The following is a 115,343-nucleotide window of genomic DNA, read 5'->3' as shown; positions in this document are numbered from 1 at the left end:
ATTACCAGTCGCGATGCTGACCAGTGCGGTGGTGCTGTTGGGCTTTGTCATGCCGAGCCTATTGCAACTGTTGAACACGCCACCAATTCGGGTAATTCGCCAGCAGGAAAAATCAGTGCAATCCATGCTGTGGATGCTGCTGACCGGAACGCTGAGCCTGATTATTTTTAGCGTGATTCTAACCGAAAATCTGCTCCTGACTGCCTGGGTAATTGGCGCGATTATTGTGTTATGTGCAGTGTTGTATCTGACGGTATGGTTGATCTTAAAACTGCTGCGCAATCAGAAACTGAATCTGTCAGCCTATGTACGAACACCATCTCAAACAGCCTTACAGATTACCGCTTTGGCCTTGGGTCTCAGTCTGATTACAGTATTAGCCGTATTGCGCACAGACCTATTAGAGCGTTGGCAGCAACAGTTGCCGCAAGGTACACCAAATCAGTTTGTGTATGGTTTGCCACCGTTTGACATGCCAGATCTAAAAGCTCAAATTGAGCAAAATGGCTGGAAAAGTACACCGCTTTATCCGAACGTTCGTGGGCGTCTGGTGGCCAAAAATGATCAGCCTTTTGCTCCAGAATTAGTCAAAAGCAATAATACTTTAAAACGTGAGCTGAACCTGACCCAGTCCGACAGCTATCCACAGGATAATGTGATTATTCGTGGTGACGCAGCTTTGCAACAGGTCGGCACGGTATCGGTCGAAGCCAATACTGCTGAAGAATTAGGCATCAAGATTGGCGACAAGCTCAGTTTCAGTTTGCCCGAAGGTGTGTTGGAAGCGAAGGTCATCAATTTAAGAACGGTCGAGTGGGAAAGTTTTAGTCCGAATTTCTTCTTTATTTTTGCCCCGAATAGCATGGATGCCAATGCCGGAAGTTATCTGGGCAGTTTCTATGTGCCGGAACAAGATAAGGACAAACTGGTGTCTGTGATCCAGCAATTTTCCAATACGGTGTTTATTGATGTCAGCCTGATTCTGGAAGAGATCAAGCGTATTGTGAATGTACTGGTGCAGATCGTGACGATTCTGGCCGTGTTGGTTAGTATCTCCGGTTTTCTGGTACTGATGGCTTGTCTGAACCTGCTCATGGATGAACGCAAACGTGAAGTGGCCTTGCTACGGTCATTTGGCAGCTCCAAACAAAAACTGAAAACCATGATGAGTCTGGAAATTGGTTTTATCGGACTGTTTGCCGGAGTGGTTTCCTGTCTGTTTGCCGAAGTGATTAGCGCAATCGCCAGTTATCGTATGGATTTAATGATTCAGCCACACTGGGAAATCTGGATTATCCTGCCGATTTTCATGACTGTGTTATGTGCGCTGATTGGCCGTTATCGTCTGAGCTATCTGTCGGACATTCCGCCCTTACAAAGCTTGCGTGAGATGAATCAGTAAGATTCATCTCCATGGCTTTTTAAATTCGCTGGCATTTAAAGCGGTAATGATTTAAAGCTGCAATTGTTGTCGCATCAGGTCGAGAATATCTTGCCACAGTGGGCGAATTGCTTCGATCAAGGCCAAGTTATGTTGATAAAGCAGCACACAGAGGCCGAAACCGATCACTAAAGCGATCAGATTGATCATGCGGCTATGCTGCATTTTTTGTCCGGCGTACCACAGCAAGGTTAAAAAAGCGCCCATCAACATGCCGCCAATATGTGCTGCATTGTTGATTCCGCTGATCATAAAGCCCATGGCCAGGTTCAGACCCATCACCATCACCAAGGTCTTTTTATCCAGAATAAAACGTTGCTGGGGCAGCATCGGCAACAGGGCCAATACCGTCAGTGAAGCGCCGAGTCCCATCACCGCACCGGATGCACCGGCACTGACCGCCGGCAATAAACTTGGGTTGGCCACACCCCCTGCAATCAGATCATAGCTGTCCTGAATGTTCATATAGCCACTGAGCAAACTGCCCATTAAGCCGGCACACAGGTATAAGCCAATAAAATACATCCGGCCAAACAGTTGTTCGGCAACACTACCAAAAATATACAAGGCCCACATATTCAACATCAGGTGAATCAGGCCAAAATGGAAAAACATGCTGCTAAACAAACGCATGGGTTCCGCTAAATAGGTTAAAGGTGCATAATCGGCACCCCAGAGAATCGCATCTCGGGTACTCGGCTGGCTGATATCCATACCATTGATGGCCTGCCAGCCAAATAATCCGACATTAATCGCGATTAAAATGGCCGTGATCCACCAGAGCTGCATTTCAAGTTTGCGGTGTACGACAGGGGGAGCGTATTTAGACATGCTATTTTTTTTGCTGTGATTGTATATTTCGAATAAGCTTAACACGAAAAATCAAATTTTCAGGAGTAACGCACTGACATGAAAGCCTTTCTGATCCGCACGATATTAGTCATCGTCAGTGTGATTTTACTGATTCAATTGTGGATCTTTGCCAGTCTGGCCTGGTGGCGAACCAATCCGGTCAATACCACCATGATGATGCGGATTGATTACTGGACGGAACCTTCCAAAGCCATTCAACATCAATGGCGTCCCTATGATGAGATCAGCCTGAATCTGAAACGTGCCATTGTCACTGCCGAAGATGGAAAATTCATTCATCATCATGGTTTTGACTGGGACGGCATTCAAACTGCGCTGAATAAAAATCGGGATCAAGGCCGGGTGGTGGCTGGGGGTTCTACCATTTCCCAGCAACTGGCCAAAAACCTATTTCTGGTTAATAAGCGTTCATTTGTACGTAAAGGCCAGGAAGCGGTGGCGACCTGGATGATGGAACGGATGTGGTCGAAACAGCGGATTCTGGAAGTCTATTTAAACTCGATTGAATTTGGTGACAATATCTATGGCGTGGAAGCCGCAGCCAAACATTATTTTGGCAAAACTGCGCAAAGCCTGACCCAGGATCAAGCGATCTTTCTGGCGGCCATTCTGACCAATCCAAAATATTTTCAGGATCATCGCAACTCCTCTGCCTTAAATGCACGCAAGCGCATGATTCAGCGGTATATGCGTTATGCAGAATTACCTTAAATAATTATTTAAAGAAAAAGTATTTAAAGAAAAAGCCCAGTTTTTGGGCTTTTTTTTATGAAATTGTCATCAATTTGAAGCATACTTGAGCTGATAAGCACAATTTTAAATCCGCATAGGTTTGATATGACTACGGCAGCCAGCACTACTTCAGCACAGCCCGAATATACATATAATGATCGTTATATAAATCGTGAACTGTCTATTTTAGACTTCCATTTACGCGTCCTGGAACAGGCTGTCGATCCTTTACATCCCTTGCTTGAACGCATGAATTTCCTGTTAATTTTCTCGCGTAATCTGGACGAATTTTTTGAGATTCGGGTCGCAGGAATGATGGAACAGTTAGATTTGGACAATGAAAGTCGCAGTCCGGATGGCCTGACCCCAAAGCAGGTGCTGGAACAGATTTCCAAAACTGCACATACTGCGATTGAACGCCAGTACCGTATTTTAAATGAAGAAATTTTGCCAAAACTGCGTGAGGAAGATATCTGTTTCTTGCGCCGTGGTGAACTGACTCCGGCACAATCGGCCTGGGTGAAAAAATATTTTCAGGAACAGGTTGCGCCCGTCCTGACGCCAATTAGCCTAGACCCTGCACATCCGTTTCCACGTCTGGTGAATAAGTCACTGAACTTTATTGTGACTCTCGAAGGTAAAGATGCCTTTGGCCGTCAGATTGATCTGGCTGTGGTGCCAGCGCCACGTTCGTTACCACGCGTGGTACGTCTGCCAGATGAATTAACCGATGGCAAAGAGCATCATGTGATGCTGTCCGCGATTATTCATGAACATGTTTCAGATCTGTTCCCGGGCATGACAGCGACCGGTTGCTATCAGTTCCGTGTCACGCGTAATGCCGATCTGGCCTTGAATGAAGATGTTGAAGATTTGGCTAAGGCACTTAAAGGCGAACTCAGTTCACGCCGTTTTGGCCGTGCTGTACGTCTGGAAGTGACAGAAAACTGTCCGCAGCATATTTATGAATATCTGCTGAATGAATTTGATCTGGAAGAAGAGCAGCTTTATAAAGTCGCAGGCCCAGTCAATCTGGCGCGCTTACTGTCTAATTTCAAGCGCCCGCATTTACGCTATGATTCACATACCCCGATCATTCCCAAAGTACTGAAAAAATCTGAAAATATTTTTAGTGCCATGCAAAAACAGGATATCTTGCTGCATCATCCGTTTGAGTCTTTTGCACCGGTCATTTCATTGTTGCGTGAAGCTGCACGTGATCCACAAGTGCTGGCGATCAAACAGACCTTGTACCGCAGTGGCCCGGATTCTGAAATCGTGCAGGTGCTGGCGGAAGCTGCCCGCAATGGCAAGGAAGTCACGGCCGTGATTGAATTGCGTGCACGTTTCGATGAAGAATCCAATATCGAAGTGGCCAATGTCCTGCAAGAAGCCGGTGCGGTAGTGGTCTATGGCATCGTTGGCTATAAAACCCATGCCAAAATGATTCTGGTGGTACGCCGGGAAAATAATAAACTGGTGCGCTATGTGCATCTGGGAACCGGCAACTATCATGCCGGCAATGCGCGAATCTATACCGATTATGGTTTGCTCACCACGGATAAAGACCTGTGTGAAGATGTGCACCGTATCTTTCAGGAGCTGACCGGTATGGGAAAAATGGCCAAGCTGAAAAAGCTGTTACATGCGCCATTTACCTTACATACCCAACTCATTAATTATATTGATAATGAAATCGTGAATGCCAAAGCAGGCAAGCCGGCGCAGATTATTGTCAAAGTTAATGCGCTGACCGAGATGCAATTGATCAATAAACTCTATGAAGCTTCTCAGGCCGGGGTACAGATTGACCTGATTATCCGCTCGATTTGTAGTTTGCGTCCGGGATTGCCAGGTTTGTCTGAAAATATTCGGGTACGTTCGATTGTCGGGCGTTTCCTGGAACATACCCGCGTGTATTATTTCAGCAATAACGGTAATGCACGGGTTTACTGTTCAAGTGCAGACTGGATGGATCGTAACCTGTTTAACCGGGTCGAAGCCTGCTTCCCGGTAGAAGATGAAGTGTTGAAAAAACGCATCTATCAACAGGGGCTACTTAACTATCTGAAAGATAATCAGCAATCCTGGTTATTACAAGGGGATGGAACCTGGCTGCGGGCACAGCTGCAAGAAGGTGAAAAGCCACATAATGCTCAACGCATTTTATTGGACTTGTTTAAATAAATGATCTCGAGAGGCTGAAAATTCAGCCTCTTTTCTATCCAGAAAATAGCATTCAAGGGTTTTAATCAGAGGATATCAGCAGTTTGAGATAGATCTGTTTGACCTGGGCATACATCTGATAGTCAGTCAGCTGGAGCTGGTGCTGTATGTCTACTGGGGTTTTTTGCTGGCTGAGTAAGTGTAAGAGCTGCAATTCGGTTACCTTGAGACAGGTTTTGTCAGTGAGCTGGTACAGGATATGTTCTGCCAGTTCAGCATGGATATAGGCACCGCCACGCAAGACAATTTTCAGGCTTTCAGCAAACTGGATGAATGAAGCCTGAGATTGGATATAGCTATTTGCACCAGATAAGATTGCTGAATAAATGAGTGCTGTGGATTCACTCTTGAGTACGGCAACTACAGGTGTACTTGGGTTATGCTGTTTCATCTGACCGATGAAATGAATCTGTAAGGCTTCTGTCAGGTGATAAAGAATCAAGTTAGGCAGATGTTCGGCAATCATCTCTTGTGCAGATTGGAAATTGTCTGCATACAGCAGCATATCTGGTTGATAGCCCAGTTGTTGCAGCACAGTCTGAGTTTTGGACAGGTCCAGGTCAGTAGATGAAGCGATGACTAAAACCGGTGCAGGCAAGAGGGCAGCCAATAAGCTCAATCCTGTTGATTCTGAGAGAAGGCTATACTGTGGATGAAGCAAAATAAAATAAATATCCCAAAAAATAGGGATTTAACGATAATTACCTCATCTTCGTCTTAAATAGCATTTATTACAGATTAAAACCAATGACAGCAACAGTCAGTTTGAGACTTTAGCAGGTCTATGATGGTTGGCTATATCCACTTTGAGATATAAAAAAAGGAGCAACGGGTGTGCTCCTTTTAATCATCTAAAATTTTAGCTCAAGCAGCATTGTGCTGAGTGATTTTTTGGAAAATCTGTAATAACACATCAAACTCGCTTTGTAGCGGCGTACTTTTACGCGTCACCAATGCCAGGGTGCGACTTGGCGCAGAGTTGATTGGCTTGACCAGAATCTCAGGGTTGGCTTTGATCATATTGGTATAAATCGCAATTTCTGGCAATAAAGTAAAACCAAGATTTGCAGAGACCATTTCGATTAAAGTCGGCAAAGAGCTGGCTTTTAAACGATGATCATTTTTACGCTCACCAATCGGGCAGGCACTCAGGGCATGATCACGCAAACAATGACCTTCCTCAAGTAGCATCAGGCGAGACAGATCCAGATCTTCCAGAGAATTCGCGTGCGCAGCGTGTTGATCTGATTTTTGATAAACCAGATACAGATTCTCTTTGGCAATCTCGGCCACTTTCAGGCCACGTGTATCGAAAGGTAGCGCCAAGGCCACCATATCCAGGTTGCCATGTTCCAGTTTTTCTACAATTTTCTCGCTTTGTGCTTCATGCAGATGCAACTGGATTTTTGGTAATTGTTTATGCACTTCTTCTAGCAGCTGTGACAGCAGGAAGGGAGCAATCGTAGGAATCACGCCAAGATGTAAATCACCGGTTAAGGGTTCACTCATCTCACGACTTAAGCGCATCAAGTCCTGAGCATCAGCCAGTAGAACACGTGCGCGTGCAACCACTTGTTCACCAAGAGGCGTTAAACGAACATTCTGGCGGTCGCGTTCAACAAGTACGCCACCGAGTAAACGCTCCAGCTCCATAATGCCGCCAGACAAAGTTGACTGGGTGACAAATGAGCGGCGAGCAGCTTCTGTAAAATGTAGCGTCTCTGACAGTGTTACGAGGTATGACAGCTGTCTTAAGGAGGGTAGTGCAGCCATAGTGTCCTAATGTTTATGATTTAAAATGATCAGCAAATAATTCGCTAAGATATGGAATAAAATGCGGTGGGATATCATGCCCCATTCCATCAATTAATTCAAATTTAGCCCCTGGAATCGCTTTTGCAACGGCCTTGCCATGACTAGGAGGCAGCAATCGATCACGAGCACCATGAACCACCAGGGTCTCTTGCTTGATTTGCTTGTTCAGTTGCAGCAATGAACCTGTACATAATATTGCTAAAAACTGTTGAAGTACACCGGCAGGATAGTAACTTCGTTTATATAATTTACGTGCGGTCTGCACCGCTTCCAGATGATTGACATAACCTGGCGAACCGATGATGTTAAACAGTTTTAGACTATGATCTACAATACCATCTTCATCTGTTGAAGCCGGTTTGTCAATCAAACTAAAGAGTTGCTTGGGAAAGGGCGGTGGCAACAGCGGCTGATTGTTGCTGGTAAACAGTAAACCCAGTTTTTTGACTTTGTCTGGATAGCGTGCCGCCAGAATCTGGGCAATCATGCCACCCATGGATGCACCCAATACATCAACCTGATCCAGCCCCATTTTTTCAATCAGCAGACTGACATCTTCAGCCATATCATACAGGTCATAAGGTGCACCCTGATTGCCCAGACCGAGCACAAAACGGCTCATCATTTTCAGGGTGTTCAGGCGTGGACCCTTGTTATGGATTTTTGAAGACAGGCCAATATCGCGATTATCAAAACGTACCAGATGGAAACCTTGATCAATCAATGATTTGCAAAAAAAGTCAGGCCAGTACAGCACCTGCGCACCCAGTCCCATAATCAGGAGCAGCGTAGGATTTTCCGGATTTCCGCCCACCTCGACATGTAATTCCACACCATTACCCAGATCAACTCTGGTTTCACGCATGAAAGAACTATATGGAGAAAGATTAAACTGTAATGCGCTGTGCATAATTGCTGTCCTAATTAAAGGATATTTTGTTTAAAAAATATCCTGAGTATTAAACCTCTAAACCACAGCAGGAATCAAGTCAGGAACCTGCTTGGTCAAAGACAGACGTTGTTTGCCCGCAGTTGCACCCAAGAGTACAAAGCCACGTAAAGTGCCGCTACCGTCGATGGCTTTGGCCAGCATGCCATCTTCCAGCTCTTCAGTTTCCCAGGTGACCTCAACATCGACTGGTGCAGGCAGGACAGTTAAAGGTGCAGCAGGCGTTTTCACTGCCACTGGCATAGCCGGATAATGTACAGCCGTATGTTCGCCATTCAGGGTTTTTGCCAGCGCGCGCGCCTGTTGCATGATGGGCATGACATAAGGCAATAAGGTACCATTCACTTCAGCACAGTCACCTACAGCATAAATATCGGCATGATTGGTTTCCAGTTGCGCCGTGGTTAAAATTCCACGACTGGTATGAACATCTGCCTGTTTGGCCAAAGAGATATTCGGCTGTAGACCTACCGCAGACAAAACCACATCAGCAACGAGAGACTGACCATTGGCCAGCATGACCAAATAGTCACCATTTTCAGCACGAGAGACCTTCTCGACCGTGGTGCCCAAGACGAAATGAATGCCGGTTTCTTCAAGGTTTTTCTGGAAGGCCGTTGCAACATGTTCAGGTAATAAACGGCCCAGCGGTTGAGGTGCCAGATCGATCACTGTGACCTGATGCTCGGTATTTTGCAGGTCATTGGCAAATTCGCAGCCAATCAGGCCTGCGCCTAAAATCACCACGCGTTTATCTTCACGTGCCGCCAGATTGCTGCGGAACGTCTTATAGTCACTTAAATTATTCACCACATGAATGTCATCACTGGCATCACCGGAAATGGCTAAACGTACCGGGTTGGCACCGACCGCCAAGACCAGTTTGGAATAATTCTGCGTGCTTTCCTGACCATCTTTCTCAAGTACCAGCTGATGATCTTCCGGATGAATGGCTTTGACCCAAGTCTGCTGTTCAATCCGCATATTCAGTTGTGCCGACATTTTTGCAGCATCGCCCAATGCAATCTGTTCAGGCGCTTTCTTGCCAACCAAAGCATTGGAAAGGGTAGGTTTAGCATAATTTATCGCATCATCCGCGCAAATCATCAGCAGTGCATGATCTGGATTAAGTTTGCGAAATTCACGTGCTACAGCATAACCTGCCATGCCTGAACCAATAATAACGATAGGATGCATAGTCGTTTCCATGCTGTAGGGCTCCATGCTGTTTTATATGAGGATAAAAAGGACATAAAAAAAGACCATATCGACATGGTCTTTAACTGGGCGTGCTCAGACTTCGATCATTTCGAAATCGACTTTAGACACGCCACAATCTGGACAGGTCCAGTCATCCGGGATATCTTCCCATTTGGTTCCCGCTACGATGCCGTCTTGAGGCCAACCTTCCGCCTCGTCATAAATCCATCCACAAACGATGCATTGATACTTTTTCATGTAACTCTCCAAAACTGAGCAAGTGTAACCGTCAGCTTAAAATCCATAAAATGGCAAGACTCTAAAAGAATATGACTTTTTAACAGTGAACATATTTGGCTAAATTTTTACGCAGTTCTATTCAGAAAGTAAAGTGAATAAAAGCTTAATCAGCGAAATTAGCAGCAGAATGACTTTTGGATTCAGTATTTCTCTGAAAATGAGTCAAATCGGCTTTGCTGGCAAATGCTGTGGAGTGATGAAGCGGCTGCTGTGGCAAAATTTAGCTTAAATGATGCGTTATAGACCAAAGTCGTGCAGTAAAAACTGAGGTTTTTATATAATTTAGAATCAGTAAAGTCTGGATTAAATATTTTTATAATAAATGAATATAATAAAATCAATAACTTGTGCTTAAATATTGGGTTTTTATTATACAGCTCGGCTTGTTCATTGGCTGGAAATAGGTTTAAAATTCGCATATTCCTTTTCTTTTTTAAGATCTCCCATGAGCAATTTGTCTACTTCTTTGTGGTCTCACATTCGTACGGTCCAAGATTTTCCAAAACCAGGAATTTGCTTTTATGATTTGACCCCACTTTTCATGAGCAATATTGGTCCATTGACTGATGCCCTGATTGCCAGCATTCCTGCTGACAAACTGGCAGAAGTAGAAAGCTTTATCGCAGTGGAAGCGCGTGGTTTTGTGTTGGCAAGCCTGTTGGCACAACGTACCGGCAAAGGCTTGTTATTGGTGCGTAAAGCAGGAAAATTGCCGCCTCCAGTCGTGGGTGTCGGTTATAGCCTGGAATATGGTCTGGATCGTTTAGAAATGTCTGCGGAAGTTCAGTCTCAGAAAGTCATCATTGTTGATGATGTTCTGGCAACAGGCGGAACTTTAAAAGCGGTAAATGAATTGGCACTCAAATGTCAGCATGAAGTACTAGGTGCAAGTATCTTTCTTGATCTTCCTGATTTGCATGCTGAATTAGGTCTGGATATCTGGTCAGTACTGGATGATAAATCTCAGCCTGAAGCTGCGGTTGCCTAAATTGTAGATTTAAAAAAAAGCTCCTCAATATCGGTAATGCCGGTCAGTTAAGAAATTGACTGGCATTTTCTTTTTTAAATTCATGATCATATTTGACAAGTAGAAAAGTCATCCGCAACTGTTTGAGGCAGGACTAGATTTAAAAATGATTGTTTCTGCGACAAATTTACTAGTCGATGGTGGCTGACGAGTTTTGCGGACGACAAATGCCTTTGGTTACTTTGGGCGAAACCAAAGTAACAAATTATTTTCAAGTATTTGATTTATAAAGTTAAGACTCCGCCGTGAATGACTAAAAAGTTAAAGAGCCTATTTCTAAACTCCTTAACTGATCAGCATTACCTCAATATCGGGGCTTTTTTATTGTCTGATAAAATGATGTTCAATTTCCTGAATCAGCGTATTAATCTGTTCAGGATGTTCTAGTCGATGATGGCCGCCATCAACTGCCTGAATTTGCATATAGTCTTCAAGCTGTGCCTGAACTGCATGCATATCCAGAATTTCATCGCCCAGTTCGAGATAGGCAAACTGCGGAATGTCATGCTGTAAATCGCCATGACAAATTTCCGGATAATCATCTCTGAAATTGGGTTGCAAAATGGGATTCGCCACCACACAGGGAAGGTGATAAGCCTGCGACATTTTCAGTGCCCAATAGCCGCCAAGATTATGACCCACCAGAATATCCGGTTTGATGGTTTCAATCATCTCATGATAAAAACTGGCGACCGAATTATAGCTCAGATTACGATAATCGACATCAATACAATATTTATGCACGACATCAATTGCATGAAACTTGGTGGATTCTCTGGAGGAATCTAAGCCATGTAAAAACAAAATCTTAGACATAATCTTACTCATTTTTATGGGGCATGCCATATTGGTATTTATTGATTGGCACATCATCTTCAATCTGAGCATCATTGTAGAACGTGTGGACATTCAAGGCAGTTAGCTATTGGTCTAAGCCAGCATTTTTTTGTGCAGTGATTGGCTCTACCTCGTCACACACTAGGACTTTCATCTAAGTAATCGCATAATCGGTCCCAAATCGAGCTGAATTGTATTGGTAGAGTGGATTAGATTGACGGGATAAGGTTGGGAAAATGCCAAGATAGTGGATTTTTCCAAAGAAAAGCCGCTTCCTGAGAGTGTTTAAGCTACGATTCGGGTAGGATTTCTGCTATTCTAGGCAACTTCTATTTTTTAACTAATCTTATTCGAGGCAGAGATGACGCAAACTAACGCTCAATCGACTTCTGAACAAATCATTTCCGAAAACGATTTAATTGCACAGCGTCATGCCAAGTTAAAGCAAATCGAAGCTCAGGCACAAGAAACTGGTAAAAGCCCATGGCCAAATACCTTTAAGCGTGAGCATTATGCCCAAGATTTACAAGACCAGTTCGCTGATAAATCTAAAGAAGAAATTGAAGCAGGCGAAAAGGTCTACGTCAAAGTTGCCGGTCGTGTGATGTTAAACCGTGGTTCATTTATTGTGATCCAGGACATGACAGGTCGTATCCAGCTTTATGTCGCCCGTAAAGAACTCGCTGCAGATGTACTTGCGACCATCAAAGGTTTAGACCTTGGCGACATTATTGCAATCGAAGGTTATATCGGTCGTTCAGGCAAAGGCGATCTGTATGTACACATCGAACATTTTGAATTATTAACCAAATCATTGCGTCCGCTGCCAGACAAGTTCCACGGTCTGAATGATACTGAAGTAAAGTATCGTAAACGTTATCTTGATCTGATCGTGAACGAAGAAACCCGTAAAACGTTTGAAATTCGTGCCAAAGTGGTTGCAGGTATTCGTGCCTTCCTGACTGAAAAACGCTATATGGAAGTTGAAACGCCAATGATGCATGTGATCCCAGGCGGTGCTTCTGCGCGTCCGTTTGAAACGCATCATAATGCACTGGACATGCCATTGTTCTTGCGTATTGCGCCAGAGCTTTATTTAAAACGTTTGGTGGTGGGTGGTTTTGAACGTGTGTTCGAAATTAACCGTAACTTCCGTAACGAAGGGGTATCTACGCGTCACAACCCAGAATTCACCATGATTGAATTCTATCAAGCCTATGCAGATTATAAAGATCTGATGGAATTGACCGAGCAGATGCTGGAAAAACTGGCGCTGGATATCTTGGGTTCGACCGATGTGCCTTATGGTGATGAAGTGTATAGCTTCAAAGGGCCATTCAAGAAAATTTCAATGTTTGATGCAATTCTGGAAAATAACCCGCAATTTACTCCGGAAAATGTCAATGACCGTGAGTTCCTGGCAAAATTCCTTCAAGAAGAATTGAAAGAGCAAGTGAAGCCAGGTTTTGGTCTGGGTAAGCTGCAAACGATTGTGTTTGAAGAAACAGTTGAAACCAAACTGCGTCAACCAACATTCATTACGGAATATCCAGCGGAAACTTCTCCATTGGCACGTCGTAATGATGATAATCCGCACATCACCGACCGTTTTGAATTCTTTATTGGTGGTCGTGAACTGGCAAATGGCTTCTCGGAATTAAATGATCCAATCGACCAGGCGGAACGTTTCCAGGCACAGGTTGCGGAAAAAGATGCGGGTGATGATGAAGCGATGCATTATGATGCAGACTTTGTAGAAGCACTGGAATATGGCCTACCGCCAACAGCCGGTGAAGGTATTGGTATTGACCGTCTGGTGATGATCTTTGCTAATGCAGCAAGTATCCGTGATGTGATCTTGTTCCCGCATATGCGTCATAAAAATGCATAAGTGCTGAATTTTAGAAAACCCGCTTAGGCGGGTTTTTTTATGCTTTAAATCGCTATACTAAAAAATTAAAGACAAAAAAAACGCAATGATTGGGGTGATCATTGCGTAGAAAAAGGAATGTTTTTTCAAACTACATCAAGCTTAACTGTGGAGAGAGTTAAATTTGATTCCTTACTGTATGTAGCTATAATACGACCCGGTAAGGCTTGACTCAGCAGTATTCATGTTAATAGATGTTAATTAAGGTTAAAACTATGGAGATTCTATGGGCGAGTTTGCTGCTTTATCGTGCATAAACACCTCGCAATAAAAAAGCCCTTCATATGAAGAGCTTTAGGTGGTCATTTTATGTTTAGAAACGGAATACACCTAAACCGGTTTTCACTTCATCTAAAGTCGCCTGGGTAATATCACGACATTTATCTGTTCCGGTCTTTAAAATATCCATAATATAGTCAGGGTCTTTAGCAAGCTCCATACGGCGCTCACGGATTGGACCAATCAATTCTTTGAGAATGCCTTCCAGACGTTTTTTCACTGTACCATCGCCTAAACCACCACGACGGTAGTATGCCTTAAGCTCTTCCAGTTCTTCTTTGTTTGGATCAAAGGCGTCCAGATAAGTGAATACTACATTGCCTTCAACCTGACCTGGGTCTTCCACACGAAGATGATTCGGATCGGTATACATGGCATTGACGGCTTTTTTAATATCTTTATCTGTCGCATCCAGCACAATGGTATTGCCCAAAGATTTTGACATTTTCGCTTTGCCATCAAAACCAGGGAGGCGGCCGACATTAGACAGTAGCGCTTTACATTCTGGTAACAGGTCATGACCGATTTGACGGTTCAGACGACGTACGATTTCATTGGTCTGTTCGATCATTGGAATCTGATCTTCACCCACAGGCACAACAGTGGCCTTGAATGCTGTAATGTCGGCAGCCTGAGCCACCGGGTAACACAAGAAACCTGCTGGAATATCGCGCTCAAAACCACGCATCTGGATTTCAGATTTAATGGTCGGATTACGCTCAAGACGTGAAACAGTCACGAAATTGAGGTAAAGCATCGTCAGTTCGTTTAAGGCAGGTAAACATGACTGAACACAAATTGTGGTTTTAGTTGGATCAATACCGACAGCCAGATAATCCGTTGCCACTTCAATAATGTTACGACGTACTTTTTCAAAATTATCGGCATTATCGGTGAGTGCTTGAGCATCAGCAAGTAACAAGTGTTGATGGTGAGAATCTTGCAGGCCTACACGAGAGCGTAATGAACCGACAAAGTGGCCGAGGTGAAGTTGTCCGGTAGGACGGTCGCCCGTCAAGATCACTGGACGATTATCTTGATTACTCATTATTTATTCCAAAGGGTAGTCAGTACTACAGGTGTATTTTAACGAATGGCAATATTGTACGGTATTCTGTTTTTGATTGTCAGCCAGAAAAAAAGCTGTATTAAAAAAATCTTATTAATTAAACAAGTGAATACAATATTTTTAAGAATTTTGATTAAAATAAACTGAAATATGATAAGGATAATAAATATGGCGAGCAGTTTATTACTATTATTAGATGATATTGCGACGGTCTTGGATGATGTGGCTGTGATGAGTAAAATGGCAGCCAAAAAAACAGCAGGCGTCCTCGGTGATGATCTGGCTTTAAATGCACAGCAAGTGTCAGGCGTACGGGCAGATCGTGAATTGCCGGTAGTCTGGAAAGTGGCCAAAGGTTCTTTTGTCAATAAGCTGATTTTAGTGCCGCTGGCCTTGTTAATCAGCTTTATTGCCGGCTGGCTGATTAACCCCTTATTGGTGCTGGGTGGTTTGTTTCTGTGTTATGAAGGCGTGGAAAAAATCGTACACACCTTGCATACACCGAAGGCCAAGGATGCTGAACAGGCCCGTGAGCAACTGATCCAGACTGAAACAGATTTGCACCAGTTTGAAAATGAAAAAGTCAAAGGCGCGATTCGCACCGACTTTATCCTTTCGGCTGAAATTATCGTGATTACCTTGGGGACGGTGGCAGCAGCCTCTATGCTGACCAAAGTTACCGTTTTAAGCCTGATCGCGATCGTGATGACCATCGGGGTCTATGGTTTTGTTGCCCTGATTGTCAAACTGGATGATATCGGTCTGCATCTGACCGAGCAGCAGTCCGATTTTAAGCAACAAATAGGACGCGGCTTGTTGGCATTTGCCCCGATTCTGATGAAAATTTTATCAGTTGTTGGAACTGCTGCGATGTTCCTGGTCGGTGGGGGAATTATTAATCATGCTATTCCTGTTATTCACCACTTTACTGAAGATAGTGTTAGCTATGTACAGGATATTCCCAGTATCGGAAATATTGTAGGTGCCCTGACACCGACCTTGATTAATTTCGCCGTGGGAATTTTAGCGGGTCTGCTGGTGATGCTGGTCATCAGCCTGATTAAAAAAATCTGGCCCAAATCATCAAAAGCTTAAGATGCAAAAATATCTGCAAATTGAGCAGATGAAGAAAAGGAAAAAACTATGCGTTGGAAAGGTCGTCGTGTCAGTAGTAATGTAGAAGACCGTCGCGGTGGTGGTGCCAAAGCTGGCGGAATCAGTATTGTCGGGTTGATTGTGGCTTTTGTAGCCTGGAAATTCTTCGGCGTCGATCCACAGCAAGCTTATCAAACCACCAAACAGGTCACCCAAGGCGTATCGGGTGCGGCGGAAACACGGGGTCTGGAAAATCCTACGCCGGAACAGCAGGAGTCGATTGATTTTGTCGGCACCGTACTAGCAGATACTGAAGATACCTGGACTCAGGTGTTTCAGCAGCAGTTAAATCAGCAGTATGTTCCCCCAAAACTGGTTTTGTTCAATGGCATTGTGAATTCGGGTTGTGGTACGGCTCAGGCGGCGATGGGGCCTTTCTACTGTCCGGCAGACCAGAAAGTTTATATCGATACCGCATTCTTTAAAGATATGCGTACTCAGATGGGGATTGGTGGAGAACAGAATGCCACCGAACTCTCCCGTAATGATCAGGCCGGAGATTTTGCGCAGGCTTATGTGGTGGCCCATGAAGTAGGTCATCATATCCAGACCATTTTGGGGATTTCCTCTCAAGTACAGCAGGCACGTCAGCAGGCAAGCGAAGTACAGAGTAACCAGCTTTCAGTGCGCCAAGAATTGCAGGCAGACTGTCTGGCCGGAGTCTGGGCCTACCATAATCATCAGCGCACCCAGTTTCTGGAACAGGGAGATGTGCAGGAAGCTATGGATGCCGCACATAAAATTGGTGATGACTATTTACAGAAACGTGCTCGCGGGCAGGTGGTACCGGACAGCTTTACCCATGGCAGCAGTGCGCAGCGTGTACAGTGGTTTAATACCGGCTTGAAATCGGGTCAGGTTTCGAATTGCGATACCTTTAACCAAAATATTTAGCTTGTTTCCAGATAAAAAAAGGAGCAGGTGCCACTGCTGTCTCATCATTTGAACTTTGGTTATAGTTTGAATCTGTGAAGTCATGAAATCCTGCTTTTGACAGGTCAAAAGCAGGCAAAAGTCTTTTGTTCGCCATACACAACATGCTTGTCGTGATGGCTAAGGTGTGACCTCCTTGTCACACTCGCATCTCCAAAATCTACTTAATTCAATTGTGGGGCAGCTGTGGAGCAGGCAATCCTTTTTTATTTATGCAGAAAACGCCGGAAATTTCTTAATATCTTGATACTGACAAATAATGCGGCCAAAGCAAACAAGGCAATGGCAAAGACCGTATATTTGAGATTGTTGATGTCATTTTGATAGAACTGCTGCATATCATGGTTGGTATATTCGAGAGCCGTGACTTTGCCAGTCCGGCTATCTCTAAATTGAATTTTTTCAATATAAAACAGATTTCCCGCTTTAATTAGGTGGACGCTCTGGATTTGACGGGTATGTGATTGATTGTCCTCATCACTACATAAAGCGCTGTAATGCTCACAATTGATTTTGGCTACATAACCATTTCCTGCAATCAGAATGAAAATGGCATTGTCCGGTCGCTGGTTATTAGATACCAAAACATACTGTTCGCCAGTTGTACTTTTCAAGGGAATACGGGTTGCCTGCTGATAATGCTGTTCTGCCTGCAGAATCTCCTGAATTTTAGCGAAGCAGGTAAAACATAAGGATAAGGTGATCAGAAAAATCACGCTCGCAAAACAAAGACGAAAAATGGTTTTGACAGTTTGGTGCATGGGAGAAAAATTCAAAATAGAAAGATGGGAAAGCAAAAGCCGAGTGCTGATCTGTATGTTAAATCATCATTCGGAAATACTGAAAAGAAACTTAACTCAATTCGATAAAAAGAGGATTAAACTTGTTTTGCTAGAATGCCTTTTTATTAATGCTCTGCTATTCAAATCTCTATTTTGACCATGCCGCTCGGCGCATATTGCTCCATCTCGCCCGACTTTAGGAAACCGAATGGGAAATTTCTTTTTTCTTCAGCTACTCACGGTGGTCTTTGCACTTTCCATTGCCACCACTATGTTTAATAAGCGTGTTTTAGGTTTTCCGCAAGCGATCGGTGTTCCGATTGTTTCGGCCATCTTTGTTTTTATTTTGCAATGGGGCGCCAGTTTATTACAAGGTAATCCATTCTTTAGTATTAATATTGACAATATCGAGCAGGCTGTTCGTAACATCGATTTTTATGACTTTCTGATCAATGGGGTGATCTGCTTTATTCTGACCTCATCTGCACTGAAGTTTAAGGTTTCAGATTTACGTAATCATTGGCGACCGATTGGTATTTTGGCAAGTTTAGCGCTGGTCTTTTGCGCGGTGTTCTTTGGTGCAGTTTTATATGGCTATCAGTTCCTGATTGGTAATCATGTGGATTTACTGGTGTTGTTATTACTTGGTGCGGCTTTGGGTGCGACTGATCCGATCGGCATTAAAGGCGTATTGAGTTCAGTTCGCGCACCGCATCATCTGATTGTCAAGCTGGAAGGCGAATCGTTATTTAATGATGCCATGTGTATCGCCTTATTTATGACCCTGCTCAATGTTCTGCAAGGCGAAAACTTTACGGTACTGGCTGTCATGCAAACTTTATTGTATGAGATTGTGGTGGCCGTACTGATTGGTCTGGGATTTGGCTTTGCAATATTAAGAATCTTGCGTGGCAAGCATGAAATGGAGTCACTGATTCTGACCACTGCTTTATTGGCATGTGGCTCTTATCTTATTGCTTTATTGGCCCATGCTTCAGCACCGATTGCCTGTGTCATTGGTGGCTTAATTGTCGGTAATAAATGGAAAGAAATTCTGGCCGATGCCGATATTGGTGACGTGAACCATTTCTGGCATACGGTTGAAGGGATTATTAACTCCTTCCTGTTTACTCTGATTGGTTTGGAGTTGTTTATTCTTGACCTGAGTACCAGTCTGGTCTTGGGCGGGATTGTGGCATTTATTATTTTACATTTAGCCCGCTTTGCTGCCAATCACTTGGCATTTGCCATGTTCCCCAAAATACGCCGAAAAAGCTATAACGGCAGTTTAACGATTTTGTCCTGGGGCGGTGTGCGTGGCGGGATTTCCCTGGCGCTTATTCTGGCGGTGGCCAATATTCCTCAGCTAGAGGCTTATAGCAGTATCTTGGTGGGCTATACCTTTATTGTGGTGCTCTTGTCGGGTCTGGTGTGTGGTCTGGGCTTACCTGCAGTGATGAATGCTTTTTACTATAATCCCGAGGAAGACACACAGGGCTTTAAAGGCTGGTACCAGCGTATGTGCCACAAGCTGAACCGTAAGGGTTTTCAATATATTGTCGGAGAAGATGTCAAAGGAAATGAAACCATCACTATTTTTCAGCCAGAGATTCTGATTGATCAGAAAGATATCGATGGTGTTGCTACCGTACATCATCCAGACAAAGTTCAAGAGGTAAAACGGCTGGAAAATCCAGATAATTTCTAAAGATAAAATCCAGAAGATAAAGCGCTACTGGATTATGTTTAATAGTGAAATGAGATCGCTTGAATCAGCATTTAATCAGGCGTGATTATTTTCCTATAGCTGTTAATAGGGGGATCAGGGCGTGATCTTTTATTTAAAGGTACTATTGAACAGATGAAATGCAGCAAGACAAGTTCAGCCAGTCAGGAAATGGCAGAGATGATTTTGACTGTGGTCAGTCAGATCCCTTATGCAAAAGTTGCAACCTATGGGCAGATTGCCAGACTGGCCGGTTTACCTCAACATGCACGTTTAGTGGGTCGGGTTTTAAGCCATCTGGAAGAAAATACCGACATTCCCTGGTATCGGGTGATCAATGCACAAGCTAAAATCAGTCTGAACAAGCTTGATTCATCTGGCCAGAATATTCAGCAACAAAAGCTGATACAGGAAGGGATTGTGCTGAATGGTGATCGTGTGGATTTAAAACGCTATCAGTGGGATGGTTGGGTCTAGATATAAAAAATCCCCGCTTTTAGAAAGTGGGGATTTTGAGTTTGATGCACGGATTACTTGCGAATAACCATCACTGGAATATCGGCCTGACCTAGAATGCTTTGAGCTACGCTGCCCAGGAACAGTTTCTTGAAGCCAGTACGGCCATGTGAACCAATTATGATCAGGTCAGAATTTAAATCTTTCGCTGCTTTGACAATCTCGCTATAAATCACCTGGCCTTCAAGTAGCTGGGTATCTACTTCAACACCTGCACCAGAGAATTTTGCTTTAGCTTCATCCAGAGTTTTTAAGATCGAGGTGCGGGCACGTTCAATCAGGTCGTTGGTTTGCGCTGCAGAGATATATTCCGCAGCAATATAAGGGTCGAGTGTCAGTACCTGTACCACTGTCACTTTACTGTTAAATGCTTTGGCAACTTCGACTGCTTTATCAACGGCAGCATAAGATGTTTCCGAACCGTCAATAGGAACTAAAATATGTTCAAAAGGCATTAGAATTCTCCTGTTGGGAATTAAGTGTTATAAAAATGATGACGCGTTAAACCGAGTACGAATAGTTGTTTATACTTTGATCATAGCCTGTATTGTATAAAAATAAAACCAAGTAAATACATAGGTATAATGTCTAATAGATTAAACAGTTAAACGCAGGTTTCTGAGTTTTAAGTTTCATGGTTTATTGATTTTAAATAATTGAATTATATGGATTTATAGAAATATTCAAGCTGATTGTCAATCACATTGAGTGGATGCCGGGTCCAATTTGATTTGTGGTGCCAGTTGTTTATATTGATTTAAAATCGAATGCGTCTCAGGTGCGAAAATTTGTTGTTGCAGTTGCTGGATTTTATGTTCGTTCACATGCAAACGTGCACAATAGAATGCAATCTGATTTTCTTTGGCAATGGCCAGTCGTTGAGTCTGATCATATTCCGGATAACGCTTGATTTGCTGTTGAGCCCGACTTAATTGCGCCAAGGTGCGTTTCTGTTGCATGCTCATGAATTGTTGATGATTAATCCACTGTGCCACATCGCGACGTACTCCATTGTAGTTGACAAAAATAGGAGAAATCACTTGGCAGGCGGTGATTGCTAAAGTGCTGAGCAAAAGAATCAGTATGTTAATTTTGTACATCGGTGAAAGCTCCAAGCATTAAAGTTCTTCATAAGAATATGTGAAATACCAAATAAAAAATCTAATATTGTTTAAAGTTTAAGAGTTTATTCTTCATTTGCATAAAGACTGAACATTTGTGTTTTAAAATGCTTGACGATAGCACCTGAAATTACGATAATGCGCACACAGTTTACGGCTATGTAGCTCAGTTGGTTAGAGCACCGCACTCATAATGCGGGGGTCACAAGTTCAAGTCTCGTCATAGCCACCATTTTAAAAGACCAAGCTCTCAGCTTGGTCTCTTTTTTGTCTTTTAAAAAGTATGGCGCATGATAAAAATTATTTGAAGCATCCAGTAAAATTTCAGATATTTCCAAAATTATTTTTCTATGATTGTTGATTAATTTTCTACTTTGATGGTTGATATAAAAAAATCGCCCCAGTATTCACTCGGGCGATTTGATTTAAATGACTAAGAAAAGGGCTTAGTTACCTGCTTTCCAGCCATTGACGATTGGATAACGACGTTCGCGCCCATAAGAACGTGAACTGATTCGTGGTCCAATTGCACCTTGGCGGCGCTTGTATTCATTCATGTCGACCAGACGGATGACTTTTTTCACCACCTCGGCATCAAAACCTTTGTCAATAATATCGTCTTGACTCATGTCTTCTTCGATGTATGAATACAGGATGGCATCCAGAATGTCATACGAAGGTAAAGAGTCTTGATCGACCTGATCTGGACGCAATTCTGCTGATGGTGGACGAGTAATGACACGTTCTGGAATCACGGGTGTTTCTGAAATACTGTTACGATATTTCGCCAGTTCAAACACAATGGTTTTGTACACATCTTTCAAGACGGCATAGCCACCGACCATGTCACCATACAGCGTGCAATAACCCACAGCCAGTTCAGATTTATTTCCGGTCGCAAGCACCAGATTGCCGAACTTGTTGGAAAGCGCCATTAATAAGGTGCCACGCGAACGTGCTTGCAGGTTTTCCTCAGTCGCATCTGCCGGGGCGCTTCCAAAGAACGGGAAGAGTACCTGCATAAAGCCGTTTACTACCGGATTGATTTCGGCAATACCAAAGGTTACCCCCATATTTTTTGCTTGTTCAGCCGCATCTTCTACGCTGATTTGTGCGGTATAGGTATAAGGCATCATGACCGCCTGAACTTTGTCTGCACCAATGGCATCTGCAGCAATCGCAAGAGTCAGGGCAGAATCGATCCCACCCGATAGGCCCAGAATCACGCCGGGGAAGCCAGAGCGCTGTACATAATCACGGGTTGCCATCACCAGGCTCTGATAGATCTCAGCCATGGTGTCCAGCGCAGGTGTAATTGTACCTTTGCTAAATTGAAGCTGTTCAGCATCATATTCTGCGATAGAAAGGCTTTCCTGGAAACTTGGGGCCTGTAGCGCGACTTCGCCAGATTTATTTAACACAAAGCTGGTACCGTCAAAGATCAGATCATCCTGACCACCGACCTGGTTACAATAGACCAGATTGATATTCAGCTGTTTTACCAGAGCTGCCATGGTCTCGATACGGTGTTGTGGTTTACCCACTTCATATGGAGAGGCATTCAGTACCAAAGCAGTTTCGATATTGAGTTTTGCCAGCTGCTGTACAGTAGCTAAAGACCATGCGTCTTCACAAATCAGCACACCAAATTTGTGTCCGAGATATTCAAATACCAGATGTTGATGACCTTCACCGAAATAACGCTTTTCATCAAATACGCCATAGTTTGGCAACACCTGTTTGTTATAAATACCCAGCACCTCACCATCTTTCATGACGGCTGCTGAGTTATAACGCTGGCCATCTTCAGTTTGATTTACAAAACCGAAGACCATCACAATATCTTTGACTTCAGTCAGTTTTTCAAAAGCAGCTTTGGTGCGTTTGGCCAGACTTGGACGAATTAATAGATCTTCTGCAGGGTAGCCCAAGATTGCAAGCTCAGGGAAGATAATCAGATCAGCCTTATCTTTTTTAGCCTGATTGGCCTGATCAATCATTTTTTGAGTATTTGCATCCAAATTGCCCACATGTGGAGAGAGCTGAGCAATCGCAATTTTAAAACTTTTCATTCCAATTAAATCCTATTCCTATAGGTTAATACACTAAATCACTGATTTTTATAATTCTAATTATCCAGCTGAGTGCATTTTGATACTTAAAAAAATGCCAAATGGCAAAAGAAAAAACGTCTTTATCACATGATCGTTAAATCTTGATCTGCGAGCTAAAATATCATACTTGGGTTATTTTATCGAAATTTAATCCAGAAGCTAGAGCTGTTTTGCGAGAATGAATGTTGAAATGAAAAGTTATTATCCAAAAATAAAGAATATGTAGGTTTTCTGCACATGAATAAATCTCAGGATTTAAATCATTTATTCATGGCCTTAATTTTCAAAATGCCAAATCAAGATGATATTTTGAATAAAAATGATTATATATCAAACAATTGTTTGGCTATCTAAAATAATATTGGGTATTTTTTTAAGAAAAATATCTCGGGCAATATCACCTTGTTGTTCAATATTATACTGTGAAAATGATTTGTTGGGATTAAATTGATATTTGTAAGGATTATATTTCCCTAAGCTTAAAAAATAAGCACTTTGTAGAAATGCGCCTTTTAAAACCACATTAATCTGCTGTTGGTATTGATAAATATGGGTCATCTCATGAATAAACAGTGCCTGATAGGCCAAGCTTTCACATGAATAGTCTTCCCGATAATTTAAATTTCGTGCATGGATATAACCACTGGGCGCCATAATCACATGGCTGGATTGCCAGGGTAAATAAGGGTGATTCATGATTCTGACTGCCGAATAGTCAATCAGATTGCCAAATACCTGCTGACAGATTCTGATTTCACCGGCCGTTAAGTTACGGCACTTAAACTGTTCAAAACGGATGAATCTTAAAATAAACGGTAGGGCATACAACAACATCAAGCACAGATCCTGTTCAAGTTTTCAATCTATGAATATGGTCGAGGTTCATGCATTTTAAAATGGATTAAAGAGGCTATATGTAGGATTTTGTCAGCACTAAAAAAACCACCCCAAAGGGTGGTTTTTCTGTCTTGCAACGCCGTTCGAATTAACGAGCGATATCGCGTTGAACTTCACCAGTATAAAGCTGACGAGGACGACCGATCTTGTAAGGACCGCTGTGCATTTCTAACCAGTGGCTGATCCAGCCAACAGTACGTGCAAGCGCGAAGATCACAGTAAACATTTCTGTCGGGATACCAATCGCTTTAAGGATGATACCTGAGTAGAAGTCTACGTTCGGGTATAGGTTACGTTTGATGAAGTATTCGTCAGAAAGCGCAATACGTTCAAGTTCCATAGCCAAAGCAAGTTGTGGATCGTTGATGCCAAGCGCACCAAGAACTTCGTCACAAGTTTCTTTCATGACTTTCGCGCGTGGATCGAAGTTTTTGTAAACTCGGTGACCGAAGCCCATCAGTTTAACTTCTTTAGTCTTCACTTTTTCCATGAAGCCAGCAACGTTTTCTACAGAGCCGATTTCATCAAGCATCTTAAGAACAGCTTCGTTCGCGCCGCCATGAGCAGGGCCCCAAAGTGCCGAGATACCAGCAGCAATACATGCATACGGGTTAGCACCAGTAGAACCAGCTAAACGTACTGTAGACGTAGAGGCATTTTGTTCATGGTCAGCATGAAGCGTGAAGATACGATCCATTGCTTTAGCAAGGATAGGATCAACTTTGTAATCACGATCAGCAGGAGTCGCGAACATCATGTGAAGGAAGTTTTCAGCGTAGTTCAAGTCGTTACGTGGGTAAACAAACGGTTGACCGATTGTGTACTTGTAGCTCCAAGCCGCTAAAGTAGGGATCTTCGCAATTAAACGGATCGCTGTGATTTCACGGTGATCAACATTTTCGATGTCCAGATTGTTGTGGTAGAACGCAGATAACGCACCAACAACACCCACCATAATCGCCATAGGATGCGCATCACGACGGAAACCGTTATAGAAGCGGCTAACTTGGTCGTGAACCATTGTGTGGTTACGTACTTTAGCGTCGAATTCTTCTTTTTGCTCAGCAGTCGGAAGTTCGCCATTAAGAAGTAAATAGCAAGTTTCTAGGTAATCAGCTTTAGTCGCCAATTGATCAATTGGGTAGCCACGGTGTAAAAGTACACCTTTGTTACCGTCGATGAAGGTGATTTTAGACTCGCACGCCGCTGTTGCCATAAAACCAGGATCAAAAGTAAAGTGACCTGCAGCCAACACATCTTTAACGTCGATTACATCTGGGCCCAATGTGCCGCTGTAAATTGGTAGTTCAATTTCTTTGCCATCAAGCTGTAAAACGGCTTTCTTGCCAGTTGCTTCAGACATTCAATAGATCTCCTGTCCTGGTGAATGTATATCCGAGTTGTCTATCAATCTTTTAATGCACAAAACGGATGGATCAAAAATTTGCTATAAGATTAGTGAGTACTGAAATTTTGTCAATTATACTTATGGATGAAAAAATGACGCTTGCACAGCGGCTTAGTCACACCATCTTGGTATAAAAAGTTCAGTAAAATCACAGCATCAAACATCTATAATAAGTCAAATTTAAACAGAGGTGCAGAAAAAAATAGAGGGCCTGAATTATTTGTAAGCGTTTTTTCAGACTAAGAAATGCTGCGAAAAAGTATCGCTGATCTTATTGGGAGTTGTTAAAACTATATAAATCTCATAACTTACATGGTTTTTACTCATTTCCTTTGCACATGCAGAATTATAAATAAAAGCAATTAATTAAATTTTTGACTTGATTCAATTGATTAAAAAATAGCTTAATAAATGGCCAACTTTGCAGCAAAGGTCCCCAGTCTAAAAATAAATGAGTGATTTTTCGAATCCAAATCCTCTAAAGCGATCAAAAAATCCATCATCGAGTGCAGTCTAAGTGACTCTTTAAGCTCAGGTTATAATTATACCTGAAAGCAGACCCATCTTAATAACTGCTGCACTACCTGTATGAGCTTGATTTCCATTTAAATTAAATCGAGATTTTAAATAAGATTTGTGCTGCAACTGTGCATCTTTAGTCTAAATAGCGGGAATTGGCTTTAAAAAGAATAACAGAGTAAATTGATCAAGTTAATTATTTAAAAACAATTATATAGATGAAGGTTAGTGGATTCTTAGTCACTAAAGAACCTCATATGTTGTTGTTAATGATTCTTATTTAAAGGGTTTTTCTTGAAAAAGCCAAATCCATCTGTTTGTGTTTTAATAGTTGACGTTTTATAATTCAGTGTCGTTTTGATTTTAGGCATGTATTTGCCTAAGAATGCCAGCTTTCCTTCGAATTAATTCCAACAAACTCCGGATGGAGTTTTTACTTACAGGATGCCCGCTGTGAAAAGCAACAGACCTGTCAATTTGTCCATGGGTCAAGTTTTAGAAGTAAACTTAAAATCACCCGTGGCTATTGCATCAATTCTACACCGTCTTTCAGGTGTTATCGTATTCTTACTCGTACCGGTCCTTCTCTGGATTTTAGACAAATCACTGTCTTCACCTGAAGGTTTTGCGCAAGTTCAAGAAATCATGAATGGTTTCATTGTTCGCTTCATTGTATGGGTATTTGTCGCCGGCTTGATTTTTCACTTTATTGCGGGTGTTAAGCATTTACTTGCTGACATTGGCGTTGCTGAAGAATTAGAAAGTGGCCGTGTCGCATCTACTATCGCATTAATCTTGTCTGCAATCGGTATTGTTGCAGCATTTGTATGGATCGTACTCTAATGAAAAGCGCTACTGGTTTAACAGGTTCAGGTTCTCGCGATTGGTTTCTCCAACGTGTTAGTGCTGTTATTTTGGCTGTTTATACCGTTGTTATTTTGGGTTGGATCCTGTGTAACAGTGGATTCAGCTATGAACAATGGTATGGCTTCATGATGACAACTCCAATGAAGATTCTATCTTTATTGTCAGTCTTATCTCTTGTTGCACACGCTTGGATTGGTATGTGGCAAGTTTTCACAGACTATGTGACGACTCGTCAAATGGGTCCTTCTGCGAATGGTTTGCGTATTGTACTGACTTCAGCAGTGATTATTGCTGTGTTGGCATATGCAATCTGGGCGATCCAGATTTTTTGGGCGAATTGATAGGAAACAATCATGGGCGCTATAAACCCTAAAGAAGATTACACAAATATTCCACACGAAACCTTCGATGCAGTCATCGTGGGTGGTGGTGGTTCAGGTATGCGTGCGTCTTACCAACTTGCTCAAGCTGGTTTGAAAGTTGCGGTACTGACCAAAGTTTTCCCAACCCGTTCTCACACTGTGGCAGCGCAGGGTGGTATTGGTGCATCTCTTGGTAATATGCAAGAAGATAACTGGCACTACCACTTCTATGACACAGTTAAAGGTTCGGACTGGTTAGGTGACCAAGACGCGATCGAGTTCATGACGCGTGAAGCACCTCAAGTGGTATACGAATTAGAACACTTGGGTATGCCATTTGACCGTAACGCTGATGGTACAATTTACCAGCGTCCATTCGGTGGCCACTCTGCGAACTACGGTGAAAAAGCGGTGCCACGTGCATGTGCTGCTGCCGACCGTACAGGTCACGCACTTCTTCACACGCTTTATCAAAGCAACGTGAAAATGGGTACACAATTCTTCGTAGAATGGATCGCACTTGATTTGATCCGTAACGAAGCAGGCGACGTACTTGGTGTCACTGCAATTGACCAGGAAACTGGTAAAATTGCTGTATTCCAAGGTAAAGCCACATTGTTTGCTACCGGTGGTGCGGGTCGTGTTTACCGTGCATCTACCAATGCCTATATCAATACTGGTGACGGTCTTGGCATGGCGGCGCGTGCAGGTATTCCATTGCAAGATATGGAATTCTGGCAGTTCCACCCTACGGGTGTTGCGGGTGCAGGTGTATTGTTGACTGAAGGCTGTCGTGGTGAAGGTGCAATCCTTCGTAACAAAGATGGCGAACCGTTCATGGAGCGTTATGCGCCTACTTTGAAAGACTTGGCGCCACGTGACTTCGTATCACGTTCTATGGACCAAGAAATCAAAGAAGGTCGTGGTTGTGGTCCTAAAGGTGACTATATCCTGCTTGATATGACGCATTTAGGTGCGGATACGATCATGAAGCGTCTGCCATCGGTATTCGAGATTGGCAAGAAATTCGCGAACGTGGATATCACCAAAGAACCAATTCCAGTAGTACCAACAATCCATTACCAAATGGGTGGTATTCCAACCAATATTCATGGTCAGGTTGTTGTGCCTGAGTCACGCGAAACTGAAGCGCTGGCGGCACATTACAACAAGGATACCGATGTTTATTCGACCAATGCAGCCGAACGTGATTTCACTAAGCCAGTGAAAGGTTTCTATGCAATTGGTGAATGTTCATGTGTATCTGTACATGGTGCCAACCGTTTAGGTACCAACTCACTGCTTGACTTGGTGGTATTTGGTAAGGCTGCGGGTAAACACATCATCGATTATGTGACTAAGCATCACGGTGATGAGTACGAGCCACTACCAACAACTGTACTTGAGCAAACGGTTGCGCGTATTCGTAAACTTGACGAATCCACAACAGGTGAGAATGCTCAGGAAGTTGCAGATGCGATTCGTGACATTGTTCAAGATCATGCAGGTGTATTCCGTACATCAGCACTACTTGAAGAAGGTGTAAAACAGATTCTTGCAATTGAGCCACGTGTTCGTAATATTCATTTGAAAGACAAATCTAAAGTATTTAACACTGCACGTGTTGAAGCATTAGAAGTTGAAAACTTGTATGAAGTTGCGAAAGCGACCTTAATTTCAGCTGCTGCGCGTAAAGAATGTCGTGGTGCGCATACTGTGGTAGATTTCGAATTGTCACCGGATCATGCGGATTATCCATATGGTCGTCGTGATGATGAGTGGATGAAGCACACATTATGGTTCTCTGTGGACAACCGTCTTGAGTACAAGCCAGTTCGTTACCGTCCATTGTCGGTTGACGCGATTCCACCTAAACCACGTACATTCTAATCAGGAGAATTCAGATGAGTAGAGGTACTCGTACATTTCATATCTACCGCTATGATCCTGACAAGGATAAAGCACCGTACATGCAGACTTTTAAACTGGAATTGACTGACAAGCACCGTATGTTGCTTGATGCACTTCTAGCATTAAAAGTACAAGACGAATCTTTAACGTTCCGTCGTTCATGTCGTGAAGGTATTTGTGGTTCTGATGGTGTAAACATCAATGGTAAAAATGGTTTGGCGTGTCTTTGGAACCTGAACGATTTACCCAATGAAATTACTGTTCGTCCATTGCCTGGTCTTCCTGTAGTGAAAGATCTGGTGGTTGACATGAACCAGTTCTACGATCAGTACAACAAGATCCATCCATTCTTGATCAACAACCAGCCTGCGCCTCCAAAGGAACGTTTACAGTCTCCTGAAGAGCGTGAGCATCTTGATGGTCTGTATGAATGTATTCTATGTGCATGTTGTTCAACCTCATGCCCGTCATTCTGGTGGAATCCGGACAAGTTCCTAGGTCCTTCAGCATTGTTGAACGCTTACCGCTTCATCATTGACTCGCGTGATACTGGAACACAAGAGCGTTTGGCTCGTCTTGACGATCCATTCTCATTGTTCCGTTGTAAAGGCATCATGAACTGTGTATCTGTGTGTCCTAAAGGTTTGAACCCAACTAAAGCAATCGGTCACATCCGTAATATGCTTTTAGATATGGCAGGTTAATAGGCTGCTGATAGCAGTTTGGAAAAAAGCACACCACAAGGTGTGCTTTTTTTTGTGCAAACCATTGAAGCAAAATAAAAAATCATCAGATAAAAATAAAGATACTATACTTAAAATGTATAAAGTTGAGTCAGGTAGTCAGGAAATGACGGGTGATGTTAAGTGCCATAGAAGAAGAACATGTAATTATTTGGGGTATTTATGATTTTTAGCTGTAAAACTGACCTGAAAAATAACAAGAACGATGTTATTATATAACGGAAATTTAAGGAGGGAGTGGATTGAAAGGTTTGCTCTCTTTTTATTTATCGGAAATGCTTAGGACTTAAGTCTACATTGAATCTATTTTTGAGATAAAGCACCATAGGTTAGAGTAAAATATCTGAACTGTATTTAGCCAATTTATGAAAGGTATGTGTCAAAAAAATCAATTGAAAACTTGAGAACATGTTAGCATTTAGCCTATGACTATCTTTAGAAAATGCCATTTCAGGTACATTTTTTAAACATTGCATAACCAGGGACTGGTATATAAAGGTAGGCTTGAGTCGCTTTAGAAAAAATCTTTGTTCCTACTTGTTTTTTTCTAAGTCGATTTGCAAAAAATTGCCCGGTTTCGATCGGGTATTCAATGAGTAATGATACCGCTGAGGGGTGTTATTGTTCATTAAACATATCAAGATTTTCTTGGTGTGGTGATAACGCCTCATGGCTTATGCCTTATGGGGGACTAGTGTCATATTACCAATCTGACGCTAATAATCCTGGGTTTTGCTTAAAAAGCATCCTGAAAATGTTTTTGCAATAGGAAATGGGTCCACAAATGCAAGAAGTTGCTGACGCTCTGCGTCTTGACACTGAACTTAGCGCTGATAGTGCAGCGTATATTGAAGAACTTTATGAGCAGTATTTGACGGCTCCGGATTCAGTAGGTGCTGACTGGCAAGAATACTTCGGTAAATTCCCAAAAGGTGATCAACCACACAGTAATGTACGTGAGCAATTCCTACTTTTAGGTCGTAATTCAAGCCGTATTCAGCCTGTTGTTCAATCAACTGTCAGCTCAGAGCATGAACGTCGCCAAATTGGCGTGTTACAGCTGATTGCTGCATACCGTAATCGTGGTCACCAGAAAGCAAAACTGGATCCATTGGGTTTGGCGAAACGTGAAGTTGTGCCTGATCTAGATCTTGCTGCGCATGGTTTAACTCAGTCGGACCTAGATACGGTATTCAATACTGGCAACCTGGCGATCGGTAAAGAAGAAGCGACTTTGGCTGAGATGGTTCAGGCAATGGAAGCCACTTACTGTGGTTCAATCGGTGCTGAATACATGCACATCGTGGACACCAAAGAGAAACGTTGGATTCAACAACGTCTGGAAAGTGCACGTGGTCAATATGGTTTTAATGCTGAACAAAAGAAACATGTCCTTGAACGTTTAACCGCAGCTGAAGGCCTGGAAAAATATCTAGGTAATAAGTTTGTTGGTGCAAAACGTTTTGGCGTTGAAGGGGGTGAATCATTCATCCCGATGGTTAACGAAATTATTCAGCGTGCAGGTTCTGTTGGCTGTAAAGAAGTTGTAATCGGTATGCCTCACCGTGGCCGTTTAAACCTTCTGGTTAACATCATGGGTAAAAACCCGGCTGACCTGTTTGGTGAGTTTGAAGGTAAATCGATTCACAAAAAGGGTTCTGGTGACGTTAAGTACCATCAAGGCTTCTCTTCAAACGTGATGACCCAAGGTGGCGAAGTTCACTTGGCATTGGCGTTTAACCCGTCACATTTGGAAATCGTTGGCCCTGTGGTTGAGGGTTCGGTACGTGCACGTCAAGTCCGTCGTAAAGACATTGGCGGCGATGACGTATTGCCATTAATCGTACATGGTGATGCTGCATTTGCAGGTCAGGGCGTCAACCAGGAAACTTTCCAGATGTCACAAACTCGCGGTTATACCGTGGGTGGTACAGTGCACATTGTGATTAATAACCAGGTGGGTTTCACCACTTCTGATCCACGTGATGCGCGTTCTACAGAATACTGTACTGATATCGCGAAAATGATCCAGGCGCCGATCTTCCATGTCAATGGGGATGATCCTGAAGCTGTGGTGTTCATTTCACAATTGGCACATGACTTCCGTCATACTTTCCGTAAAGACGTTGTGATTGACATGTTCTGCTACCGTCGTCGTGGTCATAACGAAGCGGATGAGCCGGCTGCAACTCAACCAATGATGTATCAAGTGATTAGCAAGAAAGCGACCACGCGTACGCTTTATGCGGATCAACTGGTACAACAGGGTGTTCTTGATCGTGCAAATGCAGATCAAATGGTTGAAAATTACCGTGCAGATCTGGAAGCGGGTAATCACGTTGCCAATGCGCTGGTACTTGAACCGAACAAGAAAATGTTTGTGGACTGGACGCCTTACTTGGGTCATGACTACACAGACGAATGGGATACGACTTTCCCGATCGAGCGTCTAAAAGAACTTGGCGCGAAAATGCGCGAACTTCCTGAAGGCTTCGTGATGCAGCGTCAGGTTGCGAAAGTGATCGATGACCGTCTGAAAATGCAAACGGGTGAAATGCCACTGAACTGGGGTGCTGCTGAAACTCTGGCGTATGCAACTGTACTAGATGATGGTTACTTGCTTCGTTTAACCGGTGAAGACGTAGGTCGTGGTACCTTCTCGCACCGTCATGCAAAACTGCATAACCAGGTCGATGGTTCAACTTATCTTCCGCTGTGTAACCTGAAAGAAAACCAGCCGCGTACTGCAATCTATGACTCATTGTTGTCAGAAATGGCGGTATTGGCATTTGAATATGGTTATGCGACGACTCTTCCTAAGAGCTTGATCATTTGGGAAGCGCAATTCGGTGACTTCGCGAACTGTGCACAGGTTGTGATTGACCAGTTCATCTCGTCTGGTGAAACCAAATGGGAACGTGTCTGTGGTTTGACCATGCTTCTTCCACACGGTTTTGAAGGTCAGGGTCCGGAACATTCATCTGCACGTTTAGAGCGTTTCTTACAGCTATGTGCTGAAGACAACATGCAAGTGATCACACCGACCACACCTGCACAGATTTATCATGCTTTACGTCGTCAAGCGATTCGTCCAATCCGTAAGCCATTGATCGTGACTTCACCGAAGTCTCTTCTTCGTCACAAACTTGCAACGTCTACGCTAGAAGAACTTGCAAACGGTAGCTTCCAGACCGTGATTGATGAAGTGGACAACATCAACAAGTCAGATGTAACCCGTCTGGTTCTGTGTGGTGGTAAGGTGTATTACGACCTGATTGAAAAACGTCGTGAAAAAGAATTGAACAATACTGCGATTGTGCGTATTGAACAATTATATCCATACCCAGAAAAACGCCTGACAGAAGTCCTTGCACAATATCCAAATGTGAAAGAACTGGTTTGGGCACAAGAAGAGCCTAAAAACCAAGGTGCTTGGTTGTTCATCGCTCCGCGTCTATATGACGATGTGATGAAAGCGGATAAACAAGTCCGTATTAGCTACGCTGGCCGTGAAGCATCTGCTGCACCGGCTTGTGGTTCACCATATTTGCATGCAAAACAACAAGCTCAGCTCATCAACGACGCGCTTGCGATCGACGCTGAATAATCCAGGAGATTCTAAGTAATGGCAACCGAAATTAAAGCACCGGTATTCCCAGAGTCAGTTGCGGACGGTACGATCGCAACTTGGCACAAACAACCAGGTGAAGCAGTATCACGTGATGAAGTGATCTGTGATATTGAGACTGATAAAGTTGTTTTAGAAGTTGTTGCTCCTGCAGACGGTACAATTGCCTCTATCATTAAAAATGAAGGCGACACTGTACTTTCAGCTGAAGTCATTGCACAGTTTGAAGAAGGTGCTGTTTCTGGCGCTGCTCAAACTCAAGCAGTTCAGTCTGAAGAGAAAGTTGAACAAGCTGCGGCGAATACTGAAGCAGGTAATTCACCAATCGTTGAACGTCAGCAAGTACAAGACCAAGCGCCAGCAGTGCGTAAAGCATTGACTGAATCTGGTGTTGCAGCAGCTGATGTTGCGGGTACAGGTCGTGGCGGTCGCATCACCAAAGAAGATGTGGCAAACCACCAAGCGAAACCAGCTGCTCCTGCTGCTGCGCCATTAAGCGTTGCTGTGGGCGAACGTATCGAAAAACGTGTTCCAATGACACGTCTTCGTAAGCGTGTTGCTGAACGTTTACTTGCAGCGACTCAAGAAACTGCAATGTTGACCACGTTCAACGAAGTGAACATGAAACCAATCATGGAAATGCGTGCTCAATACAAAGATGTGTTTGAAAAACGTCATGGAGCACGTCTTGGCTTCATGTCATTCTTTGTTAAAGCAGCAACTGAAGCGCTAAAACGCTATCCGGCAGTGAACGCATCAATCGATGGCGATGACATTGTTTATCACGGTTACTATGACATTGGTGTTGCAGTTTCATCTGAGCGTGGTCTGGTGGTTCCTGTACTTCGTGATACAGACCGCATGAACTATGCCGAAGTTGAAAACGGTATTCGTGCATACGCTGCGAAAGCGCGTGATGGCAAATTAGGCATCGAAGACATGACTGGCGGTACATTCACGATTACCAATGGTGGTACTTTCGGTTCATTGTTATCTACTCCGATCTTGAACACGCCACAAACTGCGATTCTGGGTATGCATAAAATCCAGGAACGTCCGATGGCAGTGAATGGTCAAGTAGAAATCTTGCCTATGATGTACCTTGCATTGTCTTATGACCACCGTCTAATCGATGGTAAAGAAGCAGTCGGTTTCCTTGTAACAATCAAAGAATTGTTAGAAGAGCCAGCGCGTCTTATCCTTGATCTGTAATTTATTTATTAAGAATCTTCCCTAATCCCTTTTTAAAAAGAGGGCTTAGGTCTCCCTTTTGAAGGGAGATTAAAGGGGATTATTTGGAGATAAACATGTCTCAATTCGATTTAGTCGTAATTGGTGGTGGCCCGGGCGGCTACGAAGCAGCAATTCGTGCAGCTCAACTTGGTTTCAAAGTTGCGTGTATCGAAAAACGTATTCATAAAGGCAAGCCATCTTTAGGTGGCACCTGCTTAAACGTGGGTTGTATCCCGTCTAAAGCTTTGCTTGATTCTTCTCACCGTTACGAAGATACAGTGCAGCATCTAGATGATCACGGTATTACCACGGGTGAAGTGAAATTTGATCTTGCTAAACTTTTAGCGCGTAAAGACAAAATCGTTGACCAATTGACCATGGGTATTGATGGCTTGCTGAAAGGCAACGGCATCGAATGGTTAAAAGGTACAGGTAAATTACTTGCCGGTAAAAAAGTTGAGTTCGTTTCTCATGAAGGCGAAACTCAAATTTTAGAACCAAAATACGTGATTCTTGCGACTGGTTCTGTGCCAATCAATATCCCATCTGCACCTGTTGATCAAAACATTATTGTTGACTCAACTGGCGCACTTGAATTCCAAGAAGTACCGAAACGATTAGGCGTAATTGGTGCGGGCGTTATCGGTCTTGAATTAGGTTCAGTTTGGCGTCGTCTGGGTGCAGAAGTTGTTGTATTTGAAGCAATGGATGCATTCTTACCAATGGCTGATAAAGCCTTGGCAAAAGACTACCAAAAACTGTTGACTAAGCAAGGTCTTGATATTCGCGTTGGTGCGAAAGTTTCTGGTACTGAAGTGAACGGTTCTGAAGTGACTGTGAAGTACACTCAGGGCGGTGAAGACAAGACTCAAACTTTCGACAAGTTAATCGTATGTGTAGGCCGTCGTGCTTATGCTGAAGGTTTATTGGCGGATGATTGCGGCATTAAACTGACTGAGCGTGGTCTGGTTGAAGTGAACGATTGGTGTGCAACGTCTGTGGACGGCGTATACGCAATTGGTGACTTGGTTCGTGGTCCTATGCTTGCGCATAAAGCCATGGAAGAAGGCGTAATGGCCGTTGAACGTATTCACGGTCATGCCGCTCAAGTCAACTACGACACGATTATTTCTGTCATCTATACCCATCCGGAAGCGGCGTGGGTTGGTTTAACAGAACAGCAAGCCAAAGACAAAGGTCACGAAGTGAAAACCGGTCAATTCGGTTTTGCTGCAAACGGCCGTGCGATGGCTGCTGGCGAAAATGCTGGTTTTGTGAAGTTTGTTGCTGATGCGAAAACAGATCGTCTATTGGGTATGCACGTGATTGGACCTGCTGCGTCTGACATCGTACACCAAGGTATGATTGCACTTGAGTTTGTATCTTCAGTTGAAGATCTACAGTTGATGACTTTTGGTCATCCAACTTTCTCTGAAGTGGTACACGAAGCTGCACTTGCGGTCGATGGTCGTGCGATTCATGCGATTCAACGCAAACGTAAATAAAATTAAAAAAAGAGCGGCTTAGGTCGCTCTTTTTACATTTCATGGTTGTTTTTATGGGAACAATCATCTAAAAATAAAGATAACGATTTTAAGAAATGCTGGTACTGCTTTGACGGACGTCTGGGTACTGGTGGGTTTATAACAAGGCAAAGAAGTAATAAAAGGTTATTGAATGAATTTACATGAGTATCAAGCAAAAGCGCTATTAAAAAAATATGGTATGCCGGTACAGGAAGGGATACTTGCCACCAATGCCGATGAAACGGTACATGCTTTTGAGCAGTTAGGTGGAAAGTTCGCAGTACTGAAAGCTCAGGTGCATGCAGGTGGTCGTGGGAAGGCCGGTGGTGTAAAAGTCGTTAAATCGGCTACCGAGGCTGCTGAATATGCCAACCAGATCATCGGTTCAAACCTGGTAACTTATCAGACCGATGCCAATGGTCAGCCGGTAAATAGCATTTTAGTCTCTGAGGATGTTTATCCTGTTGAGCGCGAACTTTATTTGGGTGCGGTGGTCGATCGTTCAACCCGCCGCATTACTTTTATGGCATCGACTGAAGGCGGTGTTGAAATTGAGAAAGTGGCCGAAGAAACCCCTGAAAAAATTATTAAAGTTGAAGTTGATCCTTTAGTGGGGCTCATGCCATTTCAGGCTCGCGAAGTGGCTTTTGCCCTAAAACTCAAAGATGGCCAAATTAATCAATTTGTTAAAGTCATGACTGCTGCTTATCAGGCATTTGTAGACAATGATTTTGCACTTTTTGAAATCAATCCGCTGTCGGTACGTGAAAATGGCGATATTCTGTGTGTGGATGCCAAAATCGGGATTGATTCGAATGCACTGTACCGTTTGCCTGAAGTGGCTGCGCTACGTGATAAGTCTCAGGAAAATGAACGTGAACTCAAAGCATCTGAATTTGATCTGAACTATGTGGCATTGGAAGGGAACATTGGCTGTATGGTGAATGGTGCCGGTCTTGCGATGGCAACCATGGATATTATCAAGCTTTATGGTGGTCAACCTGCCAACTTCCTCGATGTTGGTGGTGGTGCGACCAAAGAGCGCGTGATTGAAGCTTTTAAAATTATTCTGGCAGATCACTCTGTGCAGGGTGTGTTGATTAATATTTTTGGTGGAATTGTACGTTGTGACATGATTGCAGAAGCAATTATTGCGGCGGTTCAGGAAGTAAATGTGACCGTTCCTGTGGTTGTTCGCCTCGAAGGCAACAATGCGGAACTGGGTGCAAAATTACTGGATGAATCAGGTTTGAAATTGATTTCTGCAAATGGTCTTGCTGACGCTGCAGAAAAAATCGTTGCTGCTGTAAAAGCTTAAGGAGTATCAATCATGAGCGTATTAGTGAATAAAGACACCAAAGTATTGGTACAGGGCTTTACAGGAAAAAACGGCACATTTCATTCTGAGCAGGCTTTGGCTTACGGCACCAAAGTTGTCGGTGGTGTAACACCGGGTAAGGGTGGTCAAACCCATCTGGAATTACCAGTATTCAATACCATGCGCGAAGCGGTGAAAGAAACTGGCGCAGATGCTTCGGTGATTTATGTTCCTGCACCATTTGTGCTGGATTCTATTGTTGAAGCGGTTGATTCGGGCATTGAGTTAATTGTGGTGATCACTGAAGGTGTACCGACCATCGACATGCTTAAAGCCAAGCGTTATCTGGAAACCAATGGTAATGGCACGCGTTTAATCGGGCCAAACTGTCCGGGCATTATTACGCCGGGTGAATGTAAGATCGGGATCATGCCGGGTCATATTCATCAGCCGGGTAAAATTGGAATTATCTCGCGCTCAGGGACTTTGACCTATGAAGCCGTAGCGCAGACCACCAAGCTTGGACTGGGTCAGTCTACTTGTATCGGGATCGGGGGAGATCCGATTCCGGGCATGAACCAGATTGACTGCTTGAAACTGTTCCAGGACGATCCTCAGACTGAAGCCATTATTATGATTGGTGAAATTGGTGGTACCGCAGAAGAAGAGGCAGCGGAATATATTCAGGCTCATGTCACCAAGCCTGTGGTCGGTTATATTGCAGGTGTTACCGCACCTAAAGGCAAGCGTATGGGGCATGCGGGTGCAATTATTTCAGGTGGTAAAGGAACTGCTGAAGAAAAATTTGCTGCCTTTGAGCGTGCGGGTATGGCATATACCCGCAGTCCTGCGGAACTTGGTTCAACCATGTTGCAAGTATTGAAAGATAAAGGTTTGGTTTGATTTATAGATTAAACATGCACTAAAAAGCTCCCAGTTGGGAGCTTTTTTATATCTCATTCTATTTTTAAGTTTTAGCCTTCAGACTCTGGGTCATACCATTAATATCACCACCCTGAATACCAAGTTCATTCATTAGGCTATCAATTAAGGGTGCTTGGCTGCGATAACGCAGGGCGCTATTTACCACCTGATCTGACAGGGCAACATTGCCATTTTCATGATGTGCATCTGTCTGACAGGAACCGGCATGACTGCCATGCAGGCCATTGACCTGAAGAATCTTGATGTCATCAATATTTTCCATCGGTTTAACACTTTCCCGGATAATTTCAGGCAAGTATTTCAACATGGCTAGGCGAATCTGCATTTCGACCTGTTCAGGTGACAGCACATTATTGGCTTCGTTGACTGCACGGGTACCTTCTGCATCGACCTGATACTGTTTTTCCATCGCCTGAGCCAGTAGAATTTTTGCGTCCGCTTCACCTTTGGCCTTAAGACGAACCTTTTCGGCTTCAGCTTCAGCAGCAATACGTACTGCTTCGGCATCATCTGCTGCGGCTTGTTTTCCGGCTTCAGCGGCAACCGTAATCGCAATTGCATCTTTTTCCGCGTGTTCTTTGGCTGCGACCAGCTCAACCGCTTTTTGACGCTCTGCCTGCTGGATTTGGCGTACAGTGATGACTTCTTCTTCCGCTTTTACCGCTTGAGCACGTGCCTGATCGGCTTGCGCTTTGGCTTCAGATTCGGCGCGAGATTTTTCTGCAATGGCAATGGCACGATCCTGTTCGGCCAGCTCAATAGTTTTCTTTTGTTCGACTTGGGCTTTTTGAATCAGCTGCGCTTTTTGGATATTCTCATTTTCTACATCACGGGCCGCTAAAATACGCTTGAGGTCGACTTCTCGTTCAGCAGCAATTTGTGCTTCTTCTGCTTCACGTTTTTTTACCGGCTTCCTGAGCAGAAATTTCAGCCAGTTGCTCGGCACGGCGAATGGCAATTTCGCGTTCCTGTTGCAGCTTGGCATATTCTTCTTCACGAATGATTTGCAGGCGCGCCTGTTCTGCTTCCAGATTTTTAGTTTTGATCGCCAGGTCGGTATCCTGCTCGATATGATTTCGCTTGCGACGACGATCTTCAATGGTTTCAGTGAGCTTGGTCAGGCCTTCAGCATCAAAGGCATTTTGTGGATTGAAATATTTAAATCCAGTTTGATCCAGGCCAGTCAGGGAAACGGTTTCCAGTTCCAGACCATTTTTATGCAAATCTTCTGAAACCACTTGCTGTACTTTTTGTACAAAGTCGACCCGTTTTTCATGCAGTTCTTCCATGGCCATTTCTGCTGCTACTGCACGCAGTGAATCGACAAATTTGCCTTCGACCAGATTTTTTAATTCATTCGGTGACATGGTCTTTTGCCCGAGCGTTTGTGCAGCTGTTGCAATTGAATCAGCAGTAGGTTTGACCCGCACATAGAATTCGGCCATGACATCCACGCGCATACGGTCACGGGTAATCAGTGCCTGATCATCTGCACGGCGCACTTCAAGACGCAGGGTGTTCATATTGACTTGAATGATTTCATGCAAGACTGGGAGCACGATTGCTCCTCCACCCAAAATCACTTTTTCACCACCCCAACCGGTACGCACAAAGGAGATTTCTTTACTGGAGCGGCGGTATAGGCGCGCAATGATGAGACCGAAGGTCACCAGTGCTGCAAAAATAATTCCAGAAATAATTAAAATATTATATAAATCAAAAGTTAACATTATTATAAAGTCTCAGTTTGGTTCTGGCTGAATAAAATTAGAGTGCAGTGGCTTGAAAGCCATTTTTGGTTTTATGGGTCAGTACGACATTCTGACCTTGATTTAAAATTTGATTGGTTTCTGGTTCGACTAAAACATAATGGGTCTGGCCATGCTGATCCCGGACTTTGGCTTGTGCAGGAGAGTTGACTTTGGCATCACCCAGAATAATGATTGCGGTACGCCCAATAAGCTCGTCACTATAAATGGCAGAAGTTTCATCTTGAGGCATAAGCTTGCTGGCAGCCATGGCAAGCCAGCGCACTATCGGCATACACAGAAACAGACAGGCTGGGGAAATTAGCCATACATTGAAGAGCTGGCTGGTCAGGCGTTCAAATATTCCCTGAATCAATAAGCCACTCAGGCCATAACTGGTCAGAAAAATGATGAGCCAGATAAATAAAGGCAGACGTCCCAGATATAACCAGTCAAATACTTTGGTGAAAAAGCCGGGATGTTGATCTGGATTAATTTCTGGTTGCAGGGGGTCTTCAGGCAAAAACTGTTCTAACATATTCTGCGAGCCGCCACCGAGCAGCAGTAATATGCATTCCAGTGCAGCAAACATCAGCATCAGACTCAGGCTGATACTAAATACGATATTTGACGGATGAGTAAACAGTTCCCACATTTTTTATCTCTATAATTATGTTTTAGGAAAAGTGTAAGGAAGCCTCTGATGCTATAACGATAGCAGTAATTATTAATTTTGTATGCAAAAAAATAACAAAAAACCTTATAAACAAGGATTGAATATATTATGTATTTAATAATTATTGAACTATTAAAGTTAATAGTAAACTATAAGTTTATTTAGGATCTTCTAAAAAATTAATTATTTTCAATATGTTGTGTGAATTTTAAGGTTGTGTGGATTGGTTTTTCTGAGAAATATAGAAATACTGTGCCTTAGTATCTCTATATTTCTTTCTTAAAGACTTAGAGTAAGGCAGTCTGAATCCGGACTTTCATATCCAGAGTCTGTTGCAGAATATAGTTTTTTATCCATGTGATCTGTTCACCCATCGGGTTCACCTTGATCGCAGTATCCAGAAAATGCAGATCCGGCTGACTGAAAAGTTGCTGTTCCAAAGTCTGCTCCAGCATCTGGCTATTGCTGGTTAAAGGCAATGCCACCAGATAGAATGCTTTAGGGTAATTGTAAAATGCATAGAGTAAGTTAAAGGCTTTTTGATCACCTTTAAGATTACCCGCACCGATTTCATAAGCTGCATTCTGGTTGCTATACGTCACACCCAATAAGAATTCCCAATGACCTTCTTGCAAACGCAGACCAAACTGTAATCCGATCTGGTCGGCAGTCAGTTCATGTTGCAAATAGATATTTAAAGGCTTGCCGTCTTCACTGAAAGGTTCTTGTAAGACTAAAATGTGTTGCTGATGCTGATAAATGTAACCTGCAAGCTCTGCTTGTTCCAGGCGAGTTTTTAGAGTGGAGAGATCAAAAGCGCTATAAGCCATAAGCAAAATATATCAAAGGGAGAATTTAGCCTACTCTATTAATTTTTCAGCATCTTGGAAACCACTACTTTAGATTATTTATCTATACTTTTATGGGTGATTTTAAAAATTAATACAGCAAAAATAGTCAGATGTGGTGACGTTCATTATTGATTCATAAAAACTGATATTTGTTATTAGTGAATTTTTATATGAGCTTTTGATATATCAATATCATAAAACAAGCAATGGCTAAGATAAGTAAATCACTATAATGAATATAAATTTTCAAAAGTGTCATAAGTACACGTTTTTCTAAGCTGGTGTTGTCCATGTCGTTAAATGAGGAAAGACTTACTCATCTCAAACAGCTTGAAGCTGAGAGTATTCATATTATCCGTGAAGTAGCAGCTGAATTTGAAAATCCAGTCATGCTTTATTCCATTGGTAAAGATTCAGCAGTCATGCTGCATCTTGCACTGAAAGCGTTTTATCCAGCCAAACTTCCATTCCCGCTACTGCATGTAGACACGGGTTGGAAATTTAAAGACATGATTGCTTTCCGTGACAACATGGCAAAAAAACATGGTTTTGATTTGATCGTGCATCAAAACAAAGAAGGAGTCGAGGCAGGCATCAATCCTTTCGATCATGGTAGTTCAAAATATACTGACATCATGAAGACCCAAGGTTTAAAACAAGCCTTAAATAAATACAAGTTTGATGCTGCTTTTGGTGGTGCGCGCCGTGATGAAGAAAAATCTCGTGCCAAAGAACGTGTCTATTCATTCCGTGATGATAAACATCGTTGGGATCCCAAAAACCAACGCCCTGAACTTTGGAACCTTTACAACGGTAAAGTAAATCAAGGTGAAAGTATTCGTGTATTCCCGTTATCAAACTGGACCGAGTTGGATATCTGGCAATACATCTATTTGGAAAGCATTCCACTTGTGCCACTTTACCTGGCTGCAGAACGTCCTGTGGTTGAGCGTAGCGGTACACTTATTATGGTGGATGACGAACGTATGCCTTTAAAAGAAGGTGAAGTTCCACAAATGAAATCGGTACGTTTCCGTACTTTAGGTTGTTATCCATTAACAGGTGCGGTTGAATCAACTGCAGATACCTTGCCGGAAATTATCCAAGAAATGCTCTTGGCAACCAGCTCTGAGCGTCAGGGTCGTATGATTGACCATGATGAAGCAGGCTCGATGGAGAAGAAGAAGCAGGAAGGCTACTTCTAATTTAATCTCCCCCTAAAAATCTCCCCAAACCCCTCTTTGAGAAAGAGGGGCTTAAAAGTGGAGGAAGTCTCCCTTTTATACAGGGAGATTTAGAGGGATTAAAAACCGATTTCTAAAGAATATGTGGAGCTTTGGGCAATGTCTCATCAATCAGAACTGATTAGCCAAGATATTTTGGGCTATTTGAAACAACATGAAAATAAAGACCTGTTGCGTTTCCTGACTTGCGGTAACGTAGATGATGGTAAATCGACTCTAATTGGTCGACTGCTTTACGATTCAAAATTGATTTATGAAGATCAATTGCAAGCCGTCACCCGTGACTCGAAAAAAGTCGGTACCACAGGCGATGCACCTGACTTGGCACTTCTGGTAGATGGTCTGCAGGCAGAACGTGAGCAGGGCATTACCATTGATGTCGCCTATCGTTATTTCTCGACTGAAAAGCGTAAGTTCATCATTGCCGATACTCCGGGACATGAGCAGTACACCCGTAACATGGCAACAGGTGCATCGACCTGCGACCTTGCGATTATCTTGATTGATGCGCGTTATGGTGTGCAAACTCAAACCCGTCGTCATACCTTTATTGCAAGCTTACTTGGTATTAAAAATATTGTTGTTGCGATCAACAAGATGGACCTGGTGGACTTCTCTGAAGCCCGCTTCAATGAAATTCAGGCAGAATATGCAGCATTCGTTGCGCAGTTGGGTGATCGTAAACCATCGAACATCATCTTTACGCCAATTTCTGCATTGAATGGCGATAACGTGGTGAACAAGTCCGCCAATACACCGTGGTACACCGGTGAAACATTGATGGGTACGCTTGAGTCGGTAGAAATTAACCGTACTTCGGCAAAAGCAGATTTTCGTTTTCCTGTGCAATATGTCAACCGTCCAAACCTCGATTTCCGTGGTTTCTGCGGCACGATTGCACTTGGTGATATCAACGTTGGCGATACCGTAACGGCTTTACCATCAGGTAAATCATCAACAGTAAAAGAAATCGTTACTTTTGATGGCAATCTTGAGCATGCTGTTGCAGGTCAAGCGGTGACTTTAACGCTCAACGATGAAATTGATATTTCACGTGGTAACGTATTAATTCGTGCCGATCAAGCGGTTCCAAATATTTCTCGTTCAGTTCAAGCGACTGTGGTGTGGATGGCAGATCAAGCGCTGGTGATTGGCAAGCTGTACAACATTAAGATTGGTACACAGACTGTTCCTGCAAAAGTGACAGCGATTCATTACCGTACCAACGTCAACACACTGGAGAAAGTTCAGGTCGAAAATCTTGAGCTGAATGCGATTGCCAATGTGACTGTTGAATTTGATGCGCCCGTGGTCTTTGACCGTTATCAAGACAGCCGTTATACCGGTTCATTTATCTTTATTGATCGTTTAAATAACGTGACGATTGGTGCAGGTATGGTGGAAGAATCAGTTGAATGGTCTGCACATGATGAGCCCGTGACTGCTGAAGTGCGTGCTGCGCGTTTGGGGCAAAAACCTGCTGCGCTGACTGTCTCGGCAAAAGCTTTGGAAAATGCTCAGGCACTTGAAAGTTTATTGATTCAGCAAGGCATCGTGGCAATTGCCAGAGCGGGTCTTGATGTTACACAAGTTGCATTGCTTCGTGAAACAGGTGTGGTGGTGATTACCGATACTGCTGAAGGTACGGACACCACTTTAATTATGGAAGCAGTCGAAGAGCTTGCTGATAAAATTGTAGAATTGGTTCGATTATAAGACTGAGTCGATTTAAAAAACCCGCTGTAAAGCGGGTTTTTTATTTGGATGCTTTTAAGTATGTAAGTAATGTGCAGCCGTGTGAATGTTGAACTTTCACTTAAATTTCTTCTCGATATAATACAAATATTGAGGGGTGTTTATGAAAAAAATATTTATTTTAATCGGGTTGTGTTTGGCTTTTGGGGTGGACGCTAAACAGGCGACCAGTACAGATGCAATTAAGCAAAAAATTATCCAGCAGTCGATTGATCGTTATCCGGGGAATTGTCCATGTCCTTACAATACGGCCAGTAATGGCAGTCGCTGTGGTAAACGTAGTGCATATAATCGGGCGGGTGGGCATGCACCTTTGTGTTATCCGGAAGATGTCAGTGATCGGATGGTCAAAGAGTATAAAAGCCGTGGTTAATTACCAAGTCCGGATTTTACCGAGGGGTAAAAACGAAATTTTCTCTACAGTTTATCTTCAGATATGTATGCTTCAATTATTCAGAAAAATCAGTTAGGGATTGAGATAGAATCGTCTTTATCTCCGTTAGACTTTTTGCGCCAGCAATCCTTTTAATGATTGTGCCATTTTTAAAAATCAGCGTAGAAGGTAGACCATAAACATGATAGCGCAAGGTTAATACTGGAGATTGGTCGATATTTACTTTGCCAAATTTGATTTCGGGCTTGCTTTCAGCATATTGCGCTGCCAGTTCATTAAAGACCGGAAAATTCTGAATACAAGGCTTACACCATTCGGCATAAAAGCGAATGACTGCAAAACCTTCGAACCATTCAAAATTACTGTAATTATTCTCGTTATACTCAATGATCTCGCTCATATCCATCTCCTATCAATTTTTTGAATAGTGACTTGATTATACATAAGTCCGACTTGGCTTCATTCCTCAGCTTAACTATGTTCAAATAAAGCCAAGTATCTTGAATATTCAATAAGCAGGGAAATATATGTCACAAGCAAGCATGCAACAGGTCATTATTACAGAACCGGGCGATATCGATAAATTGGCTTATGAAACGGTTGCAATCCCCGAAGCCAAAGCAGATGAAGTTCTGGTGAAAGTCCATGCTTTTGGTATTAACCGTCCAGATATCTTGCAGCGTCAAGGCTTATATCCGATGCCTAAAGGGGTAACCCCAGTTCCTGGTCTGGAAGTTGCCGGTATTGTTGAAGCTGTAGGTGGCGATGTCACCAAATTTAAAGTGGGTGATCAAGTCTGCGGTCTAACCAATGGTGGTGGTTATGCAGAATATTGTGTCGTACCAGAAAGCCAGACCTTGAATATTCCGGAAGGTGTAAGCTTTACACAGGCGGCAGCCATTCCTGAAACCTTTTTTACCGTGTGGGCCAATGTGTTCCAGATGGGGCAGGCCAAAGCAGGCGAAACCGTGCTGATTCATGGCGGGAGCAGCGGCATTGGCACTACTGCTTTAATGTTATGTAAAGCACTCGGAATCAAAACTTTTGCGACTGTCGGTTCGGATGAAAAAGTTGCAGCAATTTCTGATTTAACCACAGCTATTAACTATAAAACTCAGGACTTTGAGCAAGTGATTAATGAAGCAACTGACAATGGCGGCGTCGATGTCATTTTAGATATGGTCGGTGCGCCTTATTTAGAGCGTAATTTAAATTTGTTGCGCCGTGATGGACGTCTGGTGTATATCGCCTTTTTGGGCGGTCGTAAAGCCAAAGAGGTTAATTTAGGTCCTATCATGATGAAACGTCTGACCATTACCGGTTCGACCATGCGAGCACGAAGCACCGCTGAAAAAGCGGAAATTGCACAAGGTCTGAAAGAGCAGATTGCACCATTATGGGCAAAAGGCGAATGTTTGCCGATGATCTATAAAACGTTTAAGTTTGATCAAATTCAAGATGCCCATGCCGCAATGGATACGGGAGAACATGTGGGTAAAGTTGTGGTTGAAATTATTTAATACGATATAAATGATTTAAAAAAGCCAGTAATTTTACTGGCTTTTTTAATTTTGAGTAAAATCTTATTACAAATAAATATATAAAATTTTGAATAAAAATTAAAAAATGTTAACTGTTCGACACAACCTGTCAAGAATGCCACGTAAATTGCATCTATCGATAATTCCGACTAATTGGTTCAACATTCACATGAATGTGAGAGGGAAAATAAGATGAAAATTATTCCAATAGTATATAGTTCAAAACATAGTTTAAAAGCATTGCATCGTATTCATAAAATGATTATTCGCGGAAGCATGAGTTGGGCAGAGTTACATAAAATGTATCGAGCGATGCTGCATCTGGAGCGTTATATGGAAAGATTAACGCTCCAGAATCGTCCTTTAAGCAAGAAAGCATCCAGAAAATCCAAATAAGGTCTTGTATTTTTGGGATGAATAAAGGGTCAAGATCTGAGGTAAAAGAATATCTTAGACTTTATCCTAATATGATTCACTTATTGGTATTTAGTATAATCATTAAGTATCTAGCGATAAATAAGTACATGTGAATGTATTAAGTGGGGATTTATGAAGCGCCCAGCTTCAACACATGAGCGTCTTGCAGAGCGTTTAGCCAGAATTTTGACCAAATTAAATGTCGGATATCAACTCCGGGCTGCAGAGCTAGCTGCAGAATTTCAGGTCAGTAGCCGCACCATTGAACGTGATTTTGACCGATTAAACTCTTATCTGCCTTTACGCCAAGATCAACAGAAACGATATTATCTGGATCCCTCTTATTTGGGGCGGTTCAAGTTGCAGGATATTCAGACCTTTGCCCAGCTTTCCGGGATCAGTGAGCTGTATCCCGCACTAGATATGTCCTTTTTACGTGAATTGCTGGATGATCGCGCCAATCTGGTTTTTTCTGCCAAAGGCTATCATTTTGAAGATGCCAAACAGTTTGCCGAGCATTTCAAGCTGCTGGCAGGTGCAATCTATAAACGTCAGCAGATTGAATTACTTTATGCCGATCAATTGCGGATCATTCAGCCTTATCGTTTGATTCACCATCATGGCATCTGGTATCTGGCGGGGGTAGATCACGACAAGCTGCGCACCTATCGCTTGAGCCAGTTGCAACAGCTCAACCTGGTTTCTGAGGAGGAGAGCTTTGAGCATGATCCTGAAGTGCTGAAAATGTTGGCAGATGAAGACAGCATCTGGTTTGGGCGGCAAAAACAGCAGGTTTTAATCAAGGTGCAACCTGAAGTTGCGGTATTTTTTAAAGAACGCCATTTATTTCCAGAACAGCAGATCGAGCAGGAAACCGAGGCTGGAGAGTTGTTCATCAGTTGCCAGATCCGTCACGAAATGCAGTTATTGCCTTTGGTGCGTTACTGGTTGCCTTATGTGAAAATTATTGAGCCGATTCATTTTCAGCAGAAACTGGAACAGGATTTGCAGGGATATTTGCGCACTGCTGGATGATATTGAGAAAGTAGAGCAGGGTAGCTTAATTAATGATCATGCTTTAAATGGAAATTTAATTTACTTATTTTTTTGATTTACTAAATTACAGGCATAAAAAAACCAGCTTTCGCTGGGTTCTTTATTTGCACCATCTTTCTATAGTAGAAGAATGGTGCCCGAGGCCAGACTCGAACTGGCACGCTTTGTGGGCGGGGGATTTTAAATCCCCTGTGTCTACCGATTTCACCACTCGGGCTTTAACAAGATGGAGGCGGAGGTCGGAATCGAACCGGCGTCCACGGAGTTGCAGTCCGCTGCATGACCACTCTGCCACCCCGCCGCGTCTTGTTGATGCGTATATTATCAAGCTCAGAAAAAAAAACAATAGTGTATTCATCTGTATGCGCATAAAAACATCATCTGGCGGAAAATATTTAAATTATTCATGTAGAATGTGCAAAATTGATTCATATCAACACTTGGGAGAAGTGCCGTGGCATTAGTTCTAGACGGTCGTGCATTGGCGAAGCAAATTGAAGCTGACTTGTTTACTCGCGTAGAAGCGCTGAAAGCAAAATCAGGTCGTACTCCAATTCTTGCGACGATTTTGGTAGGTGACGATGGCGCATCTGCAACTTATGTTCGCATGAAAGGTAATGCCTGCCGCCGTGTTGGTATGGATTCACTCAAAGTGGAACTTCCTAAAGAAACCACCACTGAAGAATTATTGGCTGAAATTGAAAAATTAAATGCAAATCCTGATGTGCACGGGATTCTGCTTCAACACCCGGTTCCGGCTCAAATTGATGAACGTGCCTGTTTTGATGCAATTTCGCTTGAAAAAGACGTAGATGGTGTGACTTGTCTGGGCTACGGTCGTATGGCAATGGGCGAAGCAGCCTATGGTTCAGCGACGCCTGCTGGGATTATGACCATTTTGAAAGAAAACAACATCGAAATCGCTGGTAAACATGCGGTGGTTGTAGGTCGTTCTGCAATTTTGGGTAAACCAATGGCTGCGATGCTGCTAGAAGCGAATGCAACCGTAACCATTTGCCATTCACGTACTCAAGATCTTGCAAGCTTTGTTAAGCAAGCTGACATTATTGTCGGTGCAGTAGGTAAAGCTGAACTGATTCAAAAAGACTGGATCAAATCAGGCGCGGTGGTTGTTGATGCTGGTTTCCATCCACGTGATGGCGGTGGTGTAGGTGATATTCAACTTGTAGGCATTGAAGAAATTGCTTCTGCTTACACACCAGTTCCGGGCGGCGTAGGTCCAATGACAATCACAACATTGATTCGTCAAACTGTTGAAGCTGCTGAGAAGGCTTTGGGTTAATTCCTACAGTGTTCCTTCTCCCTCAGGGAGAAGGCTAGGATGAGGGAGATTTTTTATAAATAATCCTCTCCCTAGCCCTCTCCTTTAATAAAGGAGAGGGAACTTTCTTTATTAATTCGGGTTTCGTGTTTGAAACTAAAATTCTGAATATTCAAAAATAAAAACCAATGAGCTGTACTTTCCAATTCCCTAAAGCCCCTGAGCATCTACTAAAAGCCTTGCATAATGTGATTCCATACTGTGAGCTGCATGCACAGCAATTGCCGGATACACCCATTTCCCTGTGGCTGATTCCGCCAGTATTTCCAACAGATAAACTGGATGATGAAGTGATTCGTCGCATCTGGAATGATACACCATACTGGATCTTTTGTTGGGCATCAGGTTTGGCGATGGCGCAGTGGCTATTGGCAGAGCCGCATCATGTCAAAGACAAAGTAGTTTTGGATTTTGGGACTGGATCGGGCGTAGTTGCCATTGCAGCGAAAATGGCAGGCGCAAAACGCGTCATCTGCTGTGACATCGATCAAGTCAGTTTGGATGCCTGTCGTGCCAATGCTGAGTTAAATGAAGTTGAGCTGGAATATCTGGATGACCTGTATAAGGCAGAGCAGCTAGATATTCTGTTAGCCGCAGATGTGCTCTATGATCAATGCAACCGTTTCTTCCTGGATGAGTTTTTAAAATTTGCACCTGAAGTCTGGGTTGCAGATAGTCGAGTAAAAAACTTTAGTCATCCTCAATATGAAAAGCTGGATGAACGTAGCGCGACGACCTGGCCAGACCTGGATGAATCGCCGGAATTTCGTAATGTCAGTTTTTATAAAACACGTTGAATTTGAAAAATAAAAAGGGCAATAAGCCCTTTTTATTGTGTTGCTTTGAATATATCGGATATTAAGAACAAGTATAACGAATGACACGCATCGTGGTTGGGCGGGCGTCTAAGGCTTCGCGTGCACCGAGATTCTCGCTATTATATAGATCTGGGGTATTGCTTAAGCTGATTTGCGTGCGGCTATTACCTAATTGGCGGCCATATTGTTCCTGCTCCGCAAGTGGATTAGAAATTTCATTAGTGCTTAAAATCTGGATATTGTAAGTTTTGGAATTTCCTAATACGTGTCTGCAGGCAGCTTGCAAGCGGTTTTCATCTTGGCTTGGTCGTCCTGAGAGGGTATAGCTCAGGGTTGCTGTATTGTCTGAACGTTCCAGAATTTCATAGCCACTTTTTCCATTGAATTGATGGGGTGTGGTCTGACATGCACTCAGTACAAAACTGCTTGCAGCCACAGCCAAAATTACTGTTGTTCTTTTCATATTTATAGTTCCTGAAGTCTTGGGCTAAGTATGCCATATTTTACTCAAGCTGCTGCTCTCATCAATTGTGATCAATTGTTTAAACAGCCAATAAAAAAGGCCGCTTACGCGACCTTTTTAAATTAAATCAGCAATTAAGCAGATTTAACCGCAGCAATAAGTTCTGCTTGACGAGTTTTTAACGCTTCTGGTAAACGCTCACCCAGCTTGTCGAACAATTCAGTGTGGCTTTCAAGTTCTTTGATCCATTGATCTTTATCTTGAGCAGTCACAAGGTCAAATTGTTCTTTAGTAAAGTCAGAACCAGTCCAGTTCAATTGTTCATAAGTTGGAACGCGGCCAATTGGTGTGTCAACAGCAGTTGCACGACCTTCACAGCGGTCAATGATCCACTCAAGAACGCGCATGTTTTGACCGAAACCAGGCCATACGAAGTTACCTTCAGCGTCACGACGGAACCAGTTCACGTTATAGATCCCAGGAAGTTTGTTGCCAGCAGCTTCAGCTTTCTCAGCAACTTGCTCGCCCATTTCTAACCAGTGCGTGAAGTAATCCGCCATGTTGTAGCCAGCGAAAGGAAGCATCGCGAACGGGTCACGACGAACAATACCTTGTTGACCAACAGCAGCAGCAGTGGTTTCAGAGCCCATGGTTGCAGCTTTGTAAACACCATCAACCCAGTCAAATGCTTCTGAAATTAGAGGTACTGTATCTGCACGACGACCACCGAAGATGAACGCAGAAATTGGAACACCTGCTGGATTTTCCCAGTCAGCGTCAATCGAAGGGCATTGACCAGCAGCAACAGTGAAGCGAGCATTTGGATGCGCAGCTTTTTCTTCGCCAGTGTGAGGTTGACCTTTCCAGTTGGTTAGGTTAGCAGGTACTTCTTTAGAAAGACCTTCCCACCATACTTCGCCGTTGTCAGTTACAGCAACGTTGGTATAGATCACATCTTTAGTTAATGTTGCCATACAGTTCGGGTTGGTCTTGGTATTTGTACCCGGCGCTACACCGAAGAAACCAGCTTCAGGGTTAATTGCATATAAGCGACCATCTTCACCTGGTTTGATCCAAGCAATATCGTCACCTACAGTTTCAATTTTCCAGCCTTCGTAGCCCGCTGGTGGAATCAACATCGCGAAGTTTGTTTTACCACATGCAGACGGGAATGCAGCTGCGATATAGTGTTTTTCACCTTGTGGATTGGTCACGCCAAGGATCAGCATGTGTTCAGCTAACCAGCCTTGTTGACGACCCATAAATGATGCAATACGTAAAGCCAGGCATTTTTTACCAAGCAATGCGTTACCGCCATAACCAGAACCGTAAGACCAGATCTCACGAGTTTCTGGATAATGCACGATGTATTTTTCAGGGTTGCAAGGCCATGCAACGTCTTTTTCGCCTTGTTCTAGCGGAGCGCCCACAGTATGTACACATGGAACGTATTCGCCATCAGTACCTAGAACGTCATAAACAGCTTTACCCATGCGAGCCATTTTAGACATGCTTACAGCAACGTAAGGAGAATCTGTTAATTCGATACCGATGTGTGCAATATGAGAACCTAAAGGACCCATAGAGAAAGGCACAACGTACAAAGTACGACCTTTCATAGAACCGTCAAACAAACCGTTGAGGCGAGCACGCATTTCAGCAGGCGCTTCCCAGTTGTTGGTTGCGCCAGCGTCTTCTTTGTTTTCAGAGCAAATGTAAGTACGACCTTCAACACGAGCAACGTCAGAAGGATCAGAATTCGCAAGATAAGAACCAGGATGAGTTTCTTGATTCAGTGCTTGCATTGTGCCGTTAGCGATCATCAAGTCGATATAACGTTGATATTCTTCTGCGCTACCGTCACACCATTCAATTTTTGCTGGTTTTGTTAATTTAGCAATCTCTTCCACCCAAGCAATAAGCTTAGGGTGACGAACGAATTCTGGTGCGTTCACTTGGGTCATGGTGAGGCCTATCTCAAATGTGTACAAAAAGGATGTACAAAGTACAATCCGAACAATAAAAATGTTGCCCGGATGATATATGAAAAAAAGTGGCTGTATTAAAGCATAAAATGATAAAAAAAATAAGACCAAAGAAGCACTAGATTTCTTTTGGCATATAATGCTATTTTATTTGTAAATATAATGAAAACAATAAGATAAAACTAAATATTTGAATTACCTTGGTTATTTATTTTAATTATGGGTGGTATTTATTTTAAAAATTATTAATAAAATCAATTTATTAATTTTATAGCACGTCTCATATTCGTTATTGATTAAATAAATGGTTGCCATTTGAATTTTACATAAAGCTACTGTTAATTGTCTATGAATTGGACAAAATGCCAATAGGCTTCATAAAGTTGTGCGAAAAATGTCTAATCAATCTAAACCCTTATCGCTTATTTATAATCATAATGCTGGTTTTCGCATACAAGGGCCAGAAGGGATCTATGAACAACTGACTGAAATATTTTCAGCGCAAGGTTATCAGACTAAAGCCTATGAAATCAATGATTCACAGCAATTTGATCATGTTATGGCGGAGGTGTTGACACGACATTTAGCGTCGGATGAAGCAGGTATCGTCGTGGCAGCAGGTGGGGATGGTACTTTAAATACAGTCGCCAAACATTTATTGAATACGCAAATTTCTGTCGGAATTTTACCCTTGGGTACTTTTAATTATGTAGCCAGATTATTAGATATTCCCTTGGATTTAATTGAAGCCGCTAAAGTGATTGCCACGGGACAATCTAAACGTATCAATGTAGCCCAAATTAATCAGGATATTTATCTGAATAATGCCAGTTTGGGTCTGTATCCCTTATTTATCAAAAAACGTGAAGATTATAACCGGCGGTTTGGTCGATTGCCGTTACATGCCTATACTTCCGCACTGGATGTGCTGATTCGCGACCGTAAGGAACTGAAACTGGAAATCTGGGTAGATCACAAGAAATATCCGCTAAAAACACCCCTGATCTTTTTTGGCAACAATCCCTTGCAACTGGCAGATATGAAAATGCAGATTGCCAAAGCAGCAGAGCAGGGTAAAGTCGCAGGAGTAGTGGTTTCTAAAAGTGATAAGCTAACTTTATTTAAGCTTGTGTATCAGTTGGTTCGTGGCAAGATTGATCAGGCTTCGGATGTTTACAGTTTTGCTGCCGATCAAGTCCGTATCGAATCTAGATCCAAGAAATTGATGGTGGCGATTGATGGCGAAATCGTAGAAATGGCGCCGCCCCTCAATATTTCTGTTTTAAAAAACAGCCTGAGTGTAAGGGTGCCGCATGATCCTGCATCTGTCTGATCTGCATTTTGGGACAGAAAAACCCGAGTGTTTAGAGGCAATTCGACAGTTCTGTCAGACTCATCCTCTGGAAGCGGTCGTCGTCAGTGGTGATCTGACCCAACGCGCACGTTTAAGTCAGTTTTTGGCCTGTAAGCGGTTTTTAGATCAGCTTGAGACACCTTATCTGGTAATTCCGGGTAATCATGATATTCCGCTCTATCATTTGTGGAATCGGCTGTTCAATCCATTTACCCGTTATCAGCTTTTTTTTGGTGAACTTGAACCCACACTTGAAACAGACAACTTTTATCTGGTGGGGGTGAACTCAATCCGGCGCCGCTATCACACCAAAGGGTATTTATCGCTTGAGCAGATTCAGCGTATTGATCGGAAATTAGGCCAAGCGCCTTCTTCCAAATTAAAAATTATTGTCAGCCATCAACCGTTCTATGTGCCTTTTCAAAATAAGCGCGGTTTTAAGGATAGTCCATTGATGGCCAAAATTGCTTTAGAAGCTTGGGCAGCACATGGCCTGTTTGCAGTCTTGCATGGACATCTGCATCAACCTGCGGTTTATGATTTGAACCTGATCTTTGAGTTAGGGGCAGATCATCCTGTTTATGATGTACATGCAGGTACTTCAGCCTCGCATCGGCTACATAAAAAAGAGCCAAATAGTTTTAATCTGATTGATGCATCAGGAAAAATTTCCCAGTATTTATTCGATGACGTGACCCAGTCCTTTCTGTTAAAGCCTGATATGTTGAATAAATAGACGAAAAATCAGTATTCGTTAAAAAAAAGCAATTTTTTTTCATTTTTGCCCTTGAAGCGTTTTATTCCATCTCCATAAAAGTGACATCAAAAATTTTTGATGATGACCCATGGAATAATTAAGTCGTCATCAGTGATCTAAAAAAGACTTAGTCTGATGGAGTTAAATATGAGCAACATTCGTCCATTACATGACCGCGTTGTTATTCGTCGTGTTGAAGAAGAAACTAAAACAGCTGGCGGTATTTTACTTCCTGGTTCTGCTGCAGAAAAACCAGCTCAAGGTGAAATCATTGCTGTAGGTAATGGTCAAATCACTGACAATGGTGTACGTGCGCTAGATGTAAAAGTTGGCGATAAAGTATTGTTCGGTACGTATGCGGGTACAACTGTGAAAGTTGACGGCGAAGAACTTCTTATTATGAAAGAATCTGACATTTTAGCGGTATTTGCTTAATTTCCGTTTAAAGTCGTCTTATATTCATCAGAATTTAAAAGATATTAAAAGTATTTGGAGTTAAAAATGTCAGCTAAAGACGTAAAATTTGGTGATTCAGCACGTTCAAAAATGATCGCTGGTGTCAATATTCTTGCAGATGCAGTAAAAGTGACTTTAGGACCTAAAGGTCGTAACGTTGTGATCGACCGTTCTTTTGGTTCACCACACATCACTAAAGATGGTGTGACTGTTGCTAAAGAAATCACGCTAAAAGACAAATTTGAAAACATGGGAGCGCAACTTGTTCGCGAAGTGTCTTCAAAAACCAATGACATCGCAGGTGACGGTACAACGACTGCAACTGTATTGGCGCAAGCAATTTTGAACGAAGGTATCAAGTCAGTGACTGCGGGTATGAACCCGATGGACTTGAAACGCGGTATCGATATTGCGGTTAAATCTTTGGTTGCTGAAATTAAAGCAACAGCTCAACCTGCGTCTGACTCTAAAGCAATCGAACAAGTCGGTTCGATCTCTGCAAACTCGGATACGACTGTTGGTAAATTGATTGCGCAAGCAATGGAAAAAGTCGGCAAAGAAGGCGTAATCACTGTTGAAGAAGGTTCGGGCTTCGAAGATTCGCTTGATGTTGTAGAAGGTATGCAGTTTGACCGTGGCTATATCTCACCATACTTCGCAAACAAACAAGACACTTTGACTGCAGAACTTGAAAATCCATTCATTCTTCTTGTAGACAAAAAAATCAGTAACATCCGTGAATTGATTACTGTGCTTGAAGCTGTTGCAAAAACAGGTAAACCACTTCTAATCATCGCTGAAGATGTTGAAGGCGAAGCGCTTGCAACTCTAGTTGTCAACAACATGCGCGGTATTATCAAAGTATGTGCGGTTAAAGCACCTGGCTTTGGTGACCGTCGTAAAGCGATGCTGCAAGACATTGCGATCTTGACTGGCGGTACGGTGATTTCTGAAGAAATTGGCATGCAGCTAGATCAAACTGCACTTGAACATTTAGGTACTGCACATAAAGTGACTGTATCTAAAGAAAACACAGTGATTGTGGATGGTGCGGGTAATGCAGGTCAAATCTCTGAACGTGTTCAGCAAATCCGTGCGCAAATTGAAGAATCGACGTCTGAATATGACAAAGAAAAACTTCAAGAACGTGTTGCTAAATTGGCAGGCGGTGTTGCAGTGATCAAAATCGGTGCTGCGACTGAAGTTGAAATGAAAGAGAAGAAAGACCGTGTAGACGATGCCCTTCATGCAACGCGTGCTGCGGTTGAAGAAGGTGTGGTTGCAGGTGGTGGTGTTGCACTGGTACGTGCAGCGAAAGTATTGGATAACGTAACTGGCGCGAATGATGACCAAAATGTAGGTATCAACATTCTACGTCGTGCGATTGAAGCGCCGCTTCGTCAAATCGTATCGAATGCGGGTGATGAGCCTTCAGTGGTGATCAATGCTGTGAAAAATGGCGAAGGCAACTTCGGTTATAACGCGGCAACAGGTGTTTATGGCGATATGCTCGAAATGGGTATTCTTGACCCAGCAAAAGTAACGCGTTCTGCACTTGAGCATGCTGCTTCTGTTGCTGCATTAATGTTGACAACTGAATGTATGATTACGGATATTCCAGAAGACAAGCCTGCAATGCCTGATATGGGCGGCATGGGTGGTATGGGCGGCATGATGTAATTCATGTTGATCATCCGATCTTAAAAAAATCCCCGCAATAGCGGGGATTTTTTTATTCTTTACAAAATTATGATGAAGACTTTTTAACTAATTTATAATTTAAATTACTCTCAATTTTTTTACCTGATTCAACATCACGTGCTTCGATAAAATTTTCGCCAACAAAGAATTTACGGTTTTCAGCTTTGTTATCTAATGTGATGAGTGACGGATCCTGAGGATCAAAACTAAAACTGCCTTTGAGTTCAAATTCATTATTATTAGCTTTCCCTAAATATTCTTCACTCAGTTCATAAGTCTTATCTGAATTAAGCTGTAACTCGACTTTAATGCCTTCACAGTCGGCACAAGGAAATACACCTTCATATTCACCTGCCCAATCTAATGAGGTCTCTGCGCTATCAGCCCGAGTCAGATTGGTACCGGGGTTATTTTGCTCCGTCATCGCTGGGCTGGATGGTGCATTATGATTCATTGGCTCATTGTCATTCTGTTTTGAACATGCTGTCAACGTTGATGAAATAGCGACTGCCATCGCAGCGGTGAATATAAATTTCTTCATTGTTTTGATCCTATGGATTTATTTGTTAGCTAATTACATTAAAAGCAGTCTGTATAGATAAATAGAGCAATCTTGTTAAAGTTTGATTCATTAGGTGAATCAGGCCAGAGTTATTGATAAGTGAGCAGGATTTAAGAATTTTTAGTCAAGTTTAAAGTCACTTTATGCTGTTTCGTTAACTAATTCTGAACGCTATGATTAGAAAATAATGATAATGCGGAGGGGATAATGAAATTAGAACAAGAAAATAATCTGATTGCAAAAATTTATGATGCTGCTGTATTGCCATCTTTGTGGCTGGATGTGATCAAAGATATCGTCAGCTATACTAAAAGTAAGAGTGCAATTTTTACCGGTCTGGATCAGCTTAATCCAGGCTATGATTTTGTTTACACGCACAATATCCCGAATGAAAGTTTGGCCGCTTATCAAGATGAGCGTATCAGAGTGATTGATATGAAACTGCATATGCCATTATGGAATGCGATCGAGATGGGCGATGCATTGAGTCATAACTGTCAGCACTATGCAGAACAGCCGGGTACGGATCACTATGTGTTCTATGAGAAGTGTTTAAAGCCTAGCGGTGTATCTTATCTGGCTGGCGTATTGCTGGATCGGGGAAATTATCGTTGGGCGGTACTGGGTATTCATCGTGCACCTGAAGTACAGCCTTTTGAACAGCCTGAGCTGGATTTTTTAAGACGCATCAGTATCCATTTACGCCGGGCTTTGCAAATTCACCGGCAAATCAACTTGATTCAGCAAGATAATTTAAGCTTGTATACGGTATTGGACAGTTTAAAAACCGGAATTGTACTGCTTGATCAAAACTTGTGTTTAAGCTATTCCAATCCTGTTGCGCAAAAGATGCTTGATCAGAGTTCATGTCTGGATCTCGATATACATAACCGTCTAAAAACCAATTATGCTCAGCAGGTACGTTTTGATCAGCTTCTGGAAAGTGCTTTGCTGGAAGATACGACCATTCAGACTGAAGTAGGTGGAGTCTTGGCGTTGAGTGATGGGGCAGGCTCACAATTCATGCTGACGGTGGTGCCATTTAAAAAATTAAGAAATATGCAACATTTACAGTCTGCTCAGCATCAGATTGCCTTATTTATGACAGATAAAAACCAGCATTATTCCCTGTCAAGAGCTTACCTACAACAGTGTTACCAGCTTTCCAAACGAGAGTTTGATTTATGCGAGTTGTTAATTAATGGTTATAAAATAGAAGATATTGCAGAACAGTGTGGCATTACGTTGAGTTCGGTACGGACGTATTTTAAAAATATTTATGAAAAAACCCAATGTTGTTCGCAAATCGAACTGATGCATTTATTGATGGGCTGTACCATTCATTTTGAGCATATTAAATAAAATGCCCCAATCTTATGATTGGAGCATTTTAATTTGGTTTAGTTTAGTCGAGAGAGTGTAAAAGTACCTTCGCCACTTACAGTAAATGTTAGTGTATTGGTACCAATAGTGCCTGATAAACCTAAATGTGCATTGGTATCAGAGAGGCCTGCACAACCATTTGTATCGATAGCGATAGCATTAACAAATAATTTACCATTTTGAAGCTGGTAGGTACCATATTCGATACCTGGTCCACCACAAGGTGTTTCCCCAGCTTCAACTTGATCATCTCCTACAGCATCAATTAGGGTATAGGTATTATCCGTTTTGAAAACAAATAATTGTTTACCTGAGCTTGAACTCCACGCACCTATAATTCCTGAGTTATGACGAGGAAATTTAGTAAAAGTTGCACTTTCATTTGGATTTTGGGCTTCTGAAATTTTTAATTCAGTGCCATTCAATGATATTTTCATATCACGTGTAACACCGAAATCCGTTAAACCCCAATCTTCATTCGTGTCTATTGAGGATTGAGCCCGTAAGTCTCCAGACAATGCATCAATAGATAATTCACCGTATTCCATGCCATTGGCGCTATCTGATGGTGCACTGAAAATCGGTTCACCAAGCATATATTTTCCGTCTTTGGTGATTTGCAGTACAACTTCTGACTCTTCATTCTTCGCATACCAAACACCGGCAAGATCTTTGAGCAGTGCTTGGTTAAAGTTATCTTTTGCTGTTTCCGCTGTAACGACCTGTTTAGTTTCAAAACCGACTATGCTTGCAAGGACAGGTTGAAAGCTTTCAATAAACTCTGTTGTCGGTTTGGAAAAATCAATAGAATTGGCAGTGAGTTGAGGCATTGAATCTGGAATTTGGATTCCATCGTCATGCACACCATTAGAATCTAAAGATTGTAAGAAAATGAGCATATTAGTACGTGTCGTTTCGTCCTCAGCTAACTCGACTGGAGTAATACGTTCAGATCCAGTGACAGTTCCAAGGTCGATATTACCGATAGAGAAGGTAATTTCATCACCTTCTTGATATTCAAATTCTCCCTGTGCGTTTGTCGTTTTAGATATACCATTAATGGTATAAGTTGCACCTTCAACAGGGCCATCGGTTAGGACACCTATTTGAGTTGTTGTGGATGGGGGAATGTTAGACGAATCATTATCCGAACCGCCGCAGGCACTAAGTAACCCCGCTAAAGCAAGGCAAAGTAAAGTTTTTTTCATTAGAATCTTCCTGAAATTTATAATGTGGATTCAGTATAAAAAGACCCTCATATTTGCCATATCCCAAAATTAGGAGGTTAAGATCTTTTTAATGTATGAATCCTTTAAATTGGAAAGAAATTCCTATTTATATGGGGAAGCAATCTGAACTATCCGTAAATTGATGTATGAGATAAGTTGAAGGTGGCAAAAATAATCAACTATTCATTTAAAAATTCTAATTATACAAATATAGATTAATTGTTTATTTATTGATCATAGAGCACTATCTATATTTGCCGAGGTTGCTAAAATTCGCGCTATTTTGAATAGAATTGGTGCGTGACGTGTTTGAGAAGTTAGCAGAACAAAGCCTGAACCTGATGGGTTGGGAAATTGATAACCATTGGCCCCTAGATTTAGACCAATGTGTCATGATTGCTGCTCCTCATACCAGTAATTGGGATGCACTGTATGCGCGACTGGCCTTAAAAGCATTGGGCGTAAATGTTCGCTTAACCATTAAAGACAGTTATATGAAATTTCCATTGGGGCCTTTTGTACGGGCGATGGGCGGAATCGGGATTGACCGTCGACCTAAGCAGCCGGGTGAACCGCGTCCGAGCATGGTACAGGTGATGACGGATTTATTTAAGACCCATCCCAAACTGGTCATGCTGGTCACACCAGAAGCAACGCGTGCCAAACAGGAACAGTGGAAAACCGGTTTTTATCATGTTGCGATCAATGCGGGTGTACCGATTGCGTTGGCTTATATGGACTATGCCAAGAAAAAAACTGGCGTAGGTAAAATTGTTTATCCGACAGGGGATTATGAAAAAGATATGGCGGAAATCATGGCATTTTATGTAGATATTCAGCCAAAATTCCCTGAATGTTTCAGTGTCGATCAGCGTTATTATCAGAATTAAAATTGCGTTGTAAAAAGAGCAGGGTATTTTCCCTGCTTTTTTATTGCCTAAGAATTAAGAATATCAGACAAATACTACTTAGTTTTCAGAAGCGGGTAAAATTCCACCGAGGCTTTGACAGGCACTTTTATACAGCTCATATTGCTGTTGCACAACTTCCGATAAGGGAATATCAAATAACTTTTCACCTTGGTGATAATGCTCGATATACGCTTCGGCCTTGGATTTTGTGCTATAGAGCGAATGCTGATAATAATCGGTCATACTGGTATGCGACATCTGTGACATCTCGATCTGGGAGCACTGGAAATTTTGCAGCAGCTGTTCCGATTTTTTCAGATCGCTAGACATACAACCTGCCAGCAATAAGGTACTGAGCAATGTCGTGATAAATTTCATAGAAAATAGACAAAAGGTTTTATGGGAACACCGTATTGTAGAAGTAAAATCCGGTCACAAAACCTTTTTAATCTACCAGATGGTCAAAAAATAGAACAATAGAATCTAAAAATCCCGGTCTATTCTCTGGTCAGTTAACCTTTAACCAAGCCGCCATCCACAATCAGGTTTTGTCCGGTCACGGCACGTGAATAAGGCGATAAAAACATCAGGATTGCAGCAGCAAACTCTTCTGGTGTAATCACGCGGCGTAAAGGAGTTGATTGAGCAATTAGATCAAAAACAAAGTCTGGTGTGGCTTTACTGGCATCTGTGGTTTGTAACAGGCCGCCAGAGAGCATATTGACATTAATACCATATTGTCCCAAATTCTGCGCCGTAGTGCGAGTAAAGGCCAATAAAGCCGCTTTTGCTGCGGTATAGTCATGATAAGGAACCACCGGATTTTGCACTAAGTTTGTGCCGATATTGATGATCCTGCCAAAACCCGTGTGCTTCATATCGTCCAGTGCGGCTTGCGTGGTATTGAGGGCGGCCTGTACTGCACCACTGAATTGACGCGACATGGTCTCCCAAGTTAAATCTTCAACCTTAGGACGATCATCCCCATTAAATTCAAACTGAATCAGCGCATTATTGACGACCGCATGAATCGCTTCCCCGAAATGCTTTTTTGCAGCAGCAAATAAAGTCCGTACCTGATCAGCCTGAGTGACATCGGCCTGATAAATAAAGACCTGCTCGGGATACTGCTGCGCAAGCTGTTCGGCGGTTTGCTGACTGCTATGATAATTGACGACGACGCGAGCACCTTCTGCCAATAGGGCTTGAGTAATCGCCAAACCCAAGCCACGTGCTCCGCCGGTAACGAGAACAATCTGATCACGAATCTGCATAATGATGATCTATATTACGAAATATTGGCCCTAACATAGCAGTTATGTCAGCGGATTCAAGCCTGAGGCAAAGTAAACCAACTCTGCATGAGATTGGGCTTAAATGAATTGGGACGCTATAAGAAAACAGCCGGCGCTGAACAGCAAACTTAGGATAATACGTTTAAACAGCAGTTCAGAAATTTTATAGAAGAGTTTTGCCCCTAAAATGGCCGGAATACTGACAAAAACTATTAACACTGCCATATAGGGTAAATGACTTTGATCGATCATACCTTGCCACAGATAGGTACCGAGTGCGAAGACCTGAACTGCAAAATTAAAATGCCTCAAGATATAGCGTTGCTGGGCTTTCGGGAGTTGTTTCAACATCACCCATGCTGAAGGGACGGCTCCACAAAAACCACCGAGTCCACCTAATATTCCACCCATCAATCCGATACTACTGTCGGCTATTTTTCCCGAGCGCTGAATGGTTTTGATTTGTGGATTGAGCAGCATCAGCGGAGACCAGAGCACCAGAAAAATGCCCAAAACCAATTTAAATGTATCAGCTTGGATGATGTGCAGCAGGTAAGTGCCGAGCGGTACGCCAATCAGACCAGCCACTAAATAAGGCAGTAGCCACTGTTTAGATAATATTGGGGGCTTCTGTTCCTGCGTCAGTGAAATTAAATGACTCCAGATAGAAGCAAATACCAGCAAGGGCGCTGCCAGTTGCGGAGCCAATACCCAGACCCAGAATGACATGGCAATCAGGGCAAAGGCAAAACCGGTCAGCCCCTGTACGAAACCAGCGACCATTGCACCAAGAATAAATAACAGCCAGGTCATAAAGGTCAGGTCAGAAGGAAAGGCAGCAGTATTCTAAAGATCAGGGCAAAAGCCAAGCTTTTAGTTAGCTGTATTTATGCAAATTAAAGTTCAAATGTGCGTAAAATATTAAAACGAAAATAAGGAATGAGTTTTTTATTCCTGCATAAAAATGCATAAATCACTACAACAGAGCAACAATGAGTTCGTTTAGTCTCCATGAACTCGCCTGATACTGATAGGGTGCAGTAAAGAGATTAGGGACATGATTAAAAAAGCGATTTTACTTTCTGTATTGGCAGTGTCATTAACTGGTTGTGTGGTTGATCCATGGGATGATGGTTCTCGTGATCACCGGGATCGCAACGGACATTATGATCGAGACCACAAGGATCGTGACTGGAAAAATCGGGAGCATAGAGATCATCGGGATTGGAAGCGTGACAGAGGTGACAACCGTGATTGGCGCCGTGATCGTGACTAAAATACTTCTCGCGTCTTTCAGTTTGACTATTATTGACAAAAAAGGATTCCACCGCGGAATCCTTTTTTTAATGGGTCTTAATTGTGACTTTATTTAAGAAACACTTTTTTGATAAAGCCCTGCACGCACTGTACCGGCTTTGGTATTTTTAATGAGTCGCCATGACACTGGTAATTTAAGCAACTGTAGATCACGGTCTGCTTCCACATAAATATAAGCATTATTTTTCACCAGATGATCCGCCTGTAATGCCAGCTCTTCCCATAAGTTCAGGTTATACGGTGGATCGAGAAAAACCAGATCAAATTGTGTTTGCAGGCTGGTTAAAGCTTGCTGCGCCGTTGCTATTTTCAATTGGGCGCGTGCTTTGGTGACTTGTAATAGTTCAAGATTCTGGGTCAGGAATTGTGCCTGAGTACGATCCGGTTCAATCATGACGACTGAGGCCGCACCACGCGATAAGGCTTCAAAAGCCAAGGCACCAGATCCTGCACAAATGTCCAAAACCTGTGCATTTTGTACGTCCCACATAAGCCAGTTAAACAGGGTTTCGCGTACTCGATCAGGCGTCGGGCGTAAACCCTCAATACTGGCAAAAGGTAGTTGACGACGTTTCCAGTCACCCCCAATAATTCGAAGTTGGTTTTTCATTTTAGTCTCGTTCTACCGGTGTGGGAGCAGGAGGTGCTACAGCTGGAGCAGCTGCATTTGCAGATGGATTGGTGGCAGGATCTGGTGGCTGAATATTGGCTGGAGCTACAGTTGCTGCATCTTGACTCAACATGCCTGCACCACTTGGCAATTCAGCAGGCTTGATTCCGGCTGTCATCAGACCACCACTGAGCTGATGACCTTGCGGGCGTACCGGCTTCTTATCTTTATGCAGCAACCAATAATCAAAAATCGGACGAGCCAGCACAGTGGCTGCACTACCGCCACGACCATTTTCCAGAATGACCGCAATCGCAATTTCAGGATTTTCAGCAGGTGCAAAACCGACAAACAGGCCATGATCCAGCTGACGGTCGGTCAATAAGGATTCATTATAACGCTTGCCTTGAGCAATGCTCTTCACCTGAGCTGTACCGGTTTTACCTGCAATGGAATATTGTAAGCCACTTTTGATGCCTCGGCCTGTACCAGATTGAATCACGTCGACCATGGCATCACGCATCTTGATCCAGTCTTCTTCCTGACCATTAAAATCGATCTTGCCGTGGGTACCATTATGTACCTTGAACGCTTTGGCACCGCGACTTTCACGTAACACATGCGGAATGACTTTATTGCCATGGTTGGCGGTAATGGCCGTTGCCATGGCCAGTTGTAACGGCGTTGAAGTGAAAGCCCCCTGACCGATACTCACCGAAATAGTTTCACCTCGTAACCATTTGGCGTTACGGGTACGCATCTTCCATTCCGGGTTCGGGTACAGTCCTGAGCTTTCACTTGGTAAATCCACGCCGGTTTTTTCACCAAAACCAAACTGACGCATCCAGGTGTTCATTTTCTCAATGCCCATGCGGTAGGACATGACATAGAAATAAGTATCACAAGAAACGACCTGAGCTTTGTGCATGTTGACTGCGCCATGCCCGGATTTTTTATGGTCACGGAAGCGGTGACTATCGCCCGGCAGACTGAAATAGCCCGGATCAGAAATAGTGGTATCCCAGTCCACCAGACCATAATGCAGGCCGCCCAATGCAAACATCGGTTTAATGGTTGAACCAGGAGGATAAACCCCTTGCACGGCGCGGTTGTATAAAGGTTGATCCAGATTATCACGCAGATCACTATAATCTTTATGACTGATACCGGTCACAAACAGATTTGGATTGAAACTTGGGCTGGAAACCAGCGCCAGAATTTCCCCAGTTTTCGGATTCATCGCCACAATCGCACCACGGCGTCCAGCCAGTTGCTCTGAAGCCACCACCTGCAAACCATAATCCAGTGACAAGAACAGATCATTACCGCGCACCGGATCCTTACGGCCCAAATGCCGTAGCACATTACCAAAAGCATCCGCTTCTACCGATTCATTTCCTGGCACCCCATGCAGAAGTTCTTCATAGGATTTTTCTACCCCAATTTTCCCGATCAGGTTGGTCCCGGCATACAGATCCTTGTCAATGGCTTTGAGTTCTTTGTCATTAATCCGGCCCACATAACCAATCACATGGGCAAACAGGTCGCCATGCGGATAATAGCGGGTCATCTGGGTTTCAATATTCACGCCCGGAAACTGATATTTGACCTCGCTAAAACGGGCAATATCATTTTCATTCAGGTTGAGCTTGATCGAAACCCGTTCGGTTCTACGTGCTGTTTTGATCCGGCTTTGGAAGCGTTCAATATCTTCTTCGGTCAGCTCCAGAATAGGCTTCAGACGTTCCAAAGTCTGGTCAATATCCTGCACATCAGCGCGGCTTAAAGTTGCGGTAAAAACCGGGTAGTTATCGGCCAGCAATACGCCGTTACGGTCATAAATATAACCGCGCGCTGGAGGCAGAGGTTGTAGACGAATCCGGTTTTGGTCAGAAGCGGTACTGAAGGTCTCGAAATTAAAGAGTTGTAAATAAGCATAGCGGCTGACCAGCAGCAGCATAAAAAAGATGACGATTCCAACAGAAATCCATACTCGACTACGATAGATGCGCTTTTCTTGTTGTGCATTTTTTAAAGGAAAGTGCTGCTTCATACGCGATCGACTTGAGACCTGAGGAAAGGAGGAAAGAATCAAAGTGGAATATTCTAACGCAACTGGACTTGATTTGATAATGAAAAACTGCCATTACGATCAGTTCCTTTAAGCTTTGACTTTGCAGACATGAAAATTGTAAAGTGCTGTATATAAGAGTTGTGATAATTCTGATACAGTAAAATCGAATAAAAATAGGACTATACCAAAAACTATAATTAAGGAAGATGGTGAAGGAATGAACAAGGTTTACCCTTTGTTGGCGTTTGCATTGTGGGCGAACGGGGCCTATGCACATGATCAAATCAATAATACTGCAGATAAAGTAGAAGCGACTCAGGCAAAAGCCTTTAATGTTGGGGCTGGTTTTACCCGGAAGCTGGTACATTTAAATACTGAATGGGTTAATCCTTATGGGATTGCTTATGTGAAAGGTGGGGTTTTTCTGGATGATGATCGAACGATAGGGGGACAAGTAGGCTTTCGTTATCCTGCGCATCTGACCGGCAAGGATGAAAATGGGTATTATGTCGGAGGCTATGCGGGTCATATTGAAAGCAAACGCGTCGACAATGAATACAAGGCCCGCTTAGGTGCTGGAATTGATTTGGCCTATGTTTTGTTGAGTTCAGAGCGAATCAGCAGTTTTAGTGTCGGCATTGGTGCCGGAGAGAAATTTGAAGATCGAAATGGTCGTGTGGTGGCCGAAACTGAACCGCGACTACAATTTTCCTATACTTTAAGTATCGGTTTATAGACAAAATATTTGACCTTATAAATATGTGTATTCTGTGAACAAAAAATTAAATATGGAACTTATGCATGCTTGAGTACGTCAACGAATTGTGGCAAACCTTTGTGAATCGCCCGGATTTTTGGGCCGTGCTCAGCATTATTCCGGTGACCGCATTTGTAACGTGGGCTCACGTCTGGATGGCACTGAAAATGGTGTTTTATCCGATCAATTTTTGGGGTGTCCATCTCGGTCCTGTACCTGTCGGCTGGCAGGGGATCGTGCCACGCAAAGCTGGCCGTATTTCAGGCATTATTACCGATAACACTTTGTCTAAATTGGGTTCTATTCGCGAGTTTTTAGAGGCGATGGATCCAGATGATATGGCACGGATCATTGGTGAACAGGTTGGTTTTGAACTTGAACATCTGATTGATGAAGTGATGATGGATCGTAATGCAGTCCTTTGGGAAAACCTGCCTTTTGCCATCAAACGCAGAATTTATGCACAGGCACAAAAACAAATGCCGGCAATTTTGCGTGAATTGGTGACCGAGCTGACCATGAACGTCGAGTCACTTGTCGATATGCGTGAAATGGTGGTCAGCCAGATGGAAGGTGACCGTCGGTTAATGGTGCGCATGTTCCTGAAAGTGGGCCAAAAAGAAATCAATTTTATTTGGCATATCAGTGCACTCATCGGCATGTTCTTTGGTATTTTCCAGATGATTGTCTGGTTCGTGGTGCCTTGGCACTGGACTGTCCCGTTCTGGGCTGCCATCTGGGGCTTTTTGACTAACTGGATTGCGATCTGGATGGTATTCAACCCGCTCTATCCGCACCCGGTAAAGTACCCGCAATTCTTTAGCCGTACCACAAGTCGCAAGTTTCCATGGATTAAACCTGTCATTCCGCGTATTGGCACCTATAACATACAAGGCGCATTTATGAAACGTCAGGATGAAGTCTCTGATGTTTTCGCAAGTGTAGTCACAGAAGATCTGATTACGTTAAAATCGATCATGACCGAGATGATGTATGGCGGGAAAAAAGACAAAACCCGCCGCATTGTCAAACGTCATATTAATGAAATTATGGAAACACCCCTGGTTCGGACCTCTTTACAGCTGTCTTTAGGGCCAAAAGAGTATGCAAAACTCAAGACGGACTTGATCGATCGCTCGATTGAAATTACGATGGTGCCTGTATGCGACCCAGCATTTAATGCGAGCCGTGCACAGAAAATCTATCAAATGTTTAGAGACCGCATACGCGAGTTGACTCCGAAGGAGTTTCAGAATCTTTTACGTCCTGCATTTCAGGAAGATGAATGGATTCTGATTTTATTGGGTGGGGTAACCGGTTTTGTCGCGGGTTTAATCCATTTGTTTGTGGCTTTCTTATAATGAGATGCCGGGGGACACAATCGGGCGATTGTGGTCGTGGCGTCATACATATTGTTTAAATGAGGATGTTTATATATGCGCATTATCTTACTCGGACCACCTGGAGCAGGTAAAGGTACACAAGCTCAGTTGATCTGTAAGCGCTACAATATCCCACAAATTTCAACCGGTGATATGCTCCGTGCTGCAATTCGTGAAGGAACTGAATTAGGTCTACAAGCTAAAAGTGTCATGGACAATGGCGGTTTGGTTTCTGATGAGTTGATCATTGGTCTGGTCAAAGAGCGTATTGCGCAACCTGATTGTGTAAATGGCTGTATTTTTGATGGTTTCCCGCGTACCATTCCTCAAGCAGAAGCTTTAGAAAACGAAGGTATCAACATCGATCACGTGATTGAAATCGATGTTCCAGATGAAGAGATCGTACAACGTCTTTCTGGCCGTCGTCAGCACCCGGCATCTGGCCGTGTGTATCACATCGTTTACAACCCGCCAAAAGTGGAAGGTAAAGATGACGAAACGGGTGAAGATCTGGTTCAGCGTCCAGATGATCTGGAAGCGACAATTCGTAAGCGTTTAGGTTCTTACCATACTGAAACGGAGCAACTGGTGGGCTTCTATCAGGGCCGTGCAGCATCAGGTGAAAATGCACCGACTTACAACAAGTTAAACGGTCTGCGTCCAATCGATCAGGTTCAGACTGAGCTTTTCGCGATTCTGGATCAAGCAAAATAATCGGCTAACGATGATTTTGACAATCGAAGAGCCCTAAGTCATATTAGGGCTCTTTTTTATTGCGTATTTGAACAGGTGCTATGGCTATGAAATTTGGCGTGTTGGTATTAATGGTTATATTTCTGGCAGTGTTGATGGGTCTGTTCTATATGAGTTTTAAAATACTGAATAAAGTACGTCAGGAAGAACGTGCAGAAAATGCAGCCAAGCATCCACAACGCCAGTTGCACCCGAAATTGCAGGCGGAGCTTGAACAGCGCAAAAAAGAACAGGAACAGGCTGAACACGATCAGAATAAATAATTCGGCATGCTTCAGTGGAAGCTGAGTCCAGTTTTAAATAAAAGCGGTATGCTGAAAATTGTAGAAAAGGTGAGGTATTGATCACCTTTTTTTCGGTCTTAGTTTAGTTCTGCAATTCTATTCAGAAATAGCGATATTCTTCACTGCAATTGCGCGTGCTGCACCAAATTCAAAACGATCAGGCCAGTTACACACATCGGCGACCACACATTCATGACATTTCGGTTTACGGGCAATACAGCAATAACGGCCATGTAAAATCAGCCAGTGATGAGAATCAATGATAAATTCTTTCGGAATCACTTTGACCAGTCGATGCTCAACTTCAAGCACATTTTTACCTGTAGCCAGCCCGGTACGGTTACCAACCCGGAAAATATGTGTATCCACCGCCATGGTCGGTTGACCAAAGGCAGTATTCAGCACCACATTGGCCGTTTTCCGTCCCACACCCGGCAAGGCTTCCAGATCCGCACGATTATCCGGTACCACGCTGTTGTGCTTCTGAATCAGCATCTCACAGGCTTTAATTACGTTGACTGCTTTTGAGTTATATAAACCAATGGTCTTGATATATTCCTTTAAACCATCCACACCGAGCGCATAAATCGCTTCCGGTGTATTGGCGACTGGAAACAGTTTGTCCGTGGCCTTATTCACGCTGACATCGGTGGCTTGGGCAGAGAGCGTTACTGCCACCAGTAATTCAAAGGGATTGGCATAATTCAGTTCGGTTTTCGGATTGGGGCGCTGTTCACGCAGGCGTTCAAAAAAGGTCTGAATCTGTTTTTTGGTCATGTTTTTTACAGGTTTTGTGCTCGCAGTGGTCATGTACTTATCCCTGTAAGGTCTGTAATTTTTCAGCTAATTCTGTCAGTTGCAGGCGTTTGCTGGCATCTTCACGAACCGAAAGCTGTTTTTCCAGCTTTTTAATTTGGGTGCGTAGTTTTGCCAGTTCAATCGTGGTTTTAGAATCTAGCGTAATCGGAGTATTCGCCGGCTTATTCACGACTCCAATCACAGGAAGCTGCTCATTTAAAGCAGAGAACTGGGCAAACAGGGCAGTATTGATTTCTGCACGGACGACTGGGCCCTTGCGGTCAGTACGGCGTTTTTCTTCACGCTGGATATGCGCATAATAGCGCTGACGTAAATCGTCCTGCTCAGCAATACGCTGTGCTTCAGTCGGCAAAGGCTGTGGGTCTTCGACCAGATCGATACAGTCAACCGGACACGGTGGAATGCACAGTTCGCAGCCAGTACACAGATCGGTCAGAATTGTATGCATCAGTTTGCCGGCGCCAATAATCGCATCGACCGGGCAGGCGCTAATACATTTGGTACAGCCTATACATTCATCTTCACGAATTACGGCTTTGATGCGCTGCGGGCGACCGTCGGCTTGAATGGGCCAGACACTTTCTTCTGCCACAAGTTCAGGACGATTTAATAATGCAGCCAAAGCATCGGCAACAGGCTGTCCGCCTGGCACACATTTATTGGCATTTTCACCCTCAGCAATCGACTGGGCATAAGGTAAACATCCGTCACGATGACCACAGAGTCCACATTGGGTTTGAGGGAGTAAAGCATCAATCGATTGGACCAGAGAAATTGGCGAATTCATGAATAACCAGAGCTGCTCATGCTGAGCTTTGCAGTAAGTGAAACAAAATATGTCGAGTTATGCATTTTAACATATTTTTAAACTCCTAAGTCGTGCGCAATTAAGGGTCAAGTTATGCCTTATTATTAAGCATAAATCTGAATCTAAGCCTTGATTCAATTGGCATTTCCTGACATAGAAAAAATATTCATAATCAATATAAATATTTGTTATCAAATTAATTTTAAAGTATTTTCAAAAAAAGTATTGTAGATTAGTTACAAAAGATATTTAATATTTTGCGCCAAAATTTAACATTGATTGTAAATTTGACCAATTTTGATCCATTTTCTGCTGAGGATTAAGCGTTGAAATACAACACACTTAATGAGTTCCTAGATTACGTAAAATCACGTGATGCACACCAACCAGAATTTCTTCAAGCTGTCGAAGAAGTGATGACCAGTTTGTGGCCATTCATTCAAAAGAATCCACAATACGCAGCACATGGTTTGCTAGAACGTCTAGTTGAGCCAGAACGTGCGATCCAGTTCCGAGTTTCTTGGGTAGATGACCAAGGTCAAACTCAGGTAAACCGTGCGTTCCGCGTACAATACAACTCAGCGATCGGTCCATTTAAAGGTGGTATGCGTTTCCACCCTTCAGTGAATCTTTCAATCCTAAAATTCTTAGGCTTTGAGCAAACATTTAAAAATGCTTTAACCACACTTCCTATGGGTGGTGGTAAAGGCGGTTCTGATTTTGACCCTAAAGGCAAATCAGAAGGCGAAATCATGCGTTTCTGCCAAGCTTTAATGATCGAGCTATATCGTCACCTGGGTGCGAACACAGATATCCCTGCAGGTGATATTGGTGTGGGCGGTCGTGAAGTGGGCTATATGGCCGGCATGATGAAAAAATTAAGTAACGACACTGCATGTGTATTCACCGGTAAAGGTTTAACCTTCGGTGGTTCATTGGCGCGTCCGGAAGCAACGGGTTACGGTACTGTGTATTTCGCTGAGGAAATGCTCAAGTCTCGTGGCGAAAGCTTCAAAGACAAAGTTGTCGCAATTTCAGGTTCTGGTAACGTTGCGCAATATGCTGCTGACAAAGCGTTGTATCTGGGCGCGAAAGTGGTTTCACTTTCTGACTCTGCGGGTACGGTTCACGTCAAAGACGGTTTCACTGAAGCATTGCTTGCTGAAGTGATGGAACTTAAAAACGTAAAACGGGGTCGTATTTCAGAATTTGCCTCTAAACATGGTTTTGAATATCTGGAAGGACAACGTCCTTGGGGTATTCCATGTGATATCGCACTGCCATGCGCGACTCAAAACGAACTGGATGCGGAGGATGCTGAAAAGCTTCTCGCAAATGGCGTGATCTGTGTCGCTGAAGGTGCAAACATGCCTTCAACCTTGGCTGCTGTAGAGAAATTCATTGAAGCGAAAACGCTTTATGCGCCAGGTAAAGCATCAAATGCAGGTGGTGTTGCCACTTCTGGTCTGGAAATGTCGCAAAATGCATTGCGTTTAGGCTGGACCTTTGAGGAAGTTGATGAGCGTTTACATGCGATCATGAAAGAAATTCACCGTAACTGCGTAAAATTCGGTACCAAAGAAGACGGTACTGTGAACTATGTAGACGGTGCCAACATTGCAGGCTTCGTAAAAGTGGCTGATGCAATGCTTGCTCAAGGCGTATTCTAAGTCTGATTGAGTGTCGCTTTAAAAAAACCGAGGCCATAGCCTCGGTTTTTTTATGGATAGATATTTTATAATGAACCTTTCAGGGCTTCGCGCTCGACTGCCATGTCATAAATATAAGCATATTTAGATTGATCTGCCGCAGGGTTCTTAATTTCAAAACGTTTTAGCCGAATAATCTGGCGTTCATTCGGTGAATGCTGAAAACCTTCAATCTGGTCATAGAATAATGTCCAGTCCTTATCGACCTGGGTCTTCAGACCGTTTTGATCATATTTAACCTGTTTAACTTGCAAGCAGCTTTGCTGAGCCACACCGGTACATGATTTGGTATCTGGGGAAATTTCCAGAAAAATTGTTTCAGCTTGCCCCTGATATCTGGTTTCCGGAGTCATTTTCCCGGTAAATTCATATTTTTGACCATCGGCAGCGGAAAGCGTTAGGGTCGGCTGGTCAAGGTTCGTGGTATTGAGCGCAAAAGGAATTGCACGTTTTTGTAAAAGCTGGCTGACAAAGCGTTCCTGTTGCATCAGTGCGGTATCGCAGGCCATTTCGGTTCCTATGACTTCGCTGGTGCTGATAATATTATCTTTCACTGACCAGTTTGTACTGAGTCCATTGCAGCCCGTCACGGCGCTCAGGCGGCCTTGAGCATCGAAACTGAGCACGATTGGTCGTTCCAGCCCGCGATCTAGTTGCCAGTGGTAGGCAGAAAGAAGCTGATTTGCACTTTTTTGTTGTAGGGTAGCCACTGTACGATCTCCAGCCTGCTGAATATCACCAGACTGACAGGCTGCAAAAGTTAAAGGTAATAATGCCAGTACAATAAATTTTAATTTCATGGATTTATAATAAAGAACAAAGAATTGAAATGATAACGGATGCATTTCTAAAAGATATGGATACATATCGCAGATTTTGGTTGCAAAATGTATCCAAATTTAAAAGTTAAAATTTTAAGTTTTCAATCAAGATTAATCGAAGCGGTAAACATCCATGCCCAGAGAACCCATGCTAAAACTGCTATGTACCAGACTAAAACGGCTTCCGGTCCCCATCGCAAAGAAGATCGGGGCAAAATGCTCCAGTGTTGGATGATTACGCGCCATGTGTGGAATATTGGACCAGTCCAGTATCGCATCATAATCGCTATGGGCCAGTTTATGGACGACAAAATTGCGGAAATCTGATGCCCATACCGGTACATCAGCCGCCGTTCCATCCCAAGACAGTTCACGTAGGTTATGCGTGATACTGCCTGAACCAATCAGCAGGATTTGCTGCTCACGTAGCGGTGCCAGACTTTGACCAATTTTATAGATTTCATCGGCACTCATCGACATGGGCAAGGAAATTTCAACCACTGGAATATCCGCATCCGGATACATATGCAGCAGCGGCATCCACACGCCATGATCACGTGGACGAGTACTATTGGCATGTGCGGCAAAACCGGCATTGGCCAGCAAACCCAAGATCTGCTCGGCCAGTTCAGGATTTCCCGGTGCAGGATAGCGTAATTGATACAGCTCTGGCGGGAAACCACGGAAATCATGCCAGGTCTCTGGTCGAATACCGCTACTGACTTCCAGTGCCTCACTTTCCCAGTGCGCTGACATGATAATAATCGCTTCCGGGCGTGGCAGGTTTTCGCTTAAACGATGCAAGGCAGGACCCACTTGCTCAGGATTCAGCGCCAGCATAGGAGAGCCATGAGAAATAAATAAGCCGGGCAACGTTTGTAAGTTCATAAGTCAAACCACATCTAGAAGATGTCTCAATAATGCATTAAAAATAGCGAAAAAAGCAGGAGGAATTATTCAACAAAACGTTGCATAAACAGAACGCTTCAGCAACGTCATTAACCTGCACGATGGTAGGGATGATTATGGTTAATGGTCATTGCACGGTACAGTTGTTCAATCAGCATGACCCGAACCATGGGATGGGGGAGTGTGAGCTTAGACAGGGACCAATGCCATGCAGCAGCTTTACGTACTGCTTCCGAATGACCATCTGGCCCGCCAATCGCCAGTACCACATCATTGCCTTCCAGCATCCAGCCTTTCATGGTTTCAGCCAGTTTTTCGGTACTGAACTCACGTCCACCCACTTCTAGCGCAATCAGGATTTCGTTCTGCTTGAGTGCATTTAAAATGCTGTCACCCTCAATATTTCGATATTTCAGGATATCCGCTTCAGAATCGTTTTTGCCGCGCTTGGCCATGGGCAGTTCAATAATCTGGGTCTGTACAAAGGGCTGAATACGTTTGAAATAATCTTCAAAACCAGTCAGCACCCATGCTGGCATTTTTTGACCAATGGTCAGGATACGGATTTTCATACAGACAGATCAATAATTGGATACTTCATTATAACGATCAAACAACACGAAGTTGAGTCAGGAAACAAATTGAAATTGAAATGAAGGATTTAGTGCTGCTTTAATGTCCTGAGTTCAAGTCTCCGCTTGATAAAGGAATGGATAATAATAAATGCGGACTAAGGTCATCATAAAAGGATGTTGTACTTTGCTGCTGTTGGTCACCGGTCTAATCGGCTCAAGTCTCAGTACCGCCAATACCAACACACGCGCTCAAATTTCTCATCTGGAATTGTTTTTCAGCCAGATCATGAGTGTCGATGAATTTCGAAATTACAAGAATGTTAAAGAACTGAACCGAGTGTCTGCATGGATTAAAGGACAGATGCAGCGTTTTGGCATTCCCTGTCAGTTTCAGGTCTATGTAGTTAATAGCCTAAGCTATCGAAATGTCATTTGCCATTTAAATGCTCAGGCCAAAACCAAAATGGTCATGGGCACGCATTATGATGTCTTTAGTGATCGATATGGTGCTGACAATAATGCCTCGGGAGTGGCAGGTTTACTGGAAACCGCAAGATTATTGGCCTTGCAAAAATCCAAGCTCAAACATGAGATCGAATTTGCTTTTTATACCTTGGAAGAGCCGCCTTTTTTCAAGACAGAACATATGGGCAGCTATATTCATGCCAAGTCGCTCAAGAAAAAAAAGCAGAAGCTGAAAGGTGTGGTGATTCTGGATTCAATTGGCTATTTTGATGAAAATCTGGTGCAGACTTATCCGGTGGGGTTGAAATGGATTTATCCAGATCATGGGAACTTTATTGCTGCCATTGGTCATTTGGCCTCGACTGGCATGACCGGAGATTATTGTACTGCCATGCAAAGTCTTAACCGTCTGGAATGTCAACGTTTTATCAGCCCAACTTTTGCTCAGGACATGAATTTTTCTGGTTATCTGAATTATGCCAAATTCAATTATTCGACCATGTTAATTACTGATACGGCGCATTATCGTAACCCTTATTATAATACTGAGCTGGACACCTTGGATAAACTGGATCTGAAAAAGATGACCTATGTGATTGATGGGCTGGTAGCGATGGCCTTGCAACCTTAATCAATTTCTTTACACAATAAAAAACCCTGCCGGAGCAGGGTTTTGGCAAATCAGCTTATCTTAATGACGGGCTGCTTTCGCTTCTTCTTTGGTTTTCACAATTGGTGCTTTAACCAAGGCTTTTGGCAAAGAGGTCAGTGCCAGCGGTAAAATCTCATCAATCGATTTTACGGCTTTAATTTCTAGACCTTCTTTGACATTTTCTGGAATTTCCGCCAGGTCACGTACGTTTTCCTGTGGAATGAAGACCAGCTTGATGCCACCACGATGGGCTGCCAAAAGTTTCTCTTTCAAGCCACCGATACGCAGCGCACGACCGCCCAGACTGGTTTCACCTGTCATCGCGATATCCGGACGAATCGGAATCCCGGTAAATGCAGATACCAATGCAGTGGTCAATGCCAAACCTGCGGATGGACCATCTTTCGGTGTCGCACCTTCCGGTAAATGCACGTGCACATCGGTTTCTTCAAAGCGGGACGCTTCGATGCCAAGCTCATCTGCACGGGTACGCACCACAGTCATGGCAGCGGTAATTGATTCTTTCATGACATCGCCAAGAGAACCGGTGGTAATGAACTTGCCTTTACCTGGAACGGCTGCAACCTCAATGGTCAGCAATTCGCCACCCACCGAAGTCCAGGCCAGACCATTGACACGGCCGATTTGTGCTTCTTCTTCCGCCATACCATAGTCAAATTTATGTGCGCCCAAGTAATCTGGAAGATTGCCTGCTGTCACTTCAATCTGAAGGTTTTTGGCTTTTTTGCTCACCGCTTCTTTGACCACTTTACGTGCAATTTTGGATACTTCACGCTCAAGGCTACGTACACCGGCTTCACGGGTATAACGGCGCACGATGTCACGAATCGCTTCTTCATGCACAGTTAACTCTTTAGCACGCAGGCCATTATTTTTAATGGCTTTTGGTACCAGATAACGATCTGCAATATTGACTTTTTCTTCTTCGGTATAACCCGGAAGACGAATCACTTCCATACGATCCAGCAAGGCTTCAGGAATGTTCATGCTGTTTGCGGTACAGATAAACATTACTTCAGACAGATCCAGATCCAGATCCAGGTAGTGATCACTGAACTTGTTGTTCTGTGATGGATCGAGGACTTCGAGCATCGCAGACGCCGGATCACCACGGTAATCTTGCGCCATCTTGTCGATTTCATCGAGCAAGAACAACGGGTTTTTCACCCCAACTTTAGTCAATGACTGCACGATTTTACCTGGCATCGCACCGATATAGGTACGACGATGACCACGAATCTCGGCTTCGTCACGTACACCACCCAGCGCCATACGTACAAATTCACGACCAGTTGCTTTGGCAATCGACTCACCCAGTGAGGTTTTACCAACACCCGGAGGGCCGACTAAACACAGAATCGGGCCACGCAATTTTTTCACACGCGACTGAACCGCAAGATATTCCACAATGCGATCTTTGACATCGTCCAGACCATAGTGGTCTGCATCCAGAATTTCCTGTGCTTTGTTCAGGTTAATGCTGACTTTGCTGGCTTTATTCCACGGTGTATCCAGAATCACTTCCAGATAGTTGCGAACAACTGCTGCTTCACTTGAGGCAGGCTGCATCGCTTTGAGTTTACGGAATTCGTTTTCAGCTTTCTTGCGTACATGCTCAGGCAGATCTGCTTCAGCAAGACGTTTTTCAATTTCAGCGACATCATCTTCCGCGCCGCCGTTCATGTCGGAAAGCTCGCGCTGAATGACTTTCATTTTTTCATTCAGGAAGTATTCGCGCTGGTTCTTTTCCATCTGACGTTTAACAGAGTCATGCAGGGTTTGCTCAATCTGCTGTTCTTCAGATTGTTGCAATAGATAAGTCATCAGCTCAGTTAAATGCGCTTCGAATTCATCATGTTCCAGGAATTTTTGTTTGACATCAATATTCAATGGAACACGGGTCGCCACGAAGAATAATAACTGTAACAGGTCTTCAATTTTGTTGGCTGCGGTGATCAGTTCACGCGCATTACGAAGTTTCGCTTCTGCATATTGAGCAAAAAGCGCACGTAATTCTTGCAAGCGCACGGCTTGAGTGTCTTCATCCACCGTAACGGTCATTGGGCTGAGTTCATGTTCTGCTGTCAGATACTCATTTTCGTCAATGATGGTTTTCAGTTTGGCACGGTGCAGTCCTTCAATCAGGACTTTGATACAGTTTTCATCATTTTCGTGATTCACAACTTGCACAATCTTCGCGACAGTACCGTATTGATATAAATTGTCGTGATCAATTTCTTCTGTAAGCGAATCTTTTTGCGCAACTACAAATACTAGATTGTCACTGTTACGAGCCACATCAACTGCATTGATCGATTTTTCACGACCGACAAACAGCGCAATTTGCATATGCGGATAAACCACCACATCACGCAGCGCCAAAAGGGGTAGTACACTTGGAACCTGAGGCTCTAAGGTTTCTTGATTCATAATAATTTCAGACATGAGCACTCCTAATGAGTGACAACGGTGTTGCCATGTTTTAATAGTGATGGGTAATTTAAAAAATACAAGGGGCGTTAAGATTAAATTGTATGAAAAATGACTAATTATGTGATTTTAAAGTAGTTCACAACAGGGAAATTGAGAAATTAGCGTTTGAAAGCTAAAAAAACTGTCGGGGTAATAAGAGCATCCAAGGGTTGGTCCCATTTTTCCCGTTTTAAGGACTGGCTAAGCAGTTGAAAGTCATGCGCCAGTCCCAGACGGAATGGAAGCCCGGGCGCAGAAGCCAGGGTTCGATCATAAAAACCGCCACCCATCCCAATGCGTGTCCCTGAATGATCACAGGCCAGCAGCGGCATGATCAATAAATCCAGCTTAGAAACATGAGTACCACGTGTCGTCATGGGCTCCCGCATTCCCAGCCGATGATAGGCAAAGCGCTTGTTGCGATATTGATGCTGGCTGATTCGGATCCAGACCAGCTGTTGATTCATGTCGCAAATCGCAGGCAGATAGACCTGTTTGCCCAGTTTAAAGCAGCGTTCAATAATGGTGTGGGTATGAATCTCACCAAAAGCATGCAGATAAATGCCGATGTGCTTGGCATGAATAAATTGCGGGCTACGTATAAGGCGATTTAAAACTTTTTGTGAAGCTTGCCTTTGCTCAAATTTAGAAAGATGACGACGTGTTTTACGCAGGTATCTTCTTAATTCTTGAATGGTCATAGGGCAAAAGCAGATCTGACAAAAGTGTGCTCTAGTCTAAGTGGGAATTCGGGAAAAGTAAAAAATAATTGTGATCTTGATTCTCATATGACGAGGTAGCAACTTGGTTAAGTTCAGCAAATTTCATAATGAATCTCATCTCTAAAAACTTGATTAAAATTGGTTAATTAAAGGCATTGAATTATTGGCTGCTTAAAATGTCATAATTTTTTTATTTTCTGTGAAGCATGCGTTTTTAAGTCATCATTTTGATGATCATGAAACAGATTTTGATTAATAAAGGTACAAATCTAAAATCGATTTTTTGTGTTTTTGAGTGAATTATAGAGAAGGGATCAGATCTCTGATTAACCCAATAGATCTAACACATTGTGCCTAGGCAGAGCGCGTAAGACCTAAATCAATGTAGATTGAACATGATGAATATTGCGAAGAACACCATCTGCCTCTGGTATGATAACGACGCTGAAGCTGCTGCACGATTTTATGCCGAGACATTTCCTGACTCCTCAATTGGCGCGATCAACCTTGCACCCGGAGACTATCCTTCTGGAAAAGAAGGCGATGTCATCACCGTTGACTTTAGGGTGCTGGGTATTAGCTGCATTGGACTAAATGGTGGCCCGGCATTTCAGCATAACGAAGCATTCTCATTTCAGGTGGCAACTGAAGATCAGAAAGAAACCGACCGATATTGGAATGCAATTGTTGGCAATGGCGGTCAGGAAAGCGAGTGTGGCTGGTGTAAAGACAAGTGGGGCATTTCCTGGCAGATTACGCCAATTGTGCTTATTCAGGCAGTGACCAGTTCTGACCGTGCCGCCGCCAAACGCGCCTTTGATGCAATGATGACCATGAAGAAAATTGACATCTCCGCGATTGAAGCGGCATTTCGTGGTTGAAATGCGAAAATTCAATGAGCCGTTGCAGTTCATATGGCTGTGTAATATTACCCAGCTGTTTGGATGAGTTCCCTTAATTGTTTTTTGAAGTATTTCAGACGAATATCTGACTCTCTTACTCATAGATTCTCTAGGTTTAGGATCATTCAGGTCTGATTTGCACGTAGAAGCTCATCAAAAGATGGGCTTTTATTTTGAACAGTATCTGAAACCTTAAAACAGAGCTTTGCTTGGATGAATTACAACAATCCCTGAATCGAATGGCTGATCAGAATTCTTTTAGCTCTTGTGCATCATGCTGCTACGACAAAAAAACAAATCTACTTCAAAATTGATAACCAATTCATAACCAGAAAAAACATCAAGCCGCTAGTAGCATCTCCAATTGTTTTTTAAAGTAAGTCGATGACGATAAAAAATAACAAGAGATAAAAATGCCTATTCAGCCGGTTCACTTTTTTTTGCCTGGTGCAGGCTTGGCACTTCTGCTGGCGATGACGGCTTGTACTATGCCATCCAAGTCGCCAATTGCTGACAGTTATGGTTCCCAGCCACAGTTACCCAAACCAAAATCCAGCTTGCTGCCTACAGTCAATATTGCACCTGCCAAAGGTTGGCCTGAGGGTAAAATGCCCACTCCCGCTACAGGTTTAAAAGTTCAGGCATTTGCCAAAGGGTTGCAGCATCCGCGCTGGCTCTATGTATTGCCAAATGGTGATGTGCTGGTGGCCGAAACCGATGCACCACCCAAGCCTGATGATAGCAAAGGAATTAAAGGCAAAATCATGAAATGGGTAATGCAGCGAGCCGGCTCATCGCATCCGAGTGCTAACCGCATTAGTCTGCTTCGTGACAGTAATGGTGATGGAGTCGCTGAACAAAAAACTGTATTTTTACAGAATCTCAACTCTCCATTTGGCATGGTACTGGTCGGCAATATGTTGTATGTGGCCAATACTGATGCCCTGATGCGCTTTCCTTATCAAGCAGGTGCTACTCAAATTACTGCAACCGGCACCAAAGTATTGGATTTACCGGCGGGTCGTTTAAACCATCACTGGACCAAAAATGTCATTGCCAATCCTACGGGCAGCAAACTTTATATTACGGTAGGTTCCAACAGTAACGTGGCTGAAAATGGCTTGGATCAAGAAGAAGGCCGGGCACTGATCATGGAATTTGACCTGGCTAATGCTCAAGCACGACCTTTTGCGACCGGACTTCGTAATCCGAATGGTATGGACTGGCAACCACAGAGTGGCAAACTCTGGACGGTAGTCAATGAGCGTGATGAGCTCGGCAATGATCTGGTTCCAGATTATCTCACCTCGGTTAAAGACGGTGCTTTTTATGGCTGGCCCTATAGTTATTATGGCCAACATGTAGATACACGGGTCAAGCCGCAAAACCCTGCACGGGTGGCACGGGCAATTCCACCAGACTATGCTTTGGGTAATCATACTGCATCATTGGGCTTAAGTTTTTATACAGCAGATCTGATGCCTCATTATCGAAATGGTGCACTGATTGGCCAGCATGGCTCATGGAACCGCAAACCGCATAGTGGCTATAAAGTGATTTTTGTTCCCTTTCAAAATGGCCAGCCTTTCGGTCAGCCTCAAGATGTCTTAACCGGATTTTTAAGCGAGCAGGGCAAAGCATTTGGGCGCCCTGTTGGTGTAACCGTAGATTCTGCAGGCGCTATTTTAGTGGCTGATGATGTCGGTGACGTGATTTGGCGGGTATCACCCTTGAATACGGCTGCCAAGTAGCAATCAGTTTTCACCTAAACAGCCCAAAGATGAGGGGTTTCAGTCGAGTGAAAAGCTGCTGGGCAGCGCGAGTGAAAGCAAGGTCTTTTTCATAAAAACGTCAAGACGATAACTGAAAATATAAGTTCGCTAAGCTGATTTAAAATAATTTTTAAGCTGCATTTAAGCTAACTGAATTAGGCTTTTGAGATGTTTTTTAGAATGATACAGCATGCATATTTTTTTTGATAACACTAAAAAGAGCGAACACAGAGTCCAGTAAAAACTGGATATTAAAATTGCAAACACGAACACAAGAGGGTATTTAAAATGAAGTTGATGATTGCCTTTATTTTCCCCTGGTCCTTATTTATGACCATTCACAAACCGGTTGAAGCAACAATATGTCTCATGCTGCAGATTTCAATTTTAGGCTGGATTCCTGCCGCAATCTGGGCCATGTTTATTTTAGATCGAGATCAAATAACTTGAAAATTCAATGTGTATTTAAAAGAAAGTTAAAGCGATTTTCTTGTTAAGCATTTTATAGGCCTACCAGATAATGGTATGAATAAAATGAACTTTGAGAAATGACCGAGATAAATACTGAAATATAAAACTGAGAGAAAGTTTAGAAAGGATTTTAAGAGAATTATAAGTATATTTTAAGCAAAAAATTAAAGTACTCCGAAGATGCCGCTGCATGTCGTTACCCTGAACCCGATGAGTTCAAGGTGGACGCGACGCATACTTGCTGGGTTTCCTGCACGAAGGCAGGCATACACTCTAAATATGCAGAACGCATCCGGAGATATAAGTATCGGCAGGGATATAGACCCGCTGGCGAACACCTCAGAGATAAGTTAATTATAAACGATAATGTCGGTGTGGCAACTCTATGCTGTTCATGAACTGTAAACAGTTCAGCCAAATGGCCGAAGTTTAAACAGAATATGAGATTATTCTGTTAGTTCCTCAACTTCTTCTAAAATGGTTTGTAACAAACGCTCGCAATGCGCATATTGTTGCAGTGATCTGTTCATGTTCAAGACTTCCTGCATCAGCTCAAGTGCCACCATGATAATCAGCTTGCTGGGTTCCATGCGTGGTGCTTTACGACGAAATTCATCGTATTTATCATTCAATAACTGTGCCGCGCGCTCTAATTCTTCCTGCTTGTCAGGAGTAGAGGCCAGACGGAAACTATGCCCCAATACTCTGAGATCAATTGCAATTTGTTCACTCATGATGAGGCTTCCTCAGTCACTTCAGTCGGATGGGCCAGTTGTTGGATTTCTTGTGCATGATGATCCTGCGCAGTACCGAGAATTGCCAGACGTTGAATAATCGCCTCAACTTTGGCTTTGGCATTTTCATTTTTCTGGGTTAAACGCTCAGATTCCTGATTGAGGCGCTGAATTTCCTGTTGGGCATGACGCTGCTCGATCAGCATCTTTTCCTTCAAAACCCGCAGTTCATTTCGTTCAGCCAGAATTTCCTGAAAACGGTTTTTCAGATCGGTACAGCTTTTTTCCAGACGGCCATAACGGTCTGCCAGTGCAGTTGCATCATTATTGAGCAGTTGAAACTGGGCACGAGAATCTGTCAGCTGTTCGGTCAGGTGTTCATTTTCTTGTTGTTTTTGCGCAATCACGCTGTTCTTTTGTTCAATTTGCTGTTGATGTTGCACCATGGAAGAGTCTTGCTCTTCGCGCAAACTGGAATTCTCACTTTCAAGCCGTGCGAGTCGCGTTTTTAACACGCCAATCTGCACTTGTAGACGCTGTAATTCTTCTAACATATCGAGGTCGCACAGTGTTGCAAACAGAGGTAATATATAAGCAGTATAGAGATTGGATAAACGAATGCAAGACGATATTTCAGGTTGGACCGAATGGCACCGCAATTTTTCTTCAATTGAGGAAATTTCTAGCCCGAGTGAACTGCATGGTTTGCTGACCGGGATTGTTTGTGTCACCCAGGCACCGAGCAGTGAAGAATGGTTACAGATTTTAGAAACACTGGATGTGCCTGAACTGGATGCCGAAGCATTAGAACTGTTGACTGGCGAAGCTGAAGATGTTTTCCATGCATTGTCTGAAGATGAACTGGATTATTTACCTTTGCTTCCAGATGATGAGCATGTGCTCTCAGAACGTGTGCAGGCATTGGCGGACTGGTGCGCAGGCGTGGTGTTAGGTTTTGGTCTGGCTTCTGGTCATATTCGTCAGGACGAAGTAGAACTGATTGAACATTTACAAGATGTTGCAGCGGTTGAATTTGAAGACTCAGACGATGATGCCGAAGGTGAAGAAAGCTATCAGGAATTGTATGAATTTGTGCGCCTGATTCCAGTGAGCCTGTCTTTGGGACGTAAAAAAGTAGAGGTTGAGGAAACGCCACTCTTGCAGCAATTGACACAAAAAGTGCAGCCTCAGGTTTCTGCTACAGAGGCGCAAAGCGTGGTCGAAATTTTCTCGCCTAAACGTCCAAGCTAACTAAATAGTTAGCTATGTCATCACACTGCTTGAAATCAGGCATATATTTTGCTGTTTCATTAGAATATATGTTCTGTTTTCAAGAGAATATTTCAATAAAAGCATGAATTGACAAGAAGTAAGGTGTAATGAAGAAATTAACACAAGCTGATTTTCAGGAACGTCGCAGTATTCTCGCAGGGGAAATTGGTTTACGCAGTATTGCGATTATCGCGACCAGTCCGGTGGCGATGCGTAACCGTGATGCAGATTATAAATACCGTGCAGACAGTAGTTTCTTCTATTTAACCGGATTTTCAGAACCTGAAGCTGTGGCTGTGATTGAAACCTTTGACACTGAAGAAGAAGGCTATAGCTATAGTTTATTCTGCCGGGAACGTAACCGGGAAATGGAAATCTGGAATGGCTATCGTGCAGGGATTGATGGGGCGATGCAGGATTATGATGCAGATGAAGCCTATCCGATTGATCTGCTAGATGAAGGAATTCTGGAAAAATTACAAAATAAAGACCAGTTATTTTATCGCATTGGCCACAACGCGGATTTTGATGCACGTGTAGCGAAATGGATTGCGACTGCAAGTGGTGAAAGCCGGCGTGGTACGTCTGCACCTGCTCAAGTGATTCAGCTGGATCGTATTATTGACGAAATGCGTCTGCATAAAGATGACAATGAAATTGAACTGATGCAAATTGCTTCAGATATTTCGGCAGATGCACATACTCAAGCGATGCGAGCAGTACGTCCGGGCATGATGGAATATGCACTCGAAGCCGAGCTGAATTATATTTTCGGCAAGAATGGCGGTGTTCCGGCCTATAACAGTATTGTCGGTGGCGGTGAAAATGCCTGCATCCTGCACTACGTAGAAAATGATAAAGCGCTGAAAGATGGTGATTTGGTGTTGATTGATGCCGCGGCTGAATATCAGCTTTATGCTTCAGATATTACCCGTACCTTTCCAGTGAATGGTAAATTCAGTCCGGAACAGAAAGCCTTGTATAACGTGGTACTGGATGCCCAAATCGCTGCGATCAATGCCGTGCAAATTGGCAACTCCTATAAAGAACCGCACAATGTTGCTGTGCGCATCCTGGTGCAAGGTCTGCTTGATCTTGGCTTGATGCAAGGTGATATCGACGACATTATAGAAAAAGAAGCTTTCCGCCAGTTCTACATGCATGGCACGGGTCACTGGCTTGGTATGGATGTGCATGATGTTGGCGCGTATAAGGTCGATGGTGAATGGCGTCCGTATGAAGAAGGCATGGTGGTCACCGTTGAGCCGGGTGTATATATTGCACCTGATGATGAAACTGTGGATGCAAAATGGCGTGGCATTGGCATCCGGATTGAAGATGATGTCGTGGCCACTGCAAATGGCCCGTTGGTGTTAACCGCGAAAGTCGTGAAAACGGTAGAAGACATTGAAGCATTAATGGCGAAAGCACAGGCTGCTTAATTTTAGAGACATGAAAAGCCGATCCTTAGATCGGCTTTTTTTATGACTGCTCTAATAGATTTGAAGCCAGATCTTTTGAGAGATTGCGCAACGATAGTAAAAAAGATTTCAATTACATTTATCACGAACAAGTCAAATAAAACTCACCCAGTTAAAATTTGCAGCTTAAAAATTGACAGGAATTCAACACAGAAAATCGGTTTTTAGCATCAAAGCTACATATTAAATGCGCTTTGCTTCTCATACTTTCTCTGATCCTTAAATAAACTTAAAGAACAGCAGGAGAAGACTTATGAGACTAAATACGATTGACTGATTGCTTACGCTTTAACAATTATTGGTGGCATCAATTGGGGTTTAATTGGTGCATTCGACTTTAATTTGGTTGCTGCAATCTTTGGTGATATGACTGCGCTTTCTCGAATTGTTTATGTACTGGTTGGTTTGTCGGCATTGTACCTGATCTATACCGGTACGAAATTAGGAAAAACAGTGCATCACACTGAGCCGCATAGCCGAGTGGTGCGTTAATACGCCAACGATTAATCTATATGACTTACATCCCTACAAGGTTGATTTTAAATAATTAAAATTCGGCTTGAGTGGATGGAATAGTTATCAATAAAACGGAGCTGAGGCTCCGTTTTTATTATGGTGATTTGAGCTAGATGACTGGCTGACAGAGACGGCATTTTGGGTGTTTGGATAGCCATAAAATAGCGGAGTTATGAGGAAAAAACGTCCATAAACAAATGATTTTTTTACCTCCAAGCTGTAGATCTTAGTTCTCCTTAAAAGCTAAGCGACGATTTAAAAAAATAAATATTGTGCCAATTTTAGTCATACAAAACTATAAATTTAGCTGAAAGTTACAGTTCTTATCTAAAATTTAAGTCTGCATTATTTACTATCATTCTGATTCATTGCATGATCTGAATGAGTCGAAAAATTAATCTTTAAAACTACAAAAGCATATATCTGAATATCTTTGATTCTGAGTAAATAGCCCATGCTCTTAAACGCTCTACCGGTATTTAATCGAAATGTCGCGACTTTAATTGGTCTTTCTGCGGTCATCTTCTGGAGTACGAATGTTGGCTTAATTCGTAGTGTCAGTGAGAGTTTTGGAGCGGTCGCAGGTGCTGCCCTGATTTACAGTGTGGCATCCATTATTTTATTTTTTACCATCGGTCTACCCAAGCTTTCTACTATTCCAAAGCCTTATTTATGGTGGGGAAGTCTTTTATTTGTTGCTTATGAATTATGTTTTGCCCTTTCTATTGGTTATGCTCAAAATAGTCGGCAAGCCATTGAAGTCGGCATGATTAATTATCTATGGCCGACTTTTACCTTATTATTTGCAATCATTTTTAACAACGTTAAAGCCAATCTCTTAATTCTTCCTGGTTGCCTATTGGCCTTGGTTGGGATTTGTTGGGTTTTAGGCGGAGATACCGGCTTTGATCTCTTACAAATATGGAGCAATTTGAAAGCTAATCCTCTTAGTTATGGTTTAGCTTTTGCTGCAGCGGTTTTGTGGGCTGCATATTGTTCCGTGACCGTAAAAACCTCTCAAGGTAAAAACTTGGTCACGATATTCTTTGCCCTTGCTGCGGTTGTGCTCTGGATCAAATATTTCCTGATGAATGGAGCAGCGCTTAATTTTACTTATGATAATACCGTCACTTTGATTATGGCAGCCGGAGCTTTAGGTTTGGGATATGGTGCCTGGAATATTGGAATTATTTCTGGAAACATGACATTAATGGCGGGTGCTTCCTATTTTACTCCGGTGTTATCTGCTTTATTTGCAGCATTATTGCTGAGTACGTCTTTGTCTTTTGGTTTTTGGCAGGGTGTGGCAATGGTTACGGCTGGAGCAATTCTGTGCTGGTTGGCCACCCGGAAACAATAAACATCAGAGGCGAGACACGCTATTTCATTATAAAAAAGAATTTTTTTGAGCTAATATAAAATCCATCATGATTATAAGTATCTATTGACTTGGATACGACATTGAAAGGATTACAGCATGCAACAAGAAGTCATCATTGTCGGTGGTGGTATGGTGGGCTTAAGCCTCGCACTGATGTTGGCGAAAACCAATATTGCAGTCAAACTTTTGGAAGCCATCAAATATCCAGATTATGATGATGAACATCTTGCCCCGTATCATTCCAGTTTTGATGCGCGTAACAGTGCCTTGTCGCGCCGTAGTGTACAGATCTATCAGGAACTCGGCCTTTGGGATGCACTACAGCAACATGCCACACCAATTCTGGAAGTCAATATTACCGAACAAGGCAGCTTTGGTAAGGCATGCCTAAAAGCAGAACAGGAAAAAGTCGAAAGTTTCGGTCAGGTGATTGAAAATGCCTGGCTCGGCCGTGTGCTGCTGACCCAAGTGAAAAAACAGCCGCTGATTGAACTGATTGATGGTGTACAAGTCACATCGCTGACCCAAGATGCCGATTGTGCTTATATTCAGGCGCAGCGTGGTGAATCTGAGCTGACTTTACAATCTAAACTGGTCATTGCCGCAGACGGTCGTGATTCTTTCTGCCGTAAAGCATTGGGCATTGGTACTTCAGAACACGATTATAATCAGGTCGCGATCGTGACTACAGTACAAACCTCGAAGCCCCATGGTCATGTCGGTTTTGAGCGTTTCAGTCATTTAGGCCCTTTGGCGTTATTGCCATTGCCGGGTGAATATCGCCGTTCCGTTGTCTGGCCGGTAAAAAAAGGCACAGAAGGTGAATGGTTGGGCGATGAAAATGATCAGCATTTTCTTGATGCCTTGCAGGATACCTATGGTGACCGTGCCGGAAAATTCCAGAAAACCGGCAAGCGTTTCTGTTTCCAGCTTTCTCAAGTGCTCGCTGAAAAGCAGGCCGTAGGTCGTGTGGTGCTGATGGGTAATGCTGCGCATACTATTCATCCGGTTGCCGGTCAGGGTTTTAACCTGTGTATGCGTGATGCTTATGTGCTTAATCGCTATTTGGCAGAGCAGCTTGAGCAGGGTGCTGATTTAGGTGATGCAGCCATGCTACAGGACTACGAAAAATCACGCCTGAAAGATCAGCAGCGGGTCATTAAATTCTGTGATTCAGTGGTACGCGGTTTTAGTAACCAGAATCCATTCCTCAAACTGATGCGTAACACAGGCTTAATCTGCTTTGAAAATATTCCAGGCATTAAACCTTTGGTTGCAAATTATGCCATGGGATTAAAAGCATGAGCTTAAATCAAAATAACGAAATCTTGGATGTGGTCATTATTGGCGGTGGACTGGTCGGTGGACTGACTGCACTTCTGCTGGCGCAAGGTGGTGTGCAGCCTACAGTTTTAGACGCTGCCCCAATTTTAGATGCAGATAAGGCATTAGGTGTGGCGAATCCACGTGTTTTGGCGCTGAGTCAGGCAACCATTCACCTATTAAAAATAGTCGGTGTATGGGAAAAACTGGCACGTCAGCAGCCTTATACCGGTATGCAGGTCTGGAATAAAAATGGCTATGGTGACATTAATTTCGGCCAGCCTTCAGAAAAAACACCCTCAGTAGAACAAGCCTTAGGTTCGATGGTGGAACCGAGTATCCTGAATCTGGCTATTCAGCAAAAGATGCTTGACGCTGTACAGGATTACCGTACCGAAGTTAAAGTCAGCCGGGTAGAACGTGGAGTCGGTGTCTGGATCATTCATCTGGCCGATGGCACACAGCTTAAAACCAAGCTGGTGATTGGTGCAGATGGTGCCAACTCCTTTGTCCGTGAGCAAGCTTTCATCGATATTGATGTACTGGACTATAAACAGGCCGGGATCAGCTGTGCGATTCAAACTGTACAGCCCCATCAGCATATGGCGCGCCAGATTTTTCTGGAAACTGGCCCTCTGGCTTTTTTACCGATGGCCAGCTTAAAAAAAGAAGAGCAGGGACATTGGCAATCCATCGTCTGGACTTTGCCGGATGATTATGCTGAAGAATATGCAGGGTTGTCAGATGCTGACTTTACACAGCTATTGACCCGTGAAAGTCATCATATGCTCGGTGAGGTCGTACAAGCGACACCACGTGCGACTTTTCCATTAAAAGCACGTGCCGCCCAATACTATGTTCAAGATGGTCTGGCTTTGATTGGTGATGCTGCCCATGTGATTCATCCGCTGGCAGGTCAAGGGGTGAATATTGGCTGTCTGGATGCTGCCGTGCTCTGTGATGTATTGCTGCATGATCAGTCACGTGGTGTTTGGGCACATGAGCAAAGCCTGAAGCGTTATGAGCACCGCCGTAAAGGACAAAACGATGCCATGATGCACAGCATGTCTGCGATTGGCTGGATGGAAACGACTTCATTTTTCCCGATGGTTTGGGCACGTAATTTCGGTCTGAAACAGGTAGAAAATCAGCCAATGTTAAAAGATGCATTTATGGCACAGGCCAATGGTCTGAGTTTACTTAAAGACACACGCTATGCAGCTTAACGTTGAAATGTAAATTTTTTAAACAAACATCCATAAAGAGTAACGATTTTGTTTAAAAAAAATACGATTTTTTAATATTTGGTACTAGGCGAATGCCACATAGATTGCTAAATTTCACTTAATTCGACACCTGGCTTTAAATACAAAGCGAGCGCTCATTTTGGGGGAGATGCAAATGACAGACATGAATGATTATGATGACGACGTTGAAGATTCAATCGTTGACGATGATGAAGCAAAAGCAGCTGAAAAAGGCGCAACAGAGAGTACAGAGGTCGTCAATGATAACGATCTTGCAGAAGCTGAAACTTTGACCGTGACTGCAAAGTTAAAGAAGCGTCAGGCACTTGAAGACGAAATTGCGGCTTTCCTTGCCAATGGTGGTCGTATTGTTGAAGTCCCAGCAGATGAATCAGTAGCCAAAGAATAAGTTATTGATTGACTTGCCTCTTATAAAAAACACCACATCAATTGTGGTGTTTTTTTTGCAAATCAAAACGTGATAGAAAATCTAGAACATTAATCGTTTGCCGAAGTCAGTTCTAAAGCACGTTGATAAGCCACTTTCTTTTTGATACCGGTTAAATCTGCTGCCAGTTGTGAAGCTGCTTTGACTGACAGATCCTGTAATAAGCGATTCAATAATTTATCCAGCTTTTCCTGATCCAGATCTTTTTCTTCGGTTGCTCCGCCAATCACCAGAACAATTTCACCTTTTTGCTGATTATGATCATTAGCAATGAATTCGACCAGCTCACCTAAAGTCATTTTCTTGATGGTTTCAAAAGTCTTGGTAATTTCACGCGCGAAGCCAACAGGACGGTCTGCTCCAAATATGCTCGCCATATCTTTAACGCATTCCAGAATCCGGTGCGGTGCTTCATAGAAAATTAAGGTCTGGGTTTCATCTTTCAGTTTTTCCAGATTCAGCAGGCGCTGACTTTGTCTGGATGGCAGAAAACCTTCAAAACTGAAACGGTCACTCGGCAAGCCGACTGCACTTAAGGCAGCAATAGCCGCACAAGCACCAGGTACAGGAATCACGCGAATATTATGCGCTTGTGCAGCACGGACAAATTTAAAACCAGGGTCGCTGATCAGGGGAGTACCAGCATCACTGATCAGGGCCATATCTTCGCCATTGAGTAGGCGCTGGATTAGTTGATCAATCTTGTTGCTTTCATTATGTTCATGGCAAGCGGTCAGAGGTGTTTGAATATTAAAGTGTTTAAGCAACTGTGCTGAAGTTCGTGTATCCTCAGCAGCAATAAGACTCACCGACTTCAACACCTGAATTGCACGATAACTAATATCATCTAAGTGCCCGATTGGAGTCGCAACAACAAATAACTGAGCACTCATAGGTTTCTCCATGTGGAATAAATTGAATAATAAAAAATGGAAGATGAAAAATAAAATATTAGGCTTGTGTTTAGTCAGCTGCATCAGCAGCGTTCAAGCAGAAGTGTTGATCATTCTACCCGAATCCGGGCCTTTGGCGCGAGCTGCATCGAGTATCAAACAGGGTTTTCTCAGTGCCTATACCGCTTCAGGACACAAGATTCCGCTGAAATGGGTCAATGCCAATCAGAAAAATATCTCCCAGCTACTTAAACAGCATGTCAATAAAAAGACCAGAATGGTGGTGGGGCCATTGGCACGTAGCGACGTGGAACAACTGCTGCACAGCAAACCCAAAGTACGTACCCTCAGCCTGAATGAAGTGGCTGATGTCTCTCCCAATGTCTGGCAGTTCAGTCTATCCAAGAAAGATGATGCCGCTGCCTTAAAAGCACTTTTATTCAAAGACGGGATTCGGCAACTGCTGATTTTACGCCAGCCGGGCAGTGAAGCGGAGCATGAACTGTTGTTGATGTCCTTGCTGAGCCAGAGTGATCTGAAATTTAAAATCGTAGATAAACCACCACGATTTTTAATGCCCAAGCAGGGATTATTGTTTCTGGGCAATGCAGAATGGATGGCTGTCATGCCTGAATTAAATCGTTCACGGATGTATACCGTAGCCAATGCCATGAGCGAACAGCACAAGCTGCCACAAGGGATCAAGTTTTGTGATGTTCCAGTGCTTTACTTAGCGGATTGGCCGGATGTGCTGCAAGCTTATGCCAAGGAACCGGTTAATCTGTCTTATCAGCGCCTGATTGCTTTTGGCGGCGATGCCTGGCACATCACCCAGCAGTATTTATCTCAGCCGCGGCTGCAAACGATTGAATTTCAGGGCAGAACCGGCCGGATTCAGATCACTGAACACGGTGTCCAGCGTACTCCGCAATGTTTTCAGTACAGTGGCACAGGTGTAAAGCTGCTCTAACAGGGAAAGAGAATAATGCGACAGCAATTAGGTACATGGGCAGAACAGCAAGCCGCCCAACTGATGCAGCAGCAGGGATTTCAATTGCTTACAGCCAATTATCACAGCCGTTATGGTGAACTGGATCTGATTCTGGTACGTGAACAGGAGCTGATCTTTGTTGAAGTCAAAGCTCGTGCACACACCGGATATGCGCAAGCGATCGAGTCGGTGTCGAAAGCAAAACAGGGCAAGATGCTCAAGACGGCAATGTGCTTTATTCAGAAAAATCCACAATTTGCACACTATTACTATCGTTTTGACGTGATTTGTTTTGATTTTAAACAGCAATTTGCAAAAACCCTACAGCATGACTTTTCGCAATACCCTTATGATCTGGAATGGATTGAAAATGCTTTTACTTTTGATCAAGAGTTTATTAATCTGTGAATAAAATAAGGTCTAAAGATGCTTATATTTGCCTCAAGATCATTGTAAAGTTCAAGCAGAGTTGCCATGATCTGAGCTTAAAGACAGATTATTAGATTGAAAAAGACGTAATAAAATGAAGGAGTCTTGCTGAGTGGTTAAGCGTATTGCAATAACAATGCTGTGTGTCGCAAGTTTATCAGGTTGTGCCAGTTTTATTTCTAGCGGCACAGGTACGGCTCCTGTAGGAACTGAGAGTGGGGCGCGTACCTTGGGGCAGGTGTTTATTGATTCCTCGATTGTCCGTACTGCAAAAATTAATCTTTATAAACTAGATTCGCGCTTCAAACAGGCCCGGGTCAATATTGAAAGTTTTCATGGCAATGTCTTGCTGACCGGTCAGGTGCCCGATGCACATCTCAAGCAGCTGGCAGAAGACAATGTCAAATCCATGAGCGATGTCAAAGCGGTACATAATTTTATTACTGTAGGCAACCAGATCAGCTATAGCACCATCATGCAGGATACTGCGGTCACAGCGAATACCCGTGGCCTGATCATGAAAGCCACTGTGGTTGCGGACAGTAAAGTACATGTGCATACTGAAGATGGCGTGCTGTATGTGATGGGACGTTTGAACAGCGCAGAAATTGCTGACCTGAATCAGGTATTGCAGCAAGTGGGCAATGTCACCAAAATTGTGACCCTGATTGATAATGTTGAACAGTCTTCAAATCTGAGCAGTCAGAACTTTGCAGCACCTGCTTATGCACAGCCCGGTATCGAACAGACGCCGGTTGCGATAGATCCTGATACGGTTGAACCAACCGATGCTCCATAAGGTCGGTCATTTTAAAAACCAATTGTCGAATCAGATTCTGGAAGTCCAGCAACGCTATAAAGCATTTAGACTCTATGATTTTGGCAGTTATGCGTTGAATCGTTTAACGCCTAAACAGGGTTACACGATCGAAACTCAGCTGGCTTATGGTCTAAAATCACGGCAACGCTTTGATCTGTTCCGTAGCCAGCAGCCTTTGCCCCATCGCCCCCTGATTATTTTTGTACATGGCGGCGCGTGGTTGCATGGGGATAAAAAGGATTATCAGTTCATTGGTGAGGCCTTTGCCAAAGAAGGCTATGATGTGGTGGTGATGAATTATCATCTGGCACCACAACATATTTTCCCAGCCTATATTGATGATCTGCATTTATTATTGAACCACTTGCAGCAGTCTGCCGGCCGGTTAGATATCTGTGCTGAAAACCTGGTTTTGATGGGACATTCGGCTGGGGCATTCAATGTCATGTCTGCACTGTATCATCCGCAATCTGCCAGCATTGACCACAGTCTAATCCGTGCGATTATTGGTCTGGCGGGGCCTTATCATTTTGATTATAAGAATGATCCGATTTGTGCCGATGCTTTTGATCAGGCGGTGCCATATCAGCAGGTCATGCCTTATTATTTTGTTAAAAATAGCCCAACCCGGCATTATCTGTTTATTGCCGAGAAGGACAACATCGTTGGCCATTTCAATAGTCAGGATCTAGATCGGGTATTGCGAGAAAAGGGCAATCATAGCCATTTGATTCATATTCCGAAACTTGGCCATATTACAATCGTAGGTTCATTATCTAGTTTGTTCAGTCGCTATTTCCAGACCAAAGCGCAGGTGCTTTGGGCACTCGAGGATGCATTTAGATCTCGAGACTAATAACGGGATTTAACCCAGTAGCAATACATAAAAAAAGAATCCAGGAGATCATCTCCCTTGGATTCTTTTTTATTGGTTCAGCCAAACTTGAGATCAATAAGAGCTAGAGCCAGGTCTTGGTATCGTCTGCGACTGCCGTACCTTGAGTCACATGCATAATCATGGCATGGGCAATACTGCCCTTGAACGGAATTTCAGGCAGCTGATCGAATTTGAAGAATTGTGCATCGCTAATTTCTTCTTGCTGTAATTCGATTTCACCCGCGGCATATTCAGCCTTGAAGGCAATCATCAGATTGCTTGGAAACGGCCAGGGCTGGCTAGCCAAATACTGAATATTCTTGAGTTCTAAACCGACTTCTTCCAGCGTTTCACGACGTACTGCCTCTTCCAGCGTTTCGCCAACTTCAACAAAACCGGCAATCAGGCCATACATCTGGCTTTTGGTATTACGCGCGTTTTTGGCCAGCAAAATTTCGTCTTCACCCCGGGTAATGACAGTAATGACACAAGGCTGGACCCGTGGATACTGACGATAATTGCAGGATGGACAGAGCATCGCATGTTCAAGCGGATGTGCTTCGGTGGCCGTACCGCAATGACTACAAAATTTGTGATTCCGGCGCCATTCTAAAAGTTGTACCGCACGGCTGGCCTGTTCGAATTGCTGGGTATTCCAGAACTGTAATAACTGGCGGATGGGTACCAGTTGCAAGCCTGCAGGAATCGGCTCATCGGGAAGCAGGTCACGGGCAATCACTTGATCACCCGTGTGGAGTAACAAATCACTTGCGAGGGCTTCAACCTGTGGAAGCTGAAAATGTTGATCGACCAGCAGTTGCTGCTGCTGAAAAATATAAGCAAGTGATAATTTGGACATTAGGCAACTATTTTGAGTTTTTCACTACTGTCCAATGCTACCTTAAACATAGCCTGTAAAACAGGCTGTTTGTTCTTTAAGTTATCAATCATCATGTCGGCACTCGCCAGAGTATCCAGAGCACGATGAATCTCTTCCGGCGTTAATGCCATTGATAGATCAATACGGTTCTTGATGAATGCTGCAGTGGTGGTGAATGCAGTACGAACATGTTCTGCATTCAGGAACAGCATCGCCCCGCCAATTTCACAGAATTGTACTGGCACAGGTTCGAGTGCAGCCAAGTCCTGATCTTGCAGATAGTTGCTCAGAATCTGGCTGGAAAGCTCGATCAGGGCCTTGGTTTCAGTGAGTAAAGCCGCATGTGCTTCATCCAGGCGGTCCAGAGAAATATTCATGTTGTTGACGCGCAGCTGCAAACGGCTCGAGGTGTGATGACGTTCCAGTACCCCAATCGAGTTCATGGCAGACAGGATCACATTCATCAACTGCTGGGCAAAACCCGGATCTTTCAGGATTTCAGTCTGGCTCAGTGAAGTAGCTTGACGGTTCAGGTCATGATAGGCTTCATTCAGGTTCAATACTTTGAAGATGTTGGCCAGATTATTGAGCTGTGCCTGCAATTCCTGAGTTTTTTCAGGACTCATGTTCTGATAGTTAAACTCGATGTCATTACGAATCTGCGCCATTTCTGTGGTCACCAGTTCGCTAATGGTATGCATGGTTTCAAAGTCTGGACCATACAGGTGGCGACTAAAGACCTGTAACTGCATATCGGTCAGCAGGTCTTCACCAATATTGAGCTGACTGCGGATATGTTGTGCAGTATCATCTTCCTGGCTAATACACAGACTCAGGACATTGGCCAGGTCTGCAAGTGAAGCCTTGAAGCTGTCCGGCGAGCCAAAATATTGTGCCATGTTGCGCTCGATACTCACCAGAGTGCGCAGACGTGGCTCATTAATCAGCAAGTGATCAATATTGCTGAATGCAACGAAAACCAGATTCCAGTACTGTTTGCTGGTGTGCGATTGAGCGAGCCCAGCCAGATAAGCCCCCACCAGTTTAATCGCCTGCAGATCCAGTTCACTTTCTTCCTGCTTAAGCAGCTTGTTCAGGGACAGCTTGTACAGGCGCTGAACATATTTGGATTTTTCCAGACCGGGTGCTTGTGGTAACTGAAAGTCAGGCGTGATCAGATCGAGCAGGGATTCAATATGCTGACCTTCACTGGTGAGCAGTTTACCCAGCGCAATTTCCAGACGGTTCAGGGTGTCGAGCAGGAACTGTGGAATTTTTACTTCACGCAGGCAGATAAATTCGATATAGCGTTTCAGCATGGTGGTGCCTTCACTCAGGGCAATGACGTCCTGCGTATTGACCTGTGCCGGGTTCCCCATAATCTTGCGCATCAGTTCTGCTGAATAATGAGCGACTTTTGCCAGGCTGGACATGTCGATGAGTGCCAGAACCTGGGCGCATTGTTCGAACTGATTTAATGCATCATCAATGCCAAAAGGTAAAGTCTGATCTTCTACCAAGGTGCTTACTGCTGATTCGACTAACTTGATCGAGTTATCAACCTCATTTTTTATTATCAGTAAGGCTGTTGGATCAAAATGTATAGAGGTTTGGTAAGACATGGATCTGCACCTTTCCTGAAGTATTATCTATATATGAGCCCCGCTTAAAGCTGCGGAACCTCTTTGTATTTACTATAACTGAAGAACTGTAGTTTTTAACCTAAAGCATGCTCGGAAATGTAGATTTTATTTCGAGAAAAGGCAAGCAGTTCCATGTTTTTCTTCGAATTGTTTGATCCATTTCTCATGTTCCTGCAATTCTTGTTCTGAGGGGAGAATCACCGGCAGTTCAATTTCAACTCTGGCCATGCCTGAACGGTTGTTCTGATCGTCAGAATGAGACAAAGCATCGATATCAAAAGATACCTGTCCACCGGTCATCGCCAGATAAACATCAGACAGGATTTCCGCATCGAGCAAGGCACCGTGGAAGGTACGGTCACGCTTTGGAATCTCGTAGCGGCGCACTAAGGCATCCAGCGAGTTTTTCTGCCCCGGATGCTTGGACTTGGCCATTGCCAGGGTATCGGTTACTTCACAAACTTCGGACAGGGCTTTAAAACCTGCCCGTTTGAATTCCATATCCAGGAAGTTCATATCGAAGCTGGCGTTATGCGCGATAATTTCGGCACCGTGCAAATAGTCAAACAATACTTGAGAGATTTCCTCAAATAACGGTTTGTCTTGCAGGAACTCATCGGTAATGCCGTGGACATTGACCGAGTCGCCGACCGGTGTTTTCGGATTGATATAGATATGAATCGAGCTGCCGGTCAGTTTGCGATTGACCATTTCCAGTGCACCGACTTCAATAATCCGGTCACCATCCTGATAATAAAAACCGGTGGTTTCGGTATCTAGAATCAATTGTCGCGGGCCATGCAATTGTAAGGTTGCGGGGGTAATCACAATCTGGGGATGTAGTTGCGAACTATTGGCAACGGTTGCATCCACCTCTTGAAGCGCTGGATCACTTTGCTCGGTGTCGGCAACTTCATTCAATTCAATGATTTCTTCTTCCTGCATATCGTCCAGCTCTTCTTCGCTCTCGGCCAGATCCAGACCAAAAGGATCATCTAGCAGCCAGTCGGGTTCAGATTTTTTTTTATCTTCAGATATTGAAGGGCTTTGCTTGGATTTTTTCAGGGTTTCATCGGCGCCCTGATTGGCCAGCTGATCGGCCATTTCATTGCCGGCATGCCCGGCGTGACCCTTGATCCAGTGCCACTCAATCTCTCGTCCCTGACAGACTGCATCCAGTTTTTGCCACAGGTCAGGGTTTTTGACGTCTTTCCAGTTTTTCTTTTTCCAGCCGTGAATCCATTCGGTAATGCCTTGTTTGACATAATTGGAATCGGTATAGATCACCAGCTTATCCTGTTTGTCACAGAACAGAATGCCTTCGATGGCAGCCGTCAGTTCCATGCGGTTATTGGTGGTATGGTCTTCACCGCCACAAATTTTGTGTTCTTGTTGGCCGTTAATAATGTACGCACCCCAACCGCCTAAACCCGGGTTGCCGCGACAGGCGCCATCAACATAAAGTGTGATAGTGTGTGACATAAATTAAAATCCGATCAAAATAGAACAAGCTGGAAGGCTTATTGTATAGCGCAAATGCAGTCGATCAATCTCTATGTCCGGGATTTTTTAATTTCTTGTAACATTTAACGTGAAATCGCGGTAAATTATTGGCTTGAGTCTTCGACATGCTTCACTACAATGGCATATCTAAAAAATAAATTTATATACGAGTTGTTTGGATTTCTTTATGTATAAACCAACCGCAATTTTGTGGCAGCCGACATTACCTACATTTTTAAAATATTCTGTACTGGGAACTGCACTTGCTTCTCTAGGACTGACGGGCTGTTCATCTACACAAAGTGCGACCCAAACAGCATCAAGCAAGCAGGTTGGATCACAATATCTGGATGCCAGCAGTCTGGATGGACTCGAAGATTTACTCTCTGCAACGGATATGCGTGCAGTCGAAGGCGACCGTTTACAGATTCTGAAACATGGTGATGTCTGGAAACGCATGACCGTAGGTTTCAAGATGGACTTAAGTGTCTGGAATCCGCGGATTGATGCCCAGCGCGGCTGGTTTATTTCACGTCAGCCTTATCTGGACCGCTTAAGTGCCCGTGCATCACGTTATTTATATTACACGGTAAAAGAAGCAGAACGCCGTGGCATGCCGACCGAGTTGGCGCTGTTGCCAATTATTGAAAGTTCCTATGACCCGGCTGCGACCAGTAGTGCGGCGGCGGCAGGTTTATGGCAATTTATCCCAAGTACCGGTCGTATTTATGGTCTAAAGCAGACCTCATTATACGATGGTCGTCGTGATGTGGTGGAATCGACCCGTGCAGCCTATGAGTTTTTGGGCAGTTTATATAACCAGTTTGGTTCTTGGGAGCTGGCGCTGGCGTCTTATAATGCCGGCCCGGGACGTATTCAGCAGGCGATTAACCGCAATAAGGCAGCAGGTCTGCCGACCGACTACTGGTCACTCAAACTGCCACAAGAAACCATGAGCTATGTGCCACGTTTCCTGGCAGTTGCACAAATTATTAAAACTCCAGGTCAGTATGGGGTGAGCCTGCCACCAATTGCCAACCGTCCGCATTTCCGTGAAGTGCCTGTAGGCGTGGCCAATTTAAATGAAATTGCAGCCATCACCGGTTTGAGCCGTGCGGAGCTGTATCAATTGAACCCGGGGCATCGTGGTGATCATATTGACCCTACCAGTCCGCGTCGTATTTTGATTCCTGCTGACCTCAGTCCTTCAGTTGATGAAAAGCTGAAAAAACTATCTGGTTCCGGCGGATTATCTGCGAGTAGTGCCAGCAATCTGCCGAAAAACACCACCCCAGTGGTGCCGACCAAAGCTGCGCCTCCCGTATTAAATGCGAAAACGATTACACCGGCAAAACAGACTCCACCCGTTCTTGCCAGTACTCGGCCTGCAACGACTGCACCTGTGGTGACAACGGCAAATACAGTGGCACAGACCACGAAAAAGATTTCAACGCCTAGAGGCTCATCTGCCTTGGCCAGTTTTGCTGCCCAAAGTGATTTGCCGATTCCAAGTGCGCCACGTATTCCGGTCGCCGTGACACCGGCAGCGCCAGCGAAACAGATTCAGGTCGAACCACCGATTTCTGCAGCCGAGCGTCAGCAAGTTCAGCAGGTCGTCACCGCGCAGGAAACTGACAAAACTGTGGATGACGTTCTGCAGCCTGTTGCAACACCGGCAGAGCAGGCTCAGGTAGTTGAAGAGCTGAAAGCATTGGCGCCGGCAGGCACAGAAATTGTCGATCCTTATGATGGTAAAATCAAGCTGACGGCTATTCAAACCAGCCTGTCTGTGGCTGAGCAGCAAGGCAAGGAACTTACCAAAGGCTTCTCTTATCCGAAAGAAGTTGCTGACAATACCACAGCGACTTCGATCGAAGCCCAGTTGAACCAGGGTAAAAATTACGTCAAGACTGATTCTGAAGTGGTGGTGGTCGCGCCTAAGGGCAAGCGTAGTACCTATAAGGTTTTACCGGGGGATAATCTGGCACTGATTGCAGCAAAAAATGGGGTGAACTGGCGTGATGTAGCGAAATGGAACCAGATCGATCCAAACTCTACGCTATATGTAGGCACCACGATTTATTTGTATGATGCCAAGCCGGTGCAGGAACAAACCAAAGCCAAAGAAAAGCCGGAATCTTATGTGGTTCAGGCCAATGATTCTCTAACCAGTGTGGCAAGCCAGTTTGGTTTAAGTCTCAAACAGCTGGCTGATTTTAATGGTTTAAGTACCAACAGTGGTTTATTTGTCGGTCAGAAGCTGTCGCTGAAAGAAACGGCTGCATCTAAAGCCAAAGTAGAAGATGCTAAAAAAGCTGAAGCTGCCAAAGTTCAAACCAAATCCTATACAGTCAAGCGCGGTGAATATCTGAAACTGATTGCCGATCGTTATGGACTGTCAAATGCTGAACTGGCGTCATTCACCTCAGGTTTAACTGCGGGTAGCAGTTTGATGGTGGGACAGAAAATCAATGTGCCACTTCAGGAAGTTGAAGCACTGACCGCATCGACCCAAAAGACTGAACAGACATTTGAAAATGTTAAAGTTGATCAGACAGCAACTGAAAATTATCAGGTCAAACGCGGTGAAACCCTGTATAGCATTGCCAGTCAAAGCAAGCTCAGTGTGTCTGAGCTGGCAGCTTTAAATGGTTTTGCGGCCAATAGTGGTTTACGTATAGGCCAGACCATCAAGATTCCGGCCGGCAGTCAGGTGCCTGAAACTTATACAGTTCAATCGGGCGATACCTTGACCGGCATTGCCGCAAAATACAATCTGTCGATGGATCAGGTGGCGAGTCTGAATGGTATTTCTCGTCATGCCGGCCTGCGCGTCGGTCAGCGTTTAAAGCTGACGGGTGAGGCAGCTGAACCCGTGCGTGAGTCTGTGGCTGAAACGGTGTCGAAACATGTGAAATCTGATTCGCATGTGGTGAAATCGGGTGAAACCTTAAGCTCTATTGCGCGTCAGTATCATCTTCAGGTCAAGTATCTGGCCGATTTAAATGGCCTGAATGCCAATGGTAACGTCCGTATTGGTCAGCGTTTAAAAATTGTGGGTGATGTTCCGACGGATAAAAAAGCAGAAGACGTGAAAGTGGCAGCTAAGCCTGTGTCTTCTAGAGCAACTGAATCTTATACCGTCAAGTCAGGCGAATCCCTGAATGCGATTGCCAGCCGTTTAGGAATTACGGTCACCGAACTGGCCGAGTTAAATAATCTCAGTCCACGTGCCGGATTGCGTGTCAGTCAAACCATCCAGATTCCAAAACTGGTGACTGATTATAAAGTCAAACGCGGCGATACCTTGATCGGTCTGGCCTCACGTTACGGCATGAACAGCAATCAACTGGCGGAAATGAATGATCTCAAACCGAATACACAATTACGTATTGGGGATGTGATTAAAGTGCCAAACTAATTCATTCATCGTGAGATTTTTTAGTTTATTTGTTTTAAGCATGGTTGTCCCGCTGGTAATGAATACCAGTTGGGCAGCCCTGATCACCACACCTTATATTGCGCTACATAGCCCACCGAAATATAGCCATCTGCAATCCTTACCTTATGCCAATTCGCAAGCCCCCAAAGGTGGTGCACTGATTTTGGCGGCCGATGGCAGCTTTGATAATTTAAATAGCATGAATGGCAAAGGCAATGTCACTGAAGGGATCAACTATATTTTTGACAGTTTGCTGTCGAAATCACTGGATGAGCCCGGGGTGTATTATCCCTTGCTGGCGGAAAAAGTCAGTTTTGACCCCAAGAAAACTACCTTTATCATTTTCCATTTAAATCCGAAAGCGCGCTTTAGCAATGGTCAGCCCGTAACTGCGGAAGATGTCAAATATAGCTTTGAGCTTTATCAGACCCAGTCCAATTTTGGCTTGCAAATGTATCTGGCAGATATACATCAGCTGGAAGTGCTGTCACCTTTAAAAATCAAAATGCATTTTAAATCCGGGCATAATCCGGAAATGGCCATGATTGTCGCGCAGATGCCCATTTATTCTAAACGGCAATGGCAAGGGCGTGATTTTAAAGACCTGACGCTGAAACCGATTCTGGGTTCAGGGCCCTATGTGATTGAACGCATAGATCCCGGCCGCAGTATTTCGTATCAGCGCAATCCTCAATACTGGGGAAAAGATCTATTGGTGAATCGCGGTCGTTATAATTTTGACCGGATCCAGTATCGTTATTATCGTAGTCCGGAAATCAAGTTCGAAGCCTTTAAATCGGGCCAATTTACTTTGCATGAGGAAAAACAGGTCAATCGCTGGATCAGGGATTATCAATTTCCTGCGGTTCGGCAAGGACAAGTCAAACGTTATCGTTTTCGGCATCAAAATCCGGTCCCGACCCAGAGTCTGGTCTTTAATACCCGGCGTCAGCCCTTTGCCGATATTCGCTTCCGTCAGGCCTTAAGTTTCGCTTACGATTTTGAATGGCTGAATAAAGCCATGTTCTATGGTGAATATCAACGTCTGAACAGCTTTTTTTCCAATAGCGAGCTGGCTTCTCGTGGACGGCCGAGTGCCCAAGAGCTGCAAATTTTAAAGCCTCATTTGCAGAAGCTTCATCCGGTTCAGCGTCAGGCTGTACTTCAGGACTGGCAATATCCTCAATCCGATGCCTCAGGGTTTAACCGGCAGAATTTATTAAAAGCCCGTCAATTGCTGTTAAAAGCCGGTTATCGTTATCAACAGGGGCAGTTGGTCAATGCTTCCGGTCAAGCGGTCAAGATTGAATTTTTGCTGCATCAGGTGGAACAGCAGCGTCATCTGATGCCTTATTTACGTCATTTAAAACGTTTGGGGATTCAGGCGAATATTCGTATGGTCGAAACCGCGCAGTATTATGAACGGCTACGAAATTACCAGTTTGATATGATTGTCGACAGCATGCCACAGTCCCTGACACCGGGGCAGGAACAAAAACAGTTCTGGAGCAGTCAGGCTGCCAAGCAGGTCGGTAACTATAATTATGCCGGTATTCAGAATCCTGCTATTGATGCGGTGATTAAGCAAGTAATTCAGGCGCAGAACCGGGAGCAGGTGATTGACAGTACCCGAGCTTTAGACCGTTTGCTGCGGGCAGGTTATTATCATATTCCGACTTATGGTACGGGTGAATACTGGTATGCTTACTGGAACATGTATCAGCAGCCCAAGCTTAAACCTAAGCTCTCCGCGGGCATTGACTACTGGTGGGTCGATGCGGCAAAGGCTCAACGTGTGGCCAATTATTTCAAACAGCATTAAGCTCCAAGCCTATCAGGGAGTGCCATGAGCACTTATATACTCAAGCGTCTGTTGCTAATGATTCCAACCTTGCTGATCATTTTGCTGATTAACTTTATGGTGATCCAGCTGGCACCGGGTGGGCCGGTGGAACAAGCGATTTATCAGGCACAACAGGTCAATGGCTTGACACATACCGGATTACAGTATCAGGGGCAGCAAGGCCTCACCCCTGAGATGATCGAGCAGATCAATATTCAATATGGTTTTGATCAGCCTGCCCATATCCGCTTTTGGGACATGTTAAGGCGCTATGCCCAGTTTGATCTGGGCACTAGTTTTTTTAAAGACAAGGCTGTGACTGATCTGATCTGGGAAAAACTACCGGTATCGCTGTCTTTAGGTCTGTGGAGTACCTTAATCATCTATCTGGTGTCTATCCCTTTAGGCATCGGCAAAGCCAGAAAACATGGCAGTGTTTTTGATCAGATCACCTCTTTAATGCTGGCTGTGGGCTATGCCATTCCAGCCTTTATTTTTGCGATTTTACTGATTGTATTTTTTGCCGGTGGATCTTTTCTGCAATGGTTTCCCTTACAGGGACTTAGCTCTGAAAATTTTGCCGAACTCTCATTTTTCGGGAAAATTCAGGATTATTTCTGGCATATGGCATTGCCATTGTTGGCCATGGTGCTGGGTGGATTTGCCAGTTTGACTTATCTGGTGAAATTTTCTTTTGTGGAAGAGCTGAGTAAGCAATATGTTCTGGCTGCGCGGGCCAAAGGTTTAAATGAAAATGCAGTGCTATATCGGCATGTGTTTCGAAATGCGATGTTAGTGTTGATCGCAGGTTTGCCAGAAGTATTAATTGGGGTGTTTTTCGTCGGCAACCTGTTTATTGAGATTATATTTAATCTCGATGGTTTAGGTGTTTTGGGTTTTGAGGCGATCATCCAGCGCGACTATCCGGTGATTTTCGGTACTCTGTTTATCTTTACTTTGCTTGGTCTGATATTGCGATTATTAAGCGATTTGCTGTATCAACTGATCGACCCACGGATTCATTTCAGTTCACGTCGGGGATCCTCCTAATGTCGTCCTTGATGCAATTAGGCTGGCAACGCTTTAAGCAGCACAAGCTGGGCTTTGGCTGTTTTATTATGTTTGGCCTTATTTTTATCATGTCCTTGGGCGCAGAACTGATTGCCAATGATAAGCCCTTGCTGGTGAAATATGATCATGCAGTGTATTTGCCTATCTTAAAATCTTATCCGGAAACGGCGTTTGGCGGTGTATTTGAAACCGAAGCCGAGTATAAAGATCCTGCCGTTCAACAGTTAATTGCAGAAAAAGGCTGGGCGATCTGGCCAATCATTCCATTTTCATATCAAAGCCCGAATCTGGAACTGGCTGTTCCGGTGCCTTCGCCACCAAGTACACAAAACTGGCTCGGAACAGATGATCAGGGTCGTGATGTGCTGGCGCGGATTCTGTATGGCTTGAGGGTTTCACTCTTATTTGGTTTTGCACTGACTTTATTGTCGGCGGCGATTGGAGTTTTGCTGGGGGCTGTGCAGGGCTATTATGGCGGCTGGATCGACCTGATCGGGCAACGCCTGCTTGAAGTCTGGAGCAGTTTGCCGATGCTATTTATGGTCATGGTGCTGGTCAGTCTGTTTAGTCCCAATATTTACTGGCTATTTCTGATCATGCTGTTGTTTGGCTGGACCACTCTGGTGGGCATGGTACGGGCTGAATTTCTGCGTGCACGCAATCTGGAATACGTCTGGGCGGCACGAAGTATGGGTGCAGGGGATGGGCGAATCATGTTCAGGCATATATTGCCGAATGTCATCGGTTCAAGTCTGTCACAACTTCCCTTTATGCTGACTGCCAATATTACCGCACTGACGGCTCTGGATTTTTTAGGCTATGGGCTACCACCGGAAACAGCTTCCTTGGGCGAGCTGTTGCTGCAAGCCAAAAATAATTTAAATGCGCCGTGGCTGGCTTTATCAGCTTTCTTTAGTCTGGCCATTGTGCTGAGTTTACTGATGTATATTGGCGAAGCAGTGCGTGATGCTTTTGATCCAAGACAATAAATTACGAAACTTTTTAATCATCGTAAAAATAAGCAGATGAAAATTGTGTAAATTTGACAAGTTGAATTGTCAATTATCCTGACTTGCGTTATAAACGAATACAAAATAAAAGTAATATCAGGACAGATCATGACCCAATTGGCCGATTCCATTCAAATTCGTCATACCAATTTCAAAAACCGTATTATTAAAGGCGCTATGAGTGAGGCGCTGGCCAATGATGCCGGCCAGCCCAATCAGGCACATTTCAAGTTGTATGAAGCCTGGGCCAAAGGTGGACTGGGCTGTGCCATTACTGGCAATGTCATGGTGGACTTTCGTGCCAAAAATGAGCCGGGCGTGGTGGTGGTAGAAACCGAGCGTGATCTGGAGCAGCTTAAAGTCTGGGCGGAAGTGGGCAAGCAGCAGGGTATGGTACAGTTGGTGCAGTTATCACATCCGGGTCGTCAGTGTCCCAAAGGCTTAAATAAAGAAACAGTTGCGCCGTCGGCCGTACCTTTTAGTCCGGCATTGGCCGTCAGCTTCGGCACACCACGTGCGCTGACTGAAACTGAAATTCTGGAGATTATCCAGCGCTTTGCCACTTCAGCGCAAATTTGTGAAAAGGCCGGTTTTGAAGGCGTCCAGTTGCATGGTGCGCATGGTTATCTGATTAGCCAGTTTCTGTCACCGCTGACCAATAAGCGTCAGGATCAATGGGGTGGCAGTATTGAAAACCGTACCCGTTTTCTGCTGGAAACCTATCAGGCTGTCCGTGCTGCAAGCTCAGAAAATTTCATTATTTCAGTCAAACTGAATTCTGCTGACTTTCAGCGCGGTGGTATGAGTGAAGAAGATGTGATCTATGTCTTTAAGGCGATGGATGCAGCCGGGATTGATATCATTGAAGTATCCGGCGGTAGTTATGAAGCGCCTGCCATGGCTGGTGTAAAAGAAGACAAACGCAAAGCTTCAACCATTGCCCGTGAAGCCTATTTCCTCGATTTTGCCGAAAAGATCCGTCAGGAAGTCAATTGCCATATCATGGTGACTGGTGGCTTTAGAACCGTCGACGGCATGAATGCTGCACTCGACAGTGGTGCATGTGATTTTGTTGGCATCGCCCGACCTTTTGCGGTAGAGCCGGATCTGGGTGATCGTTTGATTGCAGGGCAAGATGTACGTTATGCGGTTGAGAAAATTAAAACCGGTATTCCGCTGGTTGACAAAATGGCGATTATGGAAATTATCTGGTATGCCGCGCAGTTTAAGGAAATTGCCAAAGGTAAACAGCCGAATCCAAAACTGTCACCGTTAAAAGTCTTTTTGAACTACCTTAAAGGCAATGTTAAAGCCGTAATTAAAGGGCAGTTGAATTCGCGTAAATCGGCTTAAATTTATCATCTAAGTATAAAAAACCGGGCAATTAGAATGCCCGGTTTTTTATTCATCACATAGTTAAGAATAATGCATCGCCTGGGTCTGGAAAGGAAATAATAACTGTCCCAGTTGACGGGTTGCCCATAAACCCACTTCAGTATGATGCATATGCGGTGAAGTATAGGGAATCAGCAAGTCAATTTTCTGTTCCGCACCTTCACAGCGCATAAAGCGATTTTTTAACTGATTTAAACGATGTTGATCCATACGGCTTAAAGCAGGTTCAACTTTCGCCTGAGACGGCGCTGCGCTACGTGAAGACAGCCGAGTTGCTAAAGTTGCCCCCTGAATCCAGTCTTTAATGATCTGTTTTTCAGTCGCATTAAACACACCAAACATTTTACCTTCAGGATGATCAATCATTTTCCAGAAACGGCTCTGTTCAACAGGAGCATCTTTAATAATCCAGCCTTTCTCAATCAGCACGTTCAGGAACTTGAAAATTTGTACCGGATCTGATAACCAGTCATTGATAGTCTTGCCACTAAACTGACATTTCTGATTATGAATATATTGGCCAATCAGTGCCTTGTTCTGGAATACTTTTAAGGCCATGCGCTCAATATCCAGCTCTTTCACAATCTGGGAAGAACTTTTACCGATGTCATTGAGCAGATAGCCTTGCTTGATCAAATCAAGATAAGTCTCCGGATCTTCCGCATTGTCATAATGCTGGATAAAGGCTTGCAGGGATTTTTGTGCATGGCCATTGTGGGCATTATCAATCGTAATATGCACATTGAAATAATGGGGATCAATCCCGAGTTCAGCCAATTCGTAATTGGTAATGAGTAGATGCAGCGGCAACTGTTCATAGCCGAGATTAAAACCAATCACCAGAGGCAAGTATTTGGCCGGCGCATAAGCCAGTGCTAACTGTACCGCGGCCTGCTCATAATAACTGGCATCCAGTTGTTCGGCATAACTGTTCAGCTCATAGTGACTTAACAGGTGCTGATACATGGTGACATGATTGGCACGTGGATGTCCCAGACCCAGTTCTTCCAGATAGATATAGATCAAATCTTTCAGCTTGGGTTGATTGCAGTTATGTACGGTGGAATATAACCAAGAACCATCGACCAGTTTAACCGGTGCAACCTTGGACAGAAATTCGAAAGCATGTGAAACCGTTGGGAAATACTCCCGGGCCTGATGTTGTTTACGCCGTCCCAGATAAGCCTGAAACTTGGCACAAATTTGATGATGTTGTTCTAAAAGATGCTGTTCAACTTGTGCCGGTTGATCCAGCCATTCAAGTGTTTCTATATTCAGTTTTTTAATCAGATCACTCAAATAAGATTCAGCTTGTTCGGTTTTGGTATTCGTCGAGATTTCAGTATCTTGAAAAAAGTCGACCCAATCCTTAAAGCTTTTAAATTGATAATTATGATTATTATTTGGCGATAAAGGCAAACTTAACTCTGTGCTGACGAACATAATCTGATCCTTGCAGATATCTCTTCAGTTACCTTAACGTGCGACTTGACGTCTAGATGTTGAATTTTTGTTCTAATTTATTGGTGTATTGCTTTAAATGAAAATGAACGGATATTTATATGAATAGAAATGTTAAAAGAATGCAAATTGTAAAATATGAATTACATGGCAGCCTATGTAACGAAGAGCATATTTTAATGAGTGGTAAAAAATTATATTTAAATATTCAGAATGCAAAAAAGCCCAAGTCGCAATGCCCGGGCTTTTTTGTTGAGATGTTGCCATCTCGAATATGGCGTCCCTACGGGGATTCGAACCCCGGTTACCGCCGTGAAAGGGCGATGTCCTAGGCCTCTAGACGATAGGGACAGTACAGAAGATAAATTTTAAAACCTTTACTTTTAACTTGAAGTAATGGCGTCCCTACGGGGATTCGAACCCCGGTTACCGCCGTGAAAGGGCGATGTCCTAGGCCTCTAGACGATAGGGACTTAATAAAATGTACTTCTGAAAATTGGCGTCCCTACGGGGATTCGAACCCCGGTTACCGCCGTGAAAGGGCGATGTCCTAGGCCTCTAGACGATAGGGACGTTTCAGAGGTGGGCGTATAATAGGGTGAAAATAGGGGGGTGTCAAACGCATTTCTATAAAAATTTTTATTTTCTGGATTGAGTGCGTAAATTTAAAACAATATTGTTGAAATAATGGAAAATGATTTAAATTAAGCTGAATTTTTAAGCAATTCCAGCATGGCAGCTAACACTTGGGGATGCTGTAAATAGCCCGCAATATAATGTGGACGTTGTACAAAGGTACGAATTTCCTGATTGATAATGGCAGGCTGAAAATTAAATGAAGCTGCTGAGAGTGGAAATGCGGTGAGAAAATCATCATGTGAATAGAAATTTATCCAATCGCCTGAAATTGCAGCAGGTCTTATCATTGGTTGCGGAAGATGCGCCTGAATGACACGAAATGCCAGTGGTGATCCGAGGGTAATAAAACGCTGGATATTCAGTTCTGGATGTTGAAGCAAATAATTATAGGCGATCACGCTGCCCAGCGAGTGTGCCACCAGAATCTGTGGTTTGCTGCTATGCAGTTGATGATGAATGCGCCGATGAACTTCCTGCATAAAAGTCGGATTGGCCAAATAAAGATAGGTTTCCAGCAGGAACTTATGCAAAAAACTGGCGTGTAAACTGGGGAAATAATTAATGAGTACCGCAAAATCCCGCAAGGCAATATCTTTGCTTAATGCTGTAATAAAATTCAGCTTTTGATCAAAGTTGAGTGTCTTATCTGGATTTAACAGGGGCACATCACAAACTTGATATTTGCACTGATTGGTTGGTGGTACGGCTTGCCGCTGTGCCGGATGTAGAAAAGGGAAATGCGGCCATTGCTGCGGCATTAAGGTGCTGGCATTGAGTAGATTATGCAAATGATGTCGAGAGAGTAAATCACCATAAAAAGGGATACGGATATGCCGTTTTAAATAGCTAAAACGGGCTTGCTGTTGCGGGTTATTTCTGAGGCCTCTTTTGAGAAGATGCAGCCAATGTTGGCGTAATGAAGGCGCCGTATACTGTTGCTTGTTCATGCCGTGAATAAACACAATTTTCATCGACGCACCATTGAAGCTGCCCAATATACAATCAGTATAGACAAAAAAGAGCGACCGAAGTCGCTCTTTTAAAGCTGATGCTTAAGACTTGTTATGGTAGAACGCATAATAACTGGCATAGCAGGCTGCAATAAACAGCAGACAGCCAAAGAAGCTGATGCGCATTGATGGATCAAAGACCATACTGACACAGGTAATAAAACAGAACACGAAGCCTAAAATCGGCACAATCGGAAACAATGGTGCTGCAAAGCCCAGTTCTTTGACCGTTCGACCCTGTTTATACCACTGCCGGCGGAAGTTGAACTGACTTAAACAAATACTCATCCAGACCACCACCATGGTAAACGCCGCAATGCCCAGTAGGTTGGTAAAGATGGTTTCTGGCGCAAACTGTTCAGACAGCAGGCCTGGCAATGCACCGAGCATGGTCACCATGACTGCAATATACGGTACACCGCGAGCATTGAGTCTTGAGAATACGGCAGGTAACTGTTTGCTGTAGGACAATGACCACATCATACGAGAAGCGGCAAATAAGCCCGAGTTGGCAGCAGAAAGTAACGCAGTGATAATCACAAAGCGGATGATGTCTTCAGCATAAGGAATACCGATGTGCTGGAATACTGTTACGAATGGACTGCTACTGACACCTTCAGCTGCCAAGCCGGCTTCCTGATGCGGGAGTAAGGCCGTCACCACGATAATCGTCCCCACAAAGAAAATTAATAAGCGGAAAATTGCAGTATTAATGGCTTTAGGGACATTTTTCGCAGGATCTTCAGTTTCACCCGCCGCAACACCAATCAGCTCTGTACCCGAAAAGGCAAAGTTCACGATCAGCATGGTCGCAAAAATCGGGAATAGACCTTCAGGGAACCAGCCCTGGGCCGTCAGATTGGTGAATAGAGGTGCAGCTTCGTAGCCCTGATAGCCCAAAACACCAAAGATGGCCAGTAAGCCCAAAACAATAAAGGCAACAACAGTGACTACTTTCACCAGTGCCAACCAGAATTCGGATTCGGCAAACCATTTGGTCGAAATCATATTTAAGCTAAATACAAAGACACCAAAAATAATGGTCCATAACCACATGGAAATATCCGGGAACCATTCCTGCATCAGCAAGGCGGCTGCAGTAAATTCGGTTCCCAGAGTGACAGACCAGGTCAGCCAGTATAACCAAGTGATGGTATAGCCTGTACCCGGTCCAATATAACGTTTGGCATAAGCACCAAATGAACCAGATTCTGGCATATGAACAGCAAGTTCGCCCAGACAGAGCATAACCATGTAAGCGATAATGCCGCCCAGGAGATAAGCAATAATGGCACCTACAGGCCCCGTTTGTGCAATGACTTCACCCGACCCTAAAAATAGGCCTGTTCCGATTGCGCCACCAAGCGAAATCATGACCAGATGTCGAGTACTCATAGCGCGTTTTAAAGGCGCAGAATTGCCCTGATGCGTAGCATCATTCGGAGATGAGTGCATAGGAGTTGAAAAAAATCAGAAGAATGAAGCGAGTTATTGTAGTGAAAAACTACAAATCTGCAATGTATTAATAATAATTTTGAATAAGGCTTGATCGTATGCGATCAATAGATGGCGTCCCTACGGGGATTCGAACCCCGGTTACCGCCGTGAAAGGGCGATGTCCTAGGCCTCTAGACGATAGGGACGTTGCGAGGTGATGCGTATATTAAGGACTCAATTGGTTTTTGTCAAAAGGCTTTTATATAAAAAAGCGCTAAAAGTTCAAACATTAAACAGGAGTAATGCATTAATTTTATTGAGGGCTTAAATAAATCGAATGATTGGGCTTATTTGCTCGTCATTTAGGCGGAAAATGAAACTCCCGCGGCTGGCAGGAGTTTAAAACAGCCAGATTTTAATGATCGGGTGTTTGGTATTCTGTCGGGTTATGCACAGGAGCAGTCTGCTCGGCAGGTGTTTCTACTTTCTCTTCACGGTTCACGATATAAAGATAAAGCAGTGAAGGAGCTAAAATCAGTAAAACCAGTAAGATCTTTTTTAACATGGCACATAGACAAAGTACGAAATTGCATTAATTATAGCCTAAGCAAATTAAAAAGAGCACCGGAGTGCTCTTTATAAAACTTAGAATTTGAAAGTGACATCGGCGATAAACTGGCGGCCGATTTCAGTCATAACTCTTGGTTTGCTTGCGATTGTTGATTTGGTGGTATACGTGTTGGTGCGGTTAGTTACATTGTTAATAGTTAAACCAAAGATTGCATGTAAATCTTTTGAAAGTTTCCAATCATAAGTTGTACGCATATCCCAGATAAATTTAGGTTTAATTTCAGAAGCAATATAAGTATCAAGAAGATTACCTTCATATTCTACTTTGTCATCTTTACTGGTCACTGTGATCATATCGTCGTAACTGTCTTTATAGCTAAAGAAGTTTGAAAGTTTTACTGGTGCGTGATCGAAAGCAATATCCCAATTTACACGGGCAGTCCATGGTTGGTTGAAGTTTTGTGCAGGACGCTCTGACCAATGCATAATTTTACCGTTATAGGACACGAGTTCATCTTGATCTGCGGTTATGAATTTGTCGGTATAATCGGTATAACTGCGGAATACATCGCTATAGTCAAAACCAAAAGCAATGAAATGCTGTGTACTAGCGAATTTCAAAGCTTCACGATTTTTTAATGTGAGTGTGTAGATGTCGGCTTCACCATGACCATCATTGCTATATTCATAAGAGAAGTTGAAACCATCTTTTGGGATATCGGTGTGGGTACGTGAAATTTCATCTTGGTATTTGCGATTCACCCACTTAAGACCTAAATCCCAAGAATGTAATTGGGTGTTGATACCCAAAACAGTTTCATCACTAAATGGTGTGTCTAGGTCAGAGCGACGTGTGGCATTTGCTGAGTTCGTTGCAGATGTGACCCAGTCCGCCTGCGGATTCTCACGTGAGAATTTATACATCAACTCACCAATACCATCGTTGAGTTCGGTGCCTAATGTTTGCTGACCATAGTAACGATTCCAGCCTGCTAAAAATTGCAGTTTGTCATTCGCAAAGGGCTTATAAGACACGGAACTACGTGGAGAAATATTGAAATTACCGCTTAAAGAGTCGTAGTCGGCACGGACACCTACTCGGGTCGATAATTGATCGTTCCATTGAATGTTGTCTTCAAGGAAAGCATTGAAGCGGTCTTGTTGAGCAGAGAATTGTCCAGCTTTATACAATGAACCTGCAGCGACATATTGTCCTGTCCAACCTTGAATAGTGGGTGTCGCATCGCATAAAGCATCATCAGCTAAACAGGTATTGTTAGCTAAATTTTTCATATTGACAGCTGAAACATTTGACATATATACATCAGAGGCACGTTTCCAATCCACTTCTGCATGAGTGTATCCTGTACCCGCTGTAATCTTATGCTGAGTCGTACCAATTTTGAATGGATCAAAGGCTGCTTTTAAGTCGTAGTTGAGCGCAGTTTGATTTTGTTCTAGCTGACCAAAAAGCGTACCTTCAGATACGGTTTTTGAGTCGGTCCAATCTTTACTGCCTTCAGCATAATGCCAAATAAAACCATAGTTGTTTTCTGAGTTTCGGACATTATCAGCACTTTGGAAGTTGAGTTTATGCGTTAATGTTACAGATCCTATGTGGTGTTCTAACTCTGAAAACATTGTTGTCGTTTCTGTGTCAAGCGTACTGGCTGAGTTGCGACGGCTTTCAGCATAATTCAAGCTGTCAAGTAAAGCATAATCAAATCCAAATTTAGCTTTCACTGTCTCGCTTGGGTTATAGAAGAAGGTTGAACCAATGTTGGTATTACTGCGTTCTTGATCAATTTTTTTCGGGTCATCAAAACCACTCATTACAGGAATAATAGATTTACGTTTTGATGCATAACTATTAAACCCCCATTGCTCTGAAAGCTTGCCATAAATATTGGCACTTAAACCTTGTTTGGTATATTCCTTTTGATAGGCTTCAGTCGGCTCTTCAAAGAGCTCTTCTTCTAATGGGCTAACAGCATTAAAGCGAGCCCAGTCACTTTCTGTGTAATCATATGTGACAGTACCATGAATTTTTCTAATTTCAGTTTGTGGTGCACAGGTCTTTGCATTGACCACGCCACCGGTAAACTGACCATATTTAGCAGAAACATTGCTGTCGAGTACTTCCAAATCACACAGTAAGTCTGTATTGACAGCCATCGCTTGAGAGCCAGTGCTAAATGTATTGTAGTTACTTGGACCATCAGCAGGGTTAATTAATAGGTTATTGGATACGCCATTCACAATAAAATTATTTTGGAAGGTTTGAGGGTAATCCCCCCTAAAAATAATAGGATCTAAAAGTAGAATTTTCTCTTAAGATACGAGCAGGAGATTCTGCATGAAAACATCTAAATTTACTGACAGTCAGATCATGTCCATCTTGAAACAGGCTGA

The 115,343-nt window shown here is 43.5% G+C and carries 102 protein-coding genes, 7 tRNA genes, 1 other RNA gene and 2 pseudogenes (1 of these 112 running past the window's edge); 59 read left to right on the top strand and 53 right to left on the bottom strand.

Features of this window, described 5'->3' with window-relative positions:
- Window positions 1–1,402, top strand: partial view of an ABC transporter permease gene (locus FTU87_RS10465; RefSeq protein WP_180097256.1) — the 3' portion only. The gene continues 1,085 nt to the left of window position 1, outside the view; the window shows 1,402 of its 2,487 coding nt (coding positions 1,086–2,487); the start codon falls outside the window, past its left edge; the stop codon is at window positions 1,400–1,402.
- Between the two features lie 51 nt (window positions 1,403–1,453).
- Here the strand turns inward: FTU87_RS10465 and FTU87_RS10460 are convergent, their stop codons facing one another.
- Window positions 1,454–2,272 (bottom strand): rhomboid family intramembrane serine protease, encoded by an 819-nt coding sequence (locus tag FTU87_RS10460; protein ID WP_159138416.1) that lies wholly within the window; start codon window positions 2,270–2,272, stop codon window positions 1,454–1,456.
- 78 nt (window positions 2,273–2,350) lie between these two features.
- Here FTU87_RS10460 and mtgA point away from each other — a divergent pair, with 78 nt between their 5' ends.
- Both mtgA and ppk1 read left to right on the top strand, forming a co-directional pair.
- Window positions 2,351–3,025: a monofunctional biosynthetic peptidoglycan transglycosylase gene (gene mtgA, locus FTU87_RS10455; protein WP_005096252.1), complete on the top strand. Its 675-nt coding sequence runs from the start codon at window positions 2,351–2,353 to the stop codon at window positions 3,023–3,025.
- Window positions 3,026–3,151: 126 nt separating this feature from the next.
- The gene (gene ppk1 / locus FTU87_RS10450) at window positions 3,152–5,233 is read left to right on the top strand and encodes a polyphosphate kinase 1 (RefSeq protein ID WP_180097254.1); all 2,082 of its coding nucleotides are present in this window, start codon (window positions 3,152–3,154) and stop codon (window positions 5,231–5,233) included.
- Window positions 5,234–5,294: 61 nt separating this feature from the next.
- Here ppk1 and FTU87_RS10445 read toward each other — a convergent pair whose 3' ends face one another.
- The 5 genes from FTU87_RS10445 to rubA all read right to left on the bottom strand — a co-directional run bounded on the left by FTU87_RS10445 (window position 5,295) and on the right by rubA (window position 9,494).
- The gene (locus FTU87_RS10445) at window positions 5,295–5,882 is read right to left on the bottom strand and encodes a response regulator transcription factor (RefSeq protein ID WP_180097252.1); all 588 of its coding nucleotides are present in this window, start codon (window positions 5,880–5,882) and stop codon (window positions 5,295–5,297) included.
- Window positions 5,883–6,136: 254 nt separating this feature from the next.
- Window positions 6,137–7,045, bottom strand: a complete 909-nt coding sequence (oxyR, locus tag FTU87_RS10440) for a LysR family transcriptional regulator OxyR (protein ID WP_180097250.1) — start codon at window positions 7,043–7,045, stop codon at window positions 6,137–6,139.
- Between the two features lie 13 nt (window positions 7,046–7,058).
- A complete protein-coding gene (estB, locus tag FTU87_RS10435) occupies window positions 7,059–7,997 on the bottom strand; it encodes an esterase EstB (RefSeq protein WP_005172008.1) in 939 nt (312 codons plus the stop codon).
- 57 nt (window positions 7,998–8,054) lie between these two features.
- Entirely contained in the window at window positions 8,055–9,233 is a 1,179-nt protein-coding gene (gene rubB / locus FTU87_RS10430) for a rubredoxin reductase RubB (protein WP_180097293.1), read from the bottom strand.
- Between the two features lie 96 nt (window positions 9,234–9,329).
- Window positions 9,330–9,494 carry a rubredoxin RubA gene (rubA, locus tag FTU87_RS10425; RefSeq protein ID WP_005096258.1) on the bottom strand — a complete coding sequence of 55 codons (165 nt, stop codon included), beginning with the start codon at window positions 9,492–9,494 and terminating at the stop codon, window positions 9,330–9,332.
- Between the two features lie 487 nt (window positions 9,495–9,981).
- Here rubA and FTU87_RS10420 point away from each other — a divergent pair, with 487 nt between their 5' ends.
- Window positions 9,982–10,524 carry an adenine phosphoribosyltransferase gene (locus FTU87_RS10420; protein ID WP_005096259.1) on the top strand — a complete coding sequence of 181 codons (543 nt, stop codon included), beginning with the start codon at window positions 9,982–9,984 and terminating at the stop codon, window positions 10,522–10,524.
- Between the two features lie 360 nt (window positions 10,525–10,884).
- Here the strand turns inward: FTU87_RS10420 and FTU87_RS10415 are convergent, their stop codons facing one another.
- Complete coding sequence (locus tag FTU87_RS10415) at window positions 10,885–11,379, bottom strand: YqiA/YcfP family alpha/beta fold hydrolase (protein ID WP_100355281.1); 495 nt, start codon at window positions 11,377–11,379, stop codon at window positions 10,885–10,887.
- 382 nt (window positions 11,380–11,761) lie between these two features.
- Here FTU87_RS10415 and lysS point away from each other — a divergent pair, with 382 nt between their 5' ends.
- On the top strand, window positions 11,762–13,291 hold the full coding sequence (gene lysS / locus FTU87_RS10410; RefSeq protein WP_005172002.1) for a lysine--tRNA ligase: 1,530 nt from the start codon (window positions 11,762–11,764) through the stop codon (window positions 13,289–13,291).
- A gap of 352 nt (window positions 13,292–13,643) precedes the next feature.
- On the opposite strand, the gene trpS is transcribed toward lysS, so the two are convergent.
- Complete coding sequence (gene trpS, locus FTU87_RS10405) at window positions 13,644–14,657, bottom strand: tryptophan--tRNA ligase (RefSeq protein WP_005172000.1); 1,014 nt, start codon at window positions 14,655–14,657, stop codon at window positions 13,644–13,646.
- A gap of 189 nt (window positions 14,658–14,846) precedes the next feature.
- On the opposite strand from trpS, the gene FTU87_RS10400 reads away from it, so the two are divergent.
- Window positions 14,847–15,773 carry a DUF808 domain-containing protein gene (locus tag FTU87_RS10400; RefSeq protein ID WP_180039514.1) on the top strand — a complete coding sequence of 309 codons (927 nt, stop codon included), beginning with the start codon at window positions 14,847–14,849 and terminating at the stop codon, window positions 15,771–15,773.
- Between the two features lie 48 nt (window positions 15,774–15,821).
- Entirely contained in the window at window positions 15,822–16,727 is a 906-nt protein-coding gene (locus FTU87_RS10395) for a neutral zinc metallopeptidase (RefSeq protein WP_100328816.1), read from the top strand.
- Here FTU87_RS10395 and FTU87_RS10390 read toward each other — a convergent pair.
- Together FTU87_RS10390 and FTU87_RS10385 are read right to left on the bottom strand one after the other, a co-directional pair.
- Entirely contained in the window at window positions 16,711–16,863 is a 153-nt protein-coding gene (locus FTU87_RS10390) for a hypothetical protein (protein ID WP_180075184.1), read from the bottom strand. The genes FTU87_RS10395 and FTU87_RS10390 overlap by 17 nt on opposite strands.
- Window positions 16,864–16,972: 109 nt before the next feature.
- Window positions 16,973–17,527 carry a hypothetical protein gene (locus FTU87_RS10385; RefSeq protein WP_005171992.1) on the bottom strand — a complete coding sequence of 185 codons (555 nt, stop codon included), beginning with the start codon at window positions 17,525–17,527 and terminating at the stop codon, window positions 16,973–16,975.
- Between the two features lie 229 nt (window positions 17,528–17,756).
- On the opposite strand from FTU87_RS10385, the gene FTU87_RS10380 reads away from it, so the two are divergent.
- Window positions 17,757–19,256 (top strand): sodium:proton antiporter, encoded by a 1,500-nt coding sequence (locus FTU87_RS10380; RefSeq protein ID WP_005171990.1) that lies wholly within the window; start codon window positions 17,757–17,759, stop codon window positions 19,254–19,256.
- A 198-nt stretch (window positions 19,257–19,454) separates the two neighbouring features.
- On the top strand, window positions 19,455–19,751 hold the full coding sequence (locus FTU87_RS10375) for an MGMT family protein (RefSeq protein ID WP_074383182.1): 297 nt from the start codon (window positions 19,455–19,457) through the stop codon (window positions 19,749–19,751).
- 53 nt (window positions 19,752–19,804) lie between these two features.
- Here FTU87_RS10375 and FTU87_RS10370 read toward each other — a convergent pair whose 3' ends face one another.
- Complete coding sequence (locus tag FTU87_RS10370; protein WP_005096273.1) at window positions 19,805–20,245, bottom strand: universal stress protein; 441 nt, start codon at window positions 20,243–20,245, stop codon at window positions 19,805–19,807.
- Window positions 20,246–20,485: 240 nt separating this feature from the next.
- Window positions 20,486–20,890, bottom strand: a complete 405-nt coding sequence (locus FTU87_RS10365) for a hypothetical protein (protein WP_180097248.1) — start codon at window positions 20,888–20,890, stop codon at window positions 20,486–20,488.
- A 176-nt stretch (window positions 20,891–21,066) separates the two neighbouring features.
- On the opposite strand from FTU87_RS10365, the gene FTU87_RS10360 reads away from it, so the two are divergent.
- Window positions 21,067–21,143, top strand: a tRNA-Met gene (locus tag FTU87_RS10360).
- 214 nt (window positions 21,144–21,357) lie between these two features.
- Here FTU87_RS10360 and FTU87_RS10355 read toward each other — a convergent pair.
- The 3 genes from FTU87_RS10355 to gltA form a co-directional block, all read right to left on the bottom strand.
- Window positions 21,358–22,983: an NAD+ synthase gene (locus FTU87_RS10355; RefSeq protein ID WP_179999456.1), complete on the bottom strand. Its 1,626-nt coding sequence runs from the start codon at window positions 22,981–22,983 to the stop codon at window positions 21,358–21,360.
- Window positions 22,984–23,355: 372 nt separating this feature from the next.
- A complete protein-coding gene (locus FTU87_RS10350; RefSeq protein WP_074383086.1) occupies window positions 23,356–23,859 on the bottom strand; it encodes a hypothetical protein in 504 nt (167 codons plus the stop codon).
- Between the two features lie 151 nt (window positions 23,860–24,010).
- Window positions 24,011–25,285: a citrate synthase gene (gltA, locus tag FTU87_RS10345; RefSeq protein ID WP_005096279.1), complete on the bottom strand. Its 1,275-nt coding sequence runs from the start codon at window positions 25,283–25,285 to the stop codon at window positions 24,011–24,013.
- A gap of 1,008 nt (window positions 25,286–26,293) precedes the next feature.
- Here gltA and sdhC point away from each other — a divergent pair.
- From sdhC to sucD, 9 genes are all read left to right on the top strand, one after another.
- On the top strand, window positions 26,294–26,692 hold the full coding sequence (gene sdhC, locus FTU87_RS10340) for a succinate dehydrogenase, cytochrome b556 subunit (protein ID WP_074383085.1): 399 nt from the start codon (window positions 26,294–26,296) through the stop codon (window positions 26,690–26,692).
- Entirely contained in the window at window positions 26,692–27,057 is a 366-nt protein-coding gene (sdhD, locus tag FTU87_RS10335) for a succinate dehydrogenase, hydrophobic membrane anchor protein (RefSeq protein WP_005096282.1), read from the top strand. Before sdhC ends, sdhD begins: the two co-directional genes overlap by 1 nt.
- A gap of 12 nt (window positions 27,058–27,069) precedes the next feature.
- Window positions 27,070–28,968 (top strand): succinate dehydrogenase flavoprotein subunit, encoded by a 1,899-nt coding sequence (sdhA, locus tag FTU87_RS10330; protein WP_005171973.1) that lies wholly within the window; start codon window positions 27,070–27,072, stop codon window positions 28,966–28,968.
- Between the two features lie 14 nt (window positions 28,969–28,982).
- On the top strand, window positions 28,983–29,693 hold the full coding sequence (locus FTU87_RS10325) for a succinate dehydrogenase iron-sulfur subunit (protein ID WP_005171970.1): 711 nt from the start codon (window positions 28,983–28,985) through the stop codon (window positions 29,691–29,693).
- A gap of 823 nt (window positions 29,694–30,516) precedes the next feature.
- On the top strand, window positions 30,517–33,339 hold the full coding sequence (locus tag FTU87_RS10320) for a 2-oxoglutarate dehydrogenase E1 component (RefSeq protein WP_074383181.1): 2,823 nt from the start codon (window positions 30,517–30,519) through the stop codon (window positions 33,337–33,339).
- A gap of 18 nt (window positions 33,340–33,357) precedes the next feature.
- Window positions 33,358–34,572: a 2-oxoglutarate dehydrogenase complex dihydrolipoyllysine-residue succinyltransferase gene (odhB, locus tag FTU87_RS10315; RefSeq protein ID WP_074383084.1), complete on the top strand. Its 1,215-nt coding sequence runs from the start codon at window positions 33,358–33,360 to the stop codon at window positions 34,570–34,572.
- Between the two features lie 95 nt (window positions 34,573–34,667).
- A complete protein-coding gene (lpdA, locus tag FTU87_RS10310) occupies window positions 34,668–36,098 on the top strand; it encodes a dihydrolipoyl dehydrogenase (RefSeq protein WP_005096288.1) in 1,431 nt (476 codons plus the stop codon).
- 172 nt (window positions 36,099–36,270) lie between these two features.
- Window positions 36,271–37,437, top strand: a complete 1,167-nt coding sequence (sucC, locus tag FTU87_RS10305) for an ADP-forming succinate--CoA ligase subunit beta (RefSeq protein ID WP_005096289.1) — start codon at window positions 36,271–36,273, stop codon at window positions 37,435–37,437.
- 12 nt (window positions 37,438–37,449) lie between these two features.
- Complete coding sequence (gene sucD / locus FTU87_RS10300; protein ID WP_005096290.1) at window positions 37,450–38,340, top strand: succinate--CoA ligase subunit alpha; 891 nt, start codon at window positions 37,450–37,452, stop codon at window positions 38,338–38,340.
- Window positions 38,341–38,404: 64 nt separating this feature from the next.
- Here the strand turns inward: sucD and FTU87_RS10295 are convergent.
- The 3 genes and pseudogenes from FTU87_RS10295 to FTU87_RS10285 form a co-directional block, all read right to left on the bottom strand.
- Window positions 38,405–40,112: pseudogene (locus FTU87_RS10295) on the bottom strand (flotillin family protein).
- Window positions 40,113–40,149: 37 nt separating this feature from the next.
- On the bottom strand, window positions 40,150–40,785 hold the full coding sequence (locus FTU87_RS10290) for a YqiJ family protein (RefSeq protein WP_005096292.1): 636 nt from the start codon (window positions 40,783–40,785) through the stop codon (window positions 40,150–40,152).
- Between the two features lie 308 nt (window positions 40,786–41,093).
- A complete protein-coding gene (locus FTU87_RS10285) occupies window positions 41,094–41,636 on the bottom strand; it encodes a hypothetical protein (RefSeq protein WP_005171949.1) in 543 nt (180 codons plus the stop codon).
- 311 nt (window positions 41,637–41,947) lie between these two features.
- Here FTU87_RS10285 and cysD point away from each other — a divergent pair, with 311 nt between their 5' ends.
- From cysD to FTU87_RS10270, 3 genes are all read left to right on the top strand, one after another.
- Window positions 41,948–42,862, top strand: a complete 915-nt coding sequence (gene cysD / locus FTU87_RS10280) for a sulfate adenylyltransferase subunit CysD (RefSeq protein WP_005096294.1) — start codon at window positions 41,948–41,950, stop codon at window positions 42,860–42,862.
- Window positions 42,863–43,000: 138 nt separating this feature from the next.
- A complete protein-coding gene (cysN, locus tag FTU87_RS10275; RefSeq protein WP_100328810.1) occupies window positions 43,001–44,617 on the top strand; it encodes a sulfate adenylyltransferase subunit CysN in 1,617 nt (538 codons plus the stop codon).
- Window positions 44,618–44,759: 142 nt separating this feature from the next.
- On the top strand, window positions 44,760–45,029 hold the full coding sequence (locus FTU87_RS10270; protein WP_005171942.1) for a hypothetical protein: 270 nt from the start codon (window positions 44,760–44,762) through the stop codon (window positions 45,027–45,029).
- A gap of 76 nt (window positions 45,030–45,105) precedes the next feature.
- Here FTU87_RS10270 and FTU87_RS10265 read toward each other — a convergent pair whose 3' ends face one another.
- The gene (locus FTU87_RS10265; protein ID WP_005171940.1) at window positions 45,106–45,450 is read right to left on the bottom strand and encodes a co-chaperone YbbN; all 345 of its coding nucleotides are present in this window, start codon (window positions 45,448–45,450) and stop codon (window positions 45,106–45,108) included.
- Window positions 45,451–45,577: 127 nt separating this feature from the next.
- Between FTU87_RS10265 and FTU87_RS10260 the strand changes: the two genes are divergently transcribed.
- From FTU87_RS10260 to FTU87_RS10250, 3 genes are all read left to right on the top strand, one after another.
- Window positions 45,578–46,570, top strand: coding sequence for an NAD(P)H-quinone oxidoreductase (locus tag FTU87_RS10260; protein WP_180097246.1), 993 nt, complete (start codon window positions 45,578–45,580; stop codon window positions 46,568–46,570).
- A 213-nt stretch (window positions 46,571–46,783) separates the two neighbouring features.
- Window positions 46,784–46,987, top strand: coding sequence for a hypothetical protein (locus FTU87_RS10255; RefSeq protein WP_159516433.1), 204 nt, complete (start codon window positions 46,784–46,786; stop codon window positions 46,985–46,987).
- A gap of 153 nt (window positions 46,988–47,140) precedes the next feature.
- Window positions 47,141–48,043 (top strand): YafY family protein, encoded by a 903-nt coding sequence (locus FTU87_RS10250; RefSeq protein WP_100328807.1) that lies wholly within the window; start codon window positions 47,141–47,143, stop codon window positions 48,041–48,043.
- Between the two features lie 152 nt (window positions 48,044–48,195).
- Here the strand turns inward: FTU87_RS10250 and FTU87_RS10245 are convergent.
- Together FTU87_RS10245 and FTU87_RS10240 are read right to left on the bottom strand one after the other, a co-directional pair.
- Window positions 48,196–48,281 (bottom strand) — tRNA-Leu (locus FTU87_RS10245).
- A gap of 10 nt (window positions 48,282–48,291) precedes the next feature.
- Window positions 48,292–48,365 (bottom strand) — tRNA-Cys (locus FTU87_RS10240).
- A 153-nt stretch (window positions 48,366–48,518) separates the two neighbouring features.
- Here FTU87_RS10240 and folD point away from each other — a divergent pair.
- Both folD and FTU87_RS10230 read left to right on the top strand, forming a co-directional pair.
- Window positions 48,519–49,367: a bifunctional methylenetetrahydrofolate dehydrogenase/methenyltetrahydrofolate cyclohydrolase FolD gene (folD, locus tag FTU87_RS10235; RefSeq protein ID WP_074383079.1), complete on the top strand. Its 849-nt coding sequence runs from the start codon at window positions 48,519–48,521 to the stop codon at window positions 49,365–49,367.
- A gap of 167 nt (window positions 49,368–49,534) precedes the next feature.
- A complete protein-coding gene (locus tag FTU87_RS10230; RefSeq protein WP_180097244.1) occupies window positions 49,535–50,203 on the top strand; it encodes a methyltransferase in 669 nt (222 codons plus the stop codon).
- Between the two features lie 61 nt (window positions 50,204–50,264).
- Here the strand turns inward: FTU87_RS10230 and FTU87_RS10225 are convergent, their stop codons facing one another.
- On the bottom strand, window positions 50,265–50,687 hold the full coding sequence (locus tag FTU87_RS10225) for a hypothetical protein (protein WP_100328804.1): 423 nt from the start codon (window positions 50,685–50,687) through the stop codon (window positions 50,265–50,267).
- A 134-nt stretch (window positions 50,688–50,821) separates the two neighbouring features.
- Window positions 50,822–52,651, bottom strand: coding sequence for a phosphoenolpyruvate carboxykinase (GTP) (locus FTU87_RS10220; protein WP_100355272.1), 1,830 nt, complete (start codon window positions 52,649–52,651; stop codon window positions 50,822–50,824).
- Between the two features lie 415 nt (window positions 52,652–53,066).
- On the opposite strand from FTU87_RS10220, the gene FTU87_RS10215 reads away from it, so the two are divergent.
- From FTU87_RS10215 to groL, 4 genes are all read left to right on the top strand, one after another.
- Window positions 53,067–54,005 (top strand): diacylglycerol kinase family protein, encoded by a 939-nt coding sequence (locus tag FTU87_RS10215; protein WP_180097242.1) that lies wholly within the window; start codon window positions 53,067–53,069, stop codon window positions 54,003–54,005.
- Complete coding sequence (locus FTU87_RS10210; RefSeq protein WP_180097241.1) at window positions 53,986–54,762, top strand: metallophosphoesterase; 777 nt, start codon at window positions 53,986–53,988, stop codon at window positions 54,760–54,762. The genes FTU87_RS10215 and FTU87_RS10210 overlap by 20 nt, the downstream gene beginning before the upstream one ends.
- 168 nt (window positions 54,763–54,930) lie before the next feature.
- Entirely contained in the window at window positions 54,931–55,218 is a 288-nt protein-coding gene (groES, locus tag FTU87_RS10205) for a co-chaperone GroES (RefSeq protein ID WP_005096311.1), read from the top strand.
- Between the two features lie 66 nt (window positions 55,219–55,284).
- Entirely contained in the window at window positions 55,285–56,919 is a 1,635-nt protein-coding gene (groL, locus tag FTU87_RS10200; RefSeq protein ID WP_180097239.1) for a chaperonin GroEL, read from the top strand.
- 67 nt (window positions 56,920–56,986) lie between these two features.
- Here groL and FTU87_RS10195 read toward each other — a convergent pair whose 3' ends face one another.
- Complete coding sequence (locus FTU87_RS10195) at window positions 56,987–57,481, bottom strand: copper resistance protein NlpE (protein WP_005096313.1); 495 nt, start codon at window positions 57,479–57,481, stop codon at window positions 56,987–56,989.
- A gap of 228 nt (window positions 57,482–57,709) precedes the next feature.
- Between FTU87_RS10195 and FTU87_RS10190 the strand changes: the two genes are divergently transcribed.
- The gene (locus tag FTU87_RS10190) at window positions 57,710–58,864 is read left to right on the top strand and encodes a LuxR C-terminal-related transcriptional regulator (protein ID WP_180097237.1); all 1,155 of its coding nucleotides are present in this window, start codon (window positions 57,710–57,712) and stop codon (window positions 58,862–58,864) included.
- A 38-nt stretch (window positions 58,865–58,902) separates the two neighbouring features.
- Here the strand turns inward: FTU87_RS10190 and FTU87_RS10185 are convergent, their stop codons facing one another.
- Window positions 58,903–60,093: a hypothetical protein gene (locus FTU87_RS10185; protein WP_180097235.1), complete on the bottom strand. Its 1,191-nt coding sequence runs from the start codon at window positions 60,091–60,093 to the stop codon at window positions 58,903–58,905.
- A gap of 362 nt (window positions 60,094–60,455) precedes the next feature.
- Between FTU87_RS10185 and FTU87_RS10180 the strand changes: the two genes are divergently transcribed.
- A complete protein-coding gene (locus FTU87_RS10180) occupies window positions 60,456–61,004 on the top strand; it encodes a 1-acyl-sn-glycerol-3-phosphate acyltransferase (protein ID WP_180097290.1) in 549 nt (182 codons plus the stop codon).
- A 78-nt stretch (window positions 61,005–61,082) separates the two neighbouring features.
- Here FTU87_RS10180 and FTU87_RS10175 read toward each other — a convergent pair whose 3' ends face one another.
- The 3 genes from FTU87_RS10175 to FTU87_RS10165 all read right to left on the bottom strand — a co-directional run bounded on the left by FTU87_RS10175 (window position 61,083) and on the right by FTU87_RS10165 (window position 63,133).
- On the bottom strand, window positions 61,083–61,403 hold the full coding sequence (locus FTU87_RS10175; RefSeq protein ID WP_005096317.1) for a hypothetical protein: 321 nt from the start codon (window positions 61,401–61,403) through the stop codon (window positions 61,083–61,085).
- Between the two features lie 134 nt (window positions 61,404–61,537).
- Window positions 61,538–62,299: a 3-oxoacyl-ACP reductase gene (locus FTU87_RS10170; protein WP_180097233.1), complete on the bottom strand. Its 762-nt coding sequence runs from the start codon at window positions 62,297–62,299 to the stop codon at window positions 61,538–61,540.
- A 99-nt stretch (window positions 62,300–62,398) separates the two neighbouring features.
- The gene (locus tag FTU87_RS10165; RefSeq protein ID WP_005171912.1) at window positions 62,399–63,133 is read right to left on the bottom strand and encodes a sulfite exporter TauE/SafE family protein; all 735 of its coding nucleotides are present in this window, start codon (window positions 63,131–63,133) and stop codon (window positions 62,399–62,401) included.
- 244 nt (window positions 63,134–63,377) lie between these two features.
- Between FTU87_RS10165 and FTU87_RS10160 the strand changes: the two genes are divergently transcribed.
- The gene (locus FTU87_RS10160; RefSeq protein ID WP_005171910.1) at window positions 63,378–63,596 is read left to right on the top strand and encodes a hypothetical protein; all 219 of its coding nucleotides are present in this window, start codon (window positions 63,378–63,380) and stop codon (window positions 63,594–63,596) included.
- 93 nt (window positions 63,597–63,689) lie between these two features.
- Here the strand turns inward: FTU87_RS10160 and rsmD are convergent, their stop codons facing one another.
- Together rsmD and mrdA are read right to left on the bottom strand one after the other, a co-directional pair.
- Window positions 63,690–64,247 carry a 16S rRNA (guanine(966)-N(2))-methyltransferase RsmD gene (gene rsmD, locus FTU87_RS10155; RefSeq protein WP_074383065.1) on the bottom strand — a complete coding sequence of 186 codons (558 nt, stop codon included), beginning with the start codon at window positions 64,245–64,247 and terminating at the stop codon, window positions 63,690–63,692.
- 1 nt (window position 64,248) lies between these two features.
- Complete coding sequence (gene mrdA / locus FTU87_RS10150; protein WP_074383064.1) at window positions 64,249–66,300, bottom strand: penicillin-binding protein 2; 2,052 nt, start codon at window positions 66,298–66,300, stop codon at window positions 64,249–64,251.
- A 238-nt stretch (window positions 66,301–66,538) separates the two neighbouring features.
- On the opposite strand from mrdA, the gene FTU87_RS10145 reads away from it, so the two are divergent.
- The 4 genes from FTU87_RS10145 to FTU87_RS10130 all read left to right on the top strand — a co-directional run bounded on the left by FTU87_RS10145 (window position 66,539) and on the right by FTU87_RS10130 (window position 69,476).
- Entirely contained in the window at window positions 66,539–67,057 is a 519-nt protein-coding gene (locus FTU87_RS10145) for a hypothetical protein (protein ID WP_180097231.1), read from the top strand.
- A 65-nt stretch (window positions 67,058–67,122) separates the two neighbouring features.
- Entirely contained in the window at window positions 67,123–68,439 is a 1,317-nt protein-coding gene (locus tag FTU87_RS10140; protein WP_005096327.1) for a hypothetical protein, read from the top strand.
- 75 nt (window positions 68,440–68,514) lie between these two features.
- The gene (gene adk, locus FTU87_RS10135; RefSeq protein WP_005096329.1) at window positions 68,515–69,174 is read left to right on the top strand and encodes an adenylate kinase; all 660 of its coding nucleotides are present in this window, start codon (window positions 68,515–68,517) and stop codon (window positions 69,172–69,174) included.
- 86 nt (window positions 69,175–69,260) lie between these two features.
- Entirely contained in the window at window positions 69,261–69,476 is a 216-nt protein-coding gene (locus tag FTU87_RS10130) for a DUF3149 domain-containing protein (RefSeq protein WP_005096331.1), read from the top strand.
- 117 nt (window positions 69,477–69,593) lie between these two features.
- On the opposite strand, the gene nth is transcribed toward FTU87_RS10130, so the two are convergent.
- Together nth and FTU87_RS10120 are read right to left on the bottom strand one after the other, a co-directional pair.
- Complete coding sequence (nth, locus tag FTU87_RS10125; RefSeq protein ID WP_005096332.1) at window positions 69,594–70,307, bottom strand: endonuclease III; 714 nt, start codon at window positions 70,305–70,307, stop codon at window positions 69,594–69,596.
- A 4-nt stretch (window positions 70,308–70,311) separates the two neighbouring features.
- Entirely contained in the window at window positions 70,312–71,103 is a 792-nt protein-coding gene (locus FTU87_RS10120; RefSeq protein WP_100355266.1) for an RnfABCDGE type electron transport complex subunit B, read from the bottom strand.
- A 347-nt stretch (window positions 71,104–71,450) separates the two neighbouring features.
- On the opposite strand from FTU87_RS10120, the gene gdhA reads away from it, so the two are divergent.
- Window positions 71,451–72,794 (top strand): NADP-specific glutamate dehydrogenase, encoded by a 1,344-nt coding sequence (gene gdhA / locus FTU87_RS10115; protein ID WP_074383062.1) that lies wholly within the window; start codon window positions 71,451–71,453, stop codon window positions 72,792–72,794.
- A gap of 65 nt (window positions 72,795–72,859) precedes the next feature.
- On the opposite strand, the gene FTU87_RS10110 is transcribed toward gdhA, so the two are convergent.
- From FTU87_RS10110 to rlmH, 3 genes are all read right to left on the bottom strand, one after another.
- On the bottom strand, window positions 72,860–73,633 hold the full coding sequence (locus tag FTU87_RS10110) for an META and DUF4377 domain-containing protein (RefSeq protein WP_218944864.1): 774 nt from the start codon (window positions 73,631–73,633) through the stop codon (window positions 72,860–72,862).
- Window positions 73,634–73,765: 132 nt separating this feature from the next.
- Window positions 73,766–74,542: a class III extradiol ring-cleavage dioxygenase gene (locus FTU87_RS10105; protein ID WP_005096339.1), complete on the bottom strand. Its 777-nt coding sequence runs from the start codon at window positions 74,540–74,542 to the stop codon at window positions 73,766–73,768.
- Window positions 74,543–74,652: 110 nt separating this feature from the next.
- Window positions 74,653–75,135, bottom strand: a complete 483-nt coding sequence (gene rlmH, locus FTU87_RS10100) for a 23S rRNA (pseudouridine(1915)-N(3))-methyltransferase RlmH (protein WP_005096341.1) — start codon at window positions 75,133–75,135, stop codon at window positions 74,653–74,655.
- Between the two features lie 151 nt (window positions 75,136–75,286).
- On the opposite strand from rlmH, the gene FTU87_RS10095 reads away from it, so the two are divergent.
- Entirely contained in the window at window positions 75,287–76,234 is a 948-nt protein-coding gene (locus FTU87_RS10095; RefSeq protein ID WP_159138038.1) for a M28 family peptidase, read from the top strand.
- 60 nt (window positions 76,235–76,294) lie between these two features.
- On the opposite strand, the gene lon is transcribed toward FTU87_RS10095, so the two are convergent.
- The gene (gene lon / locus FTU87_RS10090; protein WP_180097227.1) at window positions 76,295–78,721 is read right to left on the bottom strand and encodes an endopeptidase La; all 2,427 of its coding nucleotides are present in this window, start codon (window positions 78,719–78,721) and stop codon (window positions 76,295–76,297) included.
- Window positions 78,722–78,867: 146 nt separating this feature from the next.
- Complete coding sequence (locus FTU87_RS10085) at window positions 78,868–79,449, bottom strand: 5-formyltetrahydrofolate cyclo-ligase (RefSeq protein WP_180039479.1); 582 nt, start codon at window positions 79,447–79,449, stop codon at window positions 78,868–78,870.
- Between the two features lie 419 nt (window positions 79,450–79,868).
- Between FTU87_RS10085 and FTU87_RS10080 the strand changes: the two genes are divergently transcribed.
- The 3 genes from FTU87_RS10080 (at window position 79,869) to FTU87_RS10070 (ending at window position 82,594) form a co-directional block, all read left to right on the top strand.
- On the top strand, window positions 79,869–80,351 hold the full coding sequence (locus FTU87_RS10080; RefSeq protein ID WP_171304285.1) for a VOC family protein: 483 nt from the start codon (window positions 79,869–79,871) through the stop codon (window positions 80,349–80,351).
- Window positions 80,352–80,845: 494 nt separating this feature from the next.
- The gene (locus FTU87_RS10075; protein ID WP_244881215.1) at window positions 80,846–82,123 is read left to right on the top strand and encodes a sorbosone dehydrogenase family protein; all 1,278 of its coding nucleotides are present in this window, start codon (window positions 80,846–80,848) and stop codon (window positions 82,121–82,123) included.
- A gap of 309 nt (window positions 82,124–82,432) precedes the next feature.
- The gene (locus tag FTU87_RS10070) at window positions 82,433–82,594 is read left to right on the top strand and encodes a YqaE/Pmp3 family membrane protein (RefSeq protein ID WP_005096350.1); all 162 of its coding nucleotides are present in this window, start codon (window positions 82,433–82,435) and stop codon (window positions 82,592–82,594) included.
- 189 nt (window positions 82,595–82,783) lie between these two features.
- On the opposite strand, the gene ssrS is transcribed toward FTU87_RS10070, so the two are convergent.
- The 3 genes from ssrS to FTU87_RS10055 all read right to left on the bottom strand — a co-directional run bounded on the left by ssrS (window position 82,784) and on the right by FTU87_RS10055 (window position 83,903).
- Window positions 82,784–82,964, bottom strand: a non-coding RNA gene (ssrS, locus tag FTU87_RS10065) — 6S RNA.
- A 97-nt stretch (window positions 82,965–83,061) separates the two neighbouring features.
- Window positions 83,062–83,349, bottom strand: a complete 288-nt coding sequence (locus FTU87_RS10060; RefSeq protein WP_004279505.1) for a cell division protein ZapA — start codon at window positions 83,347–83,349, stop codon at window positions 83,062–83,064.
- Window positions 83,346–83,903 (bottom strand): hypothetical protein, encoded by a 558-nt coding sequence (locus FTU87_RS10055; protein WP_100328787.1) that lies wholly within the window; start codon window positions 83,901–83,903, stop codon window positions 83,346–83,348. The genes FTU87_RS10060 and FTU87_RS10055 overlap by 4 nt, the downstream gene beginning before the upstream one ends.
- Before the next feature lie 64 nt (window positions 83,904–83,967).
- Between FTU87_RS10055 and FTU87_RS10050 the strand changes: the two genes are divergently transcribed.
- The 7 genes and pseudogenes from FTU87_RS10050 (at window position 83,968) to FTU87_RS10020 (ending at window position 90,978) form a co-directional block, all read left to right on the top strand.
- Window positions 83,968–84,600 (top strand): UPF0149 family protein, encoded by a 633-nt coding sequence (locus FTU87_RS10050; protein WP_005096352.1) that lies wholly within the window; start codon window positions 83,968–83,970, stop codon window positions 84,598–84,600.
- Window positions 84,601–84,728: 128 nt separating this feature from the next.
- Window positions 84,729–86,063: a Xaa-Pro aminopeptidase gene (pepP, locus tag FTU87_RS10045; protein ID WP_005096353.1), complete on the top strand. Its 1,335-nt coding sequence runs from the start codon at window positions 84,729–84,731 to the stop codon at window positions 86,061–86,063.
- Window positions 86,064–86,355: 292 nt separating this feature from the next.
- Window positions 86,356–86,594, top strand: a pseudogene (locus FTU87_RS10040) (DUF378 domain-containing protein).
- Window positions 86,595–87,072: 478 nt separating this feature from the next.
- Window positions 87,073–87,978, top strand: coding sequence for an aromatic amino acid DMT transporter YddG (gene yddG / locus FTU87_RS10035; RefSeq protein ID WP_074383056.1), 906 nt, complete (start codon window positions 87,073–87,075; stop codon window positions 87,976–87,978).
- A gap of 117 nt (window positions 87,979–88,095) precedes the next feature.
- Window positions 88,096–89,304, top strand: a complete 1,209-nt coding sequence (locus FTU87_RS10030; protein WP_180097225.1) for an FAD-dependent monooxygenase — start codon at window positions 88,096–88,098, stop codon at window positions 89,302–89,304.
- Entirely contained in the window at window positions 89,301–90,548 is a 1,248-nt protein-coding gene (locus tag FTU87_RS10025) for an FAD-dependent monooxygenase (protein ID WP_179999437.1), read from the top strand. Before FTU87_RS10030 ends, FTU87_RS10025 begins: the two co-directional genes overlap by 4 nt.
- Window positions 90,549–90,723: 175 nt before the next feature.
- Window positions 90,724–90,978: a hypothetical protein gene (locus FTU87_RS10020; protein ID WP_180097223.1), complete on the top strand. Its 255-nt coding sequence runs from the start codon at window positions 90,724–90,726 to the stop codon at window positions 90,976–90,978.
- An 89-nt stretch (window positions 90,979–91,067) separates the two neighbouring features.
- Here the strand turns inward: FTU87_RS10020 and rsmI are convergent, their stop codons facing one another.
- The gene (gene rsmI, locus FTU87_RS10015; RefSeq protein WP_180097221.1) at window positions 91,068–91,910 is read right to left on the bottom strand and encodes a 16S rRNA (cytidine(1402)-2'-O)-methyltransferase; all 843 of its coding nucleotides are present in this window, start codon (window positions 91,908–91,910) and stop codon (window positions 91,068–91,070) included.
- A 10-nt stretch (window positions 91,911–91,920) separates the two neighbouring features.
- Here rsmI and FTU87_RS10010 point away from each other — a divergent pair, with 10 nt between their 5' ends.
- The 4 genes from FTU87_RS10010 (at window position 91,921) to FTU87_RS09995 (ending at window position 95,006) form a co-directional block, all read left to right on the top strand.
- Window positions 91,921–92,880 (top strand): penicillin-binding protein activator, encoded by a 960-nt coding sequence (locus tag FTU87_RS10010; RefSeq protein ID WP_180076043.1) that lies wholly within the window; start codon window positions 91,921–91,923, stop codon window positions 92,878–92,880.
- 15 nt (window positions 92,881–92,895) lie between these two features.
- Window positions 92,896–93,309, top strand: a complete 414-nt coding sequence (locus tag FTU87_RS10005) for a YraN family protein (protein WP_005096365.1) — start codon at window positions 92,896–92,898, stop codon at window positions 93,307–93,309.
- Between the two features lie 133 nt (window positions 93,310–93,442).
- The gene (locus FTU87_RS10000; protein WP_005096366.1) at window positions 93,443–94,129 is read left to right on the top strand and encodes a BON domain-containing protein; all 687 of its coding nucleotides are present in this window, start codon (window positions 93,443–93,445) and stop codon (window positions 94,127–94,129) included.
- On the top strand, window positions 94,119–95,006 hold the full coding sequence (locus tag FTU87_RS09995; protein ID WP_180097218.1) for an alpha/beta hydrolase: 888 nt from the start codon (window positions 94,119–94,121) through the stop codon (window positions 95,004–95,006). Before FTU87_RS10000 ends, FTU87_RS09995 begins: the two co-directional genes overlap by 11 nt.
- Window positions 95,007–95,109: 103 nt before the next feature.
- On the opposite strand, the gene nudC is transcribed toward FTU87_RS09995, so the two are convergent.
- The 3 genes from nudC to dnaQ form a co-directional block, all read right to left on the bottom strand.
- Window positions 95,110–95,886 (bottom strand): NAD(+) diphosphatase, encoded by a 777-nt coding sequence (nudC, locus tag FTU87_RS09990; protein WP_005171856.1) that lies wholly within the window; start codon window positions 95,884–95,886, stop codon window positions 95,110–95,112.
- Window positions 95,886–97,529: a chemotaxis protein gene (locus FTU87_RS09985; protein WP_180097216.1), complete on the bottom strand. Its 1,644-nt coding sequence runs from the start codon at window positions 97,527–97,529 to the stop codon at window positions 95,886–95,888. The genes nudC and FTU87_RS09985 overlap by 1 nt, the downstream gene beginning before the upstream one ends.
- A gap of 126 nt (window positions 97,530–97,655) precedes the next feature.
- A complete protein-coding gene (dnaQ, locus tag FTU87_RS09980; protein ID WP_180097214.1) occupies window positions 97,656–99,032 on the bottom strand; it encodes a DNA polymerase III subunit epsilon in 1,377 nt (458 codons plus the stop codon).
- A 208-nt stretch (window positions 99,033–99,240) separates the two neighbouring features.
- Here dnaQ and FTU87_RS09975 point away from each other — a divergent pair, with 208 nt between their 5' ends.
- The 5 genes from FTU87_RS09975 to FTU87_RS09955 all read left to right on the top strand — a co-directional run bounded on the left by FTU87_RS09975 (window position 99,241) and on the right by FTU87_RS09955 (window position 107,772).
- A complete protein-coding gene (locus FTU87_RS09975; RefSeq protein WP_180001171.1) occupies window positions 99,241–102,474 on the top strand; it encodes a LysM peptidoglycan-binding domain-containing protein in 3,234 nt (1,077 codons plus the stop codon).
- 40 nt (window positions 102,475–102,514) lie between these two features.
- On the top strand, window positions 102,515–104,317 hold the full coding sequence (locus FTU87_RS09970) for an extracellular solute-binding protein (RefSeq protein WP_180097211.1): 1,803 nt from the start codon (window positions 102,515–102,517) through the stop codon (window positions 104,315–104,317).
- A gap of 24 nt (window positions 104,318–104,341) precedes the next feature.
- A complete protein-coding gene (locus FTU87_RS09965) occupies window positions 104,342–105,388 on the top strand; it encodes an ABC transporter permease subunit (RefSeq protein ID WP_005096376.1) in 1,047 nt (348 codons plus the stop codon).
- A complete protein-coding gene (locus FTU87_RS09960) occupies window positions 105,388–106,398 on the top strand; it encodes an ABC transporter permease (RefSeq protein WP_100355249.1) in 1,011 nt (336 codons plus the stop codon). The genes FTU87_RS09965 and FTU87_RS09960 overlap by 1 nt, the downstream gene beginning before the upstream one ends.
- A 129-nt stretch (window positions 106,399–106,527) precedes the next feature.
- Window positions 106,528–107,772: an NADH:flavin oxidoreductase/NADH oxidase family protein gene (locus tag FTU87_RS09955; RefSeq protein ID WP_074383045.1), complete on the top strand. Its 1,245-nt coding sequence runs from the start codon at window positions 106,528–106,530 to the stop codon at window positions 107,770–107,772.
- Between the two features lie 63 nt (window positions 107,773–107,835).
- Here the strand turns inward: FTU87_RS09955 and FTU87_RS09950 are convergent, their stop codons facing one another.
- The 9 genes from FTU87_RS09950 to FTU87_RS09910 all read right to left on the bottom strand — a co-directional run bounded on the left by FTU87_RS09950 (window position 107,836) and on the right by FTU87_RS09910 (window position 115,190).
- Entirely contained in the window at window positions 107,836–109,257 is a 1,422-nt protein-coding gene (locus FTU87_RS09950; RefSeq protein WP_180097209.1) for an iron-containing redox enzyme family protein, read from the bottom strand.
- Between the two features lie 293 nt (window positions 109,258–109,550).
- Window positions 109,551–109,626 (bottom strand) — tRNA-Glu (locus FTU87_RS09945).
- Window positions 109,627–109,672: 46 nt separating this feature from the next.
- Window positions 109,673–109,748: transfer RNA gene (locus FTU87_RS09940), tRNA-Glu, on the bottom strand.
- Between the two features lie 24 nt (window positions 109,749–109,772).
- A tRNA-Glu gene (locus FTU87_RS09935) sits at window positions 109,773–109,848 on the bottom strand.
- Window positions 109,849–109,979: 131 nt separating this feature from the next.
- Window positions 109,980–110,885, bottom strand: coding sequence for an alpha/beta hydrolase (locus FTU87_RS09930; protein WP_180097207.1), 906 nt, complete (start codon window positions 110,883–110,885; stop codon window positions 109,980–109,982).
- Between the two features lie 81 nt (window positions 110,886–110,966).
- Complete coding sequence (locus tag FTU87_RS09925) at window positions 110,967–112,379, bottom strand: amino acid permease (RefSeq protein WP_100357224.1); 1,413 nt, start codon at window positions 112,377–112,379, stop codon at window positions 110,967–110,969.
- 112 nt (window positions 112,380–112,491) lie between these two features.
- Window positions 112,492–112,567, bottom strand: a tRNA-Glu gene (locus FTU87_RS09920).
- Between the two features lie 209 nt (window positions 112,568–112,776).
- On the bottom strand, window positions 112,777–112,926 hold the full coding sequence (locus FTU87_RS09915; protein ID WP_005096385.1) for a hypothetical protein: 150 nt from the start codon (window positions 112,924–112,926) through the stop codon (window positions 112,777–112,779).
- A gap of 80 nt (window positions 112,927–113,006) precedes the next feature.
- The gene (locus FTU87_RS09910) at window positions 113,007–115,190 is read right to left on the bottom strand and encodes a TonB-dependent receptor domain-containing protein (protein ID WP_373684772.1); all 2,184 of its coding nucleotides are present in this window, start codon (window positions 115,188–115,190) and stop codon (window positions 113,007–113,009) included.
- Window positions 115,191–115,343: the final 153 nt, after the last annotated feature.

Origin of the sequence: Acinetobacter sp. YH12156, assembly GCF_013418235.1 — a bacterium.
Lineage (GTDB): Bacteria > Pseudomonadota > Gammaproteobacteria > Pseudomonadales > Moraxellaceae > Acinetobacter > Acinetobacter pseudolwoffii.
This window is presented reverse-complemented; position numbering and strand designations above follow the sequence as displayed.

Excerpts from the sequence above, each read along its gene's own strand:
- FTU87_RS10460 (WP_159138416.1), bottom strand. The coding sequence starts at position 2,272 with ATGTCTAAATACGCTCCCCCTGTCGTACACCGCAAACTTGAAATGCAG.
- mtgA (WP_005096252.1), top strand. The coding sequence starts at position 2,351 with ATGAAAGCCTTTCTGATCCGCACGATATTAGTCATCGTCAGTGTGATT.
- ppk1 (WP_180097254.1), top strand. The coding sequence starts at position 3,152 with ATGACTACGGCAGCCAGCACTACTTCAGCACAGCCCGAATATACATAT.
- oxyR (WP_180097250.1), bottom strand. The coding sequence starts at position 7,045 with ATGGCTGCACTACCCTCCTTAAGACAGCTGTCATACCTCGTAACACTG.
- estB (WP_005172008.1), bottom strand. The coding sequence starts at position 7,997 with ATGCACAGCGCATTACAGTTTAATCTTTCTCCATATAGTTCTTTCATG.
- rubB (WP_180097293.1), bottom strand. The coding sequence starts at position 9,233 with ATGCATCCTATCGTTATTATTGGTTCAGGCATGGCAGGTTATGCTGTA.
- rubA (WP_005096258.1), bottom strand. The coding sequence starts at position 9,494 with ATGAAAAAGTATCAATGCATCGTTTGTGGATGGATTTATGACGAGGCG.
- FTU87_RS10420 (WP_005096259.1), top strand. The coding sequence starts at position 9,982 with ATGAGCAATTTGTCTACTTCTTTGTGGTCTCACATTCGTACGGTCCAA.
- FTU87_RS10415 (WP_100355281.1), bottom strand. The coding sequence starts at position 11,379 with ATGTCTAAGATTTTGTTTTTACATGGCTTAGATTCCTCCAGAGAATCC.
- lysS (WP_005172002.1), top strand. The coding sequence starts at position 11,762 with ATGACGCAAACTAACGCTCAATCGACTTCTGAACAAATCATTTCCGAA.
- trpS (WP_005172000.1), bottom strand. The coding sequence starts at position 14,657 with ATGAGTAATCAAGATAATCGTCCAGTGATCTTGACGGGCGACCGTCCT.
- FTU87_RS10400 (WP_180039514.1), top strand. The coding sequence starts at position 14,847 with ATGGCGAGCAGTTTATTACTATTATTAGATGATATTGCGACGGTCTTG.
- FTU87_RS10395 (WP_100328816.1), top strand. The coding sequence starts at position 15,822 with ATGCGTTGGAAAGGTCGTCGTGTCAGTAGTAATGTAGAAGACCGTCGC.
- FTU87_RS10390 (WP_180075184.1), bottom strand. The coding sequence starts at position 16,863 with ATGGCGAACAAAAGACTTTTGCCTGCTTTTGACCTGTCAAAAGCAGGA.
- FTU87_RS10385 (WP_005171992.1), bottom strand. The coding sequence starts at position 17,527 with ATGCACCAAACTGTCAAAACCATTTTTCGTCTTTGTTTTGCGAGCGTG.
- FTU87_RS10380 (WP_005171990.1), top strand. The coding sequence starts at position 17,757 with ATGGGAAATTTCTTTTTTCTTCAGCTACTCACGGTGGTCTTTGCACTT.
- FTU87_RS10375 (WP_074383182.1), top strand. The coding sequence starts at position 19,455 with ATGATTTTGACTGTGGTCAGTCAGATCCCTTATGCAAAAGTTGCAACC.
- FTU87_RS10370 (WP_005096273.1), bottom strand. The coding sequence starts at position 20,245 with ATGCCTTTTGAACATATTTTAGTTCCTATTGACGGTTCGGAAACATCT.
- FTU87_RS10365 (WP_180097248.1), bottom strand. The coding sequence starts at position 20,890 with ATGTACAAAATTAACATACTGATTCTTTTGCTCAGCACTTTAGCAATC.
- FTU87_RS10355 (WP_179999456.1), bottom strand. The coding sequence starts at position 22,983 with ATGAAAAGTTTTAAAATTGCGATTGCTCAGCTCTCTCCACATGTGGGC.
- FTU87_RS10350 (WP_074383086.1), bottom strand. The coding sequence starts at position 23,859 with ATGTTGTTGTATGCCCTACCGTTTATTTTAAGATTCATCCGTTTTGAA.
- gltA (WP_005096279.1), bottom strand. The coding sequence starts at position 25,285 with ATGTCTGAAGCAACTGGCAAGAAAGCCGTTTTACAGCTTGATGGCAAA.
- sdhC (WP_074383085.1), top strand. The coding sequence starts at position 26,294 with ATGCCCGCTGTGAAAAGCAACAGACCTGTCAATTTGTCCATGGGTCAA.
- sdhD (WP_005096282.1), top strand. The coding sequence starts at position 26,692 with ATGAAAAGCGCTACTGGTTTAACAGGTTCAGGTTCTCGCGATTGGTTT.
- sdhA (WP_005171973.1), top strand. The coding sequence starts at position 27,070 with ATGGGCGCTATAAACCCTAAAGAAGATTACACAAATATTCCACACGAA.
- FTU87_RS10325 (WP_005171970.1), top strand. The coding sequence starts at position 28,983 with ATGAGTAGAGGTACTCGTACATTTCATATCTACCGCTATGATCCTGAC.
- FTU87_RS10320 (WP_074383181.1), top strand. The coding sequence starts at position 30,517 with ATGCAAGAAGTTGCTGACGCTCTGCGTCTTGACACTGAACTTAGCGCT.
- odhB (WP_074383084.1), top strand. The coding sequence starts at position 33,358 with ATGGCAACCGAAATTAAAGCACCGGTATTCCCAGAGTCAGTTGCGGAC.
- lpdA (WP_005096288.1), top strand. The coding sequence starts at position 34,668 with ATGTCTCAATTCGATTTAGTCGTAATTGGTGGTGGCCCGGGCGGCTAC.
- sucC (WP_005096289.1), top strand. The coding sequence starts at position 36,271 with ATGAATTTACATGAGTATCAAGCAAAAGCGCTATTAAAAAAATATGGT.
- sucD (WP_005096290.1), top strand. The coding sequence starts at position 37,450 with ATGAGCGTATTAGTGAATAAAGACACCAAAGTATTGGTACAGGGCTTT.
- FTU87_RS10290 (WP_005096292.1), bottom strand. The coding sequence starts at position 40,785 with ATGTGGGAACTGTTTACTCATCCGTCAAATATCGTATTTAGTATCAGC.
- FTU87_RS10285 (WP_005171949.1), bottom strand. The coding sequence starts at position 41,636 with ATGGCTTATAGCGCTTTTGATCTCTCCACTCTAAAAACTCGCCTGGAA.
- cysD (WP_005096294.1), top strand. The coding sequence starts at position 41,948 with ATGTCGTTAAATGAGGAAAGACTTACTCATCTCAAACAGCTTGAAGCT.
- cysN (WP_100328810.1), top strand. The coding sequence starts at position 43,001 with ATGTCTCATCAATCAGAACTGATTAGCCAAGATATTTTGGGCTATTTG.
- FTU87_RS10270 (WP_005171942.1), top strand. The coding sequence starts at position 44,760 with ATGAAAAAAATATTTATTTTAATCGGGTTGTGTTTGGCTTTTGGGGTG.
- FTU87_RS10265 (WP_005171940.1), bottom strand. The coding sequence starts at position 45,450 with ATGAGCGAGATCATTGAGTATAACGAGAATAATTACAGTAATTTTGAA.
- FTU87_RS10260 (WP_180097246.1), top strand. The coding sequence starts at position 45,578 with ATGTCACAAGCAAGCATGCAACAGGTCATTATTACAGAACCGGGCGAT.
- FTU87_RS10255 (WP_159516433.1), top strand. The coding sequence starts at position 46,784 with ATGAAAATTATTCCAATAGTATATAGTTCAAAACATAGTTTAAAAGCA.
- FTU87_RS10250 (WP_100328807.1), top strand. The coding sequence starts at position 47,141 with ATGAAGCGCCCAGCTTCAACACATGAGCGTCTTGCAGAGCGTTTAGCC.
- FTU87_RS10230 (WP_180097244.1), top strand. The coding sequence starts at position 49,535 with ATGAGCTGTACTTTCCAATTCCCTAAAGCCCCTGAGCATCTACTAAAA.
- FTU87_RS10225 (WP_100328804.1), bottom strand. The coding sequence starts at position 50,687 with ATGAAAAGAACAACAGTAATTTTGGCTGTGGCTGCAAGCAGTTTTGTA.
- FTU87_RS10220 (WP_100355272.1), bottom strand. The coding sequence starts at position 52,651 with ATGACCCAAGTGAACGCACCAGAATTCGTTCGTCACCCTAAGCTTATT.
- FTU87_RS10215 (WP_180097242.1), top strand. The coding sequence starts at position 53,067 with ATGTCTAATCAATCTAAACCCTTATCGCTTATTTATAATCATAATGCT.
- FTU87_RS10210 (WP_180097241.1), top strand. The coding sequence starts at position 53,986 with ATGATCCTGCATCTGTCTGATCTGCATTTTGGGACAGAAAAACCCGAG.
- groES (WP_005096311.1), top strand. The coding sequence starts at position 54,931 with ATGAGCAACATTCGTCCATTACATGACCGCGTTGTTATTCGTCGTGTT.
- groL (WP_180097239.1), top strand. The coding sequence starts at position 55,285 with ATGTCAGCTAAAGACGTAAAATTTGGTGATTCAGCACGTTCAAAAATG.
- FTU87_RS10195 (WP_005096313.1), bottom strand. The coding sequence starts at position 57,481 with ATGAAGAAATTTATATTCACCGCTGCGATGGCAGTCGCTATTTCATCA.
- FTU87_RS10190 (WP_180097237.1), top strand. The coding sequence starts at position 57,710 with ATGAAATTAGAACAAGAAAATAATCTGATTGCAAAAATTTATGATGCT.
- FTU87_RS10185 (WP_180097235.1), bottom strand. The coding sequence starts at position 60,093 with ATGAAAAAAACTTTACTTTGCCTTGCTTTAGCGGGGTTACTTAGTGCC.
- FTU87_RS10180 (WP_180097290.1), top strand. The coding sequence starts at position 60,456 with ATGGGTTGGGAAATTGATAACCATTGGCCCCTAGATTTAGACCAATGT.
- FTU87_RS10175 (WP_005096317.1), bottom strand. The coding sequence starts at position 61,403 with ATGAAATTTATCACGACATTGCTCAGTACCTTATTGCTGGCAGGTTGT.
- FTU87_RS10170 (WP_180097233.1), bottom strand. The coding sequence starts at position 62,299 with ATGCAGATTCGTGATCAGATTGTTCTCGTTACCGGCGGAGCACGTGGC.
- FTU87_RS10165 (WP_005171912.1), bottom strand. The coding sequence starts at position 63,133 with ATGACCTGGCTGTTATTTATTCTTGGTGCAATGGTCGCTGGTTTCGTA.
- FTU87_RS10160 (WP_005171910.1), top strand. The coding sequence starts at position 63,378 with ATGATTAAAAAAGCGATTTTACTTTCTGTATTGGCAGTGTCATTAACT.
- rsmD (WP_074383065.1), bottom strand. The coding sequence starts at position 64,247 with ATGAAAAACCAACTTCGAATTATTGGGGGTGACTGGAAACGTCGTCAA.
- mrdA (WP_074383064.1), bottom strand. The coding sequence starts at position 66,300 with ATGAAGCAGCACTTTCCTTTAAAAAATGCACAACAAGAAAAGCGCATC.
- FTU87_RS10145 (WP_180097231.1), top strand. The coding sequence starts at position 66,539 with ATGAACAAGGTTTACCCTTTGTTGGCGTTTGCATTGTGGGCGAACGGG.
- FTU87_RS10140 (WP_005096327.1), top strand. The coding sequence starts at position 67,123 with ATGCTTGAGTACGTCAACGAATTGTGGCAAACCTTTGTGAATCGCCCG.
- adk (WP_005096329.1), top strand. The coding sequence starts at position 68,515 with ATGCGCATTATCTTACTCGGACCACCTGGAGCAGGTAAAGGTACACAA.
- FTU87_RS10130 (WP_005096331.1), top strand. The coding sequence starts at position 69,261 with ATGAAATTTGGCGTGTTGGTATTAATGGTTATATTTCTGGCAGTGTTG.
- nth (WP_005096332.1), bottom strand. The coding sequence starts at position 70,307 with ATGACCACTGCGAGCACAAAACCTGTAAAAAACATGACCAAAAAACAG.
- FTU87_RS10120 (WP_100355266.1), bottom strand. The coding sequence starts at position 71,103 with ATGAATTCGCCAATTTCTCTGGTCCAATCGATTGATGCTTTACTCCCT.
- FTU87_RS10110 (WP_218944864.1), bottom strand. The coding sequence starts at position 73,633 with ATGAAATTAAAATTTATTGTACTGGCATTATTACCTTTAACTTTTGCA.
- FTU87_RS10105 (WP_005096339.1), bottom strand. The coding sequence starts at position 74,542 with ATGAACTTACAAACGTTGCCCGGCTTATTTATTTCTCATGGCTCTCCT.
- rlmH (WP_005096341.1), bottom strand. The coding sequence starts at position 75,135 with ATGAAAATCCGTATCCTGACCATTGGTCAAAAAATGCCAGCATGGGTG.
- FTU87_RS10095 (WP_159138038.1), top strand. The coding sequence starts at position 75,287 with ATGCGGACTAAGGTCATCATAAAAGGATGTTGTACTTTGCTGCTGTTG.
- lon (WP_180097227.1), bottom strand. The coding sequence starts at position 78,721 with ATGTCTGAAATTATTATGAATCAAGAAACCTTAGAGCCTCAGGTTCCA.
- FTU87_RS10085 (WP_180039479.1), bottom strand. The coding sequence starts at position 79,449 with ATGACCATTCAAGAATTAAGAAGATACCTGCGTAAAACACGTCGTCAT.
- FTU87_RS10080 (WP_171304285.1), top strand. The coding sequence starts at position 79,869 with ATGAATATTGCGAAGAACACCATCTGCCTCTGGTATGATAACGACGCT.
- FTU87_RS10075 (WP_244881215.1), top strand. The coding sequence starts at position 80,846 with ATGACGGCTTGTACTATGCCATCCAAGTCGCCAATTGCTGACAGTTAT.
- FTU87_RS10070 (WP_005096350.1), top strand. The coding sequence starts at position 82,433 with ATGAAGTTGATGATTGCCTTTATTTTCCCCTGGTCCTTATTTATGACC.
- FTU87_RS10060 (WP_004279505.1), bottom strand. The coding sequence starts at position 83,349 with ATGAGTGAACAAATTGCAATTGATCTCAGAGTATTGGGGCATAGTTTC.
- FTU87_RS10055 (WP_100328787.1), bottom strand. The coding sequence starts at position 83,903 with ATGTTAGAAGAATTACAGCGTCTACAAGTGCAGATTGGCGTGTTAAAA.
- FTU87_RS10050 (WP_005096352.1), top strand. The coding sequence starts at position 83,968 with ATGCAAGACGATATTTCAGGTTGGACCGAATGGCACCGCAATTTTTCT.
- pepP (WP_005096353.1), top strand. The coding sequence starts at position 84,729 with ATGAAGAAATTAACACAAGCTGATTTTCAGGAACGTCGCAGTATTCTC.
- yddG (WP_074383056.1), top strand. The coding sequence starts at position 87,073 with ATGCTCTTAAACGCTCTACCGGTATTTAATCGAAATGTCGCGACTTTA.
- FTU87_RS10030 (WP_180097225.1), top strand. The coding sequence starts at position 88,096 with ATGCAACAAGAAGTCATCATTGTCGGTGGTGGTATGGTGGGCTTAAGC.
- FTU87_RS10025 (WP_179999437.1), top strand. The coding sequence starts at position 89,301 with ATGAGCTTAAATCAAAATAACGAAATCTTGGATGTGGTCATTATTGGC.
- FTU87_RS10020 (WP_180097223.1), top strand. The coding sequence starts at position 90,724 with ATGACAGACATGAATGATTATGATGACGACGTTGAAGATTCAATCGTT.
- rsmI (WP_180097221.1), bottom strand. The coding sequence starts at position 91,910 with ATGAGTGCTCAGTTATTTGTTGTTGCGACTCCAATCGGGCACTTAGAT.
- FTU87_RS10010 (WP_180076043.1), top strand. The coding sequence starts at position 91,921 with ATGTGGAATAAATTGAATAATAAAAAATGGAAGATGAAAAATAAAATA.
- FTU87_RS10005 (WP_005096365.1), top strand. The coding sequence starts at position 92,896 with ATGCGACAGCAATTAGGTACATGGGCAGAACAGCAAGCCGCCCAACTG.
- FTU87_RS09995 (WP_180097218.1), top strand. The coding sequence starts at position 94,119 with ATGCTCCATAAGGTCGGTCATTTTAAAAACCAATTGTCGAATCAGATT.
- nudC (WP_005171856.1), bottom strand. The coding sequence starts at position 95,886 with ATGTCCAAATTATCACTTGCTTATATTTTTCAGCAGCAGCAACTGCTG.
- FTU87_RS09985 (WP_180097216.1), bottom strand. The coding sequence starts at position 97,529 with ATGTCTTACCAAACCTCTATACATTTTGATCCAACAGCCTTACTGATA.
- dnaQ (WP_180097214.1), bottom strand. The coding sequence starts at position 99,032 with ATGTCACACACTATCACACTTTATGTTGATGGCGCCTGTCGCGGCAAC.
- FTU87_RS09975 (WP_180001171.1), top strand. The coding sequence starts at position 99,241 with ATGTATAAACCAACCGCAATTTTGTGGCAGCCGACATTACCTACATTT.
- FTU87_RS09970 (WP_180097211.1), top strand. The coding sequence starts at position 102,515 with ATGGTTGTCCCGCTGGTAATGAATACCAGTTGGGCAGCCCTGATCACC.
- FTU87_RS09965 (WP_005096376.1), top strand. The coding sequence starts at position 104,342 with ATGAGCACTTATATACTCAAGCGTCTGTTGCTAATGATTCCAACCTTG.
- FTU87_RS09960 (WP_100355249.1), top strand. The coding sequence starts at position 105,388 with ATGTCGTCCTTGATGCAATTAGGCTGGCAACGCTTTAAGCAGCACAAG.
- FTU87_RS09955 (WP_074383045.1), top strand. The coding sequence starts at position 106,528 with ATGACCCAATTGGCCGATTCCATTCAAATTCGTCATACCAATTTCAAA.
- FTU87_RS09950 (WP_180097209.1), bottom strand. The coding sequence starts at position 109,257 with ATGTTCGTCAGCACAGAGTTAAGTTTGCCTTTATCGCCAAATAATAAT.
- FTU87_RS09930 (WP_180097207.1), bottom strand. The coding sequence starts at position 110,885 with ATGAAAATTGTGTTTATTCACGGCATGAACAAGCAACAGTATACGGCG.
- FTU87_RS09925 (WP_100357224.1), bottom strand. The coding sequence starts at position 112,379 with ATGCACTCATCTCCGAATGATGCTACGCATCAGGGCAATTCTGCGCCT.
- FTU87_RS09915 (WP_005096385.1), bottom strand. The coding sequence starts at position 112,926 with ATGTTAAAAAAGATCTTACTGGTTTTACTGATTTTAGCTCCTTCACTG.